Annotated in this window: 75 protein-coding genes and 1 tRNA gene (1 of these 76 running past the window's edge); 36 read left to right on the forward strand and 40 right to left on the reverse strand. The window is 72.8% G+C overall.

The window, feature by feature from the left end; genetic code table 11:
* The 6 genes from ACLIBK_RS09470 to ACLIBK_RS09495 all read right to left on the reverse strand — a co-directional run.
* Positions 1–2,601, reverse strand: partial view of a class I SAM-dependent methyltransferase gene (locus tag ACLIBK_RS09470; RefSeq protein ID WP_415387003.1) — the 5' portion only. It extends 1,818 nt beyond the left edge of the window; the window shows 2,601 of its 4,419 coding nt (coding positions 1–2,601); it begins with the start codon at positions 2,599–2,601; the stop codon falls past the left edge of the window.
* A gap of 63 nt (positions 2,602–2,664) precedes the next feature.
* On the reverse strand, positions 2,665–4,776 hold the full coding sequence (locus ACLIBK_RS09475; protein WP_415387004.1) for a glycosyltransferase family 2 protein: 2,112 nt from the start codon (positions 4,774–4,776) through the stop codon (positions 2,665–2,667).
* A 9-nt stretch (positions 4,777–4,785) separates the two neighbouring features.
* Positions 4,786–6,501: a glucans biosynthesis glucosyltransferase MdoH gene (gene mdoH / locus ACLIBK_RS09480; protein ID WP_415387005.1), complete on the reverse strand. Its 1,716-nt coding sequence runs from the start codon at positions 6,499–6,501 to the stop codon at positions 4,786–4,788.
* A gap of 156 nt (positions 6,502–6,657) precedes the next feature.
* Entirely contained in the window at positions 6,658–8,160 is a 1,503-nt protein-coding gene (locus tag ACLIBK_RS09485) for a tripartite tricarboxylate transporter permease (RefSeq protein ID WP_415387006.1), read from the reverse strand.
* Between the two features lie 4 nt (positions 8,161–8,164).
* Positions 8,165–8,644 carry a tripartite tricarboxylate transporter TctB family protein gene (locus tag ACLIBK_RS09490; RefSeq protein ID WP_415387007.1) on the reverse strand — a complete coding sequence of 160 codons (480 nt, stop codon included), beginning with the start codon at positions 8,642–8,644 and terminating at the stop codon, positions 8,165–8,167.
* Positions 8,641–9,606 (reverse strand): Bug family tripartite tricarboxylate transporter substrate binding protein, encoded by a 966-nt coding sequence (locus ACLIBK_RS09495; protein ID WP_415387008.1) that lies wholly within the window; start codon positions 9,604–9,606, stop codon positions 8,641–8,643. The genes ACLIBK_RS09490 and ACLIBK_RS09495 overlap by 4 nt, the downstream gene beginning before the upstream one ends.
* Before the next feature lie 359 nt (positions 9,607–9,965).
* Between ACLIBK_RS09495 and ACLIBK_RS09500 the strand changes: the two genes are divergently transcribed.
* The gene (locus tag ACLIBK_RS09500; protein WP_415387009.1) at positions 9,966–11,432 is read left to right on the forward strand and encodes a hypothetical protein; all 1,467 of its coding nucleotides are present in this window, start codon (positions 9,966–9,968) and stop codon (positions 11,430–11,432) included.
* Positions 11,429–12,295 (forward strand): hypothetical protein, encoded by an 867-nt coding sequence (locus ACLIBK_RS09505; protein ID WP_415387010.1) that lies wholly within the window; start codon positions 11,429–11,431, stop codon positions 12,293–12,295. Before ACLIBK_RS09500 ends, ACLIBK_RS09505 begins: the two co-directional genes overlap by 4 nt.
* Before the next feature lie 28 nt (positions 12,296–12,323).
* Here the strand turns inward: ACLIBK_RS09505 and cysK are convergent, their stop codons facing one another.
* A complete protein-coding gene (cysK, locus tag ACLIBK_RS09510; RefSeq protein ID WP_415387011.1) occupies positions 12,324–13,325 on the reverse strand; it encodes a cysteine synthase A in 1,002 nt (333 codons plus the stop codon).
* A 70-nt stretch (positions 13,326–13,395) separates the two neighbouring features.
* On the opposite strand from cysK, the gene ACLIBK_RS09515 reads away from it, so the two are divergent.
* Positions 13,396–13,842 (forward strand): RrF2 family transcriptional regulator, encoded by a 447-nt coding sequence (locus ACLIBK_RS09515; RefSeq protein WP_415387012.1) that lies wholly within the window; start codon positions 13,396–13,398, stop codon positions 13,840–13,842.
* Between the two features lie 365 nt (positions 13,843–14,207).
* Here the strand turns inward: ACLIBK_RS09515 and ACLIBK_RS09520 are convergent, their stop codons facing one another.
* The gene (locus ACLIBK_RS09520) at positions 14,208–14,849 is read right to left on the reverse strand and encodes a peroxiredoxin (RefSeq protein ID WP_415387013.1); all 642 of its coding nucleotides are present in this window, start codon (positions 14,847–14,849) and stop codon (positions 14,208–14,210) included.
* 52 nt (positions 14,850–14,901) lie between these two features.
* Positions 14,902–15,117, reverse strand: coding sequence for a hypothetical protein (locus ACLIBK_RS09525; RefSeq protein WP_415387014.1), 216 nt, complete (start codon positions 15,115–15,117; stop codon positions 14,902–14,904).
* A gap of 95 nt (positions 15,118–15,212) precedes the next feature.
* Here ACLIBK_RS09525 and ACLIBK_RS09530 point away from each other — a divergent pair, with 95 nt between their 5' ends.
* The 5 genes from ACLIBK_RS09530 to ACLIBK_RS09550 all read left to right on the forward strand — a co-directional run bounded on the left by ACLIBK_RS09530 (position 15,213) and on the right by ACLIBK_RS09550 (position 20,997).
* Complete coding sequence (locus ACLIBK_RS09530; protein ID WP_415387015.1) at positions 15,213–16,922, forward strand: NADPH-dependent assimilatory sulfite reductase hemoprotein subunit; 1,710 nt, start codon at positions 15,213–15,215, stop codon at positions 16,920–16,922.
* 189 nt (positions 16,923–17,111) lie between these two features.
* Positions 17,112–18,131, forward strand: a complete 1,020-nt coding sequence (locus ACLIBK_RS09535; RefSeq protein WP_415387016.1) for a sulfate ABC transporter substrate-binding protein — start codon at positions 17,112–17,114, stop codon at positions 18,129–18,131.
* A gap of 110 nt (positions 18,132–18,241) precedes the next feature.
* On the forward strand, positions 18,242–19,015 hold the full coding sequence (gene cysT, locus ACLIBK_RS09540) for a sulfate ABC transporter permease subunit CysT (protein WP_415387017.1): 774 nt from the start codon (positions 18,242–18,244) through the stop codon (positions 19,013–19,015).
* Positions 19,016–19,022: 7 nt separating this feature from the next.
* On the forward strand, positions 19,023–19,868 hold the full coding sequence (cysW, locus tag ACLIBK_RS09545) for a sulfate ABC transporter permease subunit CysW (protein WP_415387018.1): 846 nt from the start codon (positions 19,023–19,025) through the stop codon (positions 19,866–19,868).
* A 91-nt stretch (positions 19,869–19,959) separates the two neighbouring features.
* Positions 19,960–20,997, forward strand: a complete 1,038-nt coding sequence (locus ACLIBK_RS09550; RefSeq protein ID WP_415387019.1) for a sulfate/molybdate ABC transporter ATP-binding protein — start codon at positions 19,960–19,962, stop codon at positions 20,995–20,997.
* 343 nt (positions 20,998–21,340) lie between these two features.
* Here the strand turns inward: ACLIBK_RS09550 and ACLIBK_RS09555 are convergent, their stop codons facing one another.
* Positions 21,341–22,429: a YihY/virulence factor BrkB family protein gene (locus tag ACLIBK_RS09555; protein ID WP_415387020.1), complete on the reverse strand. Its 1,089-nt coding sequence runs from the start codon at positions 22,427–22,429 to the stop codon at positions 21,341–21,343.
* Between the two features lie 198 nt (positions 22,430–22,627).
* Between ACLIBK_RS09555 and ACLIBK_RS09560 the strand changes: the two genes are divergently transcribed.
* On the forward strand, positions 22,628–23,671 hold the full coding sequence (locus ACLIBK_RS09560; RefSeq protein WP_415387021.1) for an SAM-dependent methyltransferase: 1,044 nt from the start codon (positions 22,628–22,630) through the stop codon (positions 23,669–23,671).
* Here the strand turns inward: ACLIBK_RS09560 and ACLIBK_RS09565 are convergent.
* Positions 23,639–24,355 carry a DUF1194 domain-containing protein gene (locus tag ACLIBK_RS09565; protein WP_415387022.1) on the reverse strand — a complete coding sequence of 239 codons (717 nt, stop codon included), beginning with the start codon at positions 24,353–24,355 and terminating at the stop codon, positions 23,639–23,641. The two genes, ACLIBK_RS09560 and ACLIBK_RS09565, sit on opposite strands and share 33 nt — an antisense overlap.
* 157 nt (positions 24,356–24,512) lie before the next feature.
* Between ACLIBK_RS09565 and ACLIBK_RS09570 the strand changes: the two genes are divergently transcribed.
* From ACLIBK_RS09570 to ACLIBK_RS09590, 5 genes are all read left to right on the forward strand, one after another.
* Complete coding sequence (locus tag ACLIBK_RS09570; RefSeq protein WP_415387023.1) at positions 24,513–25,433, forward strand: NAD(P)-dependent oxidoreductase; 921 nt, start codon at positions 24,513–24,515, stop codon at positions 25,431–25,433.
* A gap of 32 nt (positions 25,434–25,465) precedes the next feature.
* A tRNA-Leu gene (locus ACLIBK_RS09575) sits at positions 25,466–25,550 on the forward strand.
* 197 nt (positions 25,551–25,747) lie between these two features.
* Entirely contained in the window at positions 25,748–26,029 is a 282-nt protein-coding gene (locus ACLIBK_RS09580; RefSeq protein ID WP_415387024.1) for a hypothetical protein, read from the forward strand.
* A gap of 111 nt (positions 26,030–26,140) precedes the next feature.
* Positions 26,141–26,368 (forward strand): hypothetical protein, encoded by a 228-nt coding sequence (locus ACLIBK_RS09585; RefSeq protein ID WP_415387025.1) that lies wholly within the window; start codon positions 26,141–26,143, stop codon positions 26,366–26,368.
* Between the two features lie 107 nt (positions 26,369–26,475).
* Positions 26,476–27,444, forward strand: a complete 969-nt coding sequence (locus ACLIBK_RS09590; protein ID WP_415387026.1) for a tripartite tricarboxylate transporter substrate binding protein — start codon at positions 26,476–26,478, stop codon at positions 27,442–27,444.
* Between the two features lie 310 nt (positions 27,445–27,754).
* Here the strand turns inward: ACLIBK_RS09590 and ACLIBK_RS09595 are convergent, their stop codons facing one another.
* On the reverse strand, positions 27,755–29,029 hold the full coding sequence (locus tag ACLIBK_RS09595; protein WP_415387027.1) for a multidrug effflux MFS transporter: 1,275 nt from the start codon (positions 29,027–29,029) through the stop codon (positions 27,755–27,757).
* 456 nt (positions 29,030–29,485) lie between these two features.
* Complete coding sequence (locus tag ACLIBK_RS09600) at positions 29,486–30,046, reverse strand: chalcone isomerase family protein (protein ID WP_415387028.1); 561 nt, start codon at positions 30,044–30,046, stop codon at positions 29,486–29,488.
* A gap of 224 nt (positions 30,047–30,270) precedes the next feature.
* On the opposite strand from ACLIBK_RS09600, the gene ACLIBK_RS09605 reads away from it, so the two are divergent.
* Positions 30,271–30,834: a DedA family protein gene (locus tag ACLIBK_RS09605; RefSeq protein WP_415387029.1), complete on the forward strand. Its 564-nt coding sequence runs from the start codon at positions 30,271–30,273 to the stop codon at positions 30,832–30,834.
* A 110-nt stretch (positions 30,835–30,944) separates the two neighbouring features.
* On the opposite strand, the gene ACLIBK_RS09610 is transcribed toward ACLIBK_RS09605, so the two are convergent.
* Genes ACLIBK_RS09610 through ACLIBK_RS09625 form a run of 4 tightly spaced genes read right to left on the reverse strand, consistent with a single transcriptional unit; the run spans position 30,945 to position 34,945 of the window.
* Entirely contained in the window at positions 30,945–31,739 is a 795-nt protein-coding gene (locus tag ACLIBK_RS09610) for an ATP-binding cassette domain-containing protein (protein WP_415387030.1), read from the reverse strand.
* 6 nt (positions 31,740–31,745) lie between these two features.
* The gene (gene ssuC / locus ACLIBK_RS09615; RefSeq protein ID WP_415387031.1) at positions 31,746–32,777 is read right to left on the reverse strand and encodes an aliphatic sulfonate ABC transporter permease SsuC; all 1,032 of its coding nucleotides are present in this window, start codon (positions 32,775–32,777) and stop codon (positions 31,746–31,748) included.
* The gene (gene ssuD / locus ACLIBK_RS09620) at positions 32,774–33,937 is read right to left on the reverse strand and encodes an FMNH2-dependent alkanesulfonate monooxygenase (RefSeq protein ID WP_415387032.1); all 1,164 of its coding nucleotides are present in this window, start codon (positions 33,935–33,937) and stop codon (positions 32,774–32,776) included. Before ssuD ends, ssuC begins: the two co-directional genes overlap by 4 nt.
* Before the next feature lie 42 nt (positions 33,938–33,979).
* Positions 33,980–34,945: an aliphatic sulfonate ABC transporter substrate-binding protein gene (locus tag ACLIBK_RS09625; RefSeq protein ID WP_415387033.1), complete on the reverse strand. Its 966-nt coding sequence runs from the start codon at positions 34,943–34,945 to the stop codon at positions 33,980–33,982.
* A gap of 375 nt (positions 34,946–35,320) precedes the next feature.
* Here ACLIBK_RS09625 and ACLIBK_RS09630 point away from each other — a divergent pair, with 375 nt between their 5' ends.
* A complete protein-coding gene (locus ACLIBK_RS09630) occupies positions 35,321–37,333 on the forward strand; it encodes a DEAD/DEAH box helicase (protein ID WP_415387034.1) in 2,013 nt (670 codons plus the stop codon).
* Between the two features lie 18 nt (positions 37,334–37,351).
* On the opposite strand, the gene ACLIBK_RS09635 is transcribed toward ACLIBK_RS09630, so the two are convergent.
* Positions 37,352–38,338 (reverse strand): DMT family transporter, encoded by a 987-nt coding sequence (locus tag ACLIBK_RS09635; protein WP_415387035.1) that lies wholly within the window; start codon positions 38,336–38,338, stop codon positions 37,352–37,354.
* A gap of 166 nt (positions 38,339–38,504) precedes the next feature.
* Here ACLIBK_RS09635 and ACLIBK_RS09640 point away from each other — a divergent pair, with 166 nt between their 5' ends.
* Positions 38,505–39,659, forward strand: a complete 1,155-nt coding sequence (locus ACLIBK_RS09640) for a TRAP transporter substrate-binding protein (protein WP_415387036.1) — start codon at positions 38,505–38,507, stop codon at positions 39,657–39,659.
* Between the two features lie 100 nt (positions 39,660–39,759).
* Entirely contained in the window at positions 39,760–42,225 is a 2,466-nt protein-coding gene (locus tag ACLIBK_RS09645) for a response regulator (protein WP_415387037.1), read from the forward strand.
* Between the two features lie 64 nt (positions 42,226–42,289).
* Here ACLIBK_RS09645 and ACLIBK_RS09650 read toward each other — a convergent pair whose 3' ends face one another.
* Positions 42,290–42,826, reverse strand: coding sequence for a GNAT family N-acetyltransferase (locus ACLIBK_RS09650; protein ID WP_415387038.1), 537 nt, complete (start codon positions 42,824–42,826; stop codon positions 42,290–42,292).
* Between the two features lie 811 nt (positions 42,827–43,637).
* Between ACLIBK_RS09650 and ACLIBK_RS09655 the strand changes: the two genes are divergently transcribed.
* Entirely contained in the window at positions 43,638–44,384 is a 747-nt protein-coding gene (locus ACLIBK_RS09655) for a GntR family transcriptional regulator (protein ID WP_415387039.1), read from the forward strand.
* Positions 44,385–44,516: 132 nt separating this feature from the next.
* Here the strand turns inward: ACLIBK_RS09655 and ACLIBK_RS09660 are convergent, their stop codons facing one another.
* The gene (locus ACLIBK_RS09660) at positions 44,517–44,777 is read right to left on the reverse strand and encodes a sulfurtransferase TusA family protein (protein WP_415387040.1); all 261 of its coding nucleotides are present in this window, start codon (positions 44,775–44,777) and stop codon (positions 44,517–44,519) included.
* Positions 44,778–44,892: 115 nt separating this feature from the next.
* On the opposite strand from ACLIBK_RS09660, the gene ACLIBK_RS09665 reads away from it, so the two are divergent.
* The 7 genes from ACLIBK_RS09665 (at position 44,893) to ACLIBK_RS09695 (ending at position 51,259) form a co-directional block, all read left to right on the forward strand.
* Positions 44,893–45,348, forward strand: coding sequence for a MucR family transcriptional regulator (locus tag ACLIBK_RS09665; RefSeq protein WP_415387041.1), 456 nt, complete (start codon positions 44,893–44,895; stop codon positions 45,346–45,348).
* Between the two features lie 127 nt (positions 45,349–45,475).
* The gene (locus tag ACLIBK_RS09670; protein ID WP_415387042.1) at positions 45,476–45,946 is read left to right on the forward strand and encodes a Fur family transcriptional regulator; all 471 of its coding nucleotides are present in this window, start codon (positions 45,476–45,478) and stop codon (positions 45,944–45,946) included.
* Positions 45,943–46,785 carry a GNAT family N-acetyltransferase gene (locus ACLIBK_RS09675; RefSeq protein ID WP_415387043.1) on the forward strand — a complete coding sequence of 281 codons (843 nt, stop codon included), beginning with the start codon at positions 45,943–45,945 and terminating at the stop codon, positions 46,783–46,785. The genes ACLIBK_RS09670 and ACLIBK_RS09675 overlap by 4 nt, the downstream gene beginning before the upstream one ends.
* A 168-nt stretch (positions 46,786–46,953) precedes the next feature.
* The gene (locus ACLIBK_RS09680) at positions 46,954–48,048 is read left to right on the forward strand and encodes an ABC transporter ATP-binding protein (protein WP_415387044.1); all 1,095 of its coding nucleotides are present in this window, start codon (positions 46,954–46,956) and stop codon (positions 48,046–48,048) included.
* Positions 48,045–49,313: an ABC transporter substrate-binding protein gene (locus ACLIBK_RS09685; protein WP_415387045.1), complete on the forward strand. Its 1,269-nt coding sequence runs from the start codon at positions 48,045–48,047 to the stop codon at positions 49,311–49,313. Before ACLIBK_RS09680 ends, ACLIBK_RS09685 begins: the two co-directional genes overlap by 4 nt.
* A 10-nt stretch (positions 49,314–49,323) precedes the next feature.
* Positions 49,324–50,313: an ABC transporter permease gene (locus ACLIBK_RS09690; protein ID WP_415387046.1), complete on the forward strand. Its 990-nt coding sequence runs from the start codon at positions 49,324–49,326 to the stop codon at positions 50,311–50,313.
* 61 nt (positions 50,314–50,374) lie between these two features.
* On the forward strand, positions 50,375–51,259 hold the full coding sequence (locus ACLIBK_RS09695; protein WP_415387047.1) for an ABC transporter permease: 885 nt from the start codon (positions 50,375–50,377) through the stop codon (positions 51,257–51,259).
* A 108-nt stretch (positions 51,260–51,367) separates the two neighbouring features.
* On the opposite strand, the gene ACLIBK_RS09700 is transcribed toward ACLIBK_RS09695, so the two are convergent.
* The 7 genes from ACLIBK_RS09700 to ACLIBK_RS09730 form a co-directional block, all read right to left on the reverse strand.
* Entirely contained in the window at positions 51,368–52,387 is a 1,020-nt protein-coding gene (locus ACLIBK_RS09700) for a Bug family tripartite tricarboxylate transporter substrate binding protein (RefSeq protein WP_415387048.1), read from the reverse strand.
* Between the two features lie 144 nt (positions 52,388–52,531).
* A complete protein-coding gene (locus tag ACLIBK_RS09705) occupies positions 52,532–53,572 on the reverse strand; it encodes a Bug family tripartite tricarboxylate transporter substrate binding protein (RefSeq protein ID WP_415387049.1) in 1,041 nt (346 codons plus the stop codon).
* Between the two features lie 113 nt (positions 53,573–53,685).
* Positions 53,686–54,486: an SDR family NAD(P)-dependent oxidoreductase gene (locus tag ACLIBK_RS09710; protein WP_415387050.1), complete on the reverse strand. Its 801-nt coding sequence runs from the start codon at positions 54,484–54,486 to the stop codon at positions 53,686–53,688.
* A gap of 13 nt (positions 54,487–54,499) precedes the next feature.
* Positions 54,500–55,261 carry an SDR family NAD(P)-dependent oxidoreductase gene (locus ACLIBK_RS09715; protein WP_415387051.1) on the reverse strand — a complete coding sequence of 254 codons (762 nt, stop codon included), beginning with the start codon at positions 55,259–55,261 and terminating at the stop codon, positions 54,500–54,502.
* A 67-nt stretch (positions 55,262–55,328) separates the two neighbouring features.
* Positions 55,329–56,510: an LLM class flavin-dependent oxidoreductase gene (locus tag ACLIBK_RS09720; protein WP_415387052.1), complete on the reverse strand. Its 1,182-nt coding sequence runs from the start codon at positions 56,508–56,510 to the stop codon at positions 55,329–55,331.
* Positions 56,507–57,274, reverse strand: coding sequence for an alpha/beta fold hydrolase (locus tag ACLIBK_RS09725; protein ID WP_415387053.1), 768 nt, complete (start codon positions 57,272–57,274; stop codon positions 56,507–56,509). The genes ACLIBK_RS09720 and ACLIBK_RS09725 overlap by 4 nt, the downstream gene beginning before the upstream one ends.
* A gap of 252 nt (positions 57,275–57,526) precedes the next feature.
* Complete coding sequence (locus tag ACLIBK_RS09730; protein WP_415387054.1) at positions 57,527–58,309, reverse strand: IclR family transcriptional regulator; 783 nt, start codon at positions 58,307–58,309, stop codon at positions 57,527–57,529.
* A gap of 156 nt (positions 58,310–58,465) precedes the next feature.
* Here ACLIBK_RS09730 and ACLIBK_RS09735 point away from each other — a divergent pair, with 156 nt between their 5' ends.
* The gene (locus ACLIBK_RS09735) at positions 58,466–58,969 is read left to right on the forward strand and encodes a ferritin-like domain-containing protein (protein ID WP_415387055.1); all 504 of its coding nucleotides are present in this window, start codon (positions 58,466–58,468) and stop codon (positions 58,967–58,969) included.
* A gap of 42 nt (positions 58,970–59,011) precedes the next feature.
* On the opposite strand, the gene ACLIBK_RS09740 is transcribed toward ACLIBK_RS09735, so the two are convergent.
* Positions 59,012–59,413 carry a hypothetical protein gene (locus ACLIBK_RS09740; RefSeq protein WP_415387056.1) on the reverse strand — a complete coding sequence of 134 codons (402 nt, stop codon included), beginning with the start codon at positions 59,411–59,413 and terminating at the stop codon, positions 59,012–59,014.
* A 92-nt stretch (positions 59,414–59,505) separates the two neighbouring features.
* Here ACLIBK_RS09740 and ACLIBK_RS09745 point away from each other — a divergent pair, with 92 nt between their 5' ends.
* Positions 59,506–60,060, forward strand: a complete 555-nt coding sequence (locus ACLIBK_RS09745; protein WP_415387057.1) for a sugar O-acetyltransferase — start codon at positions 59,506–59,508, stop codon at positions 60,058–60,060.
* An 80-nt stretch (positions 60,061–60,140) separates the two neighbouring features.
* Here the strand turns inward: ACLIBK_RS09745 and ACLIBK_RS09750 are convergent, their stop codons facing one another.
* The gene (locus tag ACLIBK_RS09750) at positions 60,141–60,992 is read right to left on the reverse strand and encodes a fumarylacetoacetate hydrolase family protein (protein ID WP_415387058.1); all 852 of its coding nucleotides are present in this window, start codon (positions 60,990–60,992) and stop codon (positions 60,141–60,143) included.
* Between the two features lie 112 nt (positions 60,993–61,104).
* Positions 61,105–62,910, reverse strand: a complete 1,806-nt coding sequence (lepA, locus tag ACLIBK_RS09755; RefSeq protein ID WP_415387059.1) for a translation elongation factor 4 — start codon at positions 62,908–62,910, stop codon at positions 61,105–61,107.
* Between the two features lie 190 nt (positions 62,911–63,100).
* Between lepA and ACLIBK_RS09760 the strand changes: the two genes are divergently transcribed.
* From ACLIBK_RS09760 to ACLIBK_RS09780, 5 genes are all read left to right on the forward strand, one after another.
* Positions 63,101–63,697, forward strand: a complete 597-nt coding sequence (locus ACLIBK_RS09760; RefSeq protein WP_415387060.1) for a PadR family transcriptional regulator — start codon at positions 63,101–63,103, stop codon at positions 63,695–63,697.
* Positions 63,694–64,533 carry a siderophore-interacting protein gene (locus tag ACLIBK_RS09765; protein ID WP_415387061.1) on the forward strand — a complete coding sequence of 280 codons (840 nt, stop codon included), beginning with the start codon at positions 63,694–63,696 and terminating at the stop codon, positions 64,531–64,533. The genes ACLIBK_RS09760 and ACLIBK_RS09765 overlap by 4 nt, the downstream gene beginning before the upstream one ends.
* A gap of 248 nt (positions 64,534–64,781) precedes the next feature.
* On the forward strand, positions 64,782–65,939 hold the full coding sequence (locus tag ACLIBK_RS09770; protein WP_415387062.1) for a Gfo/Idh/MocA family protein: 1,158 nt from the start codon (positions 64,782–64,784) through the stop codon (positions 65,937–65,939).
* A gap of 145 nt (positions 65,940–66,084) precedes the next feature.
* Positions 66,085–67,188 (forward strand): NAD(P)-dependent alcohol dehydrogenase, encoded by a 1,104-nt coding sequence (locus tag ACLIBK_RS09775; protein WP_415387063.1) that lies wholly within the window; start codon positions 66,085–66,087, stop codon positions 67,186–67,188.
* A 221-nt stretch (positions 67,189–67,409) separates the two neighbouring features.
* Complete coding sequence (locus ACLIBK_RS09780; RefSeq protein ID WP_415387064.1) at positions 67,410–69,095, forward strand: di-heme-cytochrome C peroxidase; 1,686 nt, start codon at positions 67,410–67,412, stop codon at positions 69,093–69,095.
* A gap of 36 nt (positions 69,096–69,131) precedes the next feature.
* On the opposite strand, the gene pheT is transcribed toward ACLIBK_RS09780, so the two are convergent.
* From pheT to ACLIBK_RS09810, 6 genes are all read right to left on the reverse strand, one after another.
* On the reverse strand, positions 69,132–71,633 hold the full coding sequence (pheT, locus tag ACLIBK_RS09785; RefSeq protein WP_415387065.1) for a phenylalanine--tRNA ligase subunit beta: 2,502 nt from the start codon (positions 71,631–71,633) through the stop codon (positions 69,132–69,134).
* 7 nt (positions 71,634–71,640) lie between these two features.
* The gene (pheS, locus tag ACLIBK_RS09790) at positions 71,641–72,726 is read right to left on the reverse strand and encodes a phenylalanine--tRNA ligase subunit alpha (protein ID WP_415387066.1); all 1,086 of its coding nucleotides are present in this window, start codon (positions 72,724–72,726) and stop codon (positions 71,641–71,643) included.
* A gap of 111 nt (positions 72,727–72,837) precedes the next feature.
* The gene (gene rplT, locus ACLIBK_RS09795) at positions 72,838–73,215 is read right to left on the reverse strand and encodes a 50S ribosomal protein L20 (RefSeq protein WP_415387067.1); all 378 of its coding nucleotides are present in this window, start codon (positions 73,213–73,215) and stop codon (positions 72,838–72,840) included.
* A gap of 12 nt (positions 73,216–73,227) precedes the next feature.
* Positions 73,228–73,434, reverse strand: coding sequence for a 50S ribosomal protein L35 (gene rpmI, locus ACLIBK_RS09800; RefSeq protein WP_415387068.1), 207 nt, complete (start codon positions 73,432–73,434; stop codon positions 73,228–73,230).
* 234 nt (positions 73,435–73,668) lie between these two features.
* On the reverse strand, positions 73,669–74,019 hold the full coding sequence (locus tag ACLIBK_RS09805) for a MarR family transcriptional regulator (RefSeq protein ID WP_415387069.1): 351 nt from the start codon (positions 74,017–74,019) through the stop codon (positions 73,669–73,671).
* A complete protein-coding gene (locus ACLIBK_RS09810) occupies positions 74,016–74,294 on the reverse strand; it encodes a DUF6516 family protein (protein WP_415387070.1) in 279 nt (92 codons plus the stop codon). The genes ACLIBK_RS09805 and ACLIBK_RS09810 overlap by 4 nt, the downstream gene beginning before the upstream one ends.
* A 437-nt stretch (positions 74,295–74,731) precedes the next feature.
* Between ACLIBK_RS09810 and ACLIBK_RS09815 the strand changes: the two genes are divergently transcribed.
* Positions 74,732–75,478, forward strand: a complete 747-nt coding sequence (locus ACLIBK_RS09815) for a DUF4336 domain-containing protein (RefSeq protein ID WP_415387071.1) — start codon at positions 74,732–74,734, stop codon at positions 75,476–75,478.
* On the opposite strand, the gene ACLIBK_RS09820 is transcribed toward ACLIBK_RS09815, so the two are convergent.
* Positions 75,393–75,722: an AbrB/MazE/SpoVT family DNA-binding domain-containing protein gene (locus ACLIBK_RS09820; RefSeq protein WP_415387072.1), complete on the reverse strand. Its 330-nt coding sequence runs from the start codon at positions 75,720–75,722 to the stop codon at positions 75,393–75,395. The genes ACLIBK_RS09815 and ACLIBK_RS09820 overlap by 86 nt on opposite strands.
* 193 nt (positions 75,723–75,915) lie before the next feature.
* Positions 75,916–76,707 (reverse strand): hypothetical protein, encoded by a 792-nt coding sequence (locus tag ACLIBK_RS09825; protein ID WP_415387073.1) that lies wholly within the window; start codon positions 76,705–76,707, stop codon positions 75,916–75,918.
* A 355-nt stretch (positions 76,708–77,062) separates the two neighbouring features.
* Between ACLIBK_RS09825 and dapF the strand changes: the two genes are divergently transcribed.
* Entirely contained in the window at positions 77,063–77,884 is an 822-nt protein-coding gene (gene dapF, locus ACLIBK_RS09830) for a diaminopimelate epimerase (protein WP_415387078.1), read from the forward strand.
* Positions 77,885–78,696: 812 nt separating this feature from the next.
* Positions 78,697–79,584, forward strand: coding sequence for a signal recognition particle-docking protein FtsY (gene ftsY / locus ACLIBK_RS09835; protein WP_415387079.1), 888 nt, complete (start codon positions 78,697–78,699; stop codon positions 79,582–79,584).
* A gap of 350 nt (positions 79,585–79,934) precedes the next feature.
* Here the strand turns inward: ftsY and ACLIBK_RS09840 are convergent, their stop codons facing one another.
* A complete protein-coding gene (locus ACLIBK_RS09840; protein WP_415387074.1) occupies positions 79,935–80,417 on the reverse strand; it encodes a hypothetical protein in 483 nt (160 codons plus the stop codon).
* Entirely contained in the window at positions 80,414–80,962 is a 549-nt protein-coding gene (locus tag ACLIBK_RS09845; protein ID WP_415387075.1) for an NUDIX hydrolase, read from the reverse strand. Before ACLIBK_RS09845 ends, ACLIBK_RS09840 begins: the two co-directional genes overlap by 4 nt.
* Positions 80,963–81,165: the final 203 nt, after the last annotated feature.

Below are 81,165 nucleotides of genomic sequence, written 5' to 3' on the forward strand. Positions count from 1 at the left end.
CACCAGGATGCAGGCGCCGATAGCCACGTCCACCTCGCGCACGAAGTTGTACTGCGGCCGGTCCGGGTCGTCGCCGCGGCCGTAGGGCTCGCCCCAGCCGTTGCTGTGGATGGTGCCGCCGGCTTCCTGCACGGTGCCGTCGGCGTTCAGCAGCTTGCTGCCGACGATGCCGCAGCGCGGATCGGCATCGGCCAGCTGCACCAGCGGTGCCAGCCAGCCCGGATGCACGGAGGTGTCGTTGTTCAGGAACAGCAGGTAGCGCCCCGTCGCCGCCTGCGCCGCCCGGTTGCAGGAGCGCAGGAAGCCCAGGTTGCGCGGGTTCTGCTCCACCCGCAGCCCGGGGATGCCGCGCAGCCGCGGCGCGGTGGGCGCCTGCGGCTTGTCGTCGGCCACGATCACCTCGTAGCTCACGCCCGTGCCGCTGTGCACCATGATCGAGTACAGGCAGCGCAGCGTGTCGAACAGCCGGCCGTAGACCGGCACGATGATGGACACGTCGGGCGCGGTGACGGGCGTGAAGTGCAGCGGCGGCGGCTCGGTGGCCGATTGCAGCAGCAGCAGGCAGGGGGCATAGCCGCGCGCACGGCCTTCCCGCAGGAAATGCGCCAGCGGGTTCCAGCCGGCGCTGTCCGGGTAGGTGCGGGCGTACCAGTCGGTGTCGAACAGCGCGTGCGGGTCCAGCCCGGCGGCGGCACCCTGCGTCACGTAGTGCGACAGCGGCTCGAAGGCGGTGTTGCCGTCGCGGATATTCTCTTCCCAGTAGCCCACCGTGTCGAAGAAGGGGTTGGGCGCATGGCCGCGCGCCGCCCCGACGTCGAGGTAGTGCAGCAGCGGGTTGCGCCCCGCCGCTTCCGGCTCCTGCGACAGGTAGTGCGCGGTGTCGAAGACCGGGTGCGGGTCGTGGCCGAGCGACGCGCCCTCGCGCACGTAATGCGCCAGCGGGTTCACATGCGCCGCTTCCAGCCCGGGATGCTGATCCAGGTACCAGCGGCTGCTGAACAGCGGGTGCGGGTCGTAGCCCGCCGTCGCGCCGGACCACAGGTAGTGCCACAGCGGGTCCGCCCCCGACCGCGCCACGTCTGGATAGCGCGCGAGGTAGCGCTGCGCGTCGAACAGCGGCGTGTGCCGCAGCGTTTCCGCATCCTCGCGCAGCTGCCGGCGCAGCCGCAGCCGGTCGGGCAGTTGGCCGGTGACCGCCAGCGCCCCCAGCCGCAGCGCGCGGCCGGAATGCCGCGCCAAGCGGGGAAAGCGCGCCCCCAGCCCGCGCACCGGCGCGGTGGCGCGCCAGGCGGTGGAACTGGTGACGGCGTGGTGCTGGTGGCGCAGCTCGTTGGCCTCGACCTGCTCGCGCAGCCGCTCGGCCTGCACGGCCTCCAACTCGGCGCGCTGCCGGTCGCGCTGCGCCGCGGCCTCGGCCCGCACGGCCTCCAGCTCGGCCCGCAGCCGGTCGCGCTGCGCCTCGACCCCGGCGCGCGCGGCGTCCAACTCCTCGCGCAGCGCCCGCTGCTCGTCCTGCGCCGCCGTCAGTTCTTCCTTCGCCGCGGCCAGCGCATCGTGCGCCCGGGCCAGCGCGTCCTGGGTGTCGCGGTGCCGGGCCATCTCGGCATCCCGTTCGCGCAGCTGTTCGCGCAGCCCTTCCGCTTCGCCGGCGGCGCGGGCGATCTCGGCCTGCAGCCGGCGCGCTTCCTCGGCGGCCCGCTCCAACTCCGCCACCTTGCCGGCCAGGGACGCTTCGGCACGCTGCTGCGCGGCGATGTTGCCGCGCCGCTCCGCCGCCTCGACCCAGCGCTCGCCCAGCAGGGCGAAGCGCTCGCGCACCGCCGCGACCTCCGCGGGGGGGAGGGAACACAGCGCCCGCGCCGCGGCCGGGGCATTCCGGCCGGGCACCAGCACGCCCAGGCCGTGGCCGTGCAGGAACTCGAAGCCGGGATGGGCCTCCCGCAACTCGGCCCAGAGGCGCCACACGCCGAAGTCGCGCTCGCGCACGTTGGTGTCGTGAAACAGCACCACGGCGCGGTCGGACAGCTTGGGGCGCCAGGCTTCCCAGTCGGCGCGCACGGCCTCGTAGGTGTGGAAGCCGTCGATGTGCAGCAGGTCCACCGAGCCGTCTTCGAAATGGTCCAGCGCGTCGGAGAACCGGCCGCGCAGCAGTTCGGAAAAGCCGCGGAAGCGCTCGTCGTGAAAGGCGCGGACGTCCTCGAAGACGCGGTTGTCGTAGTGGCCGGCGTGCTCGTCGCCCTGCCAGGTGTCCACCGCGTAGGCGCGCACCTCCACGCCGAAGCGGGCCAGTGCCTCGCAGAAGGCGAAGTAGGACACGCCGTAATGCGTGCCCAGCTCCACCAGCACGCGCGGGCGGCACTGCGCCGCCAGCCAGTGGGCGAAGGGCACGTGGCCGTACCAGGCGCTCTCCACCCCCAGGCGCTGCGGCCGCAGGAAGGCCGCTTCCAGCAGCGGCGAGGCCAGGGCGCGGACGCTTTCCGCCGCCGCGGCCGCGGCTTCCGCGGGGGCCGGGCCGGGCGAAACCGGGGTGGCGGGCGTGTTCCGGGCGTCCCGGCCAGCTTCCGCGGGGGCCTCCGGCCGCTGCGTCAGGGTCCCGGTCATCGGGCTGCGGGCAAGGGGAAAGGGCCGTGTGTCACGCGATGCGGGATGGCAGTTTTGCCCCCGCTATGCAACCGATCCCCCCTGCCAGGGCCGCCGCCGGCGCGGGCGGCCCAGCACCAGCGGGCCGGCCTCGCTGGCCAGGAGGTTGGGGTTGAGGAAGGGGTCGCGGTCCAGCGCCTCGCCCCAGCGTTCGCGCACCAGGGCCTGCTCGGCCCGGAAGCGTTCCTGCTTTTCCCGGTTGGCGGCTTCCAGCCCGCGCGACACGCTCTCGCGGTGCAGCAGGGCGGCGTGCGGCGTCCAGACCACGCGCAGCCCCGCCGCCCGCACGCGCAGGCACAGGTCCACGTCGTTCCAGGTCACCGCCAGCCGCTCGTCCATGCCGCCCACCGCGCGGAACACGTCCCGGCGGAGGGCCAGGCAGGCGCCGGTCACGGCCGACAGGTCGCGCGTGCAGGCGAGCTGCCCGTCATAGCCCGGCGCAGCGGCCGCGGCGCCGCGGCCGACATGGGTGGCCGCCCCCTCCGGCCCCAGCAGGATGCCGGCATGCTGCACCGTGCCGTCGGGATACAGCAGCTTCGCCCCCACCGCGCCGACATCGGGCCGCAGGGCGTGCGACGCCATCTCGCGCAGCCAGTCCGGGTGCAGCACCTCGGTGTCGTTGTTGAGCAGCAGCAGCACCTCGCCGCCGGCTTCCGTCGCCGCGGCGTTGTTCAGCGCGGCGAAGTTGAAGGGGCCGGGGCGGCGCAGCACCCGCACCCCCGGCCGCGCTTCCAGCCGCGCCAGCAGCTCCCGCGCCGCCGGATCGGTGCTGCCGTTGTCCACCACCAGCAGTTCCAGCGCGGGGTAGTCCGTGCGCTCCAGCAGCCCGGCGGTGCAGGCGGCCAGCAGCTCCGGCCGGTCCTTGGTGGGGATGATCACGCTGACGGTGGGCGGCGGCTCGGGCAGGCGGAACCGCGCGTGCGGCCAGGGCAGGGCGCCGATCCCGGCCTCGGTGGCCAGCGGCGGCCCGGGCAGCATCACCGCGAGGCCCGGCGCCTCGCGCGGTGGCGCGTCCGGTGGGGCCGGCCAGTCCCGTCCAGGTGCGGCGCGGTGGCACAGCACGGCGGGCAGGTGGCGCAGCCCGCCCGGCCCCGCCAGGGCGGCGGCCCGCAGCGTCAGGTCGTAGAATTCCCGCGGCGCGGCCTCGGCGCGGGGACCGCCCAGGTCCCGCAGCAGCCCGGCCCGGAACACCGCCAGCTGGCCGATCGCGTCCCCCGCCAGCAGCGCGTCCGGCGAGAAGCCCGGCTTGAAGCGCGGCGCCCGGCGTTCCTCGCCTTCCAGCACGTCCTCATCGGTGAACAGCAGCTGCACCGCCGGATGCGCCGCCAGCTCCGCCACCACCTCGTGCAGTGCCGTGGGGGCGAGGCGGTCGCCCGCCTGCAGCAGGCAGCACAACTCCCCGTCGCCCGCCGCCAGGGCGCGGTTCCAGGCTTCGGCGCGGGGCGTGCCGGGCCCGGCCTCCAGCAGCCGCAGCCGCGGTTCCGTTGCGGCCAGCCGCGCCAGCGCGTCCCGCGGCCAGGCGGACAGGAAGCGGGTGACCAGAACGGCGTTCCAGTCGCCGTAGACCTGCCGCTGCAGGCTTTTCACCGTGCGCAGCGCGCCTTCCGCATCCGTGTCGCCGGCCACCACCGCCACCGTCACGCGCGGCCCGGCGATCGGCGGCACCCGCGCCAGCTCCGCCGCGGTGGGGCTGTCATACTCCTCCACCCAGAGGCGATAGGCCTGCGGGTCGTCCGGCGGCGCCCCCGGCACCAGCCCGGGCAGCAGCGGCAGCGCGGCGCGCGCTTCCGGCGACTGCGCCACCGCCGCCAACAGCGCCGCCCGCCCGGCGCCCATGGCGGCCGCGGCCAGCAGCAGGGCGCGCCCGTCCGGCCGCGCGGCATCCCCCAGCGCGTGCCGCTGCAGCCGCGCCACGAAGGCGTCGTCCGGCGGGGCGTCGGGGCCGTGCAGGCGGCGGAACTCCTCGCCGGCCGCCAGCTCCGCCGCCAGCGCCCCCGGCTCGGCCCCGTCGCGCAGGCGGGACACCGCCGCGTCCAGCTCGGCGGGGATGGGGTCGCGGCCGAGCGCGGTCCGGAACAGGCGCACCACCGGTGCCCCGAGGTCCCGAATTTCCGCCTGTGTCCGGAACGTCGCCATGCCCCGGTGCTATCCAGCAGGGGGCGGTGAAAGTCCAGCGCGGCCCCCGGCCCGGCCCGCCACCTCTTCCGGCGTGGCAGCGATCCCCCCCTCGCGCAGCGCCGCGGACAGCGCCGGCCCGGCGGTCCACACGCAGAACGGCACGCTCAGCACCGGCCCGAGCAGGAAGGGCAGGCCCCAGGCCAGCGCCGTGCCCGACGCCGTGGCCAGCGCCGCGGCGCAGCCCAGGCCGATCAGCGTGTGCGGCCACAGCAGCCGCAGCGCGTCGCCCCAACGCACCCCCGCCTCGCCCCGCTGCTGCGGCGCCCAGGGGTCGCGGCCGAGCACCAGCGCCGGCAGCAGCAGCGCCTTGTTCAGCAGGCTCACAGGGTCCAGCAGCTGGGTGAAGGCGATCTCCAACAGGGCGCCGGCCGCGAAGCGCCCGCGGCCGCCGTAGCGGCTGGCGCGCCCCGGCCGCAGCAGCACCTCCGCGTAGCCCAGCAGCTTGGGTGCGTAGGCACACAGCCAGTGCGCCGCCAGAACCAGTCCCAGCGCCCCCGGCGGCGTGGCCGCGCCGCCGCGGGTCGCGGCATTGCCCACCGCCGCCAGCAGCACCACCCACCACAGCGGCGCCGTCAGGAACAGCAGCATCGCCTGCAGCAGCTGCCAGCGCCCCATGCCGCTCAGGCCGGGGCGCAGCAGCAGGTGGCGGTACTGCATGTTGCCCGCGCCCCAGCGCCGGTCGCGCGCCAGGAAGGGCGGCAGGGCCGGGGGGTTGCCTTCCAGGCTGCCCGCCGCTTCCGGCAGGCAGCGCACCTTCCAGCCCGCCGCCGTGAGCCGGGCCGCCTCCACCTGGTCGTGCGACAGGATGGCACTGCCGTCCGGCAGCGGCGCCAGCCGGGCGTGGTCGCGGAAGGGCGCGATGCGGGCGACGGCGTTGTGCCCCCAGTACGGGCCGGCATCCCCCTGCCACCAGGCCTGCCCGGTGGCCCAGGCGCGCATCCCCGCCCGCATGCCGAACTGGAACAGCCGCGGAAAGGCGGCCCGCGCCGGACGCCCGACGATCAGCGGCTGCAGGATGGCCAGGCGCGGATCGGCCTCCATGCAGCCCACCAGCCGCAGCACGGCGACGGCGGACATCTCGGAATCCGCGTCCAGGCACAGGAACAGGTCCAGCCCCGCCGCGTGGCGGTCCAGGAAGTCCATGACGTTGCCGGCCTTGAAGCCGGTGTTCTCGGTGCGCCGGCGATAATGCAGCGCCGGCGGGCGCCCCGCCCGCGCCGCGGCCAGGGCGGCCACCGCCGCGGCCTCCCGCGCCGCGCCGGCGGCCCCCGTGGTGTCCGACAGGAACCAGACCGCGAAGGCCTCGCCCGCCCCGGCGGCCTCCAGCTCCCGCACCAGCCGCTCCACCGGCGGCAGCACGGCTTCCATGTCCTCGTCGCGCACGCAGATCAGGATGGCCGTGCGCAGCCCCGGCGGCCGCGGCGCGGGATGCCGCAGCTGCGGCACCACCAGCGCCGCGGGATCGCGGCTCAGCAGCAGGATCGCGAAGCCGATCAGCCCGTTGGCGCCGCTGATCGCCAGCCAGGGCACGCCGCCGAGCCAGCCGAGCAGCAGCAGCACCTCCCACCCCGTCCAGCCGCCGGGGGCCAGCACCCGCAGCAGCAGCCAGCCCAGCCCGGCGGTGAGCAGGGCGCAGAGCAGCACGAAGGCGCCGCGGCGCAACGGGATGGCTTCGGCGGGCATCGGGGGGCTTTCGGGAAGGACGCTTCCCGGCACGGGCGATCAAGCACCCCGGCCGGAACCGCCGCGCCGGGGCAGGGCGCGGTTCACTGCCGCCCGGCCCGGCGCGGGATGGGCCGGGCGGCAGGGAAGGTGCTTCCCCCGCCGCCCGGCGCCGGGTCACAGCAGGGCGCGGCGCCGCGCCCAGGCGGTGTAGAAGCGCGGCCCCACCAGCGCGACGGCCGCCAGCAGCAGGATCACCAGCGACACCGGCCGCGTCAGGAACACGCTCCAGTCGCCCTGGCTGATGGTCAGCGCCTGCCGCATCGCCTGTTCCGCCATCGGCCCCAGGATCATGCCGATCACCACCGGGGCGGTGGGGAAGTCGAAGCGCCGCATGAACATCCCGATCGTGCCGATCACGTAGAGCAGGATCAGATCGCTGACGCTGTTGGAGATGCCGTAGGTGCCGATGGTCGCGAACACCAGGATCCCGGCGTAGAGCTGCGGCGTCGGGATCTTCAGGATGCGCGCCCACAGCCCCACCAGCGGCAGGTTCAGCACCACCAGCATCACGTTGGCGATGTAGAGGCTGGCGATCAGCGTCCACACCAGCTCCGCCTGCGTGGTGAACAGCAGCGGCCCCGGCTGGATGCCGTAGCTCTGGAAGGCGTTGAGCATGATCGCCGCGGTGGCCGAGGTCGGCAGCCCCAGCGTCAGCATCGGCACCAGGATGCCCGCGGCGGCCGCGTTGTTGGCCGCTTCCGGCCCGGCCACGCCCTCGATGGCGCCGGTGGTGCCGAACTCGTGCGCGTGCTGCTTCCGCACCAAACGGCGCTCGGCGTAGTAGCTCAGCATGGTCGGCATCTCCGTGCCGCCGGCCGGCAGCACGCCGAAGGGAAAGCCCATGCCCGCGCCGCGCAGCCACGGCCCGATCGAGCGCTTCCAGTCCTCCTTGCTCATCCACAGGGAGCCGATCTCGCGGACCTCCTGCTTGCCCTCCACGTGCCGCCAGGCGAGGTAGAGCGTCTCGCCCACCGCGAACAGCGCCACCGCCACCAGCACCACGTCCACGCCGTCCAGCAGGTCGATCAGCCCGAAGGTCATGCGCGCCTGCCCGGTCTGCAGGTCCACCCCGATCAGCCCCAGCATCAGCCCGAAGGCCAGCGAGGTCAGCCCGCGCAGCGCCGAACCGCCCAGCACCGCCGACACGGTCACGAAGCACAGCACCATCAGGCAGAAATATTCCGGCGGCCCCAGCTGCAGCGCCAGCTCCACGATGGGCGGCCCGAAGAAGGAGATGCCCAGCGTGCCGATGGTGCCCGCCACGAAGGACCCGATCGCCGCCGTCACCAGCGCCGGCCCGGCCCGCCCGTTGCGCGCCATCTTCGCACCTTCCAGCGCGGTGATGATGGAGCCGCTCTCGCCCGGCGTGTTGAGCAGGATGGAGGTGGTCGAGCCGCCGTACATCGCGCCGTAGAACACGCCGCAGAACAGGATGAAGGCCCCCGCCGCGCTGACCTTGAAGGTGATGGGCAGCAGCAGCGCGATGGTCAGCGCCGGGCCGATGCCGGGCAGCACGCCGATGGCGGTGCCGAGAAAGCACCCCAGCAGCGCCCAGCCGAGGTTGGTGAGCGACAGCGCGTTGCCGAAGCCCAGCGCCAGGCCTTCCCAGACGGACATGGTTCTAGAGGATCCCTTCCAGCACGCCGGCCCCGATGTTCACGCCCAGCAGGCGGTCGAAGGCGAGAAAGGCTGCCACGGTGACGGCGATGCCGATCAGCAGGTCCCAGTGCGGCCGGCGCGACCCGAAGGCGGCGCAGACCAGCACGTAGAGGATGGTGGAGGCGATCACGAAGCCCAGCCACTCGATCAGCGCCACCTGCACCACCAGCGCCGCCGCCAGCAGCCCCAGCGCCCGCCAGTTCACCGGCGGCGCGTCCTGCACGTCCTCCAGCGTATGGCTCCAGCCGCCGCGCAGGGCCGAGGCACACAGCCCCACCCCCAGCGCCAGCAGCATCGCCGCCACCAGCCAGGGCACCAGCGTGGCCCCCACCGCGGCGTAGACCGGCGTTTCCGGGATCACCAGGGTCTGCCAGACCACCAGCAGCCCCAGCGCCAGCACGCCGAGCCCGACCGCGAAGTCGGGCCGCGCCTCCGGCCTCATGCGAGCCCGATTTCCTTGAGCACGCCCTCGGTGGCGGCGTTGTCGTCGCGCACGTACTTGTCGAAGGCCTCGCCGCTGAGGAACTCGTCGTCCCAGCCGCGGGTCTGCAGCAGCTCCTTCCAGGCGGGCAGGTCGTGCAGCGCCGTGACGAACTGCACCAGCTTGCCGCGCGCCGCGGCGTCGATGCCGGGCGCCCCGAACACGCCGCGCCAGTTGCTGGCCACCACGTCGATGCCGCTCTCCTTCAGCGTTGGGATCGACGGCTCCAGCCGCGTTTCGCCGCTGCTGGCCAGCGCCTTGATGCGGCCGGACTTGATCTGCTCGGCGAACTCGGAATAGCCGGAAATGCCGGCCTTGACCTGGCCGCCCAGGATCGCCGCCTGGGCCGGGCCGCCGCCCGCGAAGGCCACGAAGCTGGCATCCTTGGCCGAACGCCCCAGCGCCTTGAGGATCAGCCCCAGCACGATGTGGTCGGTGCCGCCGGCGCTGCCGCCCGCCACCGACGTCCCGCGCGGGTCGCTCTTCAGCGCCTCCGCCAGCTGGCCGATGTTCCCGAAGCTGCTGTTGGCCGGCACCACGATGATCGCGGCCTCGCCGGTCAGCTTGGCGATCGGCGTCACGTCCTTCAGCCCGTAGGGCGCCTTGTTGGTCAGGGCCGCGCCCACCATGACGCTGCCGCCCACCATCAGGCTGTCGCCGCGGCCGCGGCGCTGCGAGATGAAGCGCGGCAGCCCCACCATGCCGCCGGCGCCGCCGACATTCTCGAACTGCATGGACCCCACCAGCCCCGCCTGGCGCGCCACCACTTCCATCGCGCGGCCCAGGCCGTCCCAGCCGCCGCCGGGGGCGGCGGGGATGAACATGTTCAGGCTGGGCAGGATCTGTTGCGCCCGGGCGTCCCAGGCGCTGGCCAGGGCGGCGGCGGCGGGCAGGGCGGCGAGCAGGCTGCGGCGGCGAAGCATGAGAAGGGTCCTCCCATTCGATTGCGGCGGTGTGCGGCCGTGCCGTCGGCCTTTGGCGCTGCCGGGAAGCTTAGACTGCGCCCGCGCCCCTCGCCAACGTGGCGCGCCTCGCATCCCGCCGGGCCCCTTTCCCGCGCGCCCCGCCCAGCGGCGCCGCGCCCTTCGCCCGAAGTCTTCCCCTGCGCCCCCGCCACGTCCCGGCACGGCCCGGCCGCCAGCCGGCGCACCGGCCAGCGGCGCATCGGCCGGCGCCTCAGCCGGCACATCGACCGCCGCACCGGACGCCGCCGGCCCGCCCGCTTGCGCCCGCCCCGGCGCGCGTGAATCCTGTGGGCGTGACCGAATCGCGAGGATGCCCGATGCGCGTGGCCATGGCGGCACTGCTGGGCGTGCTCGCAGCCGCCCTTCCCGCGGCCGCCCCGGCCTGGGCACAGGGTTCCCGCCCCGGTGCCACCCGCACCCCCTCGCCCGAGCGCGACGCGGTGGTGGCCAACGAACTGGGCGTCGCCATCCGCGAGCTCTACGCCGCCCCCGCCGGCCAAACGGAGCCCGGCCCGGACCGGCTGGGCGCCGACACCCTGCCGGCGGGCGGGGTGCTGCGCCTGCGCCTCGGCCGCAACCAGCCTTGCGTGTACAATTTCCGCGCCGTGCTGGCGGACGACACCACGCAGGAACGGCGCGAACACAACCTGTGCCGCGCCGGCCGCGTGGTGTTCGGCGACCCCACCGCGCCACTGCGCGAGGCCAGCGTGGTGAACGATGCCGACAGCCCGCTGCGAGAGCTCTACGTCTACCTCCCCGGGGCCCCGGCGCGCGGCGCCGACCGCCTGGGCTCGGAGATGGTGGCCCCGGGCCGCACGCTGCGGGTGCCGCTGGGCCGCACCCGCGACTGCGTTTTCGACGTCACCGCCGTGTACACCGACGACACGGAGGAAACCCGCCAGCGCATGGACCTGTGCCGCAGTTCCCGCGTGGCCTTCGGCGACCCCTCCATCCCTTGGCGCCAGGGCAGCGTGGAGAACCGCTCCGGCCAGGCGCTGACCTATCTCTACGCCCTGCCGGCCGGCCGGGCGCGGGAAGGGGCCTGGGGCCCGGACCGGCTGGGCTCCGAAACCGTGGCCGACAGCGCCGCCTTCCGCCTGCGCATCCGCTCGCCCGATTGCCGCGTCGACCTGCGCGCGGTCTACGAGGACGAGGGCGCCGAGGAGAAGCGCGACCAGGACCTCTGCGCCAACACCCCCATCGTGTTCGACGGCAGCGGCGTGCCGCGGCCGCCGGAAATCCCGATCGTGCTGGTCAACCGCCACGCCGCGGCGATCGAGGAAGTCTATGTTTCCTCCGCCAGCGAGCGCGACTGGGGCCCCGACCGGCTGGAAGCGCCGATCGAGCGCGGCGCCCGGCTGGAACTCAGCATCGCCGTGAGCTGCCCGGCCGACCTGCGGGTGGTGTTCGGCAACGGCGCGGCGGAGGAACGGCGCGAGCTGGACCTGTGCAACAGCGGCACGGTGGTGCTGCGACCGGGCTGGACGGTGGCGGAAGCCCTGGACAACAGCCCCGCGGGGGAGGACGGGCCGCGCCCCGGCAGCGTGCGGCTGCGCAACGGCGCCCGCGTGCCGATCGTGGAACTCTACGTCGACGCCCCCGGCGAGGCGCGCGGCCCCGACCGGCTGGGCCGCAACGTGCTGGGCGCGCGCGAAACCCTGGACCTCGCGCCGCCCGAACCCGGCGCCTGCGCCGCCACCCTGCTGGCGGTGTTCCGCGACGGGCGCGAGGTGAAGCGCGACCCCTTCGACCTGTGCCAGGGAACCGAGGTGGTGCTGCCATGATCCGACCGACGTTCCGCACCCTGCTGCCCGCCCTGCTGGTGGCGGCGCTGCCGCTGCTGGCCAGCCCCCCGGCCGCGGCGCAGGAGATCCGCCCAATCCCGGAGAGCCTGCGCGGCACCTGGTTCAGCGGCGCCTGCGAGGAACCGGACGCCATGCTGGCCGTGTTCGCCCGCAGCGTCGCCCGCGTGCCCGCCACCGGCCCCGGCCGCCTCGACCGCTTCACCGAGGCGCACGAGCAGGGCGGCTGGACCCTGGGCATCTCGCGCGGGGTGGAACAGCCGCGCCTGCTGCTGCGCGGCACCGCCGCCGGGCTGGACACCGCCGAGCCCGACAACAAGACCCGCGACGACCGCCTGCCCGGCGACGCGCCCGTGTCCGCCTGGCGCCGCTGCGACGCCCCGCCCGCCGCCTGGGTGCTGCGCCACGGCGAGGCGCTGGCCGTGCTGGCCTCCCTGGAGGTGGTGGAAGCCGCCTGCACCGGCCCCGTCGCCCCCTGCGCCGAGGCACTGGTGGCGCAGGCCGACGTGTCCGGCGACCGGCTGCTCAGCACCGCCGAGCTGGCGCGGCTGGTGCGCGGCCTGGCCTGGATCACCGCGCTGGGGGAAGGGGCCTCGGCCGAGGAAGCCGGGCTGGTCACCGGCGGCGGCGTGATCGGCGGCGTGGTGCTGGCGCGGATGGCCGTGCAGAACCTGGACTACGACGACGACGGCAAGCTTTCGGCCCGCGAACTGACCCAGGACCGCGCCGGCTTCCCGGCCGGCGGCGGCGCCGCGGCGGGGCGCCCGCTGCGGCTGGAAGGCATCGGCGAGGCCATCGCCTTCCTGCGCGGCCTGGTGGACGGCCTTCTGGGCGGGGAGCGCTGAGGGCCGCGCCGGCCGCCGTGCCCCGCCCTCACATCCCGGCAAACAGCTCCGTGGACAGGTAGCGCTCGGCGAAGGAGGCCGCGATGCCCACCACCAGCCCGCCGCGCAGCGCCGGGTCGCGCGCCACCTCGATCGCTGCGTGCAGCATCGCGCCCGAGGAAATGCCGATCGGCAGCCCCTCCGTCCGCGCGCAGCGCCGCGCCGCGGCGAAGGCCTCCGCCTCGCCCACGCGCCGCACCTCGTCCAGCGCGCCCAGGTCCAGCACCGCCGGCTTGAACCCCGCGCCGATGCCCTGGATGTCGTGCGGCCCGGGCTCGTCGCCCGACAGCACCGCGCTTTCCTGCGGCTCCACCCCGATGATCCGCATCCCCGGCCGCCGCGGCTTCAGCGCGTGCGCGATGCCGGTCAGCGTTCCCCCCGTGCCGATCCCGGCCACCACCGCGTCCACCTGGCCCGCGGTGTCGGCCCAGATCTCCTCCGCCGTGGTGGCGGCGTGGATCTCGGGGTTGGCGCCGTTGTCGAACTGCCGGGGGATCCAGGCGCCCGGCGTGCTGGCGGCGATGGCCTCGGCGCGGGCGATGGCGCCGGCCATGCCGCGCCGCGCCGGCGTCAGCTCCACCACGCCGCCCATCAGCCGGATCATCTTGCGCCGCTCCACCGAGGCCCCGTCCGGCATCACCACGATCAGCCGGTAGCCCTTGGCGGCCGCCACGAAGGCCAGCGCGATCCCCGTATTCCCCGAGGTCGGCTCGATCAGCGTCGACCGCCCGGGATGGATGGTCCCCGCGCGCTCGGCCGCCTCCACCATCGCCAGCCCAATTCGATCCTTCACCGAGCCGAGCGGGTTGAAGAATTCCAGCTTCAGCGCCAGCCGGGCGGCCAGCCCTTCCTCCGCCTCGATCCGGGGCAGCCGCACCAGGGGCGTGGCGCCCACCACCTCCAGCACGCTGTTGAACAGCTGCCCGCGCGCCGGGGGCGAGGAGGCGGCCTCGGCGGGGCGGGACAGTGCGGCATCATGGGTGTCGGGCATCACGGTCCTGGATTAACACGTTCGCTGAGCGTATTTAAGGCGTTTCGCCGCAGGATATGTTGTTCCGCCCATGCTGCTTCGCCAGGACCGCGCCCTGACCGCCATCGCCGTGATGCTCGACCTCGCCTTCCACGCGGGCCGTGGCGGGGAGGTGGTGAGCGGCGCCGAGGTGGCCGAACGCCTGGGCGCGGCCAAGCGCGGCATCGAGCCGGTGTTCCAGGCCCTGTCGCGCGCCGGCCTGCTGGACAGCACCCGCGGCCCCCGCGGCGGCTACCGCCTGGCCCGCCGCGCCCGCGAGATCCGCCTGTGGGACGTGGTGGCCACGGTGTCGGAGGAGGGCGACGATCCCGGCCTGAGCGGCCGCCTGCAGGTCGCCGTGGTCGCCCCGCTGTGGCGCGAGCTGGACACCGGTCTGCGCCGCCAGCTGGAAGGCCTCACCCTGGACGACCTTCTCCGTCGCGCCCAGGCCGCCGGCCTGAAACGGCCGGCCACGGAACCCCTGAACTTCACCATCTGACCCGGGCCGCGGCGACAGTCGGGCCGGCGTCAGGGGCTCCGGGCGGTTCCGGCTGCACCTGGATGTTTAGGCGTTGGCCAGGGGGCGCCGCCCCCTGGACCCCCGCCGGGGAGTTACGAACTCCCCGGACCCCGCGTTGAGTGCCTCCGGCGGGGGCGGGATGGCCGACGTCGTCCGAGTGGCACACGTTGTCCGAGCCCGCCCCCGCCGGAGGCACTCATGAGGTCGAGGAGCCTAAGCTCCTCGCGGGGGCTCCAAGGGGGCAGAGCCCCCTTGGCCGCGGCCTGAACACCCCGGCGCGACGCGAACCCCCAGTGCCCCAACGGCCGGTCCTGCCGCCGCCGCAGGCCGGGCAGGGGGAAGGTTCAGGCGTTCTCCTTGGGAAGGTCGACCCAGCGCAGGTAGGGCTTCTCGGTGGTGAAGCCCTGGGGGAACTGGGCCTTGGCCTGCTCGTCGCTCAGCGAGGCCAGCACGATGGCCCGGTCGCCGGGGCGCCAGTTCACGGGGGTGGCCACCTTGTGCCGGTCGGTGGTCTGCAGGCTGTCGATGACGCGGATCACCTCGTCGAAGTTCCGCCCTGCCGAGGGCGGATAGATCAGCATCAGCCGGATCTTCTTGTTGGGGTCGATCACGTAGACCGTGCGCACGGTGACGCTCGGGTCCGCTTCGGGGTGGATCATGCCATAGAGCGTGGCGACCTGCTTGTCGGGGTCGGAGATCATGGGGAAGTTCACCGCCGTCCCCTGCGTTTCGGCGATGTCGGCCTCCCAGCCGGCATGGCGGTCCAGCGTGTCCACGCTCAACCCGATCGCCTTGACGTTGCGGCGGTCGAATTCCGGCTTCAGCCGCGCCGTCATGCCCAGCTCGGTGGTGCAAACGGGCGTGTAGTCCTTGGGGTGGCTGAACAGCACGCCCCAGCTGTTGCCCAGCCATTCGTGGAAGCGGATGCGTCCCTGCGTGGTGTCCGCCTCGAAGTCCGGCGCGACCTGCCCGAGCTGCAGCGTCATGGATACGGGTTTCCCTTTTTCGTGAAGTGCCGTCCCGAACGGGAACGGGTGGTCAGAACAGCGGTGAAAGCAGGGTCAGCAGAACCAGGACAAACACCGCCAGGGCGACCTCCACCGGCGGCGCCAAGGGCGCACGCAGGTCGCGCATGTCCCAGTCCGCTTCCGGCAAAGCCCCCTCCAACCCCTCTGCGGCCGAAGCACGCGGCGCTTCCCCGGCCGCGGGGCGGCCCCGGTCGGCCAGCAGGGCCGGATTGTGCAGAACACCCATGCTCGCGCCCCGTATTCTACGTTTGACAAACGGTAGAATAAGAAATTCACTGGCGGCAAGCGATTTTTCGGTAACGGTTGGGGTTTGAGCGCGGCATGGCCCAGAGCACTAGGACCCCCGGCAAGTTGTCCGGGGTCGAAACGACCAAAGTGAACAGCCTGGCCCTGCGCGGCTCCATCGCGGCGGAGCTGGCGGCGCAGGACGCCCGCGGCGGCATCACCGAGGACGCCTACAACCTCCTGAAGTTTCACGGAACCTACGAACAGTTCGACCGCGACACCGCCACCCCGCGCAAGCAGGCGGGCCTGGACAAGGAATGGCAGTTCATGGTGCGCGTCCGTATCCCCGGCGGGGTGCTGACGGCGGACCAGTACCTGGAAATGGACCGGCTGGCCGACAGCGTGTCCAACACCACCCTGCGGATCACCACCCGGCAGGCTATCCAATTCCACGGCGTGCTGCGGGAGAACCTGAAGGCCGGCGTCGCCGCCATCAACCACGCCCTGCTGACCACCATGGCCGCCTGCGGCGACGTGGTGCGCAACGTCACCACCACCCCGGCGCCGCGACGCGACGCCATCCACGCCCAGCTGATCGCCGACGCGCGGATGCTCTCCGCCGAGCTGCTGCCGCGCACCCGCGCCCACCACGAAATCTTCCTGGACGAGGAACCCGTGGGCGGCGCGCCGGAGGAGGAGCCCCTCTACGGCCGCACCTACCTGCCGCGGAAGTTCAAGATCGGCATCGCGCACCCCTCCGACAACACGCCGGACGTGCTGACCAACGACCTCGGCCTGATCGCCATCTCCGAGGGCGACCGCATCACCGCCTACCAGCTCTGCATCGGCGGCGGCCTGGGCCTGACCCACAACCGGCCCGACACGTTCCCGCGCCTGGCCACCCCGATCACGGTGGTGCCGCACCACGACCTGCTGCGCGCCACGGAAGCCATCATCCGCTTCCAGCGCGACCACGGCGACCGCACCGACCGGCGCCGCGCCCGCCTGAAGTACGTCATCGAGGACCACGGCATCGACTGGGTGCGCGAGCAGCTGGCCCCGTATTTCGGCCACGAGCTCGCCCCGCCCGGCCCGCTGCCCAAGCTGGAAATGCCCGAGCTCCTGGGCTGGCACCCCCAGGGCGACGGCCTCTACTGGCTCGGTGTCCCCGTGTCCTCCGGCCGCATCGCCGACACCGGCACCGTCCGCCTGCGCACCGCCCTGCGCGAGGCCGTGCGCCGCTTCGGCACCAACCCCGTGCTCACCCCCCAGCAGGACATCCTGCTGGCCGACCTGCCCGCCGACTCCCGCGACGCGGTGGAAACCCTGCTGCGCGAGCACGGCGTCGCCCTGGCCCAGGACCTGTCGCCCTTCTCGCGCTGGGCCCTGGCCTGCCCGGCGCTGCCCACCTGCGGCCTGGCGCTCAGCGAGGCCGAACGCATCCGCGACCCGCTGGTGGAGGAGATCGAGGCCGTCCTCGACCGCCACGACCTGCTGGAGGAGCGCATCAGCCTGCGCATCACCGGCTGCCCCAACGGCTGCGCCCGTCCCTATGCCGGCGATATCGGCCTGGTCGGCCGCGTCCCCGGCAAGTTCGCCATCTTCGTGGGCGGCGACTTCGAGGGCACGCGGATGAGCTTCAAGCTGCACGAGCGCGTGCCGCAGGCCGAGATCGCCACCACCCTGGAACCCCTCTTCGCCGCCTTTGCCGTCAACCGCCACCCGGGCGAAGGCTTCGGCGATTTCTGTCACCGCCAGGGCGCGGACGCGCTGCTCGCCCTCGGCCCGGTTCCGGTCGCGGCCTAGCGCCCCGCGCGTTCCTCCGGTCGGGGAGGGGGCGTCCGCACGCTGCTTCGGCCGGGGGCATCGCTTTGCCGCTGGGCCGTTTCGACGCCGCAGGCCAGGGAATCCTACTCGCGATCACCTGACCGCGCCGCGACTTGCGCCGGCCGCATCGGCCGCCGCATGGTGCCCCCTCGCCGGAGAACACGAGATATGCCTCGCCTCAACCGACGCACCCTCCTCACGGCCGCCGCGGCCACGCCGCTGCTGGCCACGGGCGCGCGCGCGCAGACCGTGCCGCCGCTGCTGAACGTGTCCTACGACCCGACGCGCGAACTGTACCGCGATTACAACGCCGCCTTCGCCGCCTTCTGGGGAGAGCGCAACAACGGCCAGCGCGTCACGGTCCGCACCTCGCACGGCGGCTCCGGCGCCCAGGCGCGTTCGGTGATCGACGGGCAGCAGGCGGACGTGGTGACGCTGGCCCTGGCCTACGACGTGGACGCCATCGCCGAGCGCGGGCTGATCGAGCGCAACTGGATCACCCGCCTGCCCAACAACAGCGCGCCCTACACCAGCACCATCGTGTTCCTGGTGCGCAAGGGGAACCCGAAGGCGGTGCGCGACTGGGGCGACTTGGTGAAGGAAGGCGTGGCGGTGGTCACGCCCAACCCCAAGACCTCGGGCGGCGCGCGCTGGAACTACCTCGCCGCTTGGGCCTGGGCGCGCCGCCAGCCCGGCGGCAACGACGGCACCGCCGCCACCTTCCTGGGGGAGGTGCTGCGCCACGTCCCCGTGCTGGACACCGGCGCGCGCGGCTCCACCACCTCCTTCGTGCAGCGCGCCCAGGGCGACGTGCTGCTGGCCTGGGAGAACGAGGCGCACCTCGCCTTCGCGGAATTCGGCGCCGACAAGTTCGACATCGTCTACCCCTCGATCTCGATCCTGGCCGAACCCTCGGTGGCCGTGGTGGACCGCATCGTGGACCGCAAGGGCACCCGCGCCGTGGCCGAAGCCTACCTGCGCCACCTCTATGAGCAGCAGGGCCAGGAACTGGCGGCCAAGAACTTCTACCGCCCGCGCGACGCCGCGGTGCTGGCGGCCGCCGGGAACCGCTTCCCCCAGATGCCGATGGTGACGGTGGACGCGGAATTCGGCGGCTGGTCCGAGGCGCAGAAGACCCACTTCAACGACGGCGGCACCTTCGACCAGCTGTACCGCCCGGGACGCTGACCACCCTGGCCGGCATCCCCACCACGGCCGACGGGGCGAAGGGCCCCCGACGCCTGCTGCCCCAGGTTACCCGCCGCGACGCGCTGCCGGGCTTCGGCCTGTCGCTGGGCGTGACGCTGGTCTGGCTGGCGGCGATCGTGCTGATCCCGCTGGCCGCCCTGGCGCTGCGCCCCTGGGAGCTTGGCCTGGCCGGCGTCTGGGCTTCCGTCACCGAGCCGCGCGTGCTGGCGGCGCTGCGCCTCAGCTTCGGCGCGGCGGCGCTGGCGGCCGCCTTCAACGTGCCGCTCGGCCTGCTGCTGGCCTGGGCGCTGGTGCGCTACGACTTTCCCGGCCGCCGCTTGGCCGACGCCATGGTGGACCTGCCCTTCGCCCTGCCCACCGCCGTGGCGGGTTTGGCGCTGACGGCGATCTTCGCGCCCAACGGCTGGCTGGGCGCGCCGCTGGCGCAGATCGGCGTCAAAGTCGCCTTCACCCCGCTGGGCGTCTTCGTGGCCATGGCCTTCGTCGGCCTGCCCTTCGTGGTGCGGACCGTGGAGCCGATCCTGCGCGACCTGCCGCCCGAGGCGGAAGAAAGCGCCGCCACGCTGGGCGCCACCCGCGCGCAGGTGCTGTGGCGCGTGGTGCTGCCCGCGCTAGCGCCTGCGCTGCTGACCGGCTTCGGGCTGGCCCTGGCCCGCGGCGTCGGCGAATATGGCAGCGTGATCTTCATTGCCGGCAACACCCCGATGTGGAGCGAGATCGCGCCGCTGCTGATCGTGACCCGGCTGGAACAGTACAACTACGCCGGCGCCGCCGCGGTGGGGCTGGCCATGCTGCTGATCTCCTTCGCCGTGCTGCTGGCGCTCAACCTGGCGCAGCGCTGGCTGCGGCCGGCGCGGGGCTGAACGCGCGATGATCGACAAGCGCGGCCCCGCCACCCAGGACCCGCCCTGGGCCCAGCGCCTCTGCCTCGCCCTGGCGCTGCTGGCGATGGCGATGTTCCTGCTGCTGCCGCTGGCCGCCGTGTTCACCGAGGCACTGCGCCGCGGCACCGGCCCGGCGCTGGCCGCCCTGTCCGACCCGGACGCGATCGCCGCCATCTGGCTGACCCTGCTGGTGGCCGCGGTCGCCGTGCCGGTGAACACGCTGGGCGGCATCGCCGCCGCCTGGTGCATCGCCAAGTTCGATTTTCCCGGCCGCCGCCTGCTGATCACGCTGATCGAGCTGCCCTTCTCCGTGTCGCCCGTGATCTCCGGCCTGGTCTGGGTGCTGATCTTCGGCGCCCAGGGCTGGTTCGGCCCCTGGCTGCAGCAGCACGACATCCAGATCGTCTTCGCGCTGCCCGGCCTCGTGCTGGCCACGATCTTCGTGACCTTTCCCTTCGTGGCCCGCACCCTGATCCCGCTGATGCAGGACCAGGGCCGGGAAGCGGAGGAAACCGCGGCCACCCTGGGCGCTTCCGGCTGGCAGACCTTTCGGCGGGTGACCCTGCCCGACATCAAATGGGCGTTGCTGTCGGGCGTGCTGCTGTGCAACGCCCGCGCCATGGGCGAATTCGGCGCCGTGTCGGTGGTGTCCGGCCACATCCGGGGCGAAACCAACACCATGCCGCTGCACATCGAGATCCTGTACAACGAGTACCAGTTCGCCGGCGCCTTCGCCGTGGCGGCGCTGCTGGCGCTGCTGGCCCTGGTCACCCTGGCCGCCAAGGCGCTGCTGGAACGCATCTCCGGCCACAGCACCGCAATGGAAGCGTGAGGCGCGTCATGGCATTCCCGGTTCCGGCATCCCCAGTTCCGGCAACCCAGGGCGCGGCAGGGCAGGGTGCGGCAGGGCAGGGCGACCGGCGATGAGCGTCGACATCTCGGGCGTGTCGCGCCGCTTCGGCGCGGCCGCGGCGCTGGACGCCGTGGACCTGTCCATCCAGGCCGGCGAGTTCGTGGCGCTGCTGGGCCCCTCGGGGTCCGGCAAGACCACGCTGCTGCGCATCCTGGCCGGGCTGGACTTCCCCGACCGCGGCGCCGTGCGCATCAACGGCCGCGACGTCGCCAACCTGCCCGCCCGCGCCCGCGGCATCGGCTTCGTGCCGCAGAACTACGCGCTGTTCCGGCACATGACGGTGTTCGAGAACGTCGCCTTCGGCCTGCGTATCCGCCCGCGCAGCACCCGCCCCAAGGACGACGAGATCGCCGCCCGCGTCCGCCGCCTGCTGGAACTGGTGCAGATCCCGCAGCTGGAGAATCGCCGCCCCGACCAGATTTCCGGCGGCCAGCGACAGCGCGTCGCCCTGGCCCGGGCCCTGGCCATCGAACCCTCGCTGCTGCTGCTGGACGAACCCTTCTCCGCCCTCGACGCCCAGGTGCGCAAGGACCTGCGCGCCTGGCTGCGGACCCTGCACGAACGCCTCGGCATCACCTCCGTGCTCGTCACCCACGACCAGGACGAGGCGATGGAGATCGCCGACCGCGTCGCGGTGCTGCGCGACGGCCGCGTGGTGCAGTTCGACACGCCCGAGGCGCTGCTGGACCACCCCGCCGACGCCTTCGTGGCCGGCTTCCTGGGCGAGGCCAACCGCCTGGACTGCGAAGTCCGCGCCGGCCAGGCCCACTTCACCGACCTGCCCCTGCTGCCGCTGCCCACGACCCTGCCGGACGGCCCCGCCACCGCCTTCGTGCGCCCGGCGGACCTGCTGGCCTCCCCCGGCGGCGGCCAGTGGCTGATCCGCTCCGCCCGCCCCGACGCCCGCGGCCCGCGCCTCGTGGTGTCCACCGGCGAGGGCGGCCCGGCCCTGGACGCCATGCCCCAGCCGGGCTGGCGCGACGCCAAGCGCGGCGAAGCCTGCGGCCTGCGCATCCTGGCCGCCCAGGTCTTCCCCCGAACGCCCTGACCCGCTCGGCCGCGTGGCTGGGCCGGTGCGCCGTTTCCGCGTCGGGTCGGCTGTTCTGAATGTTCGGGCCGTGGCCAAGGGGGCTCTGCCCCCTTGGAGCCCCCGCGAGGAGCTTAGGCTCCTCGTGTCTCATGAGTGCCTCCGGCGGGGGCGGGCTCGGACAGGTTTATCCGGGTGGACGACGTGGGCCATCCCGCCCCCGCCGGAGGCACTCAACGTGGGGTCCGGGGAGTTTAAACTCCCCGGCGGGGTCCAGGGGCGGCGCCCCTGGCCGACGCCTGAACACCCCGGAGCAACCTACCCACCCGAAACGGCCCGCCGCCCCGACAGCGCCGGGCCCGGATCAGACCGGCGGGGTGCCGCGCTTCAGCAGGGCGGGCAGGGCGGGGCGGCCGCGGCGGGCCTGCTTCACGGCGGCCACGGCCACGGTGGCGGCGCCCAGCACCTTCCACAGCGTGTTGCCCGACAGCAGCGGCTCCGGCTCCACCACCGGCGGCGGCACCAGCGAGGCCTTGGCCTTGCGGGTACCGGGCGCGGCCTGGGCATCGCCCGGGACCGGTGCGTGCTTGTGGCTGCCTTCCTGGCCGGCATAGGCGCGGGTGAACTCGGCGCCCAGCAGGAAGATCTGCGAGGAATAATACACCCACAGCAGCACGATCAGCACCGCGCTGGCCGCGCCGTAGCTGGTGGCGACGTTGCTGCTGCCCAGGTACCAGCCGATCAGCGACTTGCCGACCACGAACAGGAAGGCCGTGGCCACCGCGCCGATCAGCACGTCGCGCCATTCCATGCGGCGATCCGGCAGCACCTTGTACATCATCGCGAACAGCGCGGTGATGATGCCGAAGGACACGGCGAAGTTCAGCAGCGCCAGCAGGAACTCCCAGCCCGGCATCAGCCCGCCGATCCAGTCGCTCACGGCCGACAGCGCGGCGCTGGCCAGCAGCGAGGTCAGCAGCAGGAAGCCCGTGGCCGCCACCAGCCCCATGCTGGCCGCGCGCGCCTTGACCAGCCGCGACACGGTGGTGGTCACCGTGTCGGCATCCGCCGGCTTGGCGGCGTCCGGGTCGGCCTTCCACACGGCGTTGAGCGAGGCCTGCAATTCCCCGAACACGCCGCTGGCGGTCAGCAGCAGCGTCACCACGCCGACGATGGTGGCGATGGTGCCGGAGGTCTGGTTGCTCGCCCCCTTCACCATGGACTGGATGCCCTCGGCGGCTTCCTGGCCGAGCATGCCGCGCAGCTGGTCGTCCAGCGCGCCGTGCACCGCCTCGTCGCCGAAGAAGAAGCCGGCGATGGCGGTGGCGATGATCAGCAGCGGTGCGACGGAGAAGATCGTGTAGTAGGCGATCGCCGCGCCCCGGCTGAGGCATTCATCGGCGATGTAGCCCTCGATCGTGTCCTTGAGGAGCGCCCAAGCCTTGCCCAGCATACACCGGCCCACCCGTTCCTGCGGGGGCACTGGCGCGCCCCGATCCGCACGCAGAACGGGAAGCGTCCGGCCGGGTTGCGCGTTGCCCCGCCCCGGCGCGCGATGAAGCGTGCGGGCGGGCCCCACGCCGCGCTAGGCGGGCTGACGCTGCGCCCGGCCGGGCTGACGGCCGCGCCCGGGCGGGCTATGCCGGGCCGCATGCCGCGCCACCCCGCCGCGCGCCGGACCGGGGCGCCCCCGCCCGCCGCCTCGTCTCCGCCCGCTGCCGCCCCCGCCGGCAGCACCGGCCGCGTGCGTGCCGCCTATCTCGCGCATGAGGGCTTCGAGGCGGAACTGCCCGACGCCCTGCGCCGCGCCGGCGCCCGGCCCGGCGCCTGGCACGGCCGGCTGCTGCTGTCGCCCGACCCGCCCGTGTCCTGCCCCTGGGCACTGGATACCTGGACCGACCCGCGGGAAATCCCCGCCCCCTCCATCAAGGCCGCCGCCGACGGCTTGCGCGCCATCCAGCGCAACTGGTCGCTGGTGCCCGGCGCCCATCACCGCCGCGCCACGCTGATCGAGGCGGCGCTGCCGCCCCTGCGCGCCAAGCCCGTGCACTTCCCCGCCCCCGTGCCCACCGCGCATCTGGGCGGCTGGTGCCTGCTGCGGCCCGACCTCGTGCTGGCCAGCCCGGCCAAGACCAGCCCTTACCCCGGCGGCGCCCCGGTGCTGGCCGAGGACCACGAAGGCCCGCCGAGCCGCGCCTACCTCAAGCTCTGGGAAGCCTTCCTGCGCGTCGGCCGCTGGCCGCAGCCGGGGGAAACCTGCCTGGACCTCGGCGCCTCGCCGGGCGGCTGGACCTGGGCGGTGTCGCGCCTGGGCGCCCGCGTCACCGCGGTGGACAAGGCGCCGCTGGACCCCGCCGTGGCCGCCATGCCCGGCGTGTCCACCCGCACCGAGAGCGCCTTCGCGCTGGACCCGCGCGCGCAGCCGCCGGTGGACTGGCTGCTCAGCGACGTGATCTGCTACCCCGCGCGGCTGCTGGCGCTGGTGCAGCGCTGGATCGCCGCCGGCGCCGCCCGCAACATCCTGTGCACGATCAAGTTCCAGGGCGCCACGGACCACGAGACGGCAGCGGCCTTTGCCGCCATCCCCGGCGCCACACTCAGCCACGGCGCCTACAACAAGCACGAGCTGATGTTTGCCCGGCTCGACCCGGAAGCGCCGCGCTCAGGCGATCTCCCGCACCAGCTTGGCCCGTAGCGCGCGGGCGAAGTCGGCCCGCGATTCCGCCGCCATCACGAAGGCCCCGTCCCCCGCGATCACCGTGCGCTCATAGGTCGCGGCCAGGCCGGGACGCCCGCCCTCGATCGCCAGCGCGTTCACCGTGATGCCCGCCGCCGCCGCGTCCCGCCGCGCCTCCTCCACCGGACGCAGGCTCCGCATGTCCGGCGCGTCGCCGGACACGTCGATCACCCGCTCCGCCGCCCGCCAGGGTGCGGCGGCGATCAGCTGGGCACTGTGGTCCACCGCGTCGCCGATGGCGTTCCAGGACTGCCGCGAGCGCGGCGCTGCCACCACCGCCGCGGCCAGCGCCTCCGCCGCAGCGCGCCCGTCCACTTGGTGCCAGTCCACCGCCGTGGCCGCCCCGCCCGGTGCCCCCCATTCCACCAGCGCCACGCCGATCGCCCCCAGCGGCCGCGACCCGATCGCCGACAGCACGGCCGGATGCGTCAGCGCCTCGGCGCAGCCTTCGCGCTGCAGGCGGAACTCCTCGGCATCGATGCTGCCGGACGCGTCGATCGCCAGCACCAGCAGCAGGTCCACCGCGCCCCCCTGCGCGACCGCGGGCGTCGCGGCAACTGTCAGGGCTGCCGGCAGCAACAGCGCCTGCCGGCGGCGCCAGGACCCGGCGCGCCGCCGGGAGGGAGGGAAGGGGTCGCTCACCGGGGCATCCTCGCGGGCAGGGTGGACGCAGCCTCCGAAGATCGGCCAGGCCCTGTCAACGCGAAGCCGCCGCCGCGCGATCCCGGCGACGCCGCGGTTCCGCCCGCCCCGCCCTTTCCCCTAGGATAGGCCGCGAACAACCCCGGGGGACTGCCGCGTGAAGGCCTGCTTCGTGGATGCCGGCGAGAGCCTGGCCCCGGAAACCCGCCGCCTGCGCCGCGACACCGACCCGGAGGTGACGATCAACGAGCAGCCCGAGATCACCCCCGAAGCCCTGCCCGCGGTGCTGGCGGGGCACGAGATCGCGCTGATCGACCACACCGCCCTGCCCACGGCGATCGCCAGGCAGTGCCCGCAGCTGCGCCACGTCGTGTTCCTGGGCACCGGCGCCCGCTCCTACATGGACCCCGAGGCGCTGGAAGCGGAATGCGGCATCCAGGTCCACCTGATCCGCGGCTACGGCGATACGGCCGTGGCGGAAATGGCCTTCGCCCTGATGTGGTCGGCCGCCAAGAACCTCGCCCTGATGGATGCCGGCATGCGCCGCGGCGACTGGCTGCGCACCGAGGGCATGGAGCTGACCGGCAAGACGGTCGGCCTGCTGGGCTTCGGCGGCATCGCGGCGGAAATGGCGCGGCTCTGCCACGGCGTCGGCATGCGCGTCCTGGCCTGGAACCGCACGCCGCGCGAGGCCGCGGGCGTCACCTTCGTGCCGATGGACACGCTGCTGGAGCAGAGCGACGTGCTGTCTCTGCACCTGTTGCTGGTGGACGCCACCCGCGGCCTCCTGTCGCGCGAGAAGCTGGCGCAGATGCGCCCCGGCGCCATCCTGGTGAACACCGCCCGCGGCGCCCTGGTGGACGAGGACGCGCTGGTGGAAGCCCTGCGCGACGGCCGCCTGCGCCACGCCGCCCTGGACGTCTATGCCGCCGAGCCGCTGCCCCCCGGCCACCCGCTTTCCGCGCTGCCCAACACCACCCTGGCCGCGCATTCCGCCTTTCGCACGCCGGAAGCCACCGCCAAGCTGATCGGCGCGGCGCTGCAGCATTGCCGCCGCCTGGAGACCGAAGCATCCTGAACCCCACGGCGCGGCACCGCCGCGCCGGCTCGGCCCGCCTGGCGGAACGGTAGACGCAGCGGACTTAAAATCCGCAGCCCTTCAGTGGGCATGGGGGTTCGAATCCCCCGGCGGGCATCCCCACATGGCCATTACCCGGCACAGATCCGTCCCGGCACCCCGCAACGTTTCCGTCGCGCAACCGACCCGCCGGTCGAAACGCTTCCAGAAGGCAGCGCCCCGGCATCGGGCGAGGCGGCGAAAACGGCCTTTTCAGCAGGCGGGCCGTTCCGCTATGTTTGATCACGAGGGCGTGAACCGCCTGGAGCACAGTGATGTCCACGACCGATGACCCCCAGCCGTCCGGCTTCGACGCCCAGGCCCTGATCTCCCCCTGGGTGCGCCAGGGCCGGCGCCTGTCGGACAAGCTGCTGCTCGCCTTTCACCAGGCCTGCGACCAGGGCGAATACGACGTCGCGCGCGACCTGCTCGACCTCGTGGAGCGGCTGCTGAACCGCGCCCCGCCGGCCAACAACCGCCGCAAGAACGTGGAACCCCTGGTGGCCGCGCATGAGCGTCTCTGGATGCTGCGCAACGCCGCCGAAACGGTGGAATAAGGCCCCGCGGCGCCGGGCTGCCCCGCCCGGCGGGCGCCGCCGCCAGCGCGCCTCGACCCATCGGACCGGCCCGCCTAAAGCAGCCTCCGGCAGCCCAGGAGGAACCGGCCCGTGAGCGACGCACAGAAGACGCTTCCCCCGCAGCACCCCGAGGAACAGATGGCCCGGGTCGACCTGCGCATCGGGCAGGCCGTGTCGCTGCAGGCCACGCTGCGCACCACGCCCGCCGGGCTGGTGTCGATCGGCGTGCTGGTGTCGGGCATCCTCCTGTCCACCGCCGTGCTGGTCTGGGCCGCGGTGACCAGCTCCCGCACCGGGCGGTTCTTTCCCCGCCGCTGATGGCGGCGTCCCGCGGCGCCCGCCCGGGCTGCAGCGGAATTGATCGGCCCGAACCGCCGCCCGCGCGATAGGCTCTGGCAAAACCGGATCGCGGGGAGGAACACCACATGATCGGACGCCGGCGCGCCCTGGCGCCATTGCTGCTGCTGCCCTTGCCGGCAGTCCGTCCGGCGCGGGCGCAGGGCTTTCCCTCTGCACCCCTGCGCTTGCTGATCGGCACCGGGGCGGGCGGCGGCGCGGACGCCATCGCCCGCCATTACGCGGAAAAGCTGCGCGCCCTGTGCGGCCAGCCCGTGCTGGTGGAGAACCGGCCGGGCGCCGGCGGCAACCTCGCCACCGCGGCGGCCGCCCGTGCCCCGGCGGACGGGCACAGCATCCTCTTCTCCACCAGCAACAACCTCACCGGCAACTTCTTCCTGTACCGCGACGTGCCCTTCCGCCTGTCGGATTTCGCGGCGGTGACCACGCTGGGGCAATCGGCCTTCGCGCTGGCGGTGAACCCCGAACACGTCCCGGCCGACTCCGTTCCCGCGCTGATCGCCTTTCTGCGGGGGCGCGGCGGGCAGGCCACCTACGGCTCGCCCACCTCCTTTTCCCTGGCCACGGCGCAGCTCTTTCTCCAACTCTCGGGTACGGAGGCGGAGCAGGTGTCCTACCGCACCTCGCCCGACGCGATGAACGACCTGCTGGGCGGGCGCATCGACTTCCTGTTCGCCGACACCGTGCTCGCCCTGGCGCAGCGCCGCTCCGGCGCGCTGCGCGTGCTGGCCGTCACCTCGGCCGAGCGCATCGGCGCCGCCCCTGATATCCCCACCCTGGCCGAGGCTGGGGTGCCGAACTACGAGATGACCACCTGGTTCGGCGCCTTCGTGCCGGCGGCCACCCCCGCCCCCGTGCGCGACCGGCTGGAAGACTGGTTCAACCGCATCGCCGCCTCGGCCGAAACGCGCGACTTCCTGCTGCGGGTTGGCGCCGACCCGCTGCCGGGCTCCGCCGCGCGGCTGGACGCGCTGGTGCGGGAACACACGGAAAAATGGCGCGCCATCGCCGGGCGGACCCGGTTGGAGGCGCTGTAGCGGCGGCTGACGGCGAGCCGCCGACGGCAACTGCCCGGCGGCTCGCGGCGGCGGCGGTCCCGCCCGCGCCGGGACGTAGGGACCGGGCAGCAGCCAGCCCGGTTCCCGAGCGCGTCCCGGCCGGTCACGCTGGTCCGGTTTTCGCCGAAAGTGTCAGAAAACGCGGAATCTGACACACGTTTCGCCGGGCTTGACTGCTAACCTACTGATGTTGTAGGATTAACTTCCGGAAAAGGCCCCGCTGCGGTGATCCGCGGTAAGGAAGTAAGGTCGTAAGGAAGTAAGGCGAAACGCCGCTTCCGGCCCGCGCCTAGCCAGGGTTGGGGGAGGGGTGCATCAGCCGCCCGCGCTCCGTCCACAGCACCACCAGCAGCGTCAGCAGCCCGTAGCCGCTGAAGCCCAGCGTCATCGGCAGGGTGGTGCCGGCGAACTGGTGCCCGATGGCGAAGCCCAGCACCGCGCCGATCACCATGTTCACCGAACCCTGCACGGCGGAAGCGGTGCCGGCGATGTCGCCCAGCGGCTCCATCGCCATGGTGCCGAAATTGGGGCCCATCAGGCCGAAGAAGAACATCGTCGCCGCCTGCAGCGCGGCAAAGGTCCAGATGTTCTCGAACCCCGCCAGCGCCACGGCGGTGTGCAGCATGCCGAAGATCACGTAGCCCAGCATCGCCCCGTGCGACACGCGCCGCATCCCCAGCCGCCCCACGATGCGCGAGTTCAGCAGCGAGGCGATGGCCATGAACACTGCGATCCCCGCGAACACGGCGGGAAACAGCGCGGGGGCGTGGAACACGTCGGCGAAGATCTGCTGCGCCGAATTGATGAAGCCGAACAGCCCGCCCATGATCAGCGTCAGCGCGGCGGTATAGCCCAGCGAGATGCGCTGGCTCAGCGTCCGCGCCACCGCGTTCCACACCGGGCGCAGCGCGATCGGCCGGCGGTCCTGGGGATGCAGGGTTTCGGGCAGCCGCAGCGCCGCCCACAGCATCACCGCCGCGCCGAACAGCATCAGCACGCCGAAGATCCAGCGCCACGGCGCCACCAGCAGGATCAGCTGCCCGATCGAGGGCGCCAGCACCGGCACCGCCAGGAACACGATAAAGGACAGCGACATCACCCGCGCCATCTGCCGCCCGGCGTAGCAGTCCCGCACGATGGCCACCGACAGCACCCGCGTGCCGGCCGCGCCGACACCCTGCAGCAGGCGGGCCACCATCATCACCTCGAAGGAGGCACTGAAGGCCGCCCCCGCACTGGCCAGCACGTAGATCAGCAGCCCCGCCAGCAGCACCGGCCGCCGCCCGTAACGGTCCGCCAGCAGCCCGTAGAAGAGCTGCGCCGCGCCGAAGCCCAGCAGGTAGGCGGTGATCACCCATTGCCGGCCATTATCCGTGGCGATGCCCAGCGAGGCGCCGATGGCGGGCAGGGCCGGCAGCATGGAATCGATGGCCAGCGCGTTCACCGCCATCATGGCGGCGATCAGCGCCACGAAGGTGGCGAAACCCATCCCGTGCCGGTCGGTGCCCGTCGCCCCCGGAGGCAGGGCAGGGGCGGCATCAGGCGTGACCGATCGTCTGGACATGGGATGGCGCGGCTCCTGTGTGGCAAGAAACCCCGCGCGCCGCGCAGGGCCCCGAAACGAGGCCGCTTCCCCCTGGGCCGTTTCGCGCGACGGGCACCGGACCCGGCGCGGCACGCTCGCGCGGCAGCCACTCTTGCCGCCGGTCTTCCGCCATCGGCCGGGCGCGGACAAGGCTTAAATCAGCACGGCTCCCCCGCGCCGCGGCGCTGCCACCCCGGCGCAGCACCACGGGCCACGGAAACCACGGGGCCGCAGTGCGACGGGTCCGGGCGCCGCGCATCCGAGCCCCGCGCGCCGCAGCGCCCCGTGTTCAGGCGCCACGCGCCGCTGCACCGTGCATCCAGGCGCCACGCAGGGCGGGCAGTTCCGCCCCGCCCGGCACGCCACCGCTGGCCGCCGCCGGCGGGACACCCCGCCAATCAGCCACCGGGAACGGAGGCGCCCCCGGCTGGACGGTCAGCGCGGCTGGCCGAGCAAACCGCTGCGGACCTCGGGCACCGCGGTGTTGGGCCCGATAAAGGTGGACATGATCACCCGCACGAAGTTCGGGTCGGCGATCCGGCCCATGCTGCGGCCGTTCAGGGTGATCTCCAGCCCGCGCCGGGTGAACACCATGGTGCTGGTGTCGCCGCGCTTCACGCCGGGGATGGCGGCGATGAACTGTTCCACGTCGTTCGGCGCCAGGCGGCAGGGGGCGCGGCAGTTCTGCGCCAGGCCTTCGCGCCAGGACTTCCGCGCATCCTCCGCGCTGACATCGCGCAGGAAGGAGAACTGCACCAGCTTGGTGCCGTCCGAGTTCAGGATCTCCTCTGCGTTGGCGGAGCGGCGTTCCAGGTACAGGCCGGTGACGTAGATATGGACGTGTAGGATCGAGTAGGTCCGCACCGCCATGCCGTTCAGCACGAGGCGGGTTCCCCCGACCTCCACCGTATCGGGCATGGAAACGCCGTCCAGCTCCGCCGCGCGGAGCGAGGGCGTGGCCAGCAACAGGGCCGCGGCGAGAAGGTATTTCAGCATCGGTGCTCTCCGCCCTGTGCGGCGTCGGCCCGGCATCCGGTGCCGGCCAGGACGCCGAGGGCCTGCAACCCAAAGTATCGCGAGTTCCGGGGGCGGCAAGCCTCGGTCGCTGCAGGATTGTCCGCCACGTTTTTTTCAACAAAACGTGAGAAAACCGTTCACCTCCGACTCATTCTTGAGGCAACCTAGTGTCACGCATCTGACGCGCGTGGGGGAATGCCGGAATGGCCGAGTTCTGGGAAGAATGGGGCGGCCTCGCCTATCTGGGCGCCGCGGCCTGGGCCTTCTTCGAGGGTGAAACCTTCGTGCTGCTCGCCGCCGCCGCCGGCCGGGCCACCGACCTGATCGACCCCTGGACCCTGATGTTCAGCGTCTGGATCGGCTCCTTCCTGGGCGACCAGCTCTGGTTCACCCTGGGCAAGCGCTATGGCCGCCGCGCCGTGCGCCGCATCCCCGGCGCGGAACGGCAGCTGAACAAGGCGCTGGGCTTCCTGGACCGCTACGGCTCGCTCTTCGTGCTGAGCTTCCGCTTCATCTACGGCATCCGCAACGTCGCGTCCGCCGCCTGCGGCATGGCCGGGATGAACCGCCTGCGCTTCGTGGTGCTGAACTTCATGGCGGCCGGCATCTGGGCCGGGGCCTTCGTGGGCGCCGGCTGGTTCGCCGTGGGCTGGCTGGGGCAGGAGAACACGCTCTACGCCCTGGGCGGCATCGGCCTGGCGGCGGTGCTGGTGATGGTGCTCCGGCACTTCTCCGGCCGCCGCAAGGCCGCCCTCGCGGCGTCCTGACGCACAGGCCGGGTCGCGGGTGCGGCTCGGCCTGTTGTTTTCGGGTGTTGGCCAGGGGCGCTGCCCCTGGCCAACGCCTGAACACCACAGACCAACCGACCCGCTCCGGATCAGGCGTCCGCGCCGGTGGGCAGGTCGTGCATCAGCCGTTCCAGGATGCGCGCTTCCAGGGCCGCGCTCTCGGCCGAGCCGCGGCGGCGGGGCCGCGGCAGGTCGACGCCCAGGTCCAGGGCGATCCGCCCTTCCTCGATCAGCAGCACGCGGTCGGCCAGCGCCACGGCTTCCGCCACGTCGTGCGTGACCAGGATCGCGGTGAAGCCCTGTTCCCGCCACACCCGCTCCAGCAGCTGCTGCATGGAGATCCGGGTCAGGGCGTCCAGCGCCCCCAGCGGCTCGTCCAGGGCCAACAGCCGCGGCCGGCTCACCAGCGCCCGGGCCAGGGCCACGCGCTGCTTCTGCCCGCCCGACAGCACGGCGGGCCAGTTCCCCGCGCGATCGGCCAGCCCCACCGCGTCCAGCGCCGCCAGGGCGCGCGCCGCGGCGGCGGGCCCCGCGCGCTCGCGGCCCAGCCCGACCTCCACGTTGCCCAGCACGCGCGACCAGGGCAGCAGCCGCGGCTCCTGGAACATCACCCGCACGTCGCGAGCGGCGTCCGGGTCGTCGCCGAAGGCGAACTCGCCGGCGCTGGGCCGGTCCAGCCCGGTAATCAGCCGCAGCAGCGTGCTCTTGCCGCAGCCGCTGCGCCCGACCACGGCCACGAACTGCCCGGCAGGAACCTCGAGGTCCAGGCCGCGCAGCACCTCCTGCGTCCCGAAGGAGCGCCGCAGGCCGCGCAGATGCAGCGGCGCGCCGCTGCCGGCGGAGGCGTGCGGCACGGCCGCGCGTTCCGGCAGATGCATGTCCATGGGCGGTCAGCCCTTTCCGTGCGCGGGATGCCAGCCCAGGCAGAGCCGTTCCAGCAGCCGCGCCAGGCTGTCCGCCAGCTTGCCCAGCAGGGCGTAGATCAGGATGCTCAGCACCACGACGTCCACCAGCAGGAACTCGCGCGCCTGCATCGCCATGTAGCCGATGCCGGAGGAGGCGGAGATCGTCTCGGCCACGATCAGCGTCAGCCACATGATCCCCAGCGCGTAGCGCAGCCCCACCAGCACCGAGGGCAGGGCGCCCGGCAGGATCACCCGCCGGAACAGTTCCGGGCCGGACATGCCGTAGGAGCGGCCCATCTCGATCAGCTGCGGGTCCACTTCGCGGATGCCGTGCAGCGTGTTGGCGTAGATCGGGAAGAAGACGCCCAGCGCCACCAGGAACAGCTTGGCTTCCTCGTCGATGCCGAACCACAGGATTACCAGCGGGATCAGCGCGAGGTGCGGGATGTTGCGCACCATCTGCAGCGTGGTGTCCGTCAGCAGCTCCGACCGCCGCGACAAGCCGTTGGCCAGCCCCAGCGCCAGGCCGAAGCCGCCGCCCACCAGCAGCCCCAGCAGCGCGCGCTGCGTGCTGATCCAGACGTGCCGCTCCAGCTCGCCGGAACGCAGCAGCCGCCACCCCGCTTCCAGCACCGCGGACGGTGCGGGCAGCAGGGTCGGCGGCAGCTCGCCCAGCCGGGAAGAGGCTTCCCACAGCAGCAGCACGACTGCCGGCAGCAGCCAGCCGGCGCCGCGCGCCAGCCCTGCGCGCAGCCGCCCGGCGAAGGGCTCGCCGGGCCGCGCCGCCGGCCGGGAAGCACCCGCCCAGCCGGAAGCACCCGCCCCTGCCGCCTTCCCCGCGCGCGCCACGGCAGCCGCCCGCCCGGCCTGGGCCGGACGCTCCGCGGGAGCCGGGGCGCGTGCCGAACCGGACCATTCCGGCACCTCCGGCCGGTCCTCCGTCCCGTGCAGGCTCAGTTGCTCCAGCAGGGCCGCCCTCGCGTCGCCGAAGCCTTCGCGCGCGAAGGGCGCGTTCACGACGCCGCGGCCCGCGCCTGTGCCGCCGCGGCGGCGGTGGCGAACTCGCTGGTGTTGGAGGAGTGTTCCCGTCCCGGGCGCTTGCGGTTGATGCCCAGCGCCGGGAACAGCAGCTCCGCCACGCGATAGGCTTCCTCCAGGTGCGGGTAGCCGGAACCGATCACCACCTCGATCCCGGCCTCCTGATATTCCCGCAGCCGCGCCGCGACGCTGGCGGGCGACCCCACCAGCGCCGTGCCGGCGCCGCCGCGCACCAGCCCCACCCCGGCCCAGAGGTTGGGCGCCACCACCAGCCGGTCGCGCCGCCCGCCGTGCAGCGCGGCCATGCGGCGCTGGCCGACGCTGTCCATCTCCGTGTTGAAGCGGCGCTGCGCCACCTCGATAGCGGTGTCGGACACGCGCGAGATTAGCTTGTCCGCCGCGGCCCAGGCTTCCTCCTCCGTGTCGCGGACGATGAAGTGGAGGCGGATGCCGAAGCGCAGGTTCCGGCCGCGCAGCCTGGCGCGGCGGCGCACGGCGGCGATCTTGTCGGCGACGTGCTCCACCGGCTCGCCCCAGGTCAGGTAGGTGTCCACCAATTCCGCGGCCAGGTCCTGCCCGGGCTCGGAGGAGCCGCCGAACCACAGCGGCGGGTGCGGCGCCTGCACCGCCCCGAGGTCCAGCCGCCCGTTCACCATGCGGAAATGCGGCCCCTCGTGGTTCACCACCTCGCCGCTGAGCAGGTCGCGCCAGATGCGCAGGAAGTCCGCCGCCTGGGCGTAGCGCTGGTCGTGCGGCAGGAACACGCCGTCGGAGGCCAGTTCCACGGGATTGCCGCCCACCACGACGTTGAGCAGCAGCCGCCCGTCGCTGAGCCGGTCCAGCGCCGCGGTCTGCCGCGCCGCGAAGGAGGGCGAGGTGACGCCCGGCCGCAGCGCGACGAGGAACTTCAGCCGCTCCGTCGCCGTGGCCAGCCCGGCGGCGGTGATCCAGCTGTCCTCGCAGTTCTGGCCGGTGGGCAGCAGCACGCCCTCGTAGCCCAGCCGGTCGGCGGCCTGCGCCACCTCGCGGAAATAGCGGAACTCCGGCGGCCGCTGCTGCGTCTCGGAGCCGAGGAAACTGCCGTCCCCGTGGGTGGGGATGAACCAGAAGAAGCGGAGCGGGTCGGAAGCGTCGGTCACGGCGGGGCGTCCTGCGGGAAGCGTCGGGGAAGGGAGGGGCGGTCAGCGCCGCGCCGCGGACCACACCGCGTCGCGCACGGTGACGGCGCACGGGATCAGCCCCAGGCGCTGGAAGCGGTCGGCGCTGTCCTGCTGGGTGGCCAGCACGGCCTCGGACAAGGGCAGCACGCCGAAGCTGCCGCGCTCGGCCGCCACGGTCTGGGCCGCCAGCTCCACCCCCGTGACCTCCGCCAGGGAGGCGGCCACCTGGCCGCGGTTGTCGGAGGCCCAGCGGGCGGCTTCCTCCAGCGCGACCAGCACCTCGCCCAGGGTTTCCGGGAAGCGGTCGGCGAAGCCGCGGTTGGCCAGCAGGAAGGAGTTGCTGTTCTTGATCTGCGTCCCCGTCGCCAGCACCCGCACCCGGTTGCGCGCCTGGGCCAGGGCGAAGAAGGGATCCCAGATCGTCCAGGCGTCGATGCTGTCGCGGGCAAAGGCGGCGGCGGCGTCGGCGGGGCTGAGAAACACCGGCGAGATATCCGCGTAGCCCAGCCCGGACTTCTCCAGCGCCGCCACCGTCATGTTGTGGGCGGAGGAGCCGCGGGTGAAGGCCACCTTGCGGCCGCGCAGGTCCGCCAGGGTGCGGATCGGCGAGGCCTCCTTGACCAGGATACCCTCGCCGTCGCCGCTGGGCGGGGTGGCGGCGACGTAGGCGATGCTGGCGCCCGCGGCTTGGGCGAAGATCGGCGGCGCGTCGCCGGCATAGCCGAAATCGATGCTGCCCACCGCCATTGCCTCCAGCAGCGGCGGCCCTGCGGTGAATTCCACCCAGCGAACGGGGATATTGCGCGCCGCCAGCCGGCGCTCGATCAGCCGCTGCTGCCGCGCCACCACGAGCAGCCCGATCTTCTGGTAGCCGATGCGCAGCTCTCGCGGCGCATCCTCCGCGCGGGCCGAAAAGCTCGTCGGCAGCAGGGCCGGGCAGGCCAGGGCGGCCAGGGACAGCGTGGCGTGGCGTCGGGATAGGCGCATGCGGAACTCTCCGGAAACGATGCGCGACGACCTCTGGAGGCATCGCGCCGCGTCATAAAACGCGACGTTAAAACGGGAGTCAAACGGTATAGACGTAATAGTGTAGTGAAATAGGAGGGTGCCGCGGCAAACCGGACACCTCCCCGGGCGCGATCCATCCCGCAGGGGATCAGCTTCGGCGTATCCCCGAGTCGCGGCCGCAACGCGGCCCGCGGCGCCCCGCCAAGCCCTGCGCGGGCCGGAAAACCCCGGCTTTTCTGGTACGTGGGCGGATTATCCCGCGATTATCCCCGCACTTGTCCACATGCCCCCTGGACAAGCGCAGTTCCGGCGTCATCCTCGCGGAACATCTCAGCAACACCACGCAACTCCATGATGCCGAACGCCAGACCGCTCCGGGACCACCAGCGCCAGGTGCTGGGCATCGCCCGCGCCATCGCCGCGGGGGCGGATGCGCGCGACGTGCTGGCCGCCGTCACCCCCGGCGGCGGCAAGTCGCTGCTGCCCGTGCTGATGGGGCAGGCGCTGATCGAGGCGGGGATCGTGGACCGCCTGTGCTGGGTGGTGCCGCGCGACAGCCTGCGCCTGCAGGCGGAGGAAGCCTTCGCCGACCCGCTGTGGCGGGAAGCTCTGGGCCACCGCGTCAGCGTGCGCGCCGCCGACAACGCGCCCGACCCCTGCCGCGGGTTGTCGGGCTACATCACCACCTACCAGGCCGTGGCCGCCGCCCCGGATCTGCACCTGGGCGAGTTCCGTCGCCACCGCACCCTGCTGGTGGTGGACGAGGTGCACCACCTTCCCGCCCTGCCGGACCTGGACCCGGACGGCCGCGACGGGGGCGCCCCCGCTGCCGCGGCCGAGAACGACGACCCTGCCGCTTGGTCCGGCGCCCTGCTGCCGCTGCTGGAATGCGCCCGGGTGCGGCTGCTGCTCTCCGGCACGCTGGAACGCGCGGACGGGCGGCGCATCCTGTGGCTGCCTTATCGCCGCGGCAGCCGCAGCGGCACGCGGGAGGTGGATCTCGCGGCGCCGGGCTGGGCGGTGGTGGGCTATTCCCGCGCCCAGGCCCTGGCCGAGCGTGCCGTGCTGCCGGTGACCTTCGGCGCGCTGGACGGCGAGGCGTCCTGGCTGGAACCGGCCTCCGCCGGTCCGCCGGGGGCGGAGCGCATCCCCGCCGGGCCGCACCGCCTGTCCACCAGCGTGCCAGGGGAAACCACGCGTCCCGCGCTGTTCACCGCCCTGCGCACCGGCTTCGCGGAAGCGCTGCTGCGCGAGTCTTTCGATGCCACCCGCAAGCTGCGGGCCGAACGCCGCGCCGCGCTGGGCGTGGCGCCCGGCCAGCCCGCGCGCGGCCTGGGCAAGCTGCTGGTGGTGGCCGCCGACCAGAGCTGTGCCCGCCGCTACCTCGACGCGCTGCGCGGCTGGGTGCCGGCCGCCCAGGCCGAGGATGTCCGCCTCGCCACCTCCGACGAGCGCGACGCGCACGAAACCCTGGCCGCCTTCCGGCTGCGGCCGGAGCCTTCCATCCTCGTCACCGTGGCCATGGCCTACGAAGGGCTGGACGCGCCGGAGGTCGCCGTGGTGGCGGCGCTGACCCACATCCGCTCGCGTCCCTGGCTGGAACAGATGGTGGCGCGCGCCACCCGGGTGGACCCGCGCGCCGGCCCCTACGACAACCAGCGCGCCCTGGTGTTCCACCCCGACGACCCGTTCTTCGGCCAGTTCCGCTGGCGCATGGAGGAGGAGCAGGGCACCCGCGCCCGCGCGCCCAAGCCGCCGCGCCAGGGCACGCTGCCGCTCTGGCTGGCGGAACAGCTGGCCGAGAACCGCGAGCGCGACGGCATCACGCCGCTGGAAAGCAACGCGCTGGCGCTGCGCCTGTCTACGCTGCGCCCCGGCCCGGACCTCGCCGCCGGGCTCGCCGCGGCGCGCGACGGCTTCGCGGAAGCCCAGGCCGACCTGCTCGATCGCCCCTCCGTGGCGGAACGCCGGCTGCGCGCCCGGCTGGGCGAGCTGGTGGCCGCCCAGGTGATCGAGGACGAGGCCGCCCCCTGGACCGCCCCCGGGACCGTTCTGGGCGAGGCGCGCGGGGCGCCGCGGGGGCAGGGAACCTACCATGCCTACAACGCCGCGCTGAAGCGCGCCCTGGGCAACAAGGGCCGCGCGGAGATGACCCTGTCCGAGCTGGAAGCCGCCGTGGCCTGGATGGAGCGCCACCGCCTGTCCGACCACCTGCACCTGCTGGACGGCGACCACCGCTACGGCTGGGCGGCACGGCAGCGCGGCAACTGGCAGCCGCCGGTGGGACGGCGCCCGGTCCCGGCACGCCCCACAGTGCGCGAAGCCGCCAACAGAGGGCGCGACGCCAAGGCGGGCGGGCAGGGGTGACGCCGCGGCGGCCGGTTCTCAGCGCCGCATCGCCAACACGATGCCGCCCAGGGTGAGGCCCAGCGCCGTCAACTCGCGCAGCCCCAGCGGCTCGCCCAGTGCCAGGGCGGCGGCGGTCACGCCGACGATGGGCGTCAGCAGCGTTCCCAGCGTCGCGGTGCTGGCCGGCAAACGGCGCAGCGCGGCGAACCAGGTCAGGTAGCACAGCCCCATCGACACCGCCGCTGTGTAGCCCAGCGCCGCCCAGCCGAAGGCCGGCAGCCGCGCGAAATCCGGCTGCTCCAGCCCCAGCCCCAGCGCCAGCAGCGGCAGGCAGCCCAGCGTCACCTGCCAGGCGGTGTTGGCCACCGGGGCCAGCGGCAGCGCGGCGCGCTTGGTCAGCACGGTGCCCAGCGCGAAGCACAGGGCGCCGCACAAGGCCAGCCCCACCCCCGGCAGCTTGGTGGCCCCCAGCTCCAGCCCCCGGCCGCCCAGCACGGTGGCGACCCCCAGCACCCCCAGGGACAGCGCCGCCGCCCGGCGCGCCGTCAGTACCTCGCCCAGCAGCGGCCAGGCCAGCAGCGCCACCCAGACCGGCATGGTGTAGGCCACCGTGGCGGCCTCGCCGGCGTCCAGCCAGGTCAGCGAGGCCGTGGCGAAGCCCATCCAGGCGGTGATGTTGAGCAGCGAGGCGCGGATCAGCCGCCCCCGGAGCGCCCGCGGCACCCGCAGCGCCTCGCCCCGCGCGCGGGCCAGCAGCAGCAGCCCCAACCCGGCGGCCAGCCCGCTGACCCCGCGCGCCGAGAGCGGCGGGCATTCCTGCAGCAGCAGCTTGGTGGCCGGCCAGTTCAGCCCCCAGCCCAGGGCGGTGACCAGCAGGCAGCCCAGCCCGGCCAGCGCGGCGCGTCCGGGCAGCCGACGGGCGAACAGCCCCACCCTGCCCGGAGCCGGTGGCGGGAAGCGCCCGGGCGGCGCCGCTTCGAGGCCGGCTTCCGGCAGCGGGCGGTTCTCGCTCGACCCCGTCACGCTTGAACCATCTCTCCTGCCGCGGGTGGATTCGCTACCCCCAGCCTTCCAGTTCGCGGGACGACCTGCCAGCCGCTTCGAACCGGAAACGGCTTGTGCAGTGAAGGTTACAGCAAAGATGCTGGCCGGGGCAGGCCGGGAACGTGCATAGTCGGAGGGTGCTGCCGTGACGGAGAAACAACCGATGGTGGAAGAGCCGCGTCCGGCCCGCCGCCCCGCAGGCCCGGAAGGGCGCCCCGTCCGTCCGGCGGGCGCCGCCGGCCTCCGTCGCCCGGCGCGCCGGCTGCTGACGCTGCTGTTCGCGCTGCTGGCCTTCTGCCTGCCGGCGTCGGCGCAGCAATCCCCGGCGATGCGGCTCAAGGTGATCGGCGGCCTGGCGGGCGTCAGCCAGTATGTCCGCTTCGAGGAACCCTTCTGGACCCAGCGCGTCCGAGACATCTCCGGCGGCCGCATCGAGGCCGAGATCGCCCCCTTCGACCGCAGCGGCATCCGCGGGCAGGAAATGCTGCAGCTGATGCGGCTCGGCGTCGTGACCTTCGGCACCGCGCTGCTGGCGGTGGTGTCGGGCGACGAGCCGGAGCTGAACGCGGTGGACCTGCCGGCGCTGAACCCGGACATGGCGGCGCTGCGTCGGTCCGCGACGCTGTACCGGCCGCACCTGCGCGACATCCTGCGCGAGCGCTACGGCATCGAGCTGCTGTCGATCTACGCCTATCCCGCCCAGGTCATCTATTGCGTGAAGCCCTTCGTGGGGCTGCAGGACCTCGCGGGGCGGCGGGTGCGCACCTCCTCCGTCGGGCAGTCGGAGATGATGACGGCGGTGGGCGCCGTGCCGGTGCTGACCCCCTTCGCGGAACTGGTGGAAGCCGTGCGCAACGGGGTGGTGGACTGCGCCATCACCGGCACGCTCAGCGGCAGCGAGATCGGGCTGACGGAGGTCACCTCCTTTATCCACGCCATGTCCATCTCCTGGGGCCTGAGCTTCTTCGGCGCCAATGCCGCCGCCTGGGAAGCCATCCCCGCCGACCTGCGGGACGTGCTGCGCGGGGGCATCGGCGAGCTGGAAAACAACATCTGGAACGCCTCCGACCGCGAAACCACCGAAGGCCTGGCCTGCAACACCGGGCAGGCCGTTTGCCCCAACGGCAAGCGCGGCCGCATGACCCTGGTGCCGGTGACGCCGGCCGACGACGCGTACCGCCAGCAGCTGCTGGTGCGCACCGTTTTGCCCAACTGGGTGCAGCGCTGCGGCCCGGATTGCGCCGAGGCCTGGAACAGCACCTTTGCGCCCGCGCTGGGCATCACCGCCAGCCCGGACTGAGGCCCGCCCCGCGCATGCACCGCACCATCCCCCACGCCCGGGCAGGCCGGCGCCACCGTCCAGGGCGCGCGGGCCCCTGTAGCCGCCCGGGGCCGGGCTGATGCACAGGACCCGCCGGATCCGCTTCGCCGCCAGCGCGGCCCTGCTCATGCTGCTCGCCGTCCAGGGCATCGCCACGGCGCTGCTGCTGCGCCAGTCCCATGCCGGCGCCGAGGCCACCGCGAACGAGCAGGTGGAACGCGCCAGCCGCGCCGTGCAGGCTGCCATCAACCGCAGCCTGCTGCAGGTGGACGCCATGCTGGCCAGCCTGCCCGCCATCATGCGCGAGGTCGCCGACGACCGCGGCCATCTCGGCGCCGTTCCCGCCAGCCGTGTGCTGCAGGAGCTGAGCAGCACCAACTTCGCCTTTCGCGACGTGCTGCTGGTCCGCCCCGACGGGTCCATCTTTGCCGCGGCGCTGCCCGCCTCGCGCCGCCGCCGCCTGCCGATCTCGCCGCTGGCGATCAACGTGTCCGCCGGGGCGCCCGCGGGCGGGCTGCTGATCAGCGATCCCGTGCGCAACCCCGCCACCGGCGAATGGGCGGTGTTCCTGGTGCGCCGGGTCGAGATCGCCGATGTGGGCCCGGTTTTCGCGATGGCCGAGGTGCAGGTGTCGCTGATCGGCACGCTGCTGGCCTCGGGCGGCGACAATTCCGCGCTGCACCTGCTGCTGCGGCGCAGCGACGGCGTGCTGCTGGCCAGCCAGCCGCACGACGAGACCCGCATCGGCAGCCGCGTGGAAAACAACGCCGCGTCGCGGCTGAACGACGCGGCCGCGGGAACTGCGGATGATTTCGTGGCCGAGCAGCCCACGCTCTACGCCTCGCTCGCCATCATCGTCTCGCTCCGCCGCGACGCCGCGCTGGCGGCCTGGGAACGCGAGCGGGACCAGGTGCTCTGGGTATCCGGCGGCTTCGCGGTTCTGCTGATTGGCGCCGCGGCGGCGCTGCTGGTGATGCTGGTCCAGCGCGAGCGCGCGGATGCCGAGCGGCTGCGCACCAAGGAGCTGCTCGACAAGGCGCTGGAGTCGATGAACGACGGCTTCTGCATGTTCGATGCCGATGACCGGCTGGTGATGTTCAACAGCCGCTACAAGGAATTCTACGGCGTCAGCGCCCCTTTCCTGGCGCCGGGCATGCGCTTCGAGGACATCATCCTGGAAGGCGCGCGGCAGGGGCAGTACCCGCAGGCCGGCGAGGACATCCGGCAGTTCACCGCCGAGATGAAGACCTGGCACCTCGGCAACAACGCGCCGATGGAGCGGCTGCTGCCCGATGGCCGCTGGATCCTGATCACCGAGCGCCGCACCCCCGACGGCGGCACGGTGGGCATCCGCACGGACATCACCCGCCTCAAGCGCGCGATGGCCGAGCTGGCCTCGGCGCGCGACGCCGCCGCCGCGGCCGGCGAGGCCAAGTCGCGCTTCCTGGCGCGGGTGAGCCACGAGCTGCGCACGCCGCTCAACGGCATCCTCGGCTGGGCGCAGCTGCTGCTGCGCGACGAAGGGCTGACGGCGGAACAGCGGGGGCGGCTGCAAACCCTGGTGGATGCCGGCGAGCACTTGGCGCAGGTGGTGTCGCGCCTGCTGGAAGTGTCGCGCATCGAAGGCAGCGAGCTGCAGGACTTCGACGCCGACCCGGTGGCGCCCGCCGATGTGGCGCGCTTCTGTGCCGACCTCGTGCGTCCTTCCGCCGTTGCCAAGGGGCTGGAACTGGCGGTGGAGATCGCCCCCGACCTGCCGGCCAAGGTGCTGCTGTCCGCCGCCGGGCTGCGGCAGGTGCTGCTGAACCTGCTGGGTAACGCGGTGAAGTACACGGAGACCGGCGGCATCACCCTGCGGGTCGGCCGCCTGCTGTCGGGCGACCTGCGCTTCGAGGTGGAGGATACCGGGCCCGGCATTCCCGCCGCGCTGCGCGGCCGGCTGTTCCGCGACTTCGACCGGCTGGGCGCCGAGAGCGGCAACATCCCCGGCACCGGGCTGGGGCTGTCCACCTCCTTCCAGATCGCCGAACGGCTGGGCGGGCGGCTGGGCTGCGACAGCACCATCGGCCAGGGCACCACCTTCTGGGTGCAGCTGCCCGCCCCCGAGATCGCCGCTGCCCCCGTGCTGCCGGCGGCGCCTGCCGAACCCGCCAAGCCGGCCGGTTTGCGCGTGCTGGTGGCCGACGACGTGGCCACCAACCGCGTGCTGGCGCGCGCCATGCTGGAATCCCAGGGCCACAGCGTGGATGTCGTGTGCGACGGCGAGGAAGCGGTGGCCGCGGTGCGCCGCGCGCCCTACGACCTCGTGCTGATGGACGTGCACATGCCCGGGCTGGACGGGTTGCAGGCCACCCGCCGGATCCGCGAGATGGAGGGCGACGGCAGCCGCGTGCCGATCCTGGCCGTCACCGCCTCCGCCTATACGGAGGACGTGCAGGCCTGCCTGGACGCGGGCATGAACGGCCACGTGTCCAAGCCGATCCGGCTCGACGCCCTGACCGCCGCGATGGCGGCCATGGCCCCCGGCACCCTGTTGCGGACCTGAAGGCAGGGGCGGCACGCCGCCCTGCCGGAGCTGGCCTCCCCGCGGGTTGCGGGGAAGCGGGCGCTCAGTGCCCGTGCACCGCCAGCGTGGCGCCGACCATGCGGTAATACACGCGGTTGACCTGCCGTGCCCCGTGCCGCTCGTACATGGCGCGCGCCCCGTCATTGGTGGCGTCCGTGGTCCAGTCCAGCGCCGAGAAACCCTGCGCCACCGTCAGCGCGGCGGCCGCCTTGACCAGCGCGCCGCCGACGCCGCAGCGCCGCCCCACCCGCGCGACGTAAAGGTCGCGGATATACAGGGACCGGCTCAGCTCCGCGGCGGGAAAGGTGACGTTCAGCACGGCCGAGCCCACCAGACGGTCGTCCAGCAAGGCCACCAGGGCGCGCGGTTCGAAGGGACCGTCGGACAGGCTGCACACCAGGGCCGCGGCCTCCAGCGCCGCCCCTTCCGTGACGGGCTGGCCGTAATGCTCCTGCATCTCCTGCAGGTGCGCCGCCAGGGCGCTCAGGTCGGCGTGCGCGGGGCGCCGCACGGTGAGTTCGCGTTCGGCCAGGATCGCGTGGCCGGTGATCCCGGCATCGGTCGAGGCGAGTGCTGACATCCCATTCCCTCCGCCGGCTGCCCGGCCGCTGCCCTACGACGTATGGCCCCGCAACCCCCGATGGCAATCACCGTCCAGGAGATGAGGGTCTGTCGCGATAGCGCCCGGACCGGCATCGGCGCCGGCAAGCGCGTGCAATTCAAGATTGCGTGATGGCTTTTAGTTTCAACACCGTAGGATAGCAATCATGAAAGTTCTGCCACCAGAACGGGAGGTCGAGCCCCAAACATTTCGCGCGTGCGGATTTGTGGCCAGGGGCGCGCGGGAACCACCCGCGTCAGCGCGGCCCGCCCGAACTGGTGGCCGAGCCGCAACCACAATCGGCGGGTGGCGGCGGGGGCGAAGCGGCCGACTGCGCCAGCGCCGCGGGGGACGCAGCGAGGAAGGCGGTGAGAAGAAGGAGAACCGTCGCCAGCCCACGCATCGTGCCGCTCCGCAGAAGGGTGGAGCAGGGTATGGCGGCAACCCGCCCGGCCGGCAACAAGGAACGCGCCCCTGCGGGGCAGGCCCCGGCACGGCAGGATCATGGGAAACGGGGGATTACGACGCCGCGTACCCTGAGCGATCGGGGCAGCAGGAGGGACGTAAAAACATCCATCGCCTCCGCGTGCCCCGAAGGACCCGCGGCGTCGTTCCGCTTGTTTCCGTCCCTAAACCCGGCCCGTCTGATCGGTCGCCGATGCCGGGCCTTATACAGGGTGTGTTGTCTTATACAAGACTTAAGAAAGACACGGCGTCCCGGCACCGTCGCCTCGGCCGCACGAAGATGCTACGGGCAGGGCGTGCCACGCCCGATCACCCCGGAGTCCGCGTGACCGAGGCCTCCCCCAGCGCCCCGCCGCGCCCCGATGCCCGCCCCCTCTACGCGCAGGTCGAAGCCATCCTGACCGGCCGCATCGTCGGCGGCGACTGGCCGCCCGGCCATGCCCTGCCCGCCGAACCCGAGCTGGCGCAGGAACTGGGCGTCAGCCACGGCACGGTGCGCAAGGCGCTGGCGGCCCTGGAAGCGCGCCGCCTGATCGAGCGCCGGCAGGGCAAGGGCACCTTCGTGGCCCAGCACACCAGCGAACAGGCGCGCGACCACTTCTTCCGCGTCCGCGACCTGGAAGGGCGGGAAGCCAACCCGACCTCCCTGGTGCTGTCGCTGCACACCGATGCCGCCACCCCGGCCGAGGCCGCGGCCTTCGCCCTGCCGGCGGAGGCGGCCGTGCACCGGCTGCGCCGCCTGCGCCTGCAGGACGGCCAGCCCTTCCTGGTGGAGGAGATCACCCTGCCGGCGGCGATCTTTCCCGGCTTCACCCTGGCGCTGGGCCGCGAACTGCCGGACGAACTCTACGTCCTGTACCAGCGCCGCCACGGCGTGACCGTGGTGCGGACGCGGGAATCCCTGTCCGCCCTGCCGGCCGGCGCGGCGGAAGCGGACCTGCTGGGCGTGCCCCCCGGCACGGCCCTGCTGGCGGTGGAGCGCCGCACCTGGGACGCCGCCGGCCGCGTGGTGGAACAGCGCCTGTCGCAGCTCAACACCGCCCGTTTCCGCTACGTCATGGAACTGGACTGACGCCGGTTTCCGCTCGGCCGGCGCAGCCCGGGTGCCCCCGGCGCGGAACAAAGGCCCTGGCCCGGCTGCCGGAGCAACGCCCCTGGCCGAGGCCCGGGCGAGCCACGCCGGCGGCCCGCATCCGGCCGTTCCTCAGCCGCCTCGTCGCAGCCACAGCCGGGTCACCCCGTCGGGCCCCGCTTCCTGCCGCAGCACCGCATGGCCTTGTTCCAGGGCGGTGCGCGGGACGTTGCGCGCCGGCTCCTCGCCGCGAAGTTCTACCAGCAACACCGCGCCCGGTTGCAGACGATCCAATGCGAGTCGTGTTCGCACGAAGGTCATGGGACAAATATCCCGCGTAATGTCGATGTGCTGGTCCGGCGAGATGTTCTGATCCTGGCCGCTGGTGGTCATGCATGATCCCGTTGTTTTCAGGCCGGAGCGGGTTTACCTGGGCGTGATCCACGCTTCACTCAAGTCGAAGACCGATTCGGGCAGCGTGCCGACCTCACCACTGGAGAGAGCGTTGATGGCCGACATGGAATCACGGGTGGCGGATCGGGGGGACGTGCTCCAGCTCACGGCCCAGATCGTGTCGGCGCACGTGTCCAACAACGCCGTTCAGCACACCGACCTCCCCGGCCTGATCGCCGAGGTCCATCGCGCCCTTCTCGGCCTGGGCCGCCCCGCCGAGCCGCCGGCGGTCGCCCGGCCCGAGCCCGCCGTGCCCGTGAAGAAGAGCATCCAGCCCGAGTACCTGGTCTGCCTGGAAGACGGCAAGAAGCTGAAGATGCTCAAGCGCCACCTCAAGACCGCCTACAACATGACCCCCGAAGAATACCGGGAGCGCTGGGGCCTGCCGCCCGACTACCCCATGGTCGCCCCCAACTACGCCGAGCACCGCTCCTCCCTGGCCAAGCGCATCGGCCTGGGCACCCGCCCGCGCGGCCGCACCCAGCGCGACGGCCGGGCCGCGGCGGACTGAACGCCCCCCCCGCGCCCGTTCCGCACGGCGCGTTTGCCGCGGGGGGGTGGTGGCGGGTAGTGTTGCCCCACCGGCCAGCCCCGCCAGCACCGGAAACGGTTTGTTCCAGTTTCGAAGCCCAGGACGCATGGACGCACGCCCCGACCCTTCCCGCCTCGAGCGCCTCTGCGTGGAACGCGGCCTCAAGATCACCGGCCAGCGCCGCCTCATCACCCGCGTGCTGAGCGAGGCGGTGGACCACCCGGATGTGGAGGAAGTCTATCGCCGGGCGCTCGCGCTCGACAGCAAGGTGTCCATCGCCACCGTGTACCGCACCGTCCGGCTGCTGGAAGAGAAGGGCATCCTGGAGCGGCACGATTTCGGCGGCGGCCGCGCCCGCTACGAGCCTACCGAGCACGGCCACCACCACCACCTGATCGACGTGGACAGCGGCAAGGTCATCGAGTTCGAGGAAGCCGCGCACGAGAAGCTGGCGCAGGAGATCGCCGCGCGCCTGGGCTTCTCCCTGGTCGGCCACCGGCTGGAACTCTTCGGCCGCCGCATGGGGGCGGAGGCTCCCCAGGAGCCGCACGGGCAGGACACGGACGCGGACGGATGAGCGTCGCCGTGCGGGGCGCGGGCCGCGGCAGTTCCGGTTCCGGCGCCACCGGCGCCGGCTTCGGCGAGCTGCGCGCCGGCGAGCTGGGCGTGCGCATCGCTGAGCGCGACTGGGAGGTGCGCGCCGCCCAGGCGTTGCGCTGGCAGATCTTCTACGAGGAGATGGGCGCCAAGCCGCAGCCGGGCATGACCCCCGGCCGCGACGCCGACGCTTTCGACGAGGTGGCCGACCACCTGCTGGTGGTGGACCACCGCCTGGGCGACGGGCCCGAGGGCGTGGTCGGCACCTACCGCCTGATCCGGCGCGAGGCCGCGGCGCGCATCGGCCGCTTCTATTCCGCCGACGAGTACGACCTGTCCCCCATCCTGAACTGGCCCGGTCCGGTGCTGGAGCTCGGCCGGTCCTGCGTCGGCGCCGACCACCGCACCCGCGGCACGCTGCAGCTGCTGTGGCGCGGCATCGCCACCTACGTGTTCCGTCACCGCATCGACCTGATGTTCGGCTGCGCCTCGCTGCCCGGAACCGACCTGGACGCCCTGGCCGAACCGCTGACCTTTCTGGCCAGCCGCCACCTCGCCCCGCCCGAGCTTTGCCCCCGCGCCCTGCCGGGCCGCTACGAGCAGATGCGTCGCATGGACCCGGCAGCGCTGGACATCCGCACCGCGCTGAACGAGCTGCCGCCGCTGGTGAAGGGCTACCTGCGCCTGGGCGGCTATGTCGGCGAGGGCGCGGTGGTGGACCACCAGTTCAACACCACCGACGTCTGCATCGTGGTGAAGACCGACCAGGTCACCGAGAAATACTACCGCCACTACGAGCTGAAGCCGAACGACGAATAGCCGCCGCGGCGCGCTTCCGGCATCGCCAGGAGCCCCGCGGGACAGGCACCCGCTGATCCGTTCCGCGGCATCCCCTGCCTGCGCGCGTTGCAGTCGCGCCCCGCGCCGCCCGGTGGCGAGCCCTGGCATGTGGCTTGCTGATCGGGACACCAGGGGAGATCCGAACGCATGCACGGCGCCGCCGTCGAACTGATCAAGGTCAGCAAGCGCTACGGCAGTGCCGTGGCGGTGGACGCGATCGACCTGCGCGTGCCCGCCGGTTCCTATTGCTGCCTGCTCGGCCCTTCCGGCTGCGGCAAGACCACCACGCTGCGCATGATCGCCGGGCACGAGGTGGCCAGCGACGGCAACATCCTGATCGGTTCGCGCGAGGTCGGGCACCTGCCGCCGGCCGGGCGCGGCACGGCGATGATGTTCCAGTCCTACGCGCTGTTCCCGCACCTGGACTGCCTGGACAACGTCGCCTTCGGCCCGCGCATGCGCGGCGTGAACCGCGACCTGCGCCGACGCCGTGCCCGCGACATGCTGGCGCTGGTGCGGATGGACCACCTCGCGGGGCGGCTGCCCTCGCAGCTCTCAGGCGGGCAGCAGCAGCGCGTGGCGCTGGCCCGCGCGCTGGTGACGGAACCCTCCGTGCTGCTGCTGGACGAGCCGCTCTCGGCCCTCGACCCCTTCCTGCGCATCCAGGTGCGGGCAGAGCTGAAGCGCCTGCAGACCGAGCTGGGCATCACCTTCATCCACGTCACCCACAGCCAGGAGGAAGCCATGGCGCTGTCCGACCTGGTGGTGGTGATGAATGGCGGCCGCATCGAGCAGGCCAGCGACCCGCGCGCCGTGTTTTCCCGCCCCGAGACCGCCTTCGTCGCCCGCTTCATCGGCGGCCACAACGTCATCGCCCTGCCGGGTCGCGCCCCCGTCGCCGTGCGCGTGGACCGCATGCGCCTGTTGCCTGCCGGCGCCGCGCCGGCGAATGGCAGCGCCGCACCCCCGGCGACGGCCGGCGGCCTGCCCCTGGCGGCTGCCAACGGCAGCCTGCCGGCCCGCGTCGCCACGGTGGAATACCAGGGCAGCTTCGTGCAGCTCCGCCTCGCGGCGGAGGGCCTGCCGGAACTCTTCGCCGTGATCCCCGACGACCGTTTCGAGGCGCAGCCCTTCGCGGCCGGCGACGCCGTGCGCGCGGAATGGTTCGCGGCCGACGCCCACCCGCTGCGCGACACCGACGCCGCGGCATCCCTCGCCGTCCTGGAGGAACAGAACGCATGACCGAGTACAAGCTCACCCGCCGCGCCGCGCTGCGCGCCGCCACCGGCCTCGTCGCCGCGGGCGTCGCGGCCAGGCTCGCCGCCCCCGCCGTGCACGCGCAGGAGCCGGTGGTGCTGCGCTACCTCGGCACCGCCGTGAACCAGAGCGCCGAGATCGCCGCCAAGGCCAAGCAGGACCTGGGCATCACCATCGAGTACGTCCCCGTCACCACGGACGACGTGATCCGCCGCGCGGTAACGCAGCCCAACACCTTCGATTTGCTGGACCTGGAATACTTCTCCGCCAAGCGCGTCGCCCCCTCCGGCAACCTGCAGGGCATCGAGGCGCGGCGCATCAAGGAGTTCAACAACATCACCCCGGTCTTCACCCGGGGCGAGGTCGGCGGCCGCACCATCGGCGACCAGGGCACGGCGCCCAAGAAGGTGCAGTTCCTCACCGGCCGCAACTCCAAGGAATTCGCGACCTCTCCCACCGAGTGGATGTCGCTGATCCCCAACACCTACAATGCCGACACGCTGGGCATCCGCCCCGACCTGATCGGCCGCCCGATCGACAGCTGGGCCGAGCTGCTGAACCCGCAGTTCAAGGGCAAGGCCTCGATCCTGAACATCCCCTCCATCGGCATCATGGATGCGGCGATGGTGGTGGAAGCCAGCGGCCAGTACAAATACCCGGACAAGGGCAACATGACGCGGGCCGAGATCGACCGCACCATGGCCGTGCTCACCGACGCCAAGAAGGCCGGCCAGTTCCGCGCCTTCTGGAGCGACTTCAACGAGAGCGTGAACCTGATGGCCTCGGGCGAGACCGTCATCCAGTCCATGTGGTCGCCCGCCGTGACCAAGGTGCGCTCGCAGGGCGTGCAGTGCGTGTACCAGCCGCTGAAGGAAGGCTACCGCGCCTGGGCCTCGGGCTTCGGCATGCCGCGCACGCTGGAAGGCCGCAAGCTCGACGGTGCCTACGAGTTCATCAACTGGTTCCTCAGCGGCTGGGCCGGCGCCTTCCTCAACCGCCAGGGCTATTATTCCGCCGTACTGAGCACCGCCCAGGCCAACATGGAACCCTATGAGTGGGCCTACTGGATGGAAGGCAAGCCGGCGGCGCAGGACATCAAGGCGCCCGACGGCTCGCTGCTGGAAAAGGCCGGCACGGTGCGCGACGGCGGCTCCTACGAGGAGCGCATGGGCCGCGTCGCCTGCTGGAACGCCGTGATGGACGAGAACACCTACCTCATCCGCAAATGGAACGAGTTCATCGCCGCCTGATGCACCACGCATGAGCAACGCACTTCCCGACCGCGGCGGCGCGGCCGCGGCCGGGAAGGCCCCGGCTTCGCTAGCCCCTGCGGCGCCCACCGGCGCCCGGCCGATCCGCGACGGCGCGTCCCCGGCGCGCCGTGGCCGCGGCACCGCCTACTGGCAGGCCGCGCCCTTCGCGCTGCTGTTCCTGGTGTTCTTCATCGTGCCCCTGGTGCTGACGGTGGCCGTCAGCTTCTGGGAATACACGGAATACACCATTACCCCCGCCTTCACCCTGGACAACTACCGCGAGGTCTTCGACGGCTGCCTCGCCAGGCTGCCCAGCCTCTGCGTCACCTTCGCCACCTACCTGTCCACGCTGCGCTTCTGCCTGCTGGTCTGGGCCATCACGCTGCTGCTGGGCTTCGGCATTGCTTATTTCCTGGCCTTCCACATCCGCTCCACCGCCGTGCAGATGGCGCTGTTCCTGGTGTGCACCGTGCCCTTCTGGACCTCCAACGTGATCCGCATGATCGCCTGGGTGCCGCTGCTCGGCCGCAACGGGCTGGTGAACCAGACGCTGCAATCGCTGGGCGTCACCGATGGGCCGCTGGACTGGCTGCTGTATTCCGAGTTCTCGGTCGTGCTGGCCTTCGTGCACCTCTACACGCTGTTCATGATGGTGCCGATCTTCAACTCCATGGCGCGCATCGACCGTTCGCTGATCGAGGCCGCGCGCGACGCCGGTGCCTCCGGCTGGCAGACGCTGTGGAACGTGGTGATCCCGCTCTGCAAGCCCGGCATCGTGATCGGCTCCATCTTCGTGCTGTGCATCGTGATGGGCGACTTCGTCACCGTGGGCATCATGGGCGGGCAGCAGATCGCCTCCGTCGGCAAGGTGATCCAGGTGCAGATGAGCTACCTGCAATTCCCCATCGCCGCCGCCAACGCCGTGGTGCTGCTGGCCGTGGTGCTGCTGATGATCTGGGCGCTCACCCGCCTCGTCGACATCCGGCGCGAATTGTGAGGATGCGAAGCGTGGGGGTGCGGAAGCGCAGCCCGGGGACGCCCGGCAAGGGGAAGCGCGCATGAACCGCACCGGCGAGAAGCGCCCGGCCGCCTTCTGGTGGCTCGCCGCCCTGTTCACCGCCTTCGTGCTGTTTCTCTACGGCCCGATCCTGGCCATCGTGGTGCTGAGCTTCCAGGGACCCGCGGGCGGCCTGACCTTCCCGATGAACGGCGTCTCCACCTTCTGGTTCTCCCGCCTCTGGCAGGGCGTCGGGGTGGTGGATATCTGGGCCGCCTTCGGCCGTTCCCTGCGCCTGGGCGCGTTGGTGATGCTGCTCACCGTTCTCCTGGCGCTGCCCGCCGGCCTGGCCTTCCGCAAGCGCTTCTGGGGCCAGGGCGGGCTCTTCTACGTCGCCATCGCCTCGCTGATCGTGCCCTCCATCGTGGTGAGCCTCGGCATCGGGCTGGAATTCCGCCTCTTTGACGACGCGATCAAGGCCCTGGCCGAGAGCACCGGCTGGGGCTTCCTGCAGGGCTACGAAACCTCCGCCGGCCTCTACACCTCCGCGCTGGGCGCGCACCTCACCTGGACGCTGCCCTTCGGGCTACTGATCCTCTTCGCCGTGTTCAACCGCTTCAACCCGGCTTTCGAGGAAGCGGGGCGGGACCTCGGCGCCTCGCCGATGCAGGTGCTGCGGCACGTCGTGCTGCCGATCATCGCACCCTCCCTGGTGGGCGTCGCGCTGTTCGGCTTCACCCTGTCCTGGGACGAGGTCGCCCGCACTTCCCAGGCGATCGGCGGCCGCAACACCCTGCCGTTGGAACTTCAGGGGCTGACCACCACCGTCACCACGCCCGAGATCTACGCGCTGGGCACCGTCACCACGGCGATGTCGCTGCTGGTGATCGCCCTGGCCCTCGGCACGGTGCTGATCCTCCAGCGCCGCCGCAACCGCCGCCGCTGAGCGTGCCCGCCGGCCGGGACTCCCGGCCGGGCAGGGCCGCGCCCGCCCGGACAGGCCCGCGCCCGCCCGGGAAAGGAGCAGCGCCCACTCGCGCCCCGGAAACGCGGATCAGCGCGGCTCGATGCCGGCGGCGCGGACGATGCGCGTGGCCTGGGCGCTGCGCTCGCGCATGAAGGCGGTGAACTCGGCAGGCGTGCTGCCCACCGGCTCCGTGCCCAGGGAGGCGAGGCGGGCCAGCACCTCCGGCTCCTTCAGCACGGTGGCGACCGCGTCGCGCAGCTTGGTCTGGATCGCCAGCGGCGTGCCGGTGGGGGCGAAGAGGCCCAGCCATTCCTCCAGCGCCGCATCCGGGTAGCCCTGCTCCGCCAGCGTCGGCACCTCAGGGGCGGCGGGGCTGCGGTTGGGGCCGGTGACGGCCAGGATGCGCACCCGCCCGGCCTGGGCCAGCGGCACCAGCGGCAGCAGCGCGGGGGTGCAGCAATCCAGCGTGCCGGCGGCCAAGTCGCGCACCGCCTCGCCACCGCCGCGATAGGGCACCTCCGTCAGCTGGATGCCGGTGCGCTGCTGCAGCATCAGGAAGGCCAGCTGCCCGCCCGAGCCGATGCCGGAATGCCCGCAGGACAGCGCCCCCGGCCGCGCCTTGGCCAGCGCCACGAACTCCGCCAGGTTCCGCGCCGGCAGGTCGGTCTTCACCCCCAGCGCGATGGGCGCCTTGGCCACCTGCGTCACCGGCGTGAAGGCGGTGTCGTAGCGGAACGGCATCTCCTTCATCAGCAGCGGATTGGTCACCGTGGGATGGCCGTCGAACAGGAAAGTGTAGCCGTCCGGCCGGCTCTGCGCGACCACGGCCGCCCCGATGATGGCGCCGCCGCCGGGGCGGTTCTCCACCACCACGGACTGCCCCAGCACGGTGCCCAGCCGGTCCGCGATGGCGCGCAGCGTGGAATCCGTGATGCCGCCGGGGGCGAAGGCCACGATCACCCGCACCGGCCGGTCCGGCCAGCGCGCCGCCTCCGCCGCGCCCGGCTGCGCGGCCCCGGGCTGGGGGACGCCTTGCGCGCGGCCCAGGGCCGGGGCGGCGAGCGCCCCGGCCAGCAGCAGCGCCCCGCGTCGGGTGATGAGTGTCATGCTCGGTTCTCCTCCCTCGTGTTGTTTTTCGGCCGGCATCGGAGGGGCGGCCAGCACCTGGCCACCGGCGATCCGGGACCGGCCCCGCGCCGGGTCTCGGCGCCGGGCCGCCGCTGGGGAACGTCCCGGCGCCGCGCCGCAGTCTCAGTCGAAGCGCAGCCCGGCCTTGTCGGCGATCTCGCGGTAGCGGGCGATGTCGCGCCGCATCATCGCGGCCAGCTCCTCCGGCCCGCCCGGATGCAGGTTGAGCCCGATCTCGTAGAGCCGGTCCCGCACCCCCGGGTCCTCCAGCGCGCGGCGCAGCGCACCCCCCAGCACCGCCAGCACCTCCGCCGGGGTGCCGGCCGGCGCCGCCATGCCGTGCCAGAAGCTCATGTCGTAGCCGGCAACGCCGCCCTCCGCCATCGTCGGGACGTCGGGGATGCGCGGGTCGCGCGTCGCCCCAGTGGTGGCGATCGCCCGCACCTCGCCCGCCGTCACCTGCGGATAGGCAGCGCCGGTGAAGGCGCACTCGATGGTGCCGGAGATCACGTCCTGCACGGCGGGCGCCGCGCCGCGATAGGGCACGTGCTCCGTCCGCACGCCGGCCAGCTCGTCGAACAGCTCGCCCGCGAAGTGGTTCCCCGTGCCCGGGCCGGAACTCGCGCGGCGCACGCTGCCGGGCTGGCGCCGCAGCTGCGCGATCATCTCGGGCAGGGTGCGGAAGGGCAGCCTAGGGTTGCACACGAGCATGTTGGGAAAATCCGCCACCGGCCCGATCGGCGCGAAGTCGCGCATCGGGTCGAAGGGCAGGTCGCGCGCGATGGTGGACAAGGTGCCGTGCGTGTTGGAATCGGCGAAGAGCAGCGTGTAGCCGTCGCGCGGCGCCCGCGCGACCAGCTCCGCCCCGATGCGACCGCCGCCGCCGCTGCGGTTCTCCACCACCACGGGCTGGCCGAGGATCGCACCCATGCGCTGCGCCACCACGCGCGCGCAAAGGTCGGTGATGCCGCCGGGCGGAAAGGCCACCACGAGGCGGATGGGATGGTCGGGATAGCCGGCCGCCCGAACCGCGCCCGGCGCCGCCGCGGCGAGCAGCGCCGCCCCGAGCAGGCCGCGGCGCGACGCCGTGCCGCCCCGCGCCGGCGCTTCGCCGGGAGGCCCGGACACCGTTTCCTGCGCCAGGTCTTCTCGTTGCTCGGACATTCGTTTCACCCACCGTAGGAATGGCGATCTCGGGGCGTCAAGCGCTGCCCGCGGCGTCGGGGCCCGGCCGGTCCCGGGCTTCGGGCCGCGCGGCGGGGCGCCCGGGGCGGGCATCAGGTCGCGGTCAGCCCGCCGTCATGGGCGAAGACCTGGCCCGTGACGTAGCGCGACGCCGGGCCGGCCAGAAACACGGCGAGGCCCGTGATGTCCTCGGGCGTGCCGCGATGGCCCATGGGAATGGACTGTCGCAGGAAGGCCTCGTGGCGTTCCCGCTCCGCGGGCGTGGTGGAGGCGCGGCGTTCCCGGCCCAGCGCGGTGCCGCCGTGCCAGCCCGGCGCGATGGCGTTCACGCGCAGCCCGTCGCGGGCGTACTCGATCGCGAGCTGGCGGGTGAAGCCGTCCACCCCTGCCTTGGAGGCCGCATAGGGCAGGGCGGTGATCGGGAAGCCGGGATACAGGCCGACCTGCCCGAGAAACGAGCTGATGTTGATCACCGCCGGGTCGGATCCCGCCAGCAGCAACGGCAGCAGTGCCCGGCTGCACAGGAACACGCCGCGCAGGTTCACCGCCATCACGCGGTCCCAGTCCCGCACCGACAGGTCCAGCAGCCGCCCGGGGGGAATGGCGATGCCGGCATTGTTCACCAGCACGTCCAGGCCGCCGAACCCGCGCTCCACCGCGGGCGGCAGCGTGGCGACCGAGGCCTCCTCCGCCACGTCCACCGGCAGGAACAGGGCGGTGCCGCCGCGCGCCGCGATGGCGGCCGCCGTTGCCTCGGCCCCAGGGTCGATGTCGGCGCAGGCGACGGCGGCACCGGCCTCGGCCATGGCGAGGGCGAAGGCCCGGCCGAGGCCGCTGGCCGCCCCGGTGACCAGGACCCGGCGCCCGGCCAGGGAGAAGGGGTGGGACGACATCCGGCGCTCCCCCTCAGCGCAGCACGCTGCCGCCGTCGACGTTCACGATCTGCCCGGTGATGAAAGCGGCATCGTCGGAGGCAAGAAAGGTCACGGCCCCGACCAGGTCCTCCGCCCGCTGCACCCGCGGGATCGGCAGCGTCGCGGCGCGTGCCCCGAGCTCCTCGGCGGTGAAGACGCCCCGTGCCCCGGGCGTGTCCGTCAGCCCCGGCGTGACGACGTTGGCGGTGATGCCGTCGCGCCCGAGCTCGTTGGCGAGGCAGCGGGTGAGGCCGATCACGCCGGCCTTGGCGGCGACGTAATGCGCCTGGCGCGCCGGCCCCTTGAAGACGCTGCCGGAGCCGATGTTGACGATGCGCCCCCAGCCGCGGCCCCGCATCAGCGGCAGCAGGCTGCGCACCATCAGGAACACGCTGTCCAGGTTGACCGACACGACCTCGCGCCACTCGGCGAAGGTCAACTCGTCGAAGCGGCGGATGGGGAAGTACCCGGCGTTGTTCACCAGCACGTCCAGCCTGCCCCAGCGCTCGCGGATCCGGTCGGCCAGCGCCGCGCAATCGGCCTCGCGGCTGACGTCGGTGGGGCAGGGGAGCAGCGCCTCGCCGGCGGCCAGCGCCGCCGCGAGACGGTCCAGCGCGGCGCCGTCGCGGTCCACTGCGGCCACCGCGCCGCCCTCGGCCAGGAAGCGGCGGGTCAGCGCTTCGCCGATCCCGCCGGCGGCCCCGGACACGGCGATCACCTTGCCCGCGAAGCGCCGCGCGCCTGCCTCACTCACCGCACGCCTCCCTGGCCGATGTTGAACGGGCCGGCTGGCCTCGCGACCGGTCGCGGCACCCGGCGGCTCAGGCCGCGATGGGGCTCGCGGCCGTGTCGCGGTCGGTGCCGAGCGCCGCGAGATGCGGCATCACCTCGCTGGCAAAGAGCCGGATGTTCTTTTCCGTCAGATCCGCCGGCAGGCTGGCCACCTGCAGCATGGCGATCAGGTTCCCGAAGCCGAGATCGGCGTGATAGGCCGCCAGGCGCTGCCGCACCGTTTCGGGGCTGCCCACCACGATCATGCCCAGCTCGATCAGCCCGTCGATGGTGGTGGCGCTGGACCGCGCCGCGAACTTGGACTCGATCAGCGCCTTGGTGGAGCGCACAGAGGAATAGCCGGGCGGCATCCGCATCTCCATCGGGAAGCGCAGGAACCGGTTGAAGAAGGCTTCCACGTGCGGCTTCAGTTCGCGCCGCGCGATCTCGTCGGTTTCGGCCACGTAGATCGGCACTGCCCAGCCGAGCTGCGAGGGTTGGGATTCATAGCCGTCCTTGCGCGCCACCTCGCGATAGGCGTCAAAGGCCTTGGTGGCGACCTTGATGGGGCTGAAGGTCTGCAGATAGGTGTATTTGCGCGCCGCCGCCGCCGTCCACTCGATGGTCTCGGTGCTGCCCTGCGAGGGGATCCAGACCGGCGGATGCGGCTGCTGCACCGGGCGCGGCCAGAGGCTGACATGCTCGAATTCGTAGTGCCGGCCGGCGAAGCGGAAGGGCTCGCGCTCCGTCCAGGCGCGCAGGATCAGCTCGTGCGCCTCGTAGAAGCGCTCATGCGACAACGTCGGGTTGACGCCGCTGGCGTGGTATTCCGAACCGATGCCGCGCACGAAGCCGGCGATCAGCCGGCCGTTGCTGAGGTTGTCCAGCATCGCGAACTCTTCCGCGATGGCGACGGGGCTGTTTACCAGCGGCAGCGCGCGGCCGAGCACGGCGATCTTCGCCTGCTTCGTGGTGCGCGCCAGCGACGCCGCGATCAGGTTGGGCGCCGGCATGATGCCGTAGGCGGTCTGATGGTGCTCGTTGACGCAGATGCCGTCGAAGTTGAGCTGGTCCGCCAGTTCCAGCTCACCGATGAAGCGCTGGTACAGCGCCTGCCCCTTGGCCGGGTCGAAGTAGCGGTTGGGCAGCGTCAGCCAGGCGCTGTCATGCGTGTCCGCATAGCTCAGGTCCAGGTCGGCATAGGGCATCAGGTGGAAGAAGAAGAACTTCATGACCGCACCTCCGCGAAGAACGCTTCGAGCCGTTCCGCGATCTCCGCCGGGCGTTCGGCCGGCAGCGCGTGGCCGGTTTCCGGCAGCGCCAGCAGCTGCGCGCCGGGGATGCCGCGCCGGTAGGATTCGGCGCAGGCGAAGGGGACCACCTGGTCCTCCGTGCCCCAGACCAGCAGCGTCGGCACGTCGATGCGGTGCAGCCAGAAGGGCAGCTGCGGATTGTGCAGGCGGGGATTCCAGGCCAGCCGCGCCGTGGCCGCGCGGTTGCGCAGGGTGGTGTCCAGGTCCGCCTCCGCCAGGGCGCGCACACGCTGTTCCGCGATCTCCGGGTTGAAGCAGCCGCGCCGGGCGGATTCCTCGGGCGACCACAGGAAGATGTCGCCGAAGGGCACCTCGCTGCGCACCCCGGCCGGGGCCATCAGCGTGAGCGTGCGCAGCCGGCTGGTGTCGCGAATCGCCAGTTCCGCCGCGGTCCAGCCGCCCATGCTCAGGCCGACCAGATCGACCTCCCGCAGGTCCAGCGCTTCCAGCACGTCGAGGTAGAAGAAGGCGAGGTCGCCCACGCTCATCATCCAGGCCGGGATCTCCGTGCGGCCGAAGCCGGGATGTTCCGGGGCGATGACGCGGTGCGTGGCGCTGAGCCGCTCCAGCAGCGGATTCCAGCTCAGGCCGCCGGCGCCGTGCAGAAAGAGCAGCGGCGGGCCGCTGCCGGCTTCCAGCACGCGCAACGGCTGGCCGAGAACTTCGAGGGACGTTTCCTGCATGTCTTTCTTGTCCACCAGATGGACAGCTGTTTCAGGAATCATCCTAGGCGCGGAATGCCGGCCGGTTCAAGCATCTTTCGCCCTCACCCGGCGTCGCGCCTGCCGGCAAGGCCCGGCGTACGGGCTGCGGCAGCGCAAGGTTTGGCTGTTCTACGGCAACCGTCGCCTGTTCCTGGCAGCCCCCGGCAGCCGAAGCCCGAGGCCCTGCGCGTCGCCTCCCCCCGGCGCCGGCACCGCCTGCGGGAAGCGTCCCTAGGGCGCGGCGTCCTCGGCGGGCAGGCCACCGGCATGGCCCAGCGCGGCGGAAACCTCCGCCGCCGCCTGCCGTGCGGCGGCGCTCAGCGCTTCCAGCCGCTCGCCGCTCAGCCGCACCTCCGGCCCGGTGATCGCCACGGAAGCCACCACCCGCCCGGTGCGGTCGAACACCGGCGCCGCCACGCCGCGGATGCCCGCGATGGCCCCGCCGCTGACCGCCAGCCCGGCGCGGCGCACCTCCTCCAGCTCCCGCAGCAGGGCAGGGCGCTCGGGGCCGGCATCCTCCAGCGCAGGCTCCTGCTCGGCCGGCGGCAGGAAGGCCAGCATCGCCCGGCCGCTGGCCGTGGCGGCCATGCTGTCCACATCCCCCACCCCGCGCGCGTAGGAGAGCGGCTGCCGCCCGGGGTGTTCCAGCACGCAGACCCGCATCTTGCCCTGCGGCAGGCACAGCGCCACCGTCTCGTTGGTGTCGTGCCACAGCCGCGCCAGCACCGGGGCGGCCAGCCGCGCCGGGTCCAGCCGCGCCAGCCAGACATGCGCGATCCCCGCCACCCCGTGCCCCAGCTCGAAGCGCGCCGGCTCGCCGCTGGAGCGCACCAGCCCCTTGCGCTCCAGCGTGTGCAGCAGCCGGTACAGCGTCGGCCGGCTCAGCCCGAGCTTGCGGCCCAGCTCCGCCACCGTCATGGCCGGGTGTTCCAGGGAAAAGCATTGCAGCACGTCGATCGCGCGCTCGATGGCGCGCACCGACTGCATGGAGGCCGGGGAGGACGGATCGGTCACGCTGGCATCTCTCCTCCCCGCCGCCCCGCCCCGCGGCCGCAACCTGCCGTGCCGCGCCCGCGTTTCCCCGGAACTGCCGAGCGACCGGCAAACAGGCGTTTTCCGCCCCCCTGTGTGATGCCGGGAACCCCGAAACAATCCAGGAGGCACGACCCCATGGCCCTCTTCTCGAAGCCGATCAAGACGCTCGACGACCTGTTCGTGCACACGCTGCAGGACATCTACTACGCCGAGAACCAGATCACGAAGGCGCTGCCGAAGATGATCGGCAAGGTCACCAACACCCAGCTCAAGCTGGCCTTCGAGCTGCACCTGCAGGAAACCAAGAACCAGATCGCCCGGCTGGAGAAGGTCTTCCAGATGCACGGCCAGCCCGTGAAGGGCGTCACCTGCGCCGCCATGGACGGCATCATCTCCGAAGCCAACGAGGTCATGGGCGACAGCGCCGAGGCCGAGGTGCTGGACGCGGCCGCGCTGATGGCCGCCCAGGCCGTGGAACACTACGAGATCACGCGCTACGGCACCCTGATCGCCTTTGCCAAGCAGCTCGGCCGCAACGACTGCGCGAGCGTGCTGCAGGAAACCCTGGACGAGGAAAAGGCGACCGACCGCAAGCTGACCGAGATCGCGGAATCCCGCGTCAACAAGCTGGCGGCCTGATCCGAGCGGGGGCGGCGGGGCGGAAACGCCCTGCCGCCTTCCTCACGCCGGACGGCGCGCCACCGCGCCCACCCAGGCCCAGGCGCCCAGCGCCGCGCCCAGCATGCCCCAGGTGGCATTGAAGTTCAGGATGGCGATGATCCCCAGCGCCACCGCCGCCACTCGCACCCAGTTCGGTGACCCGATAAAGCCCCAGAGGCCCAGCAGCAGCGCCGCCCCGCCCCAGAGCTGCCAGTGCTGCAGCCAGAGCAGCCCGGCGCGCGGCAAGCAGGCCAGCGGCGCCTGCGACAGGTCCAGGCAGGCCGCACCCCATTCCCGCGGCTCCACCCAGACGGCGCGGTAGATCGCCATGGCCCCCACGGCCAGGACCACCGCCAACAAGCCCCCAAGGTCGCGCCGCGCCAGCATGGCACCCTGCATCGCCCGCCCGCGTGGCTGCCGCAAGCCCCGGCCATAATTCCGTCGTGGGCAAGACATCCCGCACCGACGAAGCGCCGCCCCGGCCGTTGAACGCGTCTGGGGATGGAGGAGCGCAAATGGACAGGCGCAGCCAGAAGCAGCGGATGCTCGCGGGGGAACTCTACGTCGCGGATGATCCCGAGCTGCAAGCCGACAACCGGCGCATTTCCGAATGGATGGTCCGCTACAACGCGGCGCTGGCGGTGCCGCCCGACCAGCGCCACGCCCTGCTGGCCGAGGCGCTGGGCGCGGTCGGGCCGGGCGCCAACATCCGGCCGCCCTTCTTCTGCGACTACGGCTACAACATCCGCCTCGGCGAGGGCGCCTTCCTGAACTTCAACTGCGTCGTGCTGGACGTGGTGCAGGTGTCCATCGGCCGCGGCACGCAGATCGGCTCGGCCGTGCAGATCCTCACGGCCGACCACCCGCGCGACCCGGCCCTGCGGGCGCAGATGCTGGAGTTCGGGCGCCCGGTGACCATTGGCGCCAATGTCTGGATCGGCTCCGGCGCCATCATCCTGCCCGGCGTCACCGTGGGCGACGACGCGGTGATCGGCGCCGGCAGCGTGGTCACCCGCGACGTGCCGGCGGGGGCGACCGTGATGGGCAACCCGGCCCGCCGCAAAGGCTGAGCGCGCGGGAGCAGTCGCGCTGCCCGGCGAGGCGGCCCCGCCCGCGCGGGCAGGACCGCCGACCGGGCCGTGGCCTGCTTTTAGGCCACGACCTCGTCGCGGATCGGGTTGCGGAGGATGCCGATACCGGAAATCTCCACCTCCACCGTGTCGCCGGCCTTCATCCACACCGGCGGGGTGCGGAAAGCGCCGACGCCGCCGGTGGTGCCCGTGACGATCACGTCGCCCTGCACCAGCTCGGAGAAGGTCGAGCAGTACTCGATCAGCGCGGGGATATCGAACATCAGGTCGGAGATCGGGGCGTGCTGCATCACCTCCCCGTTCAGGCGCGTGGTCAGGGTCTGCGCCGCCGGATCGGTCAGCTCGTCGGCGGTGACCAGCCAGGGGCCGAAGGCGCCGGTATGGGCGAAGTTCTTGCCGGGGATGAACTGCACGGTGTGGCGCTGCCAGTCGCGCAGCGTGCCGTCATTGTAGCAGGAATACCCCGCCACATGCTCGAAGGCGCGCGCCTTGGGGATGCGCCGCCCGCCGGTGCCGATCACCACCGCCAGCTCGCCCTCGTAGTCGAACTGCTCGGATTCCGGCGGCCGCAGCATGGGCTGCTCGGCGCCGACCTGGCTGTTGGCGAAGCGGGTGAAGATCATCGGGTTCTTGGGCAGCGGCCGCCCGGTTTCCTGCAGGTGGGTCAGGTAGTTCACCCCGGCGCAGAAGATCTTGGGCGGGTTGGTCACCACCGGCAGCAGCTCCACCTCGGCCAGGGCGTGGTCGGGCTTGCCCTCGATGCCGCGGATGCGGTCCAGCATGGCCGGGCTGAGCACGGAGCGCAGGTCGGGATAGCCGCCGCCCAGGCGGGAGCCGAGGTCCAGGATGCCCGAACCGTCCACGCGGCCGAAGCTCTCGGCCCCCCCCGCGCGATAGCTGACCAGCTTCATGGGTGCGATCCTCCTGCAGGCCGCACGCGGCGGCTCGTGGTACGGTCGCGTTGTGGGACGGGGCGGGCGGCCCGGTCAACCGCCCGCAGCAGGGGAGGGGGGAGTGGTCCCCTTACGCTTCCATCTTGAGGGCGGCGATAAAGGCGCTCTGCGGGATCTCGACCTTGCCGAACTGCCGCATGCGCTTCTTGCCCTCCTTCTGCTTCTCCAGCAGCTTGCGCTTGCGGCTGATGTCGCCGCCGTAGCACTTGGCGGTGACGTCCTTGCTCAGTGCCCCGATCGTCTCGCGCGCGATGACGCGCGACCCGATCGCCGCCTGGATGGCGATCTTGAACAGCTGCTTGGGGATCAGCTCCTTCAGCCGCTCGCAGATTGAGCGGCCGCGCTTCTCCGCCTGGGAACGGTGCGCCATGAAGCTCAGCGCATCCACCGGCTCGTTGTTCACCAGGATGGAGATCTTCACCAGGTCGCTCTCGGCGTAGGTGTCCATGGTGTAGTCGAAGGAGGCATAGCCGCGCGAGATCGACTTGAGGCGGTCGTAGAAGTCGAACACCACCTCGTTGAGCGGCAGCTTGTACACCGCCATCGCGCGGTTTCCGACATAGGTCAGGTCGATCTGCTGCCCGCGCCGTTCCGAGCACAGCGCCAGGATGGAGCCGAGATACTCGTCGGGCACGAAGATCGTCGCCTTGATCCAGGGCTCCTCGATGGTGTCCACCACCGAACCGTCCGGCATGTCGGCGGGGTTGTGCAGCTCGATCTGCTCGCCGTTGGTCTTGTTGATCTTGTAGACCACGGAAGGCGCCGTCGCGATCAGGTCCAGGTCGAACTCGCGCGACAGGCGCTCCTGGATGATCTCCAGGTGCAGCAGGCCGAGGAAGCCGCAGCGGAAGCCGAAGCCCAGCGCCGCGGAGGTTTCGGCCTCGTAGTGGAAGGACGCATCGTTGAGCCGCAGCTTGCTCAGGGATTCGCGCAGCTTCTCGAAGTCGTCGGCGTCCACCGGGTACAGCCCGCACCACACCACCGGCACGGACGGCTTGAACCCCGCCAGCGCCGCCGGCGCCGGGTTGCGGTCGTCGGTGATGGTGTCGCCCACATTGGTGTCGGCCACCGTCTTCATCGCTGCCGTGACGTAGCCCATCTCGCCCGGGCCCAGGCTGTCCACCGCCTGCATGCGCGGCCGGAACACGCCCACCTGCTCGATCACGTGGGTGGTGCCGTTGGCCATCATGCGGATCTTCTGGCCGCGCTTGAGATGCCCGTCCTTGACCCGCACCAGGATGATCACGCCGAGGTAGGCGTCATACCAGCTGTCCACCAGCAGCGCCGTGGTCGGCGCTTCCGCGTCGCCCTTCGGCGGCGGCAGCCGCGTCACGATGGCCTCCAGCACGCCCTCGATGTTGAGCCCGGTCTTGGCCGAAATCATCACCGCGTCGTCGGTGGGAATGCCGATCACGTCCTCGATCTGCTGCTTCACCCGCTCCGGCTCCGCCGCCGGCAGGTCCACCTTGTTCAGGATCGGCACGATCTCGTGGCCGGCATCGATCGCCTGGTACACGTTGGCCAGGGTCTGCGCCTCGACGCCCTGGGACGCGTCCACCACCAGCAGCGACCCTTCGCAGGCCGCCAGGCTGCGCGACACCTCGTAGGCGAAGTCCACGTGGCCGGGCGTGTCCATCAGGTTCAGCACGTACATCTCGCCGTCGGCGGCCTTGTAGTCCAGCCGCACGGTCTGCGCCTTGATGGTGATGCCGCGCTCGCGCTCCAGGTCCATGTTGTCCAGGACCTGGTTGGTCATCTCGCGCTCGGAAAGCGCCCCGGTCATCTGGATCAGCCGGTCGGCCAGCGTGCTCTTGCCGTGGTCGATATGCGCGATGATCGAGAAGTTGCGGATACGGGAAAGGGGGGTGTCGGTCATGGAAATCCGGCCGGGGCGCGGAACCTGAGAAGCGGCCGCGACATGTTCGCCCACAGATAAGCCACCCGGGCCCCAGGACCAAGCGCGCCGCGCGCTCCACCGGCCTCCACGCGAAAATTCCCCTTGCAGTCCGACTGCCATCCGATATATCGAAAATGACGATATATCGAACACCAATCGGAGAAACACCATGTTCGGTCACGCCTTCCGTCACCTCGGCTGCCGCCACGAAGGCCGCCGCTTCCATCGCGGCCTCCGGGGCGGCGGCTTCGGCGGCCCCGGCGCCGAGCGCGGCGAGGGCTTCCTCGGCCGGCGCGGCGGCCGCGGCGGCCGCTTCTTCGAGGCGGGCGACCTCCGCCTCGTGCTCCTGCGCCTGATCGCCGAGCGCCCGCGCCACGGCTACGAGATGATCAAGGAGATCGAGGAGCGGCTGGCCGGCTCCTATTCCCCCAGCCCCGGCGTCATCTACCCGACCCTGACCCTGCTGGAGGAACTCGGCCAGATCGCGGTGTCCTCCAACGAGGGCGGCCGCAAGCTCTACGCCGTCACCCCCGAGGGCGAGCGCGTCCTGGCCGAGAACCGCGCCGAGGCCGATGCCCTCTTCGCCCGCATGGAGGCCGCGGCCGGCGACCGCCCCGCCGGCGGTGCCCTGCAGGTGATGCGCGCCACCCACAACCTGAAGCTGGCACTTCGCCTGCGCCTCAGCCGCGGTGCCCTGAGCGAGGAGCAGCTGCGCCGCATCGTGGCAGCCATCGACGCCGCCGCCGTGCAGGTGGAACAGGCGTGAGCGGCGCCCCGGTGGACGCCGCCGTCCCGAACCCGCGCCTCGCCCGCCGCGTCCGGCACGAGCTGCGCTTCCGCATCCTGGAGGTGCGCCGCGTGACGCGCGTCACCCCCCGGATGCTGCGCGTCACCCTGGGCGGCGAGGACCTGGCCGGCTTCACCAGCGCCTCCTTCGACGACCACGTGAAGCTGTTCTTTCCCGCCCCCGGTGAGGACGCGCCGCCCCGCGCGGTCCCCGGCCCCAACGGTACCACCTTTCCCGAGGGCGTCGCCCGCCCCCCGGCGCGCGACTACACCCCGCGGCGCTACGACCCCGCGGCGGGCGAGCTGGAAATCGACTTCGCCCTGCACGAGCACGGCCCCGCCACGGAATGGGCCATCCAGGCCCGCCCCGGGCAGAAGCTGGGCGTCGGCGGCCCGCGCGGCTCCTTTATCCTGCCGGATGAGCTGGACTGGCTGCTCCTGATCGGGGACGAGACCGCCCTGCCAGCCATCGGCCGCCGGCTGGAGGAACTACCCGCCACCACCCGCGCCGTGGTGCTGGCCGAGGTCGCCGACCCGGCCGAGCAGCAGCCCTTCCGAACCCAGGCCCCCCTGGACCTGCAATGGCTGCACCGGAACGGTGCCGCCCCGGGCCGACCCGAACGCCTGGAGGCCGCCCTGTCCGCCCTGACCCTGCCCCCCGGCGAGGGCTATGCCTGGGTCGGCTGCGAGTCCGCCGTGGCCAAGCGTCTGCGCACGATCCTGGTGGACGGGCACGGCCTGCCCAAGGAACGCATTCGCGCATCCGGCTACTGGAAGCACGGCGCCGACGCGTCCCACGAAACCCACAACGACTGACGCGAGGGGGACGCGGTTCCCGAACTCCACCCGGTGATGGGGCGGGTGGGGCAGACCCAGCCCCCCGGAACCACCGGCCCACCGGGTCCGGCGCCGGGGAGGCGATCGATCGCGCCCCGCCGCCAAGGCCGGACCACGCGGAATTGCGAGCGATGGCTCGTGCAGCGTCCGGGCGTCGGGGCGCGTTTGCCGCCCGTCCAACCTCCTCCGACCTGGCCGCGCCCCGCCGCGGCCCGAAAGGCGCGACCATGAGCATCCTGTCCAGCCTGGGCATCACCTCCGGCAAGAAGGTCCGCTACGGCTTCGTGGCCCTGGGCGACATCGCGCAGGAAGCCATGCTTCCCGGCGTGTCCCACACCGGCAATTCCGAGGTCGCGGCCCTCGTCACCGGCGACCCGGAAAAGGCGCGCGGCGTGGGCCAGCAGTACGGCGTCACCGACACCTACAGCTACGACCAGTTCGAGGAGATGCTGCGCTCCGGCAAGGTGGACGCGATCTACCTGGCCACGCCGAACTGGCGGCACGCGGAATTCGCCGTGCCCGCCCTGCGCGCCGGCATCCACGTGCTGCTGGAAAAGCCGATGGACGTGTCGGTGGCCCGCTGCCAGGACATCCTCGACGCGCAGAAGGCCTCCGGCGCCAAGCTGATGGTGGCCTATCGCCTGCACTTCGAACCCGCGACGCTGGACCTCCTCGAGAAGATCCGCGGCGGCGAGCTGGGCGAGCTGACGCTGTTCACCTCCACCTTCGTGCAGATGGTGGACCCCGCCAACCATCGCGCCAAGAATGGCATCGAGGCTGGCCCGATCTTCGACATGGGCCCTTATCCGCTGAACGCCGCCCGCTACGTCTTCGGCGACGAGCCGACCGACGTGGTTTCCGCCATCGGCATCCGCCACCCACAGGCCGGCCTGGGCGATTTCGACGACACGGTGGCGGTGACGCTGCGCTTCCCCGGCGACCGGCTCGCGCAGTTCGTCATCTCCTATTACGGCAACACGCTGGACAGCTACACGGTGGCGGGCACCAAGGGCAGCGTGCACATGAACCCGGCCTTCATGTACGGCCAGCCGCTGCAGCAGATGGTCACGATCGGCGAGAGCAAGAGCCAGAAGAGCTTCAAGAACACCGACCACTTCGGCGGCGAGATGAAGTACTTCTCCGACTGCATCCTCAACAACACCGACCCCGAGCCGGACGGCGAGGAAGGCCTGGCCGACGTGCGCGTGCTGGAAGCCATCGTGCGCGCGATGGAAACCCACCAGTCGCAGCCCCTGCCGCCCTTCACCCGCAGCCGCCGCATCGACCCCGCGGCGCAGCGCGAAACCCTGGCGGCGCAGCGCGCGCCCGAGCTGGTCAACACCTCCAACCCCGGCAAGGGCAAGGACAAGGTCCCCAAGAACTAGCGGCACGCGCGGCGTGGCCGGCATCGGCCGCGCGCGCGCTCCGGCGGCTTGACGCCGGGGCCGAACGGCGGGACCTCACCGCCGTGCCGGGGCGCGGGACGCTTCTCCCGCCCCGGCCCCCGCAGCACCGGGAGGAGCACGTCGCATGCAGGTCACCGCCGCCGTCGTCCGGGCGAAATACGCGCCCATGAGCCTTGAACGGATCGAGCTGGAGGAGCCCCGCCCCGACGAGCTGCTGGTCCGTCTGGTCGCCACCGGCATCTGCCGCACCGATGCCGCGATGCGGGATGGGAAGCGCCCCGTGCCGCAGCCCGTGGTGCTGGGCCATGAGGGCGCCGGCGTCGTCGAGCGCGTCGGCACCGCCGTGACCGGCTTCCGTCCCGGCGACCACGTGGTGATGTCCTATAACTTCTGCGGCCATTGCCCGCCCTGCGACGACGGCCACCCCGCCTATTGCGACCATTCCATCACGCTGAACTTCGGCGGCCAGCGCCCTGACGGTTCCGTGCCCTTCCGCTGCGACACCGGCGAGCGCGTGCACGGCGACTTCTTCGGCCAGTCCTCCTTCGCCACCCACGCGCTGTGCCACCAGCAGAACGCCGTGAAGGTGCCGGACGAAGCGCCGCTGGAACTGCTCGGCCCTCTCAGCTGCGGCATCCAGACCGGGGCGGGGGCGGTGATCAACGCCCTGCGCGTCGGCGTCGGCGCCTCGCTGCTCGTGTCCGGCTCCGGCTCGGTCGGGCTGGCCGCGGTGATGGCCGCGCGCGTGGTGGGCGCGACCACGATCATCGCCTCCGACACCAATCCCGCCCGCCGCGAGCTGGCGCTGGAACTCGGCGCCACGCACGCGATCGACCCGGTCGCGGAGAACACGGTGGAAGCCGCCCGCCGCATCACCGGCCGCGGCCTGGACTTCGCCTTCGACACCACGGGCATCCCGGCCGTGTTCCGGCAATGCATCGAGGCCCTGGGTCCCTGCGGCACCGCCGGCTACTGCGCCATCGGCGGCCCCGAGTTCAGCGTGCCGATGCCGGACATGATGAACAACGGCAAGCGCGTGATGGGCATCGTACAGGGCGATTCCGTCTCCGCCCGCTTCATCCCCGCCCTGGTGGCGCTGCACGCCCAGGGCCGCTTTCCCTTCGAGAAGCTGCTGACCTTCTACCCCTTCGAGCGGATCAACGAAGCCATGGCCGACATGGAAGCCGGGCGCGTGGTGAAGCCGGTGCTGCGGTTCCCTGCGGGGTGAAAGGAAGGTCGGGGGAGTGAACTCCCCCGATCCCCCTCCTTTTTTCGGGAGTTCAGCGCGCGGCAGCACTCCCGAAAAAAGATGAGGGGTCCGGGGAGAATTCCTTCTCCCCGGCCTTTCCCGGATCACCGCGCCTCGATCATTCTTTTTCCGATACAAAACGGCGGCGTGGTCGCCTAACCTTCCCCCGTCCGCAAAACCGGCGAGGGGAGAGTTCGGGCGTGAGAACACAGGCGGTCATCGCGGCAGTGCTGCTCGCCGCCGGCTTCGGCTGTGCCGAGCTGCCGGACTACACCCCGCCCAACAGCGTCACCACGCTCGACCAGAACTGGACCGAGGCGCAGCGCCGCTGGTTCTACCACGCCTCCCAGGGTACCCGCCTGCTGCCGGCCAGCTGGTTTCTGGCGCTGGAACAGCCGCGCCCCAGCCTCGTCGCCGTGGAGCGCTTCGCCGCGCCGGACTACCTCGCGCGCTTCGGCTTCCTTCCCGACCCGGTTTCCCCCGACAACCCGGACGGGCTGCCGGTCGGCTTCGCCCGCGACAGCTTCCCCGTGGACGGCCAGCTGAACGCCCCGCCCGAGGCGGTGGTCGGCCTCACCTGCGCCGCCTGCCACACCGGGCAGGTGGAGTTCGGTGGCCGCGCCCTGCGGATCGACGGCGGCCCGGCCATGACGGATACCGGCGCCTTCCAGGACATGCTGGGCGCCGCCATCCTGCTGACCGCGGAATCCGAGCCGCGCTTTAACCGCTTCGCCGCCCGCGTCCTGACCGGCAACGACACGCCCGAAACCCGCGCCGCCCTGCGGGAGCGCCTGAACGCCGCCCTGGCCGCCGGCCGCACGGAGCGTGGGCTGGCGGCCCGCGGCGCCCTCTACCCCGTGGAGGAAGGCTTCGGCCGCCTGGACGCGCTGGGCCGCGGCGGCAACTTCGTTTTCGCCACCCAGACCGGCGACACCCGCAACCTGGCCGTGGCGGACGGGCCGGTGAGCTATCCCGCGCTCTGGGACGCGCCCTGGTTCGACTGGGTGCAGTACAACGGCGCCATTCGCCAGCCGATGGGGCGCAACCTGGCCGAGGCCATGGGCGTGCGCTCCGTCACCAAGCTTTCCGGCCCGCCCGAGAGCCTCTACGCCTCCACCGTCCGCCCCGACACCATCCACGCCATGGAGCGCCAGCTGGCCGGTCCCGCGCCGGGAGAGGGGCTGCGCTCCCCGCCCTGGCCGCAGGCCGTGCTCGGCCCGATCGACGCGGCGATGGCGGAGCGCGGCAAGGCGCATTACGCGCGGCTTTGCGCCGGCTGCCACGATGGCGGCTGGACCGCCCCTGACGCGGCCGGGCGGCGCTACCGGCAGATTACCATGGTGCCCCTGGCCCGCATCGGCACCGACCCGAAAGCCGCGCGGAACTTCGCTGAACGCCGCGCCTTCTTCCCGCCCGGCGGCGAAGCGCAGGTCTCCGCGGCCGAGGGCCTGCGCGAGGTCACCACCCGCGTCGCGCAGCGCTGGTACGAGGCCGCCGGGGTACCGCCCGGGCAACGGGCGGAGATGGACGGCTATCGCACCAACGACTGGCGCGCCCCCGCGGCCTATCGCGCCCGGCCGCTGAACGGCATCTGGGCCACCGCGCCCTATCTGCACAACGGCTCGGTGCCGAGCCTGTATCAGATGCTGCTGCCGGCCGAACGCCGCGACGCCGCCTTCTTCACCGGCAGCCGCCAGTTCGACCCGCGCGCGGTCGGCTTCAGCACCGCGCCCTTCGACGGCGGCTTCCGCTTCGACACCGCGATCCCCGGCAACAGCAACCGCGGCCACGAGTTCCGCGACGGCCTGCCGGGCAACGGCACCATCGGCCCGGCGCTGACGGAGGACCAGCGCTGGGAACTGGTGGAGTACCTCAAGACCCTCTGACCCGCGCGCGCCCTTCCGGGAGCGCGCGCAGAGGGATCACCCCCGCAGCGTGGCCCCGGTCGCCTTGGACACGGCCGCCACCACCTTGTTGGCGGCGGCCTCGATCTCGGCCTCCGTCAGCGTCCGCTCGCGCGGCTGCAGCACCACCTCGATCGCCAGCGACACCTTGCCTTCCGGCAGGCGGTCACCGGCGTAGCGGTCGAACAGCGACACCTCCGCGATCAGGTTGCGCTCCGCCCCGCGCGCGGCGCGCAGCACCGCCTCGGCCGGCACGGCGGCATCCACCAGGAAGGCGAAGTCGCGCCGCACCGGCTGGAAGGCGGAAAGCTCCGGCGCCGCCTTGCGCTTGCGCTTCGGCTCCGCGATCGCGTCCAGGAACACCTCGCAGGCCACCACGGGCCCGGCGATGTCCAGCGCCGCCAGCACCCGCGGGTGGATCTCGCCGAACTGCGCCAGCACCAGCTTCGGCCCCTGCCGCAGCACGCCGGACCGCCCGGGGTGGTAGTAGCCCGGCGCATCCGCCGTCACCGTCACCCCCGCCAGCGGCGCGCCGAGCGCCGTCAGCACCGCCACCGCGTCGCCCTTGGCGTCCAGCGCGTCCACCGGCCGCGCCGGCTCCGCCCAGTGCCGCGGCGTGTGCCCGGCGCGCAGCGACGCCGCCACCGCCGCCTGGCCCGTGGGGGAGGGGTCGCTGTAGCCCCCGCCCACCTCGCTCAGCGCCACGTCCGCGAAGCCGCGCGCCGCGTTGCGCCCGGCCGCCAGCACCAGCGAGGCCACCGGCGTCGGCCGCATCTGGTCGAGGTCGGAGGCGATCGGGTTCAGCAGCCGCAGCGCCTCCGAGGTGCCGCCGAACAGCACCGCCGCCTCGTGCGCGAGGAAGCCGAAATGCACGCAGTCCAGCGTCCCGCGCGAGGCCAGCACCCGCCGCGCCAGCCCGGCACGCGACTGCGCCGGCACCAGCGCCGGCCGCGGCACCGGCGAGCCCACCGGCAGCGACACCGGCGGCACCGCGTCCAGCCCGGGCAGCCGCAGCACCTCCTCCAGCAGGTCGCACTCGGCTTCCACCGCGTCCACGCCGGCCGCCGCGATCCCCGCGCGCTCCGGCGGCAGCCCGGCGAACTGGTCCAGATCCGCCCCGCCCGCCCGGTACGCGGAACCCGCCGAGGCCACGTCGTTGCGCCAGGGCGGTACCGCCACCGTCACGCTCTCCGCGTCCCGCGCCCGCACCGCGAAGCCCAGCTTCTCCAGCGAGGCCACCGCTTCCTCCGCGCCGATGCTCGACCCGCCCAGCTCGGCGATGCGCCGGAAGCGCAGCGTGGCGTCGCGCTGCCAGGCCGGTTCGGCGCCTGCGGACACCACCGCGCTCGCCTCGCCGCCGCACAGCTCCTGGATCATGCGCGTCGCAGCTTCCAGCCCGCCCGGCAGCAGCGACGGGTCCAGCCCGCGCTCGTTGCGCGCCCGCGCGTCGGAATGGATGCCGTGCCGCCGGCCGCTCAGCGCGATCCGCACCGCGTCGAACAGCGCGCACTCGATGAACACATCCGTGGTGTTCTCGTCGCAGCCCGTGTGTTCGCCGCCCACGATGCCCGCGAGGCTCTCCACCCCCGCGGCATCGGCGATCACGATGTCCTCCGCCCCCGGCGTCACCGACTTGCCGTTCAGCGCGGCGAAGCTCTCGCCCTCCTGCCCGCGGCGGATCGTCAGGACGTCGCCGCGCACCTTGCCGATGTCGAAGACGTGCAGCGGCCGCCCGAGGTCGTGCGTGAAGAAATTCGTCACGTCCACCAGCGCCGAGATCGGCCGCAGCCCGATCGCCAGCAGCCGCTCCTGCAGCCACTTCGGCGACGGCCCGTTGCGCACACCCCGCACCGCGCGCCCGAGAACCCAGGGGCAGTCCTCCGCCCGCTCCACTTCCCAGCGCAGCGGCGACGGAAGGCCACCCGCCACTGGCTCCTGGCCGAAGCGACCCTGCGGCCGCAGCGTGCCTAGCCCCGCCGCCGCCAGGTCGCGCGCGATCCCGCGGATGCTCAGCGCATCGCCACGGTTGGGCGTCACGGCGATCTCGATCACCGGGTCGTCCAGCCCGGCCCAGACCGCGTAGGGCTCGCCTACCGGCGCGTCCGCCGGCAGGTCCAGGATGCCCTCGTGGTCGTCGTTTAGCCCCAGCTCGCGGCCGGAGCAGAGCATGCCCTCGCTCTTCACGCCGCGGATCTCGCCGACCTTAAGTGTGATGCCCGTGCCCGGCACGAAGGCGCCCGGCAGGCCCAGCACTGCCTTCATCCCCGTGCGCGCATTGGGCGCGCCGCAGACCACGGAGATGACGCCGCTGCCGGTGTCCACGCGGCAGGCGCGCAGCCGGTCGGCATTGGGGTGCTGCACGGCCTCGATCACATGCGCGATGCGGAAGGGCGCGAGCACGGCGGCACGGTCGGCCACCTCCTCCACCTCCAGCCCGATCGCGTTCAGCGCCGCGGTGATGCGCTCCAGCGGGGCGTCGGTGTCGAGGTGCTCGCGCAGCCAGGAAAGCGTAAACTTCATGATGCCGTCAGCCCGCGTCGTGCAGCGTGAAGGGGGCGAGAGCCGGCGCGCCGTAGTGCCGCAGCCAGCGCACGTCGCTCTCGTAGAAGGGGCGCAGGTCGGGGATGCCGTGCTTGAGCATGGTGATCCGCTCGATCCCCATCCCGAAGGCGAAGCCCTGCCATTCCTGCGGGTCGATGCCGCAATTGGCCAGCACCTTCGGGTGCACCATCCCGGAGCCCAGGATCTCCAGCCAGTCGGACCCGCGCCCCAGCTCGCCGGTCCTGCGGTCCCAGCCGATATCCACCTCCATCGAGGGCTCGGTGAAGGGGAAGTAGCTGGCCCGGAAGCGCACCGGCAGGTCGGCGATGTTGAAGAACACGCGCAGGAAGTCGATCAGGCAGCCCTTCAGGTGGCCCAGCGTGATCTGCCGGTCCAGCACCAGCCCCTCGACCTGGTGGAACATCGGCGAATGCGTCGCGTCGTGGTCGGCGCGATAGGTGCGCCCCGGCACGATCACCCGGATCGGCGGGTCCCCCGCCAGCATGGTCCGCGCCTGCACCGGCGAGGTGTGCGTGCGCAGCACCGTTTCGAACCCCGCGCCGTGCGCCGGCGGCAGATAGAAGGTGTCCTGGTCCTGCCGCGCCGGATGGTGCGCGGGGATGTTGAGCGCGTTGAAGTTGTACCAGTCGCTCTCGATGTCCGGCCCCTCGGCCACGGTGAAGCCCATGGCGCCGAAGATCGCCGTCAGCTCCTCTACTGTACGCGCGATCGGGTGGATCGCGCCGCTCTCGGCCCCCGCCGGCGGGTGCGGCCGCGCCGGCAGCGACACGTCCAGCCGCTCCGCCAGCAGCCGCGCATCCAGCGCCGCCGCTTCCAGCGCGCCGCGCCGTTCCTCCAGCGCCCGCTCCACCGCCTGCTTCACCGCGTTCACCGCGGCGCCGCGCGCCTTGCGCTCCTCGGGCGCCACGGCGCCCAGCCCCTTGAGCAGCGCCGTCAGCGTGCCGCTCTTGCCCAGCGCGCCCACCCGCACGGCGTCCAGACCGCGCAGGTCGGAAGCGGCCGCCACCGCGGCCTCCGTGCTGGCGCGGATCGCGTCGAGATCGTCGGACATCCCGTTCCCATTTCCCGAAGAAGCGCGGGCTGCGGGCAGCCCGAAACAAGAAAGGGCCGCGCTTCGCCTGTTATGGCGAAGGCGGCCCCCAAAAACCCCGTGATCAGGCGTTCAGGTCGCGGCGGGTTCGGCCGCGGGCAGGGACGCCTTGGCCTTCTCGACCAGGGCGCCGAAGGAGGCGGCGTCGTCGAAGGCGATGGTGGCCATCACCTTGCGGTCCATCTCGATCCCCGCCGCCTTGATGCCGGCGATGAAGCGGGAATAGGTCAGCCCATGCTCGCGGCAGGCCGCGTTGATGCGCTGGATCCACAGGCCGCGGAACTCGCGCTTCTTGTTGCGCCGGTCGCGGTAGGCGTACTGCAGCGCCTTCTCGACCCGCTCGAGCGCGGGCCGGTAGGCGGTGGAACTCCGGCCGACATAGCCCTTGGCGAGCTTGAGGACCTTCTTGTGACGGGCGTGCTTGGTGACGCCGCGCTTGACACGTGCCATGGCGGGTCTCCCTTACCGATCCAGCCCGTAGGGCAGCCACTGCATCACGGTCACCGCGTCCTGGTGGCGCAGCACCTGAGACCCGCGGTTCTGCCGCTTGGCCTTCTGCGGCCGGGCGGACAGGTTGTGCCGCTTCTTGCCGGGGCCGGCCAGGACCTTGCCCGTGGCCGTGATCTTGAAGCGCTTCTTGGCAGAAGACTTCGTCTTCATCTTGGGCATTTCGGACCTCCTCGGGCCATCGCACGCGCCCCGAACCGGCCCACCCCCCGGAAGGGAAGGGCCCGAACCACACCAGCGTGGCGGGGGTGCGCTTCCGCGGCCGGGCAGCCCAACACGGCCCGGTCGCGCGGAGAGAGCGGCGGCGTATAGCGGGGGAGGGGGGCGGGGGCAAGGGGGACACCCTTGTTCCAAACAGGATGCCCCCTGGTCAGGGAGGCGCGGTGTGGCCGCCGCTCACAGCGCCACCAGCACGCCGATCTCCCCGAACGGCGCCCGCACCCCGCCATCCGGCCGGTCCAGCAGCCCCGCCGCCACCAGCGCCTCCACATCCTCGTGCACCCGCTTGTAGTCCCGGCCCAGCGCCCGCGAGAGCGCCGCCACGCTCACCTCCGGGTGCCGGTGGACGTGCCGCAGCAACTCGAACCGCCGCGGCGTCATCACAGCGGTCAGGGCTTCCCAGCTCTCGAAGGAGATGTGGTTCTCCGCCGCTCCGGCTTCCCCGCGCTCGGCCCGCTCTACGGCGTCCAGCACCCGGCGCTTGGTGTCGGCAAAGGACCCGCCGACGTGGATATCCAGCCTGCTCAAATCGGTTCCCCCCGCAGTGCCACCACATCCGCCTCGAAATCATTGAGCAACTGCGATAGCGAGGTGAAGCCGTAGTCTTCCTCGCGTCCGCCGAGGTGACGATGATTGCCCTTGCCCCGCTCGTTGTCGTACCCGGCCAGCCGTTCCCCATCCCGCACATAGACGAGCCGATATTTCAGCCCATGCGTGCTGGGCGGAACCGCCACCGGTACTCGCCACACAACAACCTCCAGGATCGCACCATCGTCGAACACCCTGCGGTCGCGGATCAGCAACTCGGCCTTCACGCAGATGAAGCTGTGTCGCCATCGTTATGGCGTCAAGCGCCATAATAAGCGGCTTCCACCGATGCTGTGTCCTCCCCCCTCCACCGTTGCCCCCGCGCCATCAACGGCATCGCGAACAGCACCAGCCCCGGAACTCCGGGCCCCACCACCCAGTCAAGCCCGCGTCCCAGCTGCCCTGACCGCGCCGCCCGGCACCTCCGGCCCATGGCGCATCAAGGGGCCATGCACCCCATCGACCCGCGCCACTTCCCGCACCGGCCCGCGGCGTCTCCTGCATCCCCAAACGACCCGCGCCACGCCCCCGCATCCCCCACCGGGACGTGTTCACCCCCACCACCCCGGATGCTGCCGACCCAGCCCCGCCGGCGTTGGGGCAGGGAACGGCCCGGCCCCGCCCGAAACGCCGCGCCCGGAGGTAATGCAGCATGACCAACCCCTCCTACCCGCCGCTGGACACGCTCAAGCCCGTCGCCCCCGACCTCTGGATCGTGGACAGCATCCTGCACCACGGCCTCGGCCCCACCCTGCCGATCCGCATGACCGTGGCGCGCCTCCCCGGCGGCGCGCTCTGGCTGCACTCCCCCACCCCCTGCACCGTGCCGCTGCGCGCCGAGCTGAACCGCCTCGGCCCCGTGCGCCACCTCGTGGCGCCCAACATCGCGCACTGGACCCTGCTGCGCGAATGGCAGTCCGCCTATCCGGATGCCCTGACCTGGTCCGCCCCCGGGTTGCGCGAGCGCCGGCAGGTGCGACGCTCCGGGCTGCGCCTGGACCGTGACCTCGGCAACACCCCGCCCGAGAGCTGGGGCGACGCCTTCGAGCAGGTGGTGGTGCCCGGCGGCCTCGGCTTCCACGAAGTCGCCTTTCACCACCGCCCCAGCCGCACGGTCATCCTCACCGACCTCGTGCTGAACCTGGAACCGCAGAAGCTGCCCTGGGCCGAACGCCTCGCCCTGCGTCTGGCCGGCGCCACCGCCCCGGATGGCCGCGCCCCGATCTACCTGCGCGCCGTGGTGCGCGCCGGCGGCGCCCCCGCCCGCCGCGCCGCCGCCCACATCCTGTCCTGGTCGCCCGAGCGGGTGCTGTTCACCCACGGCCTGCCCTTCGAGCGGGACGCGACGGCGCAGCTCCGCCGTTCCCTGCGCTGGCTGCTGCCCGTGCCCGGGCGCTGACCGGTGGCCCGGCCAGCTGCGCCAGGATCTCGTCCAGCATGCCCAGGTTCTCCGGCGAGGAGGCGGCGACCTGCGCCCGGATCTGCCCCAGCGATTCCGCCCGGTTGCGCCCGCGCAGCTCGCCGTCCCGCACGAAGAGCAGGATCTGCCCGCCCCCCTGCAGCCCCAGCGCGGCGCGCAGCGCTGCCGGCACCACCATGCGCCCCTGGGCGTTCATTCGAACCGCGTGCACCCGACGTGTCATGAAACCGGCCTCCGTGACAAAAAGCGGCCATTTGGGCACGAAATAGGAACTCATGCCCTGCCGCGACGCGGATCTTGCCGGTGGGACGCGGAATATGCTAGGAAAATATCCCTGCGCCACCCCACCATCGCGGAAGCCCGGCGGAAAGTAAGGAAGTAAGGCGAACCCGCCGCCATCGGCCCGGGGCCGCCCGTCAGGTGGACACTTCCTCCGTTCGCGCCGGGGCCGCCGGCACCGCGGCCGGGGCAGCCGCTGGCGGGGTCAGCGGCTCCGTGGCCACGGCGGGCGGCACCGGCACGGCATTGCCGGCCGGCGGGCTCGCCCCGGCCGTGCCGCCCGGCGCGGAAGCCCCGCCCGGCAGCGTGGCCGCGGCACCCGGCGCGGCCGTGCCGCCGGCAACGCCTGCCGCGGCGTCACCCGGCAGGCCCGCGGCGGCACCCGGCGTCGCCGCCCCGGCCAGGGCCGGGTCGCCCGCCGTGGTGTAGTCCGCCACCACGCGCGCCTGGTTACCGGTGATCACCAGCACCTTCTGCCCGATGGCCAGCGGCCGGGCGTCGCGCTGCGTCACCGACAGCAGCTCGCCATTGGGCTTGCGCACGATGTACTCGAAGCCCGTGGTGTCCCCGGCCGCGCGCTCCGCCGCCGTGCCCACCAGCCCGCCGATCAGCCCGCCGCCCACCCCCGCAATGGCCGAGGTCAGTCCGGAGCCCGGCGTTTGCGACCCCACGATGGCCCCTGCCGCCGCGCCGGTGGTGGCGCCGGTGCTGCCGTCGGCCGCGATCAGCACCGGGCGCACCCCGGCGACCACGCCCTGCTCCACCTTGTTGGCCTGCTGCAGTGCCCGGGTGGCATAGGTGTCGGGGGAGTAGTTGGAACTGCAGCCGGCCAGCAACAACAGCGCCCCGAACACCCGGACGGCCCGCCAGCCCGGCAGGAAGGGGACGGCACCACCCGAGGGGCAGCGCGAGGCGGTTCGCAGGCTCATCCGTTCTCCCATCGCGGCTGGCTGGGCGTTTCCCGCACCGCCGCGGCGGCGCGAACGGGCGGGGCATAGCCCATTTCGCCCGGCCGTGAAGCCCGCATTGACGCCGCGCACCCCACGCGCGCCGTTTTCGCGGGCACGCCACGGCGCCCGGCCCGGGGCCCCGAGCCGGGCGCCCGCCACGGCCCGCCGGATGGCGCCCTGCGCGAAAGGCCCGGAGGCCGACGCCACCCGGAGCCACCGGTACCCTTCCCGGAGCGGCGCAGCACGGCCGACAGGCGCCCCGTTCCGGGGGGGGCGGGTTCCGGCGCGGCCCGCGCCCCCCTATATCCGCGGCGTGATCGTACCGTTCCGCAAGATGCACGGCGCCGGCAACGACTTCGTCGTGCTGGACGCGCGCCCCACCGCCCTGCCGCTGTCCCCCGCGCGCGCCGCCGCCATCGCTGACCGCCGCCGCGGCGTCGGCTGCGACCAGCTGATCGTGATCGAGCCCGGGCCGGACGGCGCCGACGCCTTTATGCGCATCCGCAACCCCGACGGCTCGGAATCCGGCGCCTGCGGCAACGCCACCCGCTGCGTCGCCGACCTGCTGATGCGCGAGAGCGGCCGCCCCCGCGCCACCATCCGCACGATAGCCGGCGACCTGCGCGCGGAAGCCCTGCCCGATGGCCGCGTCCGCGTCGGCATGGGTCCCGCGCGGCTCGGCTGGGCGGAGGTGCCGCTGGCACGCGAGGCCGACACGCTGCACCTGCCCTTCGCCCTCGGGCCGCTGCGGGACCCGGCGGCCTGTTCCATGGGCAACCCGCACGCCACCTTCTTCGTCCCCGAGCTGGACGCGGTGGATGCCGCCACCCTCGGCCCCCTGGGCGAACACGACCCCTGGTTCCCCGAGCGCGCCAATATCGGCTTCGCGCAGGTGCTGGCCCCCGACCACCTCCGCCTGGTGGTGTGGGAGCGCGGCGCCGGCCTGACCCTGGCCTGCGGCACCGGCGCCTGCGCCGCGCTGGTGAACGCCCATCGCCGCGGCCTCGCCGCCCGCGCCGCCACCGTGTCGCTGCCCGGCGGCGACCTGGCCATCCACTGGCGCGAGGACGGGGAGGTGCTGATGACCGGTCCCGTCGCCACGGCCTTCACCGGCACGCTGGACCTCCCGGAGAACGAGCAGATCGCATGGCGCTGAAGGATTTCTGGGGCCGCCTGACGGGCCGCAACGAGGCCGAGGAGACCCCCCGGCCCGCCACCCCGGCGCCCAACCCCGACCTGGTGCCCGCGGCCCCGGACGCGGACCTGCTGGTGCTGCCGCCGGAGGTGGAAGCCGAGCTGCTGGCCCGCCTGTCCGAGCCCGAGCCCGGCGACCTGCTGGACGCCCCGAGGCTGGGCGACCCGGTGCCCGAGCCGCCGCCGGTGCAGGAACCGCCGCATCCCATCCCCATCCCGCCGGATGACGAACCCCCGGTCGAACCGCCCCCGGATGCCCCGGAGGACCCCCCGGCCGAGGAGCCCGGCACCCCCGCCCCGATCAGCGACCCGCCGGCCTACGAGGCGCTGAACGCCCCCATCGCCCGCGGCGGCACCTTTCCCGCGCCGCCCGGCGCGGGGGCGGCCGGCTTTTCGGGCAACACCCTCAGCCCGGAAGCGCCGCCCCCGGTTCCGGCCACGGCGGCCATCCTGGCGGCGCCGCTAGGCCCGGGAACGGCGGCGACGCTTCCCGCCGCCTCCGCCATCCCGGCGTCCCCGGCGCCGATCCCGGCCCCACCGGTGGTCACGGTACCCGACCTGGAACTGCTCGCCCCGCCCGCGGCGCGCACCACCGTCTCGCCCCCTGTTGCCGCGCCCCCGCGACCGGCACCCGCCGCGGGGCTGCCCGCCGCGCCGCCGCCGGTGGCGCCGGACCGGCCGCCACTCGCCGCCGCCCCTGCCGCCGCCAGCGCCGCCCCGCCCCCCGCGCCACCCGCCGCGGGGGTCGGTTTTTTCGGGCGGCTCAAGGCCGGGCTGCAGCGCTCCACCCAGCGGCTGACGGAGAACCTGTCCGGCCTCTTCACCAAGCGCCCGCTGGACGAGGCGGCGCTGGAGGAGCTGGAGGAAACCCTGATCACCGCCGACCTCGGCGTCGCCGCGTCCCGCCGCATCGTGGACGGCTTCCGCCGCACCCGCTTCGGCAAGGAAGTGTCCGACGAGGAGGTGAAGACCGCCCTGGCCGAGGAGATCACCGCCATCCTCGCCCCCGTGGCGCAGCCGCTGGTGCCGGCGGCCGCGTCCGGCCCCTGCGTGGTTCTGATGGTCGGCGTCAACGGCACCGGCAAGACCACCACCATCGCCAAGCTGGCGGAGCAGTGGGGCGGCGAGGGCAAGCGCGTGATGCTGGCCGCCGGCGACACCTTCCGCGCCGCGGCGGTGGAACAGCTGCAGGTCTGGGGCGACCGCACCGGCGCCCCCGTGGTGGTGCCGGCCAAGCCCGGCGCCGACGCCGCCGGCCTGGCCTTCGAGGCCCTGGCCCGCGCCACGGCCGAGGGCATGGACGTGCTGCTGGTGGACACCGCCGGCCGGCTGCACAACAAGGCCGGGCTGATGGAGGAGCTGCGCAAGATCATCCGCGTGCTCCGCAAGAAGGACCCGGCGGTGCCGCACGCCGTGGTGCTGGTGCTGGATGCCACCACCGGCCAGAACGCCATCCAGCAGGTCAAGGTGTTCCGCGAGATGGTGGAGGTGTCCGGCCTGGTGGTCACCAAGCTGGACGGTTCCGCCAAGGGCGGCGTGGTGGTGGCGCTGGCGCAGGAGTTCGGCCTGCCCGTGCACGCCGTGGGCGTCGGCGAGAAGGCCGCCGACCTGCGCCCCTTCGACCCGCGCGACTTCGCCCGGTCCCTGGTGGGGCTGGCCTAGCGCTCCGGCCCGCTGCGCACGGGCAGCCCGTAGATTCGGCGTGCGGGCGTTGGCGGCGTTCTCGGGAAAGGGAGAAGGAGTTCTCCCCCTCCCGAACCCTCCCGCTCATCTTCTTTCGGGACGCTGCCGCGGTCTCGGTCGCGAGGTGGGGCGCGCCGGAAGGCTCGGCCGTCCGGCGACGGCGGCCCCGCGCGCGACGGTCCTGGGCGCCAAGGCGTCCCGCGTATCAGCGGCCGCCGGCAGCGAACGAAAAAGGATGAGGGAGGGTTACGGGAGGGAGAACACCTTCTCCCTCCCGGGCCACCGGCACCGCCCCTGACCGCAGAAACGGGGCACCTCCCCCCGCCGTATCAGTAGGCGAATGGCACCCGCAGCGTGCCGCCCGCGGCGGGTTCGCGGAACAGCCGGTCGCCGCGCCGGGCGAGGTCGTCCGGCCCCAGCGTGCCGCCGCCGCCGCCGGGCGTTTCCCGCGGCTGGATCAGGCTGGGCGAGAAGGTGGTGCGCCCGTCATCGGAACCCGCCGTGCGCGGCATTTCCAGGTCGCGGTTGGGCATCGGCGCCCGCTCGCCGCGCTGCACCGGGGCGGGGGCGGTGACCACCGCCGGCGGCAGCGGCTCGGGCGTCGCTTCGCGGACGGGGGGACGGCTGGCGCGGCGCGGCCGGCGCTGCGCGGGGCGGCGGCGGGCCGGGGCGGGGCGCGCGGATTCGCCGGGGGCCTGGGCTTCCGCCGGGGCGCGGACGGCCGGCGCGGCAGCCTCCTGTGCCGCGGCGGGGAAGGCCGAGAGGGCCGACAGCAGCGCCAGGGCGGCGAAGGCGCCCAGCAGCCGCGTCATTCCGCCCCGCCGCCGAGGCCCCGCATGCCCCGGGCATCCTCCTCGGGGTTCTGCTCGGCCGCGGGCAGGGGACCCAGCCGCGTCCGGTGCCAGGCCCGCAGGGCCCAGTGGACCGAGGGAAACGCCAGTTCGTCCCATGGCACATCCTCCCAGGCGAAGCGGCGGACCTCCAGGCTTTCCGGCCCGGCCGCGAATCCGGGCTCGGCCAGCCGCGCCCGGAAGATGATCTGCACCTGCCCGATCCGCGCAATGGAATAAACCGCGAGAACCCCGTCGATCGCGATCCGCACCTGGGCTTCTTCCCAGGCTTCGCGGGCGGCACCCTCGGCCGCGGTTTCGCCCAGTTCCATGTAGCCGGCGGGAATGGTCCAGAAGTTGGCGCGCGGCTCGATGGCGCGGCGGCACAGCAGCAGGCCGCCGTCCAGCTCCACCACCGCGCCCACCACCACCTTGGGATTCTCGTAGGCGATGAAGCCGCAATCGAGGCAGGTCAGCCGGTCCCGCTCATCCCCGGGGTGCCGGACGTGCTCGAAGCGCTGCGCCATGGCACGGGAATGCGGCAGCGCGCCGCCCGGCGCAAGCCCGGGCCTGCGCCCCGGGTCCTCCCCGTTCCGCCAGCCACGGCCTAGAGGCTGTTGTGGACCTGCTCCAGGTTGAGGAGGTTCTTGAGCATGAGGCAGGCGAAGGCGACGAGATGCAGGCCCGCGAGGGTTTCGGGGAGGCGCTCGTAGTCACGGACGAGGCGGCG

Source organism: Roseomonas sp. BN140053 (genome assembly GCF_047690175.1).
In the GTDB taxonomy this organism is placed as follows: Bacteria; Pseudomonadota; Alphaproteobacteria; order Acetobacterales; family Acetobacteraceae; genus Roseomonas.

What these genes read in the sequence shown, in the direction of transcription:
- ACLIBK_RS09475 (WP_415387004.1), bottom strand. Translation starts at nt 4,776, where the DNA reads ATGGCGACGTTCCGGACACAGGCGGAAATTCGGGACCTCGGGGCACCG.
- mdoH (WP_415387005.1), bottom strand. Translation starts at nt 6,501, where the DNA reads ATGCCCGCCGAAGCCATCCCGTTGCGCCGCGGCGCCTTCGTGCTGCTC.
- ACLIBK_RS09485 (WP_415387006.1), bottom strand. Translation starts at nt 8,160, where the DNA reads ATGTCCGTCTGGGAAGGCCTGGCGCTGGGCTTCGGCAACGCGCTGTCG.
- ACLIBK_RS09490 (WP_415387007.1), bottom strand. Translation starts at nt 8,644, where the DNA reads ATGAGGCCGGAGGCGCGGCCCGACTTCGCGGTCGGGCTCGGCGTGCTG.
- ACLIBK_RS09495 (WP_415387008.1), bottom strand. Translation starts at nt 9,606, where the DNA reads ATGCTTCGCCGCCGCAGCCTGCTCGCCGCCCTGCCCGCCGCCGCCGCC.
- ACLIBK_RS09500 (WP_415387009.1), top strand. Translation starts at nt 9,966, where the DNA reads ATGCGCGTGGCCATGGCGGCACTGCTGGGCGTGCTCGCAGCCGCCCTT.
- ACLIBK_RS09505 (WP_415387010.1), top strand. Translation starts at nt 11,429, where the DNA reads ATGATCCGACCGACGTTCCGCACCCTGCTGCCCGCCCTGCTGGTGGCG.
- cysK (WP_415387011.1), bottom strand. Translation starts at nt 13,325, where the DNA reads ATGCCCGACACCCATGATGCCGCACTGTCCCGCCCCGCCGAGGCCGCC.
- ACLIBK_RS09515 (WP_415387012.1), top strand. Translation starts at nt 13,396, where the DNA reads ATGCTGCTTCGCCAGGACCGCGCCCTGACCGCCATCGCCGTGATGCTC.
- ACLIBK_RS09520 (WP_415387013.1), bottom strand. Translation starts at nt 14,849, where the DNA reads ATGACGCTGCAGCTCGGGCAGGTCGCGCCGGACTTCGAGGCGGACACC.
- ACLIBK_RS09525 (WP_415387014.1), bottom strand. Translation starts at nt 15,117, where the DNA reads ATGGGTGTTCTGCACAATCCGGCCCTGCTGGCCGACCGGGGCCGCCCC.
- ACLIBK_RS09530 (WP_415387015.1), top strand. Translation starts at nt 15,213, where the DNA reads ATGGCCCAGAGCACTAGGACCCCCGGCAAGTTGTCCGGGGTCGAAACG.
- ACLIBK_RS09535 (WP_415387016.1), top strand. Translation starts at nt 17,112, where the DNA reads ATGCCTCGCCTCAACCGACGCACCCTCCTCACGGCCGCCGCGGCCACG.
- cysW (WP_415387018.1), top strand. Translation starts at nt 19,023, where the DNA reads ATGATCGACAAGCGCGGCCCCGCCACCCAGGACCCGCCCTGGGCCCAG.
- ACLIBK_RS09550 (WP_415387019.1), top strand. Translation starts at nt 19,960, where the DNA reads ATGAGCGTCGACATCTCGGGCGTGTCGCGCCGCTTCGGCGCGGCCGCG.
- ACLIBK_RS09555 (WP_415387020.1), bottom strand. Translation starts at nt 22,429, where the DNA reads ATGCTGGGCAAGGCTTGGGCGCTCCTCAAGGACACGATCGAGGGCTAC.
- ACLIBK_RS09560 (WP_415387021.1), top strand. Translation starts at nt 22,628, where the DNA reads ATGCCGCGCCACCCCGCCGCGCGCCGGACCGGGGCGCCCCCGCCCGCC.
- ACLIBK_RS09580 (WP_415387024.1), top strand. Translation starts at nt 25,748, where the DNA reads ATGTCCACGACCGATGACCCCCAGCCGTCCGGCTTCGACGCCCAGGCC.
- ACLIBK_RS09590 (WP_415387026.1), top strand. Translation starts at nt 26,476, where the DNA reads ATGATCGGACGCCGGCGCGCCCTGGCGCCATTGCTGCTGCTGCCCTTG.
- ACLIBK_RS09595 (WP_415387027.1), bottom strand. Translation starts at nt 29,029, where the DNA reads ATGTCCAGACGATCGGTCACGCCTGATGCCGCCCCTGCCCTGCCTCCG.
- ACLIBK_RS09600 (WP_415387028.1), bottom strand. Translation starts at nt 30,046, where the DNA reads ATGCTGAAATACCTTCTCGCCGCGGCCCTGTTGCTGGCCACGCCCTCG.
- ACLIBK_RS09605 (WP_415387029.1), top strand. Translation starts at nt 30,271, where the DNA reads ATGGCCGAGTTCTGGGAAGAATGGGGCGGCCTCGCCTATCTGGGCGCC.
- ACLIBK_RS09610 (WP_415387030.1), bottom strand. Translation starts at nt 31,739, where the DNA reads ATGGACATGCATCTGCCGGAACGCGCGGCCGTGCCGCACGCCTCCGCC.
- ACLIBK_RS09625 (WP_415387033.1), bottom strand. Translation starts at nt 34,945, where the DNA reads ATGCGCCTATCCCGACGCCACGCCACGCTGTCCCTGGCCGCCCTGGCC.
- ACLIBK_RS09630 (WP_415387034.1), top strand. Translation starts at nt 35,321, where the DNA reads ATGCCGAACGCCAGACCGCTCCGGGACCACCAGCGCCAGGTGCTGGGC.
- ACLIBK_RS09645 (WP_415387037.1), top strand. Translation starts at nt 39,760, where the DNA reads ATGCACAGGACCCGCCGGATCCGCTTCGCCGCCAGCGCGGCCCTGCTC.
- ACLIBK_RS09650 (WP_415387038.1), bottom strand. Translation starts at nt 42,826, where the DNA reads ATGTCAGCACTCGCCTCGACCGATGCCGGGATCACCGGCCACGCGATC.
- ACLIBK_RS09660 (WP_415387040.1), bottom strand. Translation starts at nt 44,777, where the DNA reads ATGACCACCAGCGGCCAGGATCAGAACATCTCGCCGGACCAGCACATC.
- ACLIBK_RS09665 (WP_415387041.1), top strand. Translation starts at nt 44,893, where the DNA reads ATGGCCGACATGGAATCACGGGTGGCGGATCGGGGGGACGTGCTCCAG.
- ACLIBK_RS09670 (WP_415387042.1), top strand. Translation starts at nt 45,476, where the DNA reads ATGGACGCACGCCCCGACCCTTCCCGCCTCGAGCGCCTCTGCGTGGAA.
- ACLIBK_RS09675 (WP_415387043.1), top strand. Translation starts at nt 45,943, where the DNA reads ATGAGCGTCGCCGTGCGGGGCGCGGGCCGCGGCAGTTCCGGTTCCGGC.
- ACLIBK_RS09680 (WP_415387044.1), top strand. Translation starts at nt 46,954, where the DNA reads ATGCACGGCGCCGCCGTCGAACTGATCAAGGTCAGCAAGCGCTACGGC.
- ACLIBK_RS09685 (WP_415387045.1), top strand. Translation starts at nt 48,045, where the DNA reads ATGACCGAGTACAAGCTCACCCGCCGCGCCGCGCTGCGCGCCGCCACC.
- ACLIBK_RS09690 (WP_415387046.1), top strand. Translation starts at nt 49,324, where the DNA reads ATGAGCAACGCACTTCCCGACCGCGGCGGCGCGGCCGCGGCCGGGAAG.
- ACLIBK_RS09695 (WP_415387047.1), top strand. Translation starts at nt 50,375, where the DNA reads ATGAACCGCACCGGCGAGAAGCGCCCGGCCGCCTTCTGGTGGCTCGCC.
- ACLIBK_RS09700 (WP_415387048.1), bottom strand. Translation starts at nt 52,387, where the DNA reads ATGACACTCATCACCCGACGCGGGGCGCTGCTGCTGGCCGGGGCGCTC.
- ACLIBK_RS09705 (WP_415387049.1), bottom strand. Translation starts at nt 53,572, where the DNA reads ATGTCCGAGCAACGAGAAGACCTGGCGCAGGAAACGGTGTCCGGGCCT.
- ACLIBK_RS09710 (WP_415387050.1), bottom strand. Translation starts at nt 54,486, where the DNA reads ATGTCGTCCCACCCCTTCTCCCTGGCCGGGCGCCGGGTCCTGGTCACC.
- ACLIBK_RS09720 (WP_415387052.1), bottom strand. Translation starts at nt 56,510, where the DNA reads ATGAAGTTCTTCTTCTTCCACCTGATGCCCTATGCCGACCTGGACCTG.
- ACLIBK_RS09725 (WP_415387053.1), bottom strand. Translation starts at nt 57,274, where the DNA reads ATGCAGGAAACGTCCCTCGAAGTTCTCGGCCAGCCGTTGCGCGTGCTG.
- ACLIBK_RS09735 (WP_415387055.1), top strand. Translation starts at nt 58,466, where the DNA reads ATGGCCCTCTTCTCGAAGCCGATCAAGACGCTCGACGACCTGTTCGTG.
- ACLIBK_RS09745 (WP_415387057.1), top strand. Translation starts at nt 59,506, where the DNA reads ATGGACAGGCGCAGCCAGAAGCAGCGGATGCTCGCGGGGGAACTCTAC.
- ACLIBK_RS09750 (WP_415387058.1), bottom strand. Translation starts at nt 60,992, where the DNA reads ATGAAGCTGGTCAGCTATCGCGCGGGGGGGGCCGAGAGCTTCGGCCGC.
- lepA (WP_415387059.1), bottom strand. Translation starts at nt 62,910, where the DNA reads ATGACCGACACCCCCCTTTCCCGTATCCGCAACTTCTCGATCATCGCG.
- ACLIBK_RS09760 (WP_415387060.1), top strand. Translation starts at nt 63,101, where the DNA reads ATGTTCGGTCACGCCTTCCGTCACCTCGGCTGCCGCCACGAAGGCCGC.
- ACLIBK_RS09770 (WP_415387062.1), top strand. Translation starts at nt 64,782, where the DNA reads ATGAGCATCCTGTCCAGCCTGGGCATCACCTCCGGCAAGAAGGTCCGC.
- ACLIBK_RS09775 (WP_415387063.1), top strand. Translation starts at nt 66,085, where the DNA reads ATGCAGGTCACCGCCGCCGTCGTCCGGGCGAAATACGCGCCCATGAGC.
- pheT (WP_415387065.1), bottom strand. Translation starts at nt 71,633, where the DNA reads ATGAAGTTTACGCTTTCCTGGCTGCGCGAGCACCTCGACACCGACGCC.
- pheS (WP_415387066.1), bottom strand. Translation starts at nt 72,726, where the DNA reads ATGTCCGACGATCTCGACGCGATCCGCGCCAGCACGGAGGCCGCGGTG.
- rplT (WP_415387067.1), bottom strand. Translation starts at nt 73,215, where the DNA reads ATGGCACGTGTCAAGCGCGGCGTCACCAAGCACGCCCGTCACAAGAAG.
- rpmI (WP_415387068.1), bottom strand. Translation starts at nt 73,434, where the DNA reads ATGCCCAAGATGAAGACGAAGTCTTCTGCCAAGAAGCGCTTCAAGATC.
- ACLIBK_RS09815 (WP_415387071.1), top strand. Translation starts at nt 74,732, where the DNA reads ATGACCAACCCCTCCTACCCGCCGCTGGACACGCTCAAGCCCGTCGCC.
- ACLIBK_RS09820 (WP_415387072.1), bottom strand. Translation starts at nt 75,722, where the DNA reads ATGACACGTCGGGTGCACGCGGTTCGAATGAACGCCCAGGGGCGCATG.
- ACLIBK_RS09825 (WP_415387073.1), bottom strand. Translation starts at nt 76,707, where the DNA reads ATGAGCCTGCGAACCGCCTCGCGCTGCCCCTCGGGTGGTGCCGTCCCC.
- dapF (WP_415387078.1), top strand. Translation starts at nt 77,063, where the DNA reads ATGCACGGCGCCGGCAACGACTTCGTCGTGCTGGACGCGCGCCCCACC.
- ACLIBK_RS09840 (WP_415387074.1), bottom strand. Translation starts at nt 80,417, where the DNA reads ATGACGCGGCTGCTGGGCGCCTTCGCCGCCCTGGCGCTGCTGTCGGCC.
- ACLIBK_RS09845 (WP_415387075.1), bottom strand. Translation starts at nt 80,962, where the DNA reads ATGGCGCAGCGCTTCGAGCACGTCCGGCACCCCGGGGATGAGCGGGAC.